Here is a 115,343-nt window from a genome sequence, read left to right on the forward strand (position 1 = left end):
ACCGAGGCGGTTGATCCCGACGGGCAGGTCACGCATTACCACTACGATGCGCGTGGGCAGTTGCTGTCGATCCGCTATCCGGACACCAGTCGGCATGTGCTGGTCTGGAACGCTCTCGGCCAGTTGGTTGAAGAAACCCTGCCCGACGGCGGTGTGCGGCGCTTTTCCTACGATGCGCTGGGGCGGCGGACCACCAGTCAGGACGAACACGGTGCGCTCACGCGTCAGCACTGGGATGCCGTGGGCCGACTAATTCAGACGACGTCTCCGGGCGGCAGCACCCGCGCCTACAGCTACGGCGCCTATAACCAGGTCACCGCCGAACGTGACGAACTCGGCCGCATCACCCGTTACGAATATGACGACGATCTGCATCTGGTCTCACGCCGAATCAACCCCGACGGTACGCGGGTGCAATACCGCTACGACCATGCACAACTTCTGCTCACCGAAATCGAAAACGAGTCCGGCGAAAAGTACCGTCTGGACTACACGCCGACCGGACTGATCCGACAGGAAACCGGCTTCGATGGCCGGCGCACGAGCTACGCCTATGACCTCAATGGTCACCTGCTGGAAAAAACCGAGTTTGGCGATGACGGCTCGACGTTGGTCACCGGATACGAACGCGATACCGCCGGCCGCCTGCTGGTCAAAACCCTGCCCGACGGGATCAAGGTCGAATACCGCTATGACCGCCTCGGCCGACTGACCGGCGTCGACGACGGTCAGAAGCATCCCCTGGCCTTTGAGTACGACCTGCAAGATCGCCTGATCACCGAGCATCAGGGCTGGGGCACCCTGCGTTACACCTACGACGCCTGCGGCCAGCTCAAACGCATGCGCCTGCCGGACAACAGCAAACTCGATTACCACCACGCCAAGGGCGGTGCACTCAGAGCCATCGACCTCAACGGCGCGTCACTGACGCGCCACGTTTACCAGTCCGGTCGCGAGCAACAACGCCAGCAAGGTCTGCTGCTCAGCGAATATACCTACGACGATCAGGGCCGTTTACTCGCCCACGCCGTAGGCCATCAGCACGATTCGCTGTATCGCCGCGATTATGCCTACAGCGCCAACGGCAACCTTGAGCACATCGCCGACACCCGCCACGGCCAACGCACCTACGGCTACGACGCTCTCGACCGTTTGATCCGCGTGCGCCACTCGCGCGACGAACTGCCGGAATCCTTCGCCCACGACCCAGCCGGCAACCTGCTGATGCAGGACCGGCCCGGCCCGACGCAGATCAAGGGCAACCGCCTGCTGATGCAGGGCGACCGCCACTACGACTACGACGCCTTCGGCAACCTGATCCGCGAACGCCGCGGCACCGCGCAGAAACTCGTCACCGAATACCGCTACGACTGCCAACACCGCCTCATCGGCCTGACCCGCCCCGACGGCAAAACCGCGTCCTACAAATACGATACCTTCGCCCGGCGCATCAGCAAAACCGTCGACGGCGCCACCACCGAGTTCTTCTGGCAGGGCGATCACCTTGTCGCCGAAAGCAGCCAAACCCACCACCGCAGCTACGTCTACGAACCCGGCACCTTCCGCCCGCTGGCGCTGCTCGACGGCAAAGGCCCGAAGCGCGCCTGCCCGTTCTATTACCAACTCGATCACCTCGGCACCCCACAGGAACTCACCGACTACAGCGGCGAAATCGTCTGGTCGGCGCAATACGACGCCTACGGCAAAGTTGCCGCGCTGACCCTCGCCGCCGAGGAATACCTCGACCAGCCGCTGCGGTTTCAGGGGCAGTATTTCGACGCTGAGAGTGGACTGCATTACAACCGGCATCGGTATTACGACCCACGGCTGGGCCGGTATCTGACGCCGGACCCGATCAAGTTGGCGGGTGGGTTGAATCAGTACCAGTACGTGCCGAATCCAACGGGGTGGGTGGATCCGTTGGGGTTGAGTTCGAACTGTCCGCCGCCGAAGAAGCCGGGTTGTACGGTGCCGGGTGATGTAAGTGGCGCTAAGGTCAATGAAGGTGAGCCAGCGCTGCCGAAGATGACAGCGCAGGAGCGGAGGGCGAGGATTGATGAACTAGCTGAAGAAAACGCATACCGACGTTTGCATGAAATGGAGAATCCACAAAATGGAGAGCATTTTTTAGAAAAACACGGCGCTCAAACAACTCTGCAATCTCAATTTGAAAGAATTACTTCAGGGAAAAATCCAACGACTGGTGTTGTTGAGACTTACATCGGTGGATCAAAAGACGGAGAGCCTAAAATTCCAAGCGCGGCCACTCATTTTCTCAGTCATAGAGATCAGTTAAATGCTATCTACAGAGCGAAACTAATACTTCGTCAGACCAATCTTCAAATATCGAAAAGGCCCATGGACATGGGAAAGATAATTGGGGAAGGTTATACGAAAGACGGAGTTTAAGGACAGCAGAAGAAAGCTGTCGTTATTCTCAAAGCAAATGGCGGAACTGTAACGTCGTATACGGATTTTGATTGATGAAAAATTTATATAACATTGTGGATGTAAAAAATTTACTGTTTGTTTTTGATATCGAAAATACTTTTGATGTTGAACGAGAGCGAATTATAGTTGAAAAAAACGTAAACGATACTCGGCAGCTGACAGAGTTGTTCGATATTTTGTTAAAGCCTGAATTTTATGAGTACACAGATGCCGAGCAAAAGTCTCTCATAGATACAGTCGATCATTTTTTGAAGGAGGATGACAATTTTGATCGTGTCTTTAATCGAATGACGACATATTTTGATGATGACGTTACGGATAGGTCCAGTTTCATGAGGGTTTTGCTGGAGTGTTTGACAAAGTATCGAAATGAAAAAGACTTTGGCTAACAATTTACAGATTCACAATGTGCAATGAGAGGACGGCGCCTTCGCGAGCAAGCCCGCACTTCACGCAAAGTTTTAACCGACTAGTTGCGACGTCTGGTGTGCGGGCGCTGCCACAGCGTCGAGTTCATGCACGCTACACCCCGGAACATTCTTCGCATGATGCTTAGCCTGCGAAGCCATTTCCGCGAGCTGGCTGGCGTCGAGTTGTGCGCACGCTTCGGGATGCAGATGCACCACACCGATGGACAGTGACAGCAGCGGAAATTCCTGCCGCACCCCCTGGCGATTCGGCGCAATGAAGCAACCTGCTTCAAGATGCTCGGGGCGGTAGAAGCGGCGGCATTGGCTTTGGAAGTCATCAAGCAACTGGTTGAGGCGTTTGCGCCAGTCTTCGGGGCCAAGGACGAGCAGGAAGTCGTCGCCGCCGATGTGGCCGACGAAGTCGCGGGTAGGGTCGACGCGTTCGTTGAGGCACTGCGCCAGGCACAGCAGGACTTCGTCGCCGCGGCCGTAGCCGTAGATGTCGTTGAAGGGTTTGAAGCTGTCGATGTCGACGTAGCAAATGATTGATTCGCGGGCCTGTTGCAGCAGGCGCGTCAGGCATTGCTGGATCGGCACGTTGCCGGGTAGCAGGGTCAGCGGGTTGGCGTAGCGGGCTTGCTGGATTTTCAGTTCGGTGATCAGTTTGAGCACGTCGATCACCCGACCGAGGCCGAGATAGCTGCCGTTGAGGGTGATGATGAAGTCTTCTTCGATCCGCTGACGGGCGCGGCTGGTGATCAGGCGACTGACCTGTTGCAGCGACTGGCTCATTTCCACAGCGAGGAAGTCGTCGTTCATCAGGCGGCTGATGGGTTTGCGCGCGAACAGGTCGGTGGCGAACGGTTTTAGCAGGGCATCCGAGAGAGAGTGGCGGTGGACGATGCCGCACGGCTGGCCTTGTTCGTCGAGCACGGCCAGTGAGTTGAGGTTGGCCTGGCGGCGGAAGGCTTCCAGCACGGTGGCGGTCGGCGTGTCGCGTGGCACGGCGGGTTGGTCGTTGAGCAGGGCGCTGAGGTCGCTGCCTTCGTCGTTCAGGGCCACGGCGCTGCTGTCGTGTTTAGGCATCAGGGCGCGGGCGTCACGGGGTGGCTGTTCCTGGGGGCGACCCAGCAAGTAACCCTGCACCAGATCAACGCCCATTTCGGTGAGCACCGCCAGTTCTTCCGGCAGTTCGATGCCTTCGGCAATGACTTGCGCCCGGGATGCTTTGGCAATCTGCAGGATCGAGCCGACGAATTCTCGTTTCAATGCATCCTGATGAATGCCATCAATGAAATGCCGGTCGATCTTCACGTAGTCCGGACGCAGTTCTGACCACAGGCGCAGGCTCGAATACCCGGCGCCGAGGTCATCCAGGGCAATCGAAAAACCCATCGCTCGATAGTGATGTAGAGCCGTTTGCAGCAACTGGAAGTCGTCGATTGGCGTCTGTTCAGTGAGTTCGATCACCACCTGACTCGGCGGGATGCCGAAGTCTTGCAGCAATTGCAGTGTCCGCCCTGGCTGATGCGCCGCTTCGAGCAAGGACTCCGGCGAGACGTTGAGAAACAGTTTGCCCGGCAGTTGCTGTTCGTTAAATCGACGGCAAGCACTCTGGCGGCAGGCGATTTCCAGTTCGCTCAAGCGTCCGGCCTGACGCGCCACCGCGAACAGCGCGATGGGCGAGTGCAGAGGGCTATTGGACGGGCCGCGAGTCAGAGCTTCGTAACCGAGAATACGTCGCTCAGAGAGGCAGATGATCGGCTGGAACAGGCTGTGTAAACCGCTTTGAGTCAGTATCGAGCTCAAGGCACTCAGCTGTTCGGTCGTGGTCATGGCAATCTCTGGCGATAAAAAAAGGACTGGGAGCGCTCTCGATGAAGAGAGTGGCTCCCAGTCCTTTATTGCACGACAGAATGATGACTGTTTGATGACGATCCGGGGATCGTCAGCATTAAATTGCCATCACCTTACTTCTTGGCCACCTGATTGCTCAGTTTCAGGTAATCCAGCAGAACGCGCCCGGTTTCGCTCAGGTAGGCATCGTCTTCCGGTTTGACCTTGTCCTGCTCGGCTGCCGCGAGGGCGTCTTCGTCTTCTTTCTTCAGCTCTTTGAGCGGTTCTTCGCCCTTGGCCTTGCGACGGAGGTTCTCCATCACCAGTTGCTTGGCGTCGATGCTGGCGTGCTGGGCACGACGATCCGCTTCATTGAGGCTGACGGTTTTTTCTTCCATCAGCTTCTGCGCCAGTGCCAGCTTGTCGCGGATGAACACGAACTCGGCATCCTTGGCGGTGCGAGTGTCATGCTCGGACTTGAGCTGTGCCAGGAACGGCTTGAACGGATCGGCCGCAGGTTTGATTGCAGCCTTGATGGTGTCCCACGGCATGGCTTCCGGCAGGGCACTCTCGCCGATTTCCTTGGTGTCGATCAGCGACGGGTAGTCGATGTCCGGCAACACGCCCTGATGCTGGGTGCTCTGACCGGAAACCCGGTAGAACTTGGCCAGGGTCAGTTTCAGTTCGCCATGGTTCAGCGGCTGAATGGTCTGCACGGTGCCTTTGCCGAAGGTCTGGCCACCGATGATCAGCGCGCGGTGGTAGTCCTGCATGGCGCCGGCGAAGATCTCCGACGCCGAGGCAGACAGGCGGTTGACCAGCAGCGCCATCGGGCCTTTGTAGAACGCACCCGGGTTTTCATCTTCCAGCACGTCGACGCGGCCATCGGCGTTACGCACGAGTACGGTCGGGCCTTTGTCGATGAACAGGCTGGTCAGCTCGGTGGCTTCCTGCAGAGAACCGCCGCCGTTATTGCGCAGGTCGATGACCACGCCGTCGACTTTGTCTTTCTGCAACTCGGTCAGCAGTTTCTTGACGTCGCGAGTGGTGCTCTTGTAGTCCGGATCACCGGCACGGAACGCCTTGAAGTCGAGGTAGAAGGCCGGGATCTCGATGACGCCGAGTTTGTAGTCCTTGCCGTCCTGCTTCAGGTTCAGTACGGATTTTTTCACGGCCTGATCTTCAAGCTTCACCGCTTCGCGGGTGATCGGCACAATCTTGGTGGTCTGGTCGTTCGGCGCATTGCTGGCCGGAATCACTTCCAGGCGCACCACGGTGCCTTTCGGGCCGCGGATCAGCTTGACCACTTCGTCCAGACGCCAGCCGACCACGTCGACCATCTCTTTGTTGCCTTGGGCAACACCGATGATCTTGTCGGCAGGGGCGACCTGTTTGGTCTTGTCGGCAGGGCCGGCAGGCACCAGACGCACGACTTTCACCTGATCGTTGTCGCTCTGCAACACAGCGCCGATGCCCTCGAGGGACAGGCTCATGTTGATGTCGAAGTTTTCCGCGTTATCCGGCGACAGATAGTTGGTGTGCGGATCGTAGGACATGGCGAAGGTGTTGATGTACGCCTGGAAGATATCTTCCGGACGGGTCTGATCCAGGCGCGACAATTGGTTCTTGTAGCGCTTGGTCAGGGTTTCCTGGATCTGCTTCGGCTCTTTGCCGGCGATCTTCATCCGCAGCACTTCGTCCTTGACGCGTTTGCGCCACAGGTCGTCAAGATCGGCGGTGGATTTGAGCCAAGGAGCGTCCTTGCGATCGATCAGCAAGGTTTCCCTGGTGGTGAAGTCCATCTTGTCGACGCCTTTGTTCAGCTCGGCAAGGGCGAAGTCCAGACGCGCCTTGACGCGATCCAGATAGCGCTTGTAGATGGTGAACCCGGCGTTGAGGTCGCCGCTTTTGAGGAAGTCGTCGAACTGGGTCTTCCACTTGTCGAATTCGGCGATGTCGCTGGCCATGAAATAGCTGCGCGACGGATCCAGCAGCTTGAGGTAGCTGTCGTAGATGATCACCGAGCGCGCATCGTCGAGCGGCGGCTTGCTGTAGTGGTGACGCTTGAGCAACTCGACGACGTTCAGGCTGGCGATGACTTCATCGCGATCAGGCTGCAATTTGTCCCAGCTGTTGGCTGCGAATGTATTGCCCGACACCGGCAACAGGCCGATGCCGATGAAAAGAGCGAGGGCGGTGCTGGGGAGCAAATGCTTCATGCTGATTCGACGCGGGGACAATTGATAACGCATATTAGGCCGTCTTTGAAGTCGCCGGTTCTACGAGAGCCGGTCGCATAATGCAAAAAGCCCGGCGCTACAGCTTCGGGCTCAGTCCAGACTCACTATGGAGGCACTGTGAAGGCATTGCAAGGCGTGGAAGGTCAAGTGGCATGGGTTGAAGAGCCGAGTCCTACGTGTGATGTAGGACAAGTCCGCATCCGAGTGGCGGCAGCCGGCCTCAATCGCGCCGATTTATTACAGAAAGCAGGGCTTTATCCGCCGCCCCCGGGTGCCAGCCAAGTCCTCGGTCTTGAGTGCTCCGGGGTGATCAGCGAGGTCGGTGCGGGCAGTTCGTGGCACGTCGGCGACCGGGTCTGCGCCTTGCTGGCCGGGGGTGGCATGGCCGAAGAGGTGGTCGTCGACGGGCGGCACGTGCTGCCGGTTCCCGAAGGCGTGTCGTTGATCGAGGCGGCGGCATTACCCGAGGTTTATGCAACGGTCTGGCTGAATGTGTTTCAGCTTGCGGCGCTCAAACCGGGTGAGAAAGTTCTCTTGCACGCCGGGGCAAGTGGAATTGGTTCAGCCGCTATTCAGCTGTGCAAGGCGTTCGGCAACCCGTGCTGGGTAAGCGTCGGCTCGACCGAGCGTTTGGCTTACTGTGAAGCATTGGGAGCCCAGGGCGGCGTAGTGCGTACGGATGATCTGGAAAGCTTGCGCGACTTCGGCCCGTTCGATGTGATTCTCGATCCGGTCGGCGGCAACTACTCGGCGCTCAATCTCAAGCTCATGGCGCTGGATGGGCGTTGGGTGTTGATCGGTTTGATGGGGGGCCGTGAGGCGAAGCTGGATCTGGCCCAGGTGTTGGCCAAGCGCGTGCAATTGCTGGGTTCTACGCTGCGCAGTCGTGACGATCAGTTCAAGGCCGATCTGTTCAGTGACCTGAGTCAGCATGTGTGGCCGTTGTTTGCCGAAGGACGCTTGCGTCCGCAGTTGGCCAAGGCTTTCCCGGTGAGAGACGCCGAGGCGGCATTTGCCGAGCTGGCGAGCAATACCGTTTCCGGAAAACTGGTGTTGGTGATTGACGACAGCCTGAGCTGAAAGAAAGGCCAGATCAAAAGATCGCAGCCTTCGGCAGCTCCTACGGTGGAATGTGTACACCCTGTGGGAGCTGCCGGAGGCTGCGATCTTTTGCTTTTATTTCCAGAGATGGATCGGCCAGCCGGCCTTTTCGGCATGTTCAAGCAGCACCGGATCCGGATTGACCACGTGCGGGAAATCGACCTTCAGCAACAACGGCAGGTCATTGCGTGAGTCGGAATAGAAACTCGCGCCCTCCAGGTTTTCCTCTTCAGCATCCAGCCACTCAAGCAAGCGGGTGATCTTGCCTTCGCGGTAAGTCAGGGTGCCGACGGTATGGCCGCTGTACACGCCATGCGCGACTTCCAGTTCGATTCCGAGGACTTCGTCGATACCCAACCGATCGGCAATCGGCTTGACCAGATGCGTGCCCGACGCCGAGATCACCAGAATCCGGTCGCCAGCCTTGCGGTGGGCGGCGATGGTTTTGGTCGCGTCGCTGAAGATGATCGGTTCGATGAAGTCTTCAACCCACGGGCCGACCAAGTGCTCGACTTCTTCTGGGGTGCGGCCGATCAGTGGTTCGAGGCTGAAGTCCATGTAGTCTTCCATGCGCAATTTGCCATGGCTGTAGGCATCCATCAGCTCGTTGTTTTTGCGCATGTACGATTCGGGATCGACCCAGCCCAAACGGCCCATCTGCTCGCTCCAGAGGGTGGCGCAGTCGCCATGGATGAGGGTTTCGTCCAGATCAAAAATTGCCAGGGCCATCAGTGCAGTTCTCTCTTCAACGTCAGCAAAGTCATCAGGCTACCTCACACAGGGCCGTGGGATCGATGGAAAGTGCCAGACGCTGACCGTCGGGGTGCAGATCGGCGGCCGAACGGTTGAGCACATCCACCACCAACTCTACGCCGCGCGCTTCGACGCGATAGCGGATGACGTTGCCGAGCAGGCTGTGGCTGCGGATCTGTGCGTCGAGTTCGCCGTTCAGGCTCAGTTCGATGGCTTCCGGGCGAATGGCAATGCGGTGGTTGATCGGGCGCTGCAACAGCTTCGACGCGTCGTCAGCATCGAGCAGGTTGTAGTTGCCGATGAAGCCGGCGGCGAACACATCGACAGGCGCGGTGTACAGGGTTTCGGCGTCGCCGCTCTGTACGATTTTTCCCTGATTCATCAGGAAAATCCGGTCAGACATGGTCAGCGCTTCTTCCTGGTCGTGGGTGACGAAGATCGTGGTCAGGCCGAGTTCCCGCTGGATCTGACGAATCTGTTCGCGCAGGTGCTTGCGAATCCGTGCATCGAGGGCCGACAGCGGCTCATCCAGCAGCAACAGACGTGGACGAGTCACCAGCGAACGGGCGAGGGCAACGCGCTGGCATTGGCCACCGGAAAGCTGATGGGGATAGCGACTGGCGAAGTCGTTCAGTTCAACCAGTTTCAACACTTCGGCAACGCGTTTATGGCTGTCGTCGGCATTGACCTTTTGCATGCGCAGACCGAAGGCGACGTTCTGTTCGACGGTCATGTTGGGAAACAGCGCGTAGCTTTGGAACACCATGCCGATGCCACGTTTCTGCGGGCTCAGCGGCACGATGTCGACGCCATCGAGCAGGATCTTGCCGCCATCGACCGGCGTCAGCCCGGCGATGCAACGTAGCAGGGTGGATTTGCCGCAACCCGACGGGCCGAGCAGGGTGACGAATTCGCCCTTGTTTATTTCGCAGTCGATGTCGCTGAACACCGTGGTGCCAGCGTAGTTTTTTTGAAGATGTTGGACGCTGACATAGCTCATTCGCTTTTGTCCTTGTTCAGAATGTTGGCGATCCAGGTCAGGACCAGCACGAATAAGAAGTAGGAGATGACCAGCGCACTGGTGAAGTGGCCGCTGCTGTTGCGCATGTTGTTCAGATAAACCTGCAGGGTTTCGTAGCGGGTGCCGACGAGGATGTTGGCGAAGACGAACTCACCGAACAGGAACGAGAACGACAGCAGCAACGCCACCATCAGGCCTTTGCGCAGGTTCGGCAGCACCACCAGAATTGCTGCCTGAAAGGTGCTCGCGCCGAGCAGTTGGGCGGCGTCCATCAGGTCGCGCAGATTGATCGCTTGGAGGTTGTTGGTGATCGCCCGGTACATGAACGGCAGCGCCACGGTGAAGTAGCAACCGATCAGAATCCACGGCGTACCAACCATCGCCATTGGCCCGGAACCGTAGAGCTGCAACAGGCCGACCGACGACACCACTGGCGGCACCGCGAAGGGCAGCAGGATCAGGATGTTCATCAGCGCATCGAGTTTGGGGAAGTGGTAATGCACCACAAACAGCAGCGGCAGGATCAGCACCACCGACAGTACCAGAGCGCCGACGCACACCAGCAATGACTGACCGAAGGCGTGCAGGAAGCGTGGATCGCTCCACAACTGGATGTACCACTTGAAGGTAAAGCCGCTGGGCAGAATGGTCGCCGACCAACTGCTTGCGATTGAGTAAATCAGTGTGCCCACAAGCGGTGCCAAGAGGATGGCGAACAGCAGGTAGACCACGACGCGGTGGTAGAGGCCGGCCGGGCCGGATTCAACGCGAGACATGGTAGCTCCTCTTCAACAGCAGTTGATGCACGACGGTCACGATGGTCATCAGCGCCACCAGCACCACGGCCAGCGCACTGGCAAGATTCGGATCGAGGGAGATATCGCCGGAAACCATCGCCGCGATACGGATCGGCAGCACGTTGAAGTTGCCGGTGGTCAGTGCATACACCGTGGCGTAGGCGCCGAGGGCGTTGGCCAGCAGGATCACGAACGTGCCGAGCAGCGCGGGGGTCAAGACCGGCAGACCGATGTGCCGCCAGAACTGCCAGCCGTTGGCACCGAGCAATTCGGCGGACTCGCGCCAGTCTTCGCGCAAGGCATCGAAGGCCGGGTAGAGCAGCAACACGCCGAGGGGGATCTGGAAGTAGGTGTAAAGGATGATCAACCCGGTTTTCGAGTACAGGTTGAAGTCCTCGATGATCCCGGCCTGCTTCAACATGATGGTGATGCTGCCGTTGAAACCGAGCAGGATGATGAACGCGAAGGCCAGAGGAACGCCGGCAAAGTTACTGGTCATGTTGGCGAAGGCATTCACGAAGTTGCGCAGTTTCGAGTCGACCCGGCGCAGGGAGTACGCACCGAGCACGGCGATGATGATGCCGAACACACTCGACCAGAAACTGATTTCCAGGCTGTACTGGATCGCCTGTCGGTAGAACTTCGAACTGAAGATCTTGCTGAAGTTTTCCAGGCCCCAACCGGACTCTTCCGATTGCAGGCTGTTGATCATCACCCAGATCAGCGGGGCGATTTCAAACACGATAAAGAACAGTGCGAAGGGCACCAGGCACAGTGCCGCCAGCCATTTGCCGCGAGTCATGGCATTCACTTGAGCAGCTCCCGGCACACAGGTTTGTCATGGGGCACGCCGAGCAGTTCGCAGACCATGCCGCAGATTTCGGTCTGCTTCGGTGCAGCGTCTGCGTTGAGGCTGAAGGCGTCGCCGAGAACAAACAGCGGTACCTGGCGTTCTTCCGGCAGCAGGCCGTTGTGCGAGCGGTCGTTGTTCATGCCGTGGTCGGCGGTCACCAGCACCTGATAACCGGCGTCGAGCCAGGCCTGTAAGTAGTCGGCGAGGATGATGTCGGCGAAACGCGCGCTGTTGCGGTATTGCGGGGTGTCGAGGCCGTGCTTGTGGCCGGCGTCGTCGATGTTCATCGGGTGAATCAGCAGGAAGTCAGGCGTGTGCCGCAGGCGCAGGTTTTCGGCGTCGGCGAACAGGTGCGAATCCGGGTAGTGATCGTTCCAGTAAAAGTGGCCGTGCTGGATCGGCAGTGATGGATCGTCAGTGTGGCGGTCGCGGGCGGCCACAAACGGCGAGCGGTTATACAACTCGCTGACCCAGTGATAGGCCGCGGCGGCGGTTTTCAGTCCGGCGTCACGCGCGTAGTGATAGATGCTGCGCTGGTTGGACAGGCGCGAGACGTCGTTGTGAACGATTCCGCTGTCGATCGGCGGCACTCCGGTGAGGATGCATTCGTAAAGTGGTCGGGACAGGGCGGGCAACTCGCACTCCAGTTTGTAGAGTGCGGCGCGTCCTGCGCCAACGTAAGCCTGCAGATGCCCCATGGCGTGACGCGCGACTTCGTAGTTGAGGCCGTCGAGCACGACAAGGATGACGTTGTGCTTCATAGGGGCGGTGACTCCGAAAACAAGGCTGGGACCGAACGTTGTAGGAGCTGGCGAAGCCTGCGATCTTTTGACTTTGCCTTTCAAGAGCAAGATCAAAAGATCGCAGCCTGCGGCAGCTCCTACAGATGAAGGATTACTTCATCTCTACGATGACTTCTTCGTTCCACTTCTGTGGCAGGCCTTTGGAGGTTTTCTCCCACGCATCGGCGTCCTTGATCGGCGTGACCTTTTTGTACTGCTCGTTCGGCAGCAGTTTGGCTTTCACGTCTTCCGGCAGTTGCAGGTGTTCGGCGCGGATCGGACGGGCGTTGCCGCGAGCGAGGTTGGTCTGGCCGGCGTCGCTGAAGATGTATTCGCGGGTCAGCTTGGCGGCGTTCGGGTTCTTCGCGTATTTGTTGATGATGGTGGTGTAGCCGGAAATCACCGAACCGTCAGACGGGATCAGCACTACATAGTCATCCGGGTTGGCCATCTTGGCCTTGTAGCTCAGGCCGTTGAAGTCCCAGACCACGCCGACTTCGATCTCGCCTTTTTCCATGGTGGCGATGGTCGGGTTGGCCATCGACAGGCGACCTTGCTTGGCGATGTCTGCGAACAGCAGCAGGGCAGGCTGGATATTCTTCTCGTCGCCACCGTTGGCCAGCGCTGCGGCCAGAACGCCGTTGGCAGCTTGCGCAGCGGTGCTCACGTCACCGATGGAAACCTTGTATTTGCCGCCCTTGAGGTCAGCCCATTTGGTCGGTACTTCGGAACCGTGCAGCAGCTTCTTGTTGACGATAAAGGCGATGGTGCCGGTGTAGGCCAGTGCCCAGTTGCCGTCCTTGTCTTTAGCCCAGTCCGGGATCTGGTCCCAGGTGCTTGGCTTGTACGGTTGCACCACGCCTTGCTTGACCGCGATCGGGCCGAAGGCGGCACCGACGTCGCCGATATCGGCGCTGGCATTATCTTTTTCCGCAGCGAATTTGGCGATTTCCTGGGCCGAGCTCATGTCGGTGTCGATGTGTTTCAGACCGTATTTTTTCGCGAGGTCTTCCCAGGTGCCTTTCCAGTTGGCCCAGTCATCGGGCATGCCGACGCTGTTGACGGCGCCTTCCGCTTTCGCAGCGGCTTCGAGGGTTTTCAGATCAGTGTCGGCCGCCATGGCGGCGGTGCACATTGCAATGGTCGAGCCTAACAGTGTTGCCAGGAAAAGCTGTTTCATTCCGAAGCTCCTTGGTCGTGTTCAACGCTGCGATTGCGGTTTGTGTTGGTCTAGGTCAGCAATACCTGAGCCAATTTAAGGGGGCTGGATGACACTTTCATGTCGGTGGCCTTGCTTCAGGCCTTTTATTTGCCCGGTATCGGCGGCTGCCAACTAAGCGTAGACCATGCTCAAAGCCCCGGCGGGCAAGGGACTTGGCCGATGTATTGCAAGTCGTTAAGGCGACCGTTGAGCAGGTTTGTCATCTCTTGGTCATCTGCACTGCCTAGGCTTGCAACACTCGTTAACGGCTTGCAGGTCGTTCGGTTTTTGCCCTGAAACAGTGCTGGTCTAGTCCAGATAGGTAACGTTGATGCGCGATGAGGCAACAAAAGCGGTGACAGCGATTGGCCAGGTGTTGCAGGAGCAACTTGACCACGGGCTATTGGCGCCCGGCAGCAAGTTGCCGGCCGAGCGCAAGCTCAGTGAGTTGTTTGGCACGACGCGGATTACTGTGCGTGAGGCGTTGTTGCAGTTGGAGGCGCAGGGGCAGATTTATCGTGAGGAGCGGCGGGGCTGGTTCGTTTCGCCACCGCGTCTGGCCTACAACCTGATGCAGCGCAGTCACTTTCACGCGATGGTCAGTGCGCAGGGGCGGGTGCCTTCGACCGAGGTGATTTCGGCTCGACTGCAACCGGCTTCGGCGGCGGTGTGTGCCTGGTTGCAGTTGCCGGCGTTGTCGAGTGTGATTCAGATTTGTCGGTCGCGGCGGATTGATGGGCGGTTGGTGCTTTATGTAGAGCACTATTTGAATCCGCAGTATTTCCCGGGGATTTTAGAGTTTGATTTGAATCAGTCGATTACTGAGTTGTATGCGCGGCATTACGATTTGCACTATGGGCGGGTGCGGTTTGAGATCGTGCCTACGTCGTTGTCGGTGGATGCGGCGGCGGCTTTACGGGTGTCGGTGGGGAGCCCGGGGTTGCGGATTGCTCGGGTCAATTATGATCAGCATGAGCGGTTGATTGATTGTGATCTGGAGTTTTGGCGGCATGATGCGATTCATGTCGGGGTCGATGTCGTTTGATCGGTTGGGTGAATATCCGTTGCTTCGGGTGTTGCTGATTAGGGTTCCGCCCTTACGGCGGGTCACTTTTTCCAGACGCCGAAAAAGTAACCAAAAAGGCTTGCTCCTACGTCCGGCCCGCTCGCTAAAGCTCGGGGTTCCTTCGCTCCGGGATCGATCCGGGCGCAGCGCCTACGGTTTGCTTCGCTGCACCTCCTCTCGCTGTGTTTGGCTGCGCCAAACGGTCGCTGCGCTCCCACGCCCGGATCAATCCCTCCACTCAGCCTTCCGACGTCGCCCGTGGACCAAGATCAAAAGCGGTACTCGAGCTTGCGCTCATTGTGTTGAGTGGTGAGAAGCAGAAGCGATATAGGTTTACCGGGTGTACTCGATTCCTGTGGGAGCTGGCTTGCCAGCGATGGCGGCCTGACAACCGACCAAGCTCTGGCAGGGTGTCTGTATTCACTGTGGGAGCGAGCTTGCTCGCGAAGGCGCCCCCACAGTCACTCCATCTCTATTTGGCTGCCCCGGCATTGGCATACAAATAATCCGTCGCCAACGATGCCAGTGTCCTCACGCCAACCACCAACGCCGATTCATCCACAAAGAACCCCGGATTGTGATTCGGCGCGGCCTTGCTTATGTCTTGGTCTCGCGGAGTCACGCCGAGAAACACAAACAGCCCCGGCACTTCCTTGGCAAAGAACGAGAAGTCCTCCGCGCCACCCACCAGCGGCGCATTCACCACATCATCCTTGGCCGCCCACTTCAATGTCGGCAGCATTTTTTCGGTCAGTGCCGGGTTGTTGATGGTCGGGTCGTATTTTTCGATGATGGTGACGTCGGCTTTCGCACCACCGCTTTCGGCGATTTTCTCGACGGTCTGGCGCACGTCCGCATGCAGCTTCTGGCGGATGCCGTAGTCGTAGGAGCGGATGGTGCCGGTCATGTCGACGGATTCGGGAATGATGTTGTAACGGGTGCCGCCGTTGATGGTGCCGATGCTGACGACAGACGGGAAAGACGAAATGTCGGTGCGGCGGCTGACCACGGTTTGCAGGCCGACGATGGTTTGGGCGCCGACGGTAATCGGGTCGATGCCGTCCCAGGGGCGGCCGGCGTGGGTTTGTTTGCCGAGGATTTTGATGCGCAGGTCGTCAGAGCTGGCGAGGGTGGCTCCCGGGCGGTAGGCGATCTGGCCGGCCGGGACGCCGGCCCAGACGTGCAGGCCGAAAACGGCGTCGGGTTTGGGTGATTTCATCACGCCTTCTTCGACCATCATTTTCGCGCCCCAGGTGTTTTTGCCGTCAGGGATGAAGTCGCTTGGGCCTTCTTCGGCGGGTTGGAAGTAGAACACCACGGTGCCGGGCAGAGTGTCGCGCATGCCGGTGAGGATTTTCGCCGTGCTCAGCAGGATCGCGGTGTGGGCGTCGTGGCCGCAGGCGTGCATCACGTCGACTTCTTTGTCGAGGTAGGTGCCTTTGGCCTTCGAGGCGAACGGCAGGTCGGCGACTTCCTTGACCGGCAGCGCGTCCATGTCGGCGCGCAGGGCCACGGTCGGGCCGGGCAGCGCGCCTTTGAGGATGGCGACGACGCCCGTGCGGGCGACGCCGGTTTTCACCTCAAGGCCCATGGCTTTCAGTTGTTTGGCGACCAATTCGGACGTGCGTTTTTCCGTGTTGCCCAGTTCCGGGTGGGCGTGGATGTCGCGGCGGGTTTCCAGCAGTTCGGGCTCAAGTGCCTTGGCCTGCGTGGCGATTTGTTCGCGGCTGCTGTCCATCGTGGCAGCCCCGGCGTGGCCGGCGAACAAGGTGAACAGAACGGCTTGGGCAATACGTGTGAGCTGCATCGGGTTTCTCCTTGTTTATTATTCTTGGCTTCCCAGCCTGTGACCCGAACGTCGTGCCTAAGTGCTATTCCTTCGGCTGGCCACCACCGGCGGTGATCACTTGCACGCTCATGCGTGGCGTCGCCAGATCCAGCCCGGCTTCGTCGAGATGGCGCTTGAGCGACAGGTTGAAGGCTCGGGAAACTTCCCACTGTTTGATCGGCGCGGTCTTGAAGCGGGCGCGCAGAATCGCGCTGCCGGACTCGAAACTCTCTACACCCTGAATCTCCAGCGGCGACCAGATATTGCGGCGTTGCAACGGATCGGTGCGCATTTTCTGGCCGACGTCGCGCATCAGTTTGATCGCGTCGTCGATTTCCATGTTGTACGGCACCGCCACGCGGAAGATCGCGTAGCCGAATTCCCGTGAGTAGTTCTTGATGCTTTTGATTTCGCTGAACGGGATGGTGTGGACGATGCCGTCGATGTCGCGCAGGCGCACGGTGCGGATGGTCAGGCCTTCGACGGTGCCGAGGTGGCCTCCGACGTCGACGTAATCGTCGATGGCCAGCGAGTCCTCAATGATGATGAACAGGCCGGTGATCAAGTCCGCCACCAGCGACTGCGCACCGAAACCGATGGCCAGGCCGATCACGCCGGCACCGGCCAGCAGTGGCGTGACGTTCATGCCCATGTTCGCCAGGGCGACGATCAGCGCGATGATGAAAATCGCCACGAACAGCACGTTGCGGATCAGCGGCATCATCGTCTGCGCCCGCGCATTGGCCAGGCCTTTGCGCGAGCGAGTGAGGGCGTGGTGCACGGCGGTGTCGGCGAGGATCCAGATCAGCCAGGAGAAAACCAGTGTGCCGATCAGGCTTAACAGTTTGACGCTGACGTCATGCCCTTCGCCTTCGGCAAAACCGATCAGCGATTGGCCCCACACGCGCAGGCCGAGTTCGATGAACACCAGCCACACCAGCAAATGCGCGAGGGTATAGAAAAAGTTTTTCAGGCGCTCGGAGTACAGCGCGTGGCGTTTCGGCCCGCGTTGTGGCTTGAGCGAATGACGGCGCACGAGGCCGTTGATCACCATGCACATCACCAGCAAAACGGTGCAGATCAGCGACTGACGCAGCGCGGTGCTGGTGTCGCCGGCGGAGACGAAGGTGGCGAACAGCGAGATGCCGACCAGCACCAGCGCTGGTACGTACCAGAAGGTGCCGAGGATTTCGATGGTGTCGCTGAGCGCGCGTCGGGTCAGGCGTCGGGACAACGGCTGGTTGCGGATCAGGTGGGCGATCGGCCGGCGGAATCGCAGGATGAACAGCCCGGTCGACAGCGCAGCGAGAACATTGGCGATGGTCGCGGCGGTGTGCGCCAGATGTACGCCGAGGCTCTCGATCAGGCGCGGGTCGTTCAGCGCCTCCCCGAAGGCGGCGAAGCTGCCGATCAGCCACAACGGCCGAAACGCCTGATGGCGCAGGATGTACAACGCGCGATGGCGGTGTGGGCCGTCGAGCAGGGAAAAAGCGATCACGCAGATCGCCGAGAAGCAGGTGCCGACCACCAGCGCGTAGGCCAGCACCATCGCCAGGCTTTTGCCCAGAGACGACGGCAACGCATAACTCATGTAGACGGTGATCACCAACGCGATCAACCACGGCCCGAGCTTGCGCAATGCGAAGCGCAGCATGTCGACGGCCCTGGGGTGTTGCGGCAGTTCTTCAGTGAGTCCGAAGCGCATGCGCACCCGGTGACTGACCCAGATCAGCGCGGCGGCAAGCAGGCTCCAGACCATGAGAATCATGGCGAAGCCGAAAATGATCGGCAGCCATTCACTGGCCGGGAGCATCAGCGCTTTCAGTTCATCTTTGGCCAGATCGAATTCGTTGGACCAGCGAGTGACCGGGCTGCCAGCTCCGGAAAACTGTTTCTCGAAATTGGCCAGGGTGCCGCCAATCAACCCGAGCACGCCTTCTTCGGGAGAGGCCTGGGCTTTTTTCGTGGCGTCGCGCAGTTTCTTCAGATCGGTCAGCAATTGTGCACGTTGCTTGTCGTTTTCCAGCGACTTGATGACTTCGTCAAGGGACTGGCCAAGCGGTTCCTGGGCTTCTGGCTGCGTCTTGGTGGTGTTGAGCAGGCCCGGCAGACCGACCGCGTGGGCGGGCGCCATGGGCAGCAGCGTCATCAGGCAGATGAGGAACAGGCAGGGTAGAGCAAAAAGACGAGCAAACACTAGGCGGTCAACCTCGCAAGGGGCGGATTCGCTGGAGTGTACGAGGCCGCATTAATCAATGCGAGCCGGGCGCGGATTTATTCGTTGAGTTTGGCGAGGATCTTGTAGACCACGGTGGCGAGTATCGTCAGCATGCCGATCCACATGGCGAACACCCCGGCGTTCTTGTCGCGGAAGTTGAAGCCGACGGCCAGCAGGACCATTCCGCTCAGGATGGGAATGAGCATGGCGTGGAAGGAGGACAACGAGATCATGGTGACTGCCTTGTCGGAAGGGATGATTTGAGTCTAGGTCGGTTTCCACCTGTAGGAGCTGCCGCAGGCTGCGATCTTTTGATCCTGTTTTTGATTTATAAAACACAAGATCAAAAGATCGCAGCCTGCGGCAGCTCCTACAGGGGGCGTGTCGTGCCGAATTGTTACGGCAATTCGCGGCAGGCGTAGAAGGCGCTCAGCACTTTGACCAGATGTGCCAGGTCATGGCTGCCGCACAGTTCACGGATCGAGTGCATGGCGAAGGTCGGCAGGCCGATATCGACCGTGCGCACGCCCAGATGGCTGGCGGTGATCGGGCCGATGGTCGAGCCGCAGCCCATGTCGCTGCGCACCACGAAGCTCTGCACCGGCACTTCTTCGGCCATGCACAGGTGACGGAAGAACCCGGCGGTTTCGCTGTTGGTGGCGTAGCGCTGGTTGCTGTTGACCTTGATCACCGGGCCGGCGTTGAGTTTCGGGCCGTGGTTGGCGTCGTGCTTCTCGGCGTAGTTGGGGTGTACGCCGTGGGCGTTGTCGGCCGAGACCAGCAGCGATTTCTGGATGGTGCGGACGAACTCGTCACCTTCCGGCAGCAGGCGACGCAGGGTCTGTTCGAGCATCGGGCCATCGGCACCGCAGGCTGAGCAGGAGCCGACTTCTTCGTGGTCGTTGGCGACCAACACGCAGGTTTCGTCGGTCTCGGCTGTGAGCAAGGCTTGCAGGCCGGCGTAGCACGACAGCAGATTGTCGAGGCGCGCGCCGGCAATGAAGTCGCCGTTCAGGCCAATCACCGCAGCGCTTTGCGTGTCGTAGAAGCTCAGCTCGTAATCGAGCACCACATCGGCGTTGAGGCCGTGTTCGCGGGCCAGTTGATCGGTGAGTACGGCGCGGAAGTCGACGCGTTCGTCACCGGCAAATTGCGCGAGGATCGGCGGCAGTTCGGTTTGAGCATTGATCGCCCAGCCCTGATTGGCTTCACGGTTGAGGTGAATGGCCAGGTTGGGAATGATCGCGATCGGGGCCTTGAAGTCGATCAACTGGCTCTCGACCTTGCCGTCACGGCGGAAGGTCACGCGGCCGGCCAGCGACAGATCGCGGTCGAACCACGGCGCCAGCAGCGCGCCGCCGTAGACTTCGACGCCCAATTGCCAGAAGCCCTGACGTTGCAGCTCCGGTTGTGGCTTGACCCGCAGGCACGGGCTGTCGGTGTGTGCCCCGACGAGGCGGATGCCACCGTGCAGCGGTGAGTGACGGCCCATTTTGATCGCGACGATCGAGGAGTCGTTACGAGTAACGTAGTAGCGGCCGTTGGGCTCGGTAGTCCATGGCTCGCGCTCGTCGAGGCGCACAAAACCGGCGGCCTCCAGACGTTGAACAAGGCTGGCGGTGGCGTGGAACGGGGTAGGGGAGGCCTTGAGGAAGTCGATCAGGCCTTGGTTCAACTCTTCGCGCATAAGAAGCTCCAGACAGCAATGGGCGGGAGTTTAACGCATCGGTTGGGGCATGACATGCGGTCGTTGCTGCGCATGCATAACCTGTAGGAGCTGCCGAAGGCTGCGATCTTTTGATCTGGTGTTTCGTAAATCAAAAACCAGAGCAAAAGATCGCAGCCTTCGGCAGCTCCTACATGGGGCCAGCGGTGCCATTCAGAACGGCGCCGGGCACTCGAAGCGCAGACGCTCACCGGTTTGCGGGTGGGTGAAGCTGAGCATGCTCGCGTGCAGGCACAGGCGCGGCCAGGCTGCCAGTGCCTGTTCGTGGGCATAGAGCCCGTCACCGAGCAGCGGATGCCCGATGGATAGCATGTGCACGCGCAACTGGTGCGAGCGACCGGTGATCGGCGTCAGCTCGACGCGGCACCAGTCGCCGCAACGTTCCAGCACGCGCCAGAAGGTCAGCGCATGCTTGCCGAATTCGTGATCGACCACGTGGCGCGGCTTGGTCGGCGGATCGTAGCGCAACGGCAGGTCGATGCTGCCGCTGTCCAGTACAGGCTGACCCCAGGCCAATGCGGTGTAGGCCTTTTCGGTTTCTCGGTCGTGAAACTGGCGCGAGAGTTCGCGGTGAGTGTCGGCGTCACGGGCGAGCAGAATGATGCCGGAGGTTTCCCAGTCCAGACGATGGACGATGCGCGCTTCCGGGTAGCCGTTTTCCTGCAGGCGGGTAATCAGGCAGTCCTTGTTGTCGTCGGCGCGACCGGGCACCGAGAGCAGCAGGGTCGGTTTGTCGACCACCAGTACGGCGGCGTCCTGATGGATGATGCGGATGTTGGACAACGGCATTAAAACAGCCTCGTAACAAATGCCAACGGCGGCTCAGGGCCATTCCGGTATGGGAATGGCCCTGAGCCGCCGTCGTTCCTGCCGTATCGACTCAGCGATCAGGCAGGGTGATGTTGAGTTCCAGAATCGAGCAACTGCCCTGGCTTTCCAGTGCAACATGTACGTCGTCGTTGCCGATGTTGACGTACTTGCGGATCACGTCGACCAGTTCCTTCTGCAAGGCTGGCAAGTAATCCGGCGTGCTGCGCTGGCCGCGCTCATGCGCCACGATGATCTGTAGACGCTCTTTCGCTACCGAGGCGGTACTTGGCTTTTTGTTGGCACGAAAGAAGTCAAAAAGGTTCATTACCTACCTCCAAACAGGCGCTCGAAGAATCCCTTCTTCTCGACATCGAGGAAACGGTGGGCTTTTTCTTTGCCCAGCAAGCGGTCGACGGTATCGCTGTACGCCTGACCGGCATCGCTCTGATCGTCGAGAATGACCGGTACGCCCTGGTTGGATGCCTTGAGCACCGCCTGGGATTCCGGGATCACGCCCAGCAGCGTTACCGAGAGGATATCCTTGACGTCTTCAACGCCAAGCATCTCGCCCTTTTCAACACGCTCTGGATGGTAGCGGGTGATCAGCAGGTGTTCCTTGATCGGGTCTTCGCCACGTTCGGCGCGACGCGATTTGCTCGCCAGCAGGCCGAGCATGCGGTCCGAATCTCGTACCGAGGACACTTCCGGGTTGGTCACGACGATCGCTTCGTCAGCGAAGTACATGGCCAGGTGCGCGCCTTTTTCGATGCCCGCCGGGGAGTCGCAGACCACGAACTCGAATTGTTCCTTGAGCTCCATCAGGACTTTTTCCACGCCTTCGACAGTCAGCGCGTCTTTGTCGCGGGTCTGACTGGCGGCCAGTACGTAGAGGTTTTCCAGACGCTTGTCTTTGATCAGAGCCTGTTGCAGGTTGGCTTCGCCGTTGACCACGTTGACGAAGTCATACACCACGCGGCGCTCGCAACCCATGATCAGGTCAAGGTTACGCAAGCCCACGTCGAAGTCGACGATTACTGTTTTGTGGCCGCGCAGAGCGAGGCCGGTACCGATAGCGGCGCTGGTGGTGGTCTTACCCACACCACCCTTGCCGGATGTAACCACGAGAATCTTGGCCAAGGTGTTTCACCCCTAAGGAAGAAGGACTTTTTAGCCCCTGAAAAACATCTCTTGAAAACTACTGCAGTCGGACAGCCTTGGCTGGAATTCGGCTTTTGGCCATTTTCCTACTTCGTTTGAGCCGTTTTCGCTACGTTTTAGAGATGCTTGGAAAATGCGGCAGTATCCGTTAAAGCCGAATGATGTTCAACACGTCGCCCGACAGGCTGACCTGTACGCCCGAGCCCCACATCGGATCGCGACGCAAGTCTTCGGAAACCTTGTAGTGGCCTGCGATGGAGATCAGTTCAGCGCTCAATTGCTGACAGAAAATCCGCGCCTTGGTGTCGCCCTTGACCCCGGCCAGCGCACGACCGCGCATCGGGCCGTATACATGGATGTTGCCATCGGCAAGAAGTTCCGCCCCCGGACTGACCGAGGACACCACGACCAGATCGCCACCCTGGGCATATATCTGTTGGCCACCACGCACTGGCGTAGTGATGACACGGGTCGGTTTGATGGTCGGCTCCGGCGGCTTTTCCGGTTTCTTTTTGACTTCGGCTTCCGGGGTTTCCAACGGTCGTTCACGGGCGCCGGATGGCGGCAGCACCGGAATGTCGATGGCGATGGCGGCGGCGATGTCTTCGATACGGCTGGCGCGAATCGCCAGGGTGCGCAGGCCATGCTGGCGGCACACGCGCATCAGGCCCGGCAGATCGACCGCGCCTTCGCTCGGTGGCAGTTTGTCCAGCGCCAGAACCAGCGGCGCGTTGCTGAAGAAGTTCGGCGCCTGGGCGACTTTGGCGGCCAATTGCCGATCGAGGCTTTCGAGGTCGTTACGGGCCAGTTCCAGCACAGTGATGGCCAGCATGCTGCCCTTGAGCTGGAATACGGGATCTTGGTCTAACGGTTCGGTTTGGCTCATGTCGGCATACAACGGCTTGTCACTAAAAGTGCCGAGACTTATAACGAGAACGCCCGCGAGCCGCAAGCCGGGTCGAACGATGTAGAATGCGCGGCCACTGTATTTACGGAAGCTTTAATGGATCGCCCGCGTTTTCGAAAAGCATTTCTTGCTCCACGCTTCTGGCCGCTCTGGTGCGGGCTGGGGCTTTTGTGGCTGATCGTGCAATTGCCGTATCCGGCGTTGCTGACCATCGGTCGATTTTTGGGCGCCTTGATGTATCGCGTGGCCGGCGACCGGCGGCGCATCGCCAAGCGCAATCTTGAACTGTGCTTCCCGGAAAAATCCGCCGCCGAGCGCAAACGCCTGCTCAAGGCAAACTTCGCCTCTACCGGTATCGCCTTTTTTGAAATGGCGATGAGCTGGTGGTGGTCCCGTGAGCGCCTGGCGAAACTGGCTCACATCGAAGGCCTGGAGCATTTGCAAAAGGCCCAGCGCGAAGGCAAAGGCGTGATCCTGATGGCCGCGCATTTCACCACGCTGGAAATCGGCGCGGCACTGCTCGGTCAGCAGCACACCATCGACGGCATGTACCGCGAACACAAAAATCCGTTGTTCGACTTTGTTCAGCGCCGCGGCCGCGAGCGGCACAACCTCGATTCGCTGGCGGTGGAACGCGACGACGTGCGCGGCATGCTCAAGTTGCTGCGTTCCGGTCGGGCGATCTGGTACGCACCGGATCAGGACTACGGCGCCAAGCAAAGTATTTTCGTGCCGCTGTTCGGCATTCAGGCCGCGACCGTGACCGCGACCACCAAATTCGCCCGGTTGGGTAAAGCGCTGGTGGTGCCGTTCACTCAAGAGCGTCTGGCGGACGGCAGCGGTTATCGCCTGACGATTCACCCGCCGCTGGAAGACTTCCCCGGCGAGACCGAAGAGGCCGACTGCATCCGCATCAACCAGTGGGTCGAGAGCGCATTGCGTGCCTGTCCCGAGCAATACCTGTGGGCGCATCGCCGCTTCAAAAGCCGTCCGCCGGGCGAGCCGAAGCTGTACGCCAAACGCGGTTGAACCAATCCCTATAAGCACCATGGAGTGTTGCGATGAGCCCAGCTGAACCGGTCACAGGTTTGATTCTTTCCGGCGGCGGGGCTCGGGCGGCGTATCAGGTGGGGGTGCTGGCGGCGATTGCCGAGTTGCTGCCGTTGGGTGCCGACAATCCGTTTCCGGTAATCGTCGGCACCTCGGCCGGGGCAATCAACGCGGTCAGTCTGGCCAGTGGTGCCACGGACTTTCGTGCTGCCATCGAACGCCTGACCCTGTTCTGGCAGGGCTTTCGCAGCCACCGCGTGCTGCGCAGCGACTGGCCTGGCGTGATCCGCCAGGCCAGCCGCTTCGTCAGCCACAGCTTGCTTGGCCTCGGTCGCCAGCTGCCGGTGGCGCTGCTCAACAGTTCGCCACTGCGCGACCTGCTCAATGAAAAACTGCACATGCCCGGCATCGCCGAATCCATCGCGCGCAAGCAATTGCATGCGGTGGCGGTGACCGCGTTCGGCTACGAGTCGGGGCAGGCGGTGACGTTCTATCAGGGTGGCGGCAAGATTGATGCGTGGTTGCGCCATCGACGCATCGGTGTGCCGACGCAATTGTCGGTGGAGCATCTGCTGGCGAGTTCGGCAATTCCGCTGTTGTTCGCTCCGGTGAAAATCGGTGAGGAATATTTCGGCGACGGCGCGGTGCGGCAATCGGCGCCGATCAGCCCGGCGTTGCACCTGGGCGCCAGTCGCGTGCTGGTGGTCGGCGTCAGCGGCAACCCGCGCGGGTTCGATCCCGAGCAGCCACTGGAGCGCACCTACACCGGTCAACAGCCGACGCTGGCGCAGATCGGCGGGCACATGCTCAACAGCACGTTCATTGACAGCCTGGAGGGCGATATCGAGCTGCTTCAGCGTCTCAACCAGTTCAGCCATCTGATGCCCGCAGGTACGCCGACTCGCGAGTTGGGTGTGGCGCCGGTGGAGGTGTTGGTGATTTCGCCGAGTCAGCCAATCGATGAGATCGCGGCGCGACATCGGCAGGAATTGCCGGCGGCGTTGCGCTTGTTCTTGCGTGGGCCGGGGGCGACCAAGACCAGTGGGGCAGGGGTGTTGAGTTATCTGCTGTTCGAGGCGGGGTATTGCAGCGAGTTGATCGATCTGGGGCGGCGAGATGCGTTGGCCAAGCGTGAGGAGCTTTGCCGGTTTTTAGGATTGCGGCAGGAGTGAGATCTGCGGTGAGGCCTTCGCGAGCAGGCTCGCTCCCACAGGGATTTGTGTCGTTCACAAAACTAATGTGGGAGCGAGCCTGCTCGCGAAGCTTTTAGAGCGAAAGATCGCAGCCTGCGATCTTTTGATCTTTATCAGAAGTGGAACTTCACCAGGAAGCTTGTGGTGCTCTGATTGGTCTTGAACGCACCGGTATCGTCGATCCCGTACTTGTCTTTCCAGTAGTCGTATTCAACACCGACATACAACTGCTTCTCGCCGAAACTCAGCGCCTTGCCCAGGTCGTATTTGACCTGTGGGTTGAAGTGCAGGTTGGCGTGGTAATCGCCCTTGGAGTTGGAGTCGTTGTCAGTCACCCAGTCCATGAAGCCGTCGATGAGGATGTCCGACTTGCCGACCGGGATGGTGTAGGACCAGACCGGGGTGATCTGCCAGACGTTGTCACCGGCGCGTGCACCTTGGGTGTGGCGCTGGTAGAAGTTCAACTGGAAGTAGTCGAAGCCCGGGATGGCCAGGTCGAAGCCCGGACCGATCAGGTACGACTCGGTGTCGCCTTCGCCGAACTCGTAGGTCATCGCCACCAGAACGTCTTTGATCGGGCCGAACTCGATCTTCTGGTCGAGCACTTTGCCCAGCGAGATGCGCGGGCTGAACTCACCGTAGTAGGTGTTCGGGCCGTTGCTGAAGTCCTTGCCACCGTTGTAGAAGATCTTGTCGAGGAAGAAGAAGTTATCCCCGTACTTCCACGCATCGGCGTGCTCGAAGGTGACGGTCTGCTGGATGCGCGGGTTGACCTGGAAATCCTTGCCATAGAGGTAAGTCAGGCTGTTGTTCTGCCATTGCAGCAGGCCTTCGGCCATGGCCTGCCCCCCGGCCAACATCGATCCCGCGAGCATCAGGCTGGTGCACATACGTTTCATTCGGTTGCTCCCAAAGTAGGTGTTCCACGTTTATTTTTTTAAGATCGGCGCTCTGGTGTGGCGCCTTTTTTCGTTGCTGCAAAAGTCATCCGATCGGTCAGCTTCGCTATGGATAGCAAGAGCTGGGCCAACGCTTTCAGAAAGCAAAAAAACGCCCGTTCGGCTGCTGAAAAACAGTCGATTGAGCGTGTTTTCGGGATGCCTCGGTACTGGCCGGGGCCGGGATAAGTTGGCTTTTCGGTCAGGAATTAAATCCGGGCTTTTTTTTAGACCGAATTCAAGAGGCCGCGGAGAATACTGACTCCTTGGCCAGCTCTCAAGTGCCCCGCAACAGAGCACCGACGACAGGTATGGGGCACGGTTGCGGGTCATCTTAGAAGTGCACCTTCACCAGCAGGCTGGCGGTGTTCTGATTGGTGTCGAGGTTGCGGCTGTTTTCGACCCCGTATTTATTTTTCCAATAGCTGTACTCGGTGCCGACGTACAACTGCTTATGACTCCAGCCAAGGGCTTTGCCGAGGTCATATTTGATCTGCGGATTGATGTGCAGGTTGGCGTGGTAGGTGCCGCGCGAGTTCTCGTCGTTGTCGACAACCCAGTCCAGATAGCCGTCGATCAGCAGATCGGAATTGCCCACGGGAATGCTGTAGGACCAGCCGGGGGTGATCTGCCAGACGCCATCGCCGGGACGCGGGCCCTCGGTCTGGCGACGGAAGATGTTCAGGGTGACGTAGTTGAAGCCGGGCACTTTGAGGTCAAAGCCTGGGCCGATCAGATAGGCCTCGCTTTCACCTTCGCCGTACTCGTAGGTCATCGCCAGCAAGACGTCCTTGATCGGGCCGAACTCGATTTTCTGATCGAAGATCTTGCCGAACGAAAAACGCGGAGTGAATTCGCCGTAGAAGGTGTGCGGGCCTTTGTTGCGGTCTTCCTGGCCGTTGTAGAAGATCTTGTCGACGAACAGGAAGTTGTCGCCGTACTTCCACTTGTCAGCATGTTCGAACGTCACCGTCTGCTGAATCGACGGGTTGATCGCGAAATTCTTGCCGTACAGATAGCTCAGGCTGTTGGTCTGCCACAGCAATAAATCGCCGGCCATGGCTTGGGATGCGGCCAGCAGGCAGCCGCTCAACAGCAGGTTGGTTTGCGTGCGAATCATCTGTTGCTCCCTCTTGTTTTTATTTTTCAGGCGCAGAGTTGCTCTCCCACAAGGGGCTATCGGTGTTGCTGTTAATGCGGGTGCGCGTGGCAGTCGTTGATCGCTGCGCGCTCTTTGCCGCCAAGAATGTTGAACAGCAGATTCAGCGTCAGCGCACTGAGCGTGGCCATGGCGATACCGCTGTGGGTGATCGGGCTCATCCACAGCGGCAGGTGGGCGAAGAACTCCGGACGCACCACCGGGATCAGGCCCATGCCGATGCTCACTGCCACCAGCAACTGATTGCGACGATCACCGATGTCGGCTTCTTGCAGGATCTTGATCCCGGTGGCCGCGACCATGCCGAACATCGCAATCGCAGCACCACCCAATACGGCCGGTGGAATCGAGGCCACGAGAAAGGCCGCTTTCGGTAGCAGGCTGAGCATGATGAGCAAGCCGCCGGCGACGATGGTCACCGAGCGGCAGCGCACGCCGGTCATCTGCACCAGGCCGATGTTCTGCGCGAACGAAGAGTGGGTGAAGGTGTTGAAGAACCCGGCAACGAACGACGCGCCGGCATCGCACAGCAAGCCGCGACGCAGCATGCGCGGGCAGACTTCCTGGCCGGTGATCTTGCCCAGCGCCAAGAACATCCCGGTGGACTCGACGAAGATGATCACCACCACCAGGCACATCGACAGGATCGGTGCGAGTTCGAATTTCGGCATGCCGAAGTGCAGCGGGGTAACGAACTGAATCCACGGCGCGTTGGCCATGCCGCTCAAGTCGACCATGCCGATCGCCCCGCACAGCAGGTAGCCGAAGCACATGCCGATCAACACGGAGATATTGACCCAGAAACCGCGCATGAAGCGGTGGATCAGCAAAATGGTGCCCAGCACCAGTGCGGCGATGGCCAGATAAATCGGTGAACCGAATTGCGCAGCGGCAGCACCGCCACCGGCCCAATTCACGGCCACGGGGAACAGCGACAAACCGATCGAGGTGATCACCGTGCCCGTCACCAGCGGCGGGAAGAAGCGCACGACTTTGGACATGAACGGCGCGATGATCATGCCGAAGAAACCGGCGGCGATCGTTGCACCGAAGATCCCTTGCAGACCGATACCGGGCATCCCGGCCATGGCGACCATGCTGCCCACAGCGGCAAAACTGGCGCCCATCATCACCGGCATGCGAATGCCCATCGGGCCGATGCCCATCGACTGCACGATGGTGGCGATGCCGGCGACCAGCAGGTCGGCGTTGATCAGGAAGGCGATTTCTTCACGACTCAGGCCAGCGGCCTGTCCGATGATCAGCGGCACCGCGATGGCACCGCCGTACATCAGCAGAACATGTTGCAAACCGACCAGGATCAGTTGCAAAAGGGGCAAACGCTGAATGGCGGGTGCGTCGGGGATGCGCGCTTTGTACAGCTCGGACATGCAACACCTCGGATCTTTTTTATTCTTGTGATTGAACAGCTGCCGGGTTGCTCACAGCTGTTTTTTTGCATCAGGTAAACCGCGCTGCGGCTAATCGCTGGCAAGCCAGCTCCCACAGGATTCAGGTAATCCCTGTGGGAGCTGGCTTGCCAGCGATGCTTTTACTGCTTAGTTGGTCTGGGCTCCCTGGGCGATCCAGGCACCGATCAGGTCACGTTCCTGCTGGGTCATCTGTGTGATGTTGCCCAGTGGCATGATCTGTGTGGTGATGGCTTGCGCCTGGATCCGCGCCGCGTTCTGGCGGATCTGCTCAGGGGTGTCGAGCATCACGCCGGCCGGGGCGGCGCTGAACAGTGGGCTGGTCGGTTTGGCCGAGTGGCACACCGTGCAACGTTCCTGGATCACGTTGTGCACCTTGTCGAAACCGGGGCCGGCGTTGGACGCCTGTGCCGGTGCCGCAGCCGGGGTGGCAGGTGCTGCAGGTTGCGCTGCTTCAGCCGGTTTCGCGCCACCACCCAGTGCCGTTTCCGGCAGCGGCTGGTACTCGATTTTCGCTGGTGCGTTGGACACTTCCGGAGCTGTCGACATCGGCGTTGGGCCGGTGACGTAAGCCAGGCTGATCATCCCGACCGCTGCGACAGGCAGCGTCCAGGCAAACTTGTGGCTGTCATGACGGGTATTGAAGTAGTGACGCACCAACACTGCAAACACTGCGATCCCGGCGAGGATCAACCAGTTGTACTGGCTGCCGTAAGTGCTCGGGAAGTGGTTGCTGATCATGATGAACAGCACCGGCAGGGTGAAGTAGTTGTTATGACGCGAACGCAACAAGCCTTTGGCTGGCAGCGCCGGATCGGGCGTGCGGTTCTCGGCAATCGCCGCCACCAGTGCGCGCTGCGCCGGCATGATGATGCGGAACACGTTGCCGACCATGATGGTGCCGATGATCGCGCCGACGTGCAGGTACGCACCACGACCGCTGAACACCTTGCTGAAGCCATATGCCGCGCCGATGATCAGCACGAACAGGATGAAACCGAGCAGGGCAGGGCGTTTGCCCAGAGCGGAGTCGCACAGGAAGGAGTAGATGAACCAGCCGAGGAACAGCGAGCCGATACCGATGGCCACGCCTTCAGGGCCGCTCAGCGTGCTGCCCGGAGCCAGCAGGTAAAGCGTCGGGTTGTAGTAGAACACCACGCACAGCAGCGCGATCCCCGACATCCAGGTGAAGTAGGCTTCCCATTTGAACCAGTGCAGGTTCTCCGGCATTGCCGGCGGGGCCAGTTTGTATTTTTCCAGGTGGTAGATACCGCCGCCGTGGATCGCCCACAGATCACCGGCCAGACCGGTTTTCGGGTTGACGCGGTTGAGGTTGTTCTCCAGCCAGACGAAGTAGAACGACGCGCCGATCCAGGCCACGCCAGTGATCATGTGAACCCAGCGCACGCTCAGGTTCAGCCATTCCAACAGATGTGCTTCCACAGTCTTTACCTCTCGCCTGTCACCCTTGTTGTCGGGTGATCAGACCTTCTCTTATTGGTGGGGGGCGAGGATCAAACGCTCATCCTCTTTGAAAAAATGCTCATCGCAGTTATTGCCTGTGCCACTGCGATCAACCACCAGGAAGTCATCCCGCTTTTCGATCGTCAGCACCGGGTGGTGCCAGACGCCGCGATGGTAATTAATGCCCTGCCTGCCGTTGGTGACGAAGGCGCGGACCAAGCCTGATACAGGTTCATCGCCAAGTGGCGCGACCACGATCAGAAAGGGGTTGCCGAGCAGCGGAATGAAAGCCTGGCTGCCCAGCGGATGGCGTTCCAGCATGCAAACGGTCAGCGGCATGTCCTGCGCGTCGGCGCGGAAGATGCTGATGATCGCGTTGTCCTCAGGCGTAGCGGTTTCGACCGTCGCCAGTTTGTGGAAGCGCATGGTCGAACCGTTGTTGATCATGAAGTGATCGCTGCCGTCGGTTTCGATTACGTCACCGAAAGGGGCGAAGGCTTCTTTGGTCAGCGGTTCAATCGTCAGTGTGCGCATGCTGTTCTTCTTGTCTTCAAATGTATGTTCAATTCACTGCAATCCCTGTAGGAGCTGGCGAAGCCTGCGATCTTTTGATCTTGAAAAACAAAGTCAAAAGATCGCAGCCTGCGGCAGCTCCTACAGTCTCAGCATTACTTCGCGACCTTGCCGAGAACGCGCAAACGGCTCACACCACCATCCGGGAACACGTTCAGACGGATGTGGGTGATCGGGCCCAGAGCCTTGATCTGCTCGGCGAAGGTGTGTTCGGCGTGCATTTCCAGTTTCTGTGCCGGCAGCAGTTCGCGCCAGAACAGCGACTGGGTTTCGATCTGGCTGTCGGTGCCGCCCTTGACGAACGCGCCCTGGATCGAGCAAGTGTCCGGGTAGTTGCCTTTGAAGTGCAGGGTGTCGACGACGATTTTTTCGATCTCGCCCGGGTGGCCCAGCGCGACGATTACCCAGTCATTGCCTGGCGTGCGACGACGTGCGGTTTCCCAGCCGTCGCCCATGTTGATACCACGGCCCGGGTTGAGGATGTTGCTCATGCGGCCGAAGTGTTCGTCGGAGCAGGCCAGCGCACGGCCACCGTTCAGAGCAGCCGCCAGGTCAACCTGTTCGTTGTCGCCAACAGCCGACCAGTCGCGGAACGGAATGCCGTACACGCGCAGACGAGCAACACCGCCGTCCGGGTAGATGTTGAAGCGCAGGTGGCTGAAGGCTTTGTCGTTGCTGATTTCGTGGTAGTGGTGGCTATTGCCCTGCAGCTCGACGGCCGACAGCACTTCAGTCCACTGGGTGTTTTCATCAGGCTCGCCCGAGGCCAGGAAGCACGCTTCCAGCGAGGCCGACGGCGGGAAGTTGCCGGTAAAGAATGAAGTGTCGATGTCTACGCCTTTGATCGAACCCGGTACGCCCAGGCGAATCACCGCGCTGTCGAAGCCTTCGAAGCGCTTGCGGCGCGACTCCCAGCCGTCCATCCACTTGCCGTTGTCATCGAACACGCCCTCCTTCCACACGGCCGGGGTTGGCTGAAACAGACGATTGGCGTCTGCGAACCAGTCATCGGTGACCGAGAGGATTTTGGTGCCCAGACGGGCATCGGCCAGGTTGACGAACTTCTCGAAAGGTACGGCGTAAGCTTTCATTCTTCTTGTCTGCCTTTAAATAAGTGGCTTGGGATGCTTGCAAGACCCTGGGTACTCTCCGCGTCTGATGTACTCGGGTCAGGCTTCGCTAGAGAGTCAGTAAACGGAACAGGGCGATCTTGTTGATCTCCGCCAGCGCACATTTGAATTCGGTGTCGACCGAGTTGTGAATGCGCGTTTCGAACGCCGCGAGGATCTGATGCCGGTTGCTGCCTTTTACCGCCATGATGAAGGGAAACTTGAACTTGGCTTTGTAAGCGTCGTTCAGCTCGGTGAAGCGAGAAAACTCTTCGGCCGTGCATTGGTGAATCCCCGCGCCCGACTGTTCTTCAGTACTGGCCGCGGTAAGCTGGCCCTGGACGGCGGCTTTGCCGGCCAGGTCCGGGTGAGCGTTGATCAGGGCAAGCTGGCTTGCGTGATCGGCGCTCAACAGGATGTCGCTCATGCGCTGGTGCAGGGTTTCGATCTCGTCGATCGAGGCATCTGCGCCCAGGTCGTAGGCCTTTTCGGCCACCCATGGCGAATGTTCGTAGATGTCGGCGAAGGCTTTGACGAAGGCGTCGCGGCTCAGGGTCGACGGTTGCAGGGTTTGAAAGCGGCTCATTTGGCGGCCCCTTGGTACGGGTGGGTTTCGTGCCAGTGACGCGCGATGTCGACGCGACGGCTGAACCACACCTGTTCATGACTTTTGGCGTATTCGATAAAGCGCTTGAGCGAAGCGAGGCGGCCCGGACGGCCGATCAGTCGGCAGTGCAGACCGATCGACAGCATCTTCGGTGCTTCTGCGCCTTCGGCGTAAAGCACGTCGAACGCATCTTTGAGGTATTCGAAGAAGTCGTCACCCTTGTTGAAACCCTGCACCTGAGTGAAGCGCATGTCGTTGGTGTCGAGGGTGTAAGGGATCACCAGATGTGGCTTGCCGGTCGGGTTGTTCGGTTCCCAGTAGGGCAGGTCGTCGTCATAGGTGTCGCAGTCGTAAAGGAATCCACCTTCTTCCATCACCAGGCGACGGGTGTTCGGGCCGGTGCGGCCGGTGTACCAGCCCAGTGGGCGCTCGCCGGTCAGTTCGGTGAGGATGCGGATCGCTTCGAGCATATGCTCGCGTTCCTGCGCTTCGTCCATGTATTGGTAGTCGATCCAGCGGTAGCCGTGGCTGCAGATCTCGTGACCGGCGTCGACCATTGCACGGATCACATCCGGGTGACGCTGGGCGGCCATGGCCACGGCGAAGATGGTCAGCGGAATGTCGAATTCCTTGAACAGTTTCAGAATCCGCCAGACGCCGGCACGGCTGCCATACTCGTAAAGCGATTCCATGCTCATGTTGCGCGCGCCTTGCAGCGGCTGGGCAGCGACCATTTCAGAGAGGAAGGCTTCGGATTCTTTGTCGCCGTGCAAAATGTTGCGTTCGCCGCCTTCTTCGTAATTGAGTACGAAGGACAGGGCGATGCGGGCATTGCCCGGCCAGTGTGGGTGAGGAGGGTTACTGCCGTAACCGATCAGGTCGCGTGGGTAGTCAGCGCTCACTGCAGTCTTCCTTCTTATTCGTTGACAGATATTACGTGGCGGCCTGGCGATGAGGTTGCAGGCTGGCGTCACAGCGATGGGCTGATTGTATACAACTTTATTCTCAATTTGTAAGCCTGATTTTTTGCATTTCTCACCGACTGTCATCTTTTACTGCTATCGGCGTGAACCTGCAAGAAACCTGCCTGACCAGTCAGCTAATGGATAGGAGGTTCAATGATCAGGCGCTGCGCTGGCAGATCCGCTGTAAACGCCCGGATGGCGGGGGTGGTGTGAAAAATGTCGTTTTTATTGTGTACAATTTTTTTGGAAAGTGTCTTAATCAATCGCTCGCCGCAGCTTTTCGTGCATCGAAAGGGTGCGGTCTCCTTTTCAACTGACTTCGGGAGGCGCGAAGTCTGACTGCTCTTTGCGGCCAGGCGCGCAGAATCAATGGGACGTTTGACAACACACGTTTTGGACGCTGCACACGGTTGCCCGGGCAGCTCGATCAAGGTCGAGCTGTACCGCGTTGAAGGTTCGCACCTGGAATTGGTCGCCAGCGCGATGACCAACAGTGACGGCCGGGTCGATGCGCCGCTGCTGCAAGGCGATGATTACCGTACCGGGGTTTATCAGGTGCAGTTCCATGCCGGCGATTACTACCGAGCCCGTGGGGTGCAACTGCCGGAGCCGGCATTTCTGGATGTGGTCGTGCTGCGCTTCGGCATCTCTGCCGAACAGGATCACTACCACGTACCCCTGCTGATTTCACCTTACAGCTATTCCACGTACCGGGGCAGCTGACCCCCAAGCAGCTGCCCCCACCGGGAAGCGACTGCGCATATAGCTTCTTTGGTCTTTTGCCCGCTCACACTGCGGGCTTTTTTTATTTCAGTGATGGCGCATGACTAAAGCTCAGTTGTCAGGCAACGACAGTGTGAGCATATCCGGCGTCTGGTGGGTGCAGCGGCCAAATATCTTCAGGTCGGCATTGGTTATTGTTCGAGACTTGTTACTTTCCAGGATCCATTTGCGCTCCGGCATGCTGTATTTGAGTTTTCCTCGGGTGCCATCGGTCATCGCAACATTGCGGACTTCGAGGACACTTTGCGCAATGGCAGAAAACTCTTCGGGCACATCGGCTGTAGCGTCGGTGGGTGACTCAAAGTATCTGGCGTCCAGGCGGTTGATATAAATTCTGTCGAAAGAAAGGTCTACGGTATGCACCACGCCCTTTGGTCCGATGACAAAAATCTCGTCAATAAGATCGTCGGCACCGTATTGAGGTAAATGCACAGTGGTGTTTCCGATATACAGTTTGTTATCCGCCAGGACGATGTTGAATTCACCGAGTTGTGTGGCGTCGAGCTCCCAAGTGGAGGAATGGTTCAGTTGGCTGCTTGCGGTGGCCAGACCGCCGGGCGTCGAAATCCGCAGCACCCTGTTCGCGCTCAGATGGATAAGATAAGTGGCTCCCGCACCTTCAATGTTATCGATGGCAGTCTGTTTGGCGAGAGGCAGTAGCCGGGAGCAAGAAGAAATGTGATCCAGCTCTAGCGCCAGGGTTTGGGGGATTTCAAAAACCGCATTGTCTTTGACCCGTATCGGGAAGCGTAAGTCGTGGCTGGTCAGCGTATTGCCAGCCACGTTGGGCTTATAGTGCGCGGGAGGTTTGGCATAGTCCGCTTCAAGAATAAGGGTGTGGGCTTTTCCATCCCGGAACACCAACATGTATCCATGAGTTGAAACATTGGCCGCCGCTTTTACCAGTGCAGCGTCGAGTGTCGTGTCTGCGTATTGGCTAACGCCGGCGATTTGCAACAGGTTTTTGCCGAAGTAAAACAGAAAATCGATTGAGACATTAACCTTGTCGTTACCGGCGGCGGCATTCATTTCAATGGACGGAGTCGTCGCAAAGGCTGCATGAGCGCTCGTCAGCTCGGAAAAGTCGTAGTCGAGAAAGATTCGGGTACCGTAATAGGAGTCAGGGTGACTCCCGGTTATAAATTGAGTGTGCGGGTTGAATCGCTGGACGTAGTAATGGGTGTTCTGGTTGGTGGGCACTTTGCACACTGTTTCATGGACAATGGTGGTTTTTTCAGGACGGCCCACCTTGGTGATTTCTGCGCTTATCTCAAACGGGTCATCGTGTTGCATTTTTTCCGGCAGATCGGGTTTCAAGTAGTAGCCATCTCTGGTGATGATGGTCAATTTGTCATTGTTCAAAACCCTGTGGCCTTCGGATGTTTTGTAGACATTGTCAATCGCTATGATGCTTCTGCGGCCATAGTGAAAATCGAACTGCAGCGTGATCAGAAGGCGAAGTCTGTCCACCTTCCACTTCTCGATGTGGTCCATTCGCCAGCCCAGCGAGATATAGCTTTCATCAACACCATCATCGCTAATGAGCACTGAGCCCTGCGCAAGGTCCACGTGATAAAAATCCGTTCCGGCTTCACCAAAGGCCGTTGCATTGTTCTTGAGCAGATAAAGCGTGTCGTTACCGGCGCCGGCGTAGATTTTGTCTGCGCCTCTTGATGTGATCACGTTGGCTTCTTTAGTGCCCGTGACAATACTTTTTCCATCATTGAGCGTCTGAACGTTTTCAATGTTTTCGAGCAGTGCCTTGAAAGAATAACTTTCTCCATCCTCGACTGTCGGATCCGCATTGGGTGTGTAGATTTGCAGGGTGCCCGCCGTCAGGTCGATGTCATATCCCCGTCCCTCAGCGGGAAATGACTGCTTGCCATCCAGTATCAATGTATCGCTGCCGGCGCCCCCTTTCAGTCTGGAGAACTCAGCGCTCTCAACCGGCCTCTCGATTGCTTGCGCGGCATTTTGGACAATGAATTTGTCATCCTTTTCACCCCCGGTCAGAGTCTTTGTCCCCTCTGCGTAATAAAAGGCATTGGGCTTTTTCTCGACACCCGTGACCGTATCCTTGCCATCACCGATCATCCACAGGATGCCTTTGTCTTCTCCTGGCGTACCGAGCACAGCACCGGGTGTCTGGGCTGTAACGCCGGCTCGTGCGTCAATCGTATCGTCAAGACCTACGACCTCGGGGACGTAGACGATCGGCATGGTTTCTACGCCCCACCAGTGCTTTACGCGTTCACGTCGTTTCTTGAGGCGGTCTTCGTAGCGGCCGTGCACGACCGCCTCGATGGTGTCCTTTTGAGTCTCGTCGAGTATCTTTCTGGCCGTCGTTGTCAGTCGTTTGGCGGTTTCGATTTTGGCTTTGGCCAGTTCGTAGCGATTTTTGATGTCTTGATCGATATCCATCAACGGCACAAACGAGAACCAGCCGGTGCGCCAGCGTTCTTCAACGGTGAGTTCAATGTAGTCGTCGATTTCATCCACCATGCGCACGGCGCCGTAGATCTGCGAGCCGATCGCCATGAGCGCACCAGCGGCCAGGCCGACCGGCCCTGCGAACGAAAAGCCGGCCAGGGCGGCGGTACCCAGAATGACCGTCATGGCGGCACTGGCGATGTTCAAACCGGCGCTGACGTAATGATCAATGGCTTGTTTGCCGGTTTTATTGCTGGCGGCGTTGAATTCTCTGACAGCACTGTAGATATCGAACGGCAACGTCTGCGCACCGCCGACAAGTCCCCCTGAACGCCCCAGCCTGATTCCGACCCGGGTTTTGGCGAAATCCTTCAAGGCGCCACTGCCTGCTTCGATCATGCGTTGACCGGCTTTGGTGACGGCTACGTCGGTGATAATCGAACCGACCTCTGTCCCGATGCCGATGCTGTTAAAGATGATTTCATCCTTGTCATTCTTTTTGACGGCATCGTAAATACCGCGAATGCCCATGAATATGCCAAAGGCCTGAATGCCGACGCTGGCACCGACCGTGGAATGGTTTTTGATGATGATCCAGCTCGGGCTGCTCTGCTTTTTTGAATAGCTCAGACGCAGATCCAGGTTCTGTGCCGAGTTGAGAAGACGAGACATTTTCTGCGAGTAACCGACCTCCCCGACGTTCACACCGGTGTCATTCCTTATGACCGGCGGGGCCGTGTGCGGGCGCAGGCAGGCCATCTCGTATAACAGGGAGGGCAGTAAATAATCGTCGCCGAAAGTGGACACTTTCATGCGCTTCTCGATTTCGGGATAACTGAGTTGCAGGGCGTTGACGAACGATCGGCTGGGTGTACGAAACTGGGTGTTATGGCCGGTCAGCGGTTGGCCATCAATAGTCGCACCCAATGCATCCAGGCCTCGACGAGTAATGGTGTAGGGGCCGATCTTGAACGGCCCAAACAGGTCGTCGAGCATCTTGAGCTGGCCGGGTTTGCGGGCGCTATTTTCGGGTTCTGGGTTTGCACTGTCGCTCTTGATGTCAGGCGCGAAGTCGATAGTCGATGAAGTGCGCTCATTAGCATGATTACCAATATCAAAAACTTCGACGGTTTCGTCTTTTGCATAGGTATTAATGGGCAGGGGGATTGACATGTAAACATCCTTGTTCGGTGTTGCAAGTTATAAGTCGATGAGAATAGGGGGTGATGCAAGCGAGAAAATAATTCTCTCGCTTGTTTCGGCTGATTTTTTTTGAATGGTTTCTATTGGCTGCCGTTTTGCGTAGCAGCCGGTTGGATCAATTAATCAAATTTTGTGATGACAAGGCTGCCTTGTCCGGAAGGTAGGATATTGAAACTTCCAAGTAAACAGAAGATTTTATTCTTCTCAACATGTTTTCGCAGGGTAAGTGCGTCATTAGGATTGATTTGGTTTTTCAGTGCTTTTGAATAAACCCACTCTGTCGGATTTACCCTGTATGTTCTGCCTTCGTGAAAAGGACTGAATAACATAAGGAATATATTGTCGACGCCTGCTCGTCTAAACATCAGTGCGTCCCTTTGTGTTTGGCGAAAAGATTCAAATATATTGTAACCTTGATGTTCCAGAGCCGCTTTGAACACGGCTCTCGGTGAACTGCCGTTTATTGCTCTTTTCCACTGCACTGGCATACGCTGCGAATCAAAGTCAATCCGGTAGAGCCCTTCAGCAGAAAAGGGTGGCATATACATGAAGCCTGTCGCGTCCTTTGGCAGCGGGGGCATGAGAGCCAATGGATCGATCAATTCCTGACGGTTGACGTTTTGAACGTCAAGGTTCCTGGATCGGTCTGTCCAGTAGTTAAACGTATCAAACAAATCATTGAGGCCGTAACCATTCATCTCTTCAGAATGATTGGCTCGCTTGAACATAAGACGTGCGGTCTCGTTTGCCGAATGATCCGACATATAAGGAAATTTATCGGCAACATAGCGGGCGAACGGTTTTTTGAATGGATGACCGTCTACGACCCTCCAGTCAGGTTCTGTGGCGACTGCGTGATTTTGCTTTATCTTCACCGCGCCTCTGGGTTGTAACTCCGGCATGACACGTAGCATCTGTTCGAACGCGTCGAAACGTTCAGCGGCGAAACGTGGTGGTTTGATAAAGACTAGAGCGTCATCGGCATGTCCCGCCTGAGGGACTATCGGAAAGTATTTTCCTTCGATTTTGATAGCGTCACTGATGTGTGGTCTGGTGGTGTTTCCCCAGGCGCGCCAGTCGCCGCTACGCAGATCCGCAGCGTCTGATTCGCCATCCATTCTCGGTCGTTTACCTGGCACTGCCGTTGGTTCATCGGTTTCAGAAGCTGCCCGGCGATTATCCGGTGGCACCGTGTGCACGGTCTTGCGGCGCCAGAGCTGTGTTCCCGGTATTTGCTCAAGCACAGAGCCAGACGCCGTCCGTTCTCCAGCAAAGGTCTGTTGATAATGGCCGTCGGGGTTTTTACGCACCATGACGGTTCCCTCCGCCAGATCGACATAGCTTTTCTTGAACTTGTCATAACGCACGCCGTCGGTCGTGCTGTGTGCACTCGTCAACAGTGCTGCCAGATGCGGGGGGAGGAGGATCGATGCTTGTGACGGCGCGCCTGCCACTGCAGGTTGCGTACTGTTTCCCTGCTCTGACGTTCGCCCATACCAGTCTGCCTCGACACGCCAGCGAGCCTGCCCTTCGATTTTCCTCAATATCGGTGGCGTAACACCCGGGGCGTCGGGCCAGGGAATCTGGTAGTCACCGTTGCTGTTGAGTTCGGCACGGTAATAGCCTCCTTCTTCCAAGTGTGCATAGAACTCACCTCTTGGGCTGACGTAAAACCCGTCGATCGACGCGTGGGGCTGCAATAGATGATTCTGCAGGGCCGGCCATGAAATCTCTCTGAGGTTGGTATTGAGATCCGTCATGACCGGATCCGTGATACGCGTTACAACGACACGCGGTGCAATGTCGTCGTTACCCGCCAACGTGGGTGTGGAAGTGTCGGATACTCGCTCACCTGCGGATATGGGCGGATTGGAACTATCAATGTTGACACGGTTGGCCACAGTTTGATCCTGTACAGGTCTGGATGTTTGGGATGTATCGCTGTAATGACTTCCCGTTATCGATTTGGGTGGTTTGGTCATTGACGTTGACCTCTGATGATCTGCTGTTTATCCAGGGCGTCGTTAATTGACGCTCTGGCGGTTTCCGTCTTTTGCGTTTATCAATCTCCACTCGGCAACAGTTAACCGGCGCAGCGTTATATCGCTACGAGCCGTAGTGCTTCATGTAAATTGATAACCGCTGTTGTAATTGACGTTTGCTGTGGTTTTATATGGAAAGCAGGTCAGCCCTCTCTGACGATAAAGAGTGTTGTAAGTTGCTGAGTCTGTTTTTGAATGCCCCCCATCAGATAGACGACCTTTTGTTCATCGATATAGGTGGCCAAGTCCTTTTGTTGTCCGCCCATACGGATTTGCAAAGCAGACTCACTCAAATGTGAAGCGGGGAGAGCCTTGCGCTGTATCTGTTTGCCGATAACTTTCGGGAAGGTCAGTACAAAGACGCTGTTGATTTTTTCTCGATGAAACAACAACGTATTTTCGCCCAGATGAGGCGACGTTTCGTTGATGAGGTAACCGTTTTGCGTCAATACAGCGCTGAACAAACTCCGCAAGTCAGGTGTTGTCGGTAGCACGGCGTGGTCAATCCAGTGCTGAGCAAATTGTCCGGGATCGAAGTCCAGGCGTTGTAATCCCTCACCTAGCGACGAAGGCATGCTCAATGACAGGTCGTCAGCATTCGGCGGCTGGAGTTTGAGTAACATCGTGAGCGGGTCAGCCAATTCTCGTCGTTGAACCGGGTTGTTCTTCCTGTCGGCCCAGAATCTAAATGTCTGGTTCAATACCGCCAGGCCATGACCGTTGATAACTTCGGATCGGTTAGCCTGATTAAACATGGCTCGAGCAAGTGAACGTGTAGATTCAGTCGACAGATATTTGAAATGCGTCGAAATGTAATTTGTGAGGGGCATTTCGAACGGTACGCGTTTGCTCAGGACACACCATTGTTTATCGACTTTAACCGCCCATTTTGGCTGTAACGCCGGGTCAGTTCCGAGCATGTGTTCGAAGGCGTCATATAAGCCAGGTGAAAATTGCGGGTGTTTCACATACACCAGTCGGGTGTCGGCGTTAATGTTCTGAATCACTACTGGGTAGTGAAGATTGTCTATTTCAATGTGCATCTCTAGCGGCGCTCTGGTCGTCTTGCCCCAAGTGCGCCATTGCTCGAAAGACGGATCAAGTGCAGCGTCGCTGGATGAAATCAAACTCTGGGTAAGTGCTTGTGTATCGGTTGCACTGTCTGCATCGTCGCCCAAAAAGAGCCGTTTACTTGGACCCGGCGCGGGATTCGTTTCAGTTGCCGGCCGACGTCTGTCCAGACGCAATGTATCTTGAGTACCCGAAGCGTGCGGTGTTTTAAGGCGCCATTGTTTTGTTCCGGCAATCCGTTCAAGCAATGCACCGGAGGGGTGTCGCTCCCTGGCGAAGGTCTGCTGATAGTTGCCGTCAGCATTTTTACTCACCATGACAGTGCCGTCGGGTGTATCGACATAGGTTTTACGATGTTTGTCATAGCGGATTCCATCGCTGGAATCCGCCGCTTGAGAAAGCCGTGCCGCCAGATCCGGATCAAGGTATTTGGTTGCGTTCACTGTCATCGGTGATGGCACGGTCGGGACATGGGGTCGTACGTCTGACTGCGGTGTCAGCCAATCCGGTTTTTCCAGGCGCCAAAGCGGCTGGTCTTTTATTTTGCTCACGAACGGGCCAGGCGAGCCGGGGGCGAAGTCGAAGGGAATCTGATAGCGGCCATCGGCTTGGCGTTCCACCAGAAAATGGCCGTCGCTTTCGATATGGGCATAAATTCTGCCGTCCGAGCTGATGAACAGACCTCCGTCAGGATCCAGTGGCATCAACAAATGCGAGCGATCGGCGGGCCAGGTTATCGAGCGCAATACGTCGTCGAGTGATAGCGGGCGGGTTGAAGGTATTTCACTGACGGTTACAGAAGGCTGATGTGTCAATTCGTCGGACGCCCCCTCGGGCGTGAGGTCGAGAGTTTGATCAACGCGCGCACGCATCGTATCGATACCCGCGATATCCGTGCGGTTGACGTCGGGCGAATTCACGGCCACAGGATCGGTCTTGGCGGGGGAATCAGGCAGAGGGGTGCCTGGTTTTTTTTTCGGAGGTTTAGCCATTCAGGACATTCTCGATCGTGTTGGTTTTCGGTTGCGCATCGGTCTCAGCCTTCTCTGACGATGAATAGATATGTCTGTTGCGCAGAGACTTTTTGAGTGCCGCCCACGAGATAGACGACCTTGCCGGGTTCGAGCATGTGCTTCCATTCGGATTTCTCGAGCGTGGCTCTAAGTGCCGGTGCATTCAGTTCCTCGCCCGGTTCCATCAGGCGCTGGACTGTGCCGTCCGGGGCGCTGGGGCGGAATCGCAACACGAATACAACGTCCAGATTGCTGCGCTTGAACAACAAGGCATCCTCGCTGAACAACCGACTGGTGCGATCGACCTCATAACCGTTGTGCTGCAGAATTTCGCTGAAGACACCGCGCAGGCTGGAACCGGGGGTATTCATGGCATCACGCCATCGCTGATCAAACATTTGCGTATCGAAGTCGATGCGCTCCAGAGCCGTGGCATGGGGCGAGGGCAGCAACAGTGTCTGGCTAAGCACGCCGGGTTGCAGGGGCAGGACCGGAAGCATCATCAGCGGGTCAGCGAGTTCGCGGCGGGGGGCCGTGGCAAGGGAGCGGTTTTCCCAGTGATAGAAGGTGTCAAACAGCACCCGCAACCCTTCACCGTTGATGACATCACTGTGGTTGGCCTCATTGAACGCTGCTCTGGCGAGGGTGCTCGAGGAGTGATCCGACAAGTACTTGAAGGATTTGGCAACAGACTGAGTCAGCGATCTGCCAAACGCGGGGAGTTCCACCACCGTCCATGTGTGATCATTTCTAACCGCCCATTTCGGCTGCAGCGACGGGTTGTGGTTAAGCATCCGCTCGAATGCGTCGTATCGACCCGGAGAAAAGAGCGGGTTTTCCAGGTACACCAAGGTCGTTTCGACCGACACGCGTTGCGGCACGATCACATAATGCTGACCGTCTATTTCTATGGAATCCTGCCATTCTGGCTTGAAGGTTTTCCCCCAGTTTCTCCAGTGTCCTGCGGGCCCGGCATGCGCGAGCGGTGTGGCATCAGACAACGGCACGGTCAATGGCTGTGTGTGGCGTTGCTCGCTATCTTCAGTCAGGTGTGGGCGTTTGCTTGGGCCGGGCGTCGGTTCGTCGATGACAACAGCTGACCGTTCATGAGTTCTTCGTGACGTGCCAGGCGGCCGGTAAGGTTCCGGCGTTTTTACCCGCCACCGTTTTGTGCCCGGAGAAGGCTCGACAACTGCGCCAGGTGAAGACCGCTCGCGGGCAGAGGCTTGCCGATAATGACCGGCCGGATCCCTGCGCACCAGGAAGGTGGTTCCGTCCTCCATGTCGACATAGGTGGCGCCCCGTTTGTCGTAACGAAGCCCGTCCGCCGTGTTCTGGGCATTTGTCAGCCAGGCGACCTGTGCAATCGGCAAGGGTAGGGGGGGCTGCGGATCAGACGGTGATTCAACTGCCAGCGCACGATCAGCCTCTACCCCGTGACTCGGTCGGTTCGCTGTCTCGGGGCGCCAGAGAGGTTGCCCCTCGATCTGTTTCAGGAACGGACCCGACTCCCCCAGATTTTGCGGCCAGAACACCCGATAGCGCCCATCCGGCTGGCGTATGACTTGAAGGTAGCCTTCGCCTGCCACGTGAGCATAAGTGCCGCCCTCCGGGCTCTGGAAAAGGCCGCTGCCGGTTGTGCGCAACAGGTGGGTTTTATCGGCAGGCCAGGTAATCGCGCTCATATTGATCTCCAGTAATCTGGCGATCGAATCCGGCAATGTACTGACCGTTACCGTTGGCGACCGGTCCGTCCCGGTTTGCGCAACATCTCCTGAAACCTCTGGCGCGCGAACACTGCCAGGGATCGCGGGATCGGGAATCTGCGCTACAAGACGGTCGCCCGCAGATGGGTCCGATACGGCCCTTGTGGTGGTCGGTGAAGTATCGGATGAGGGGGTTACGAGAATTTTCTTTGGCGGCTTTGCCATCCTTGGCGCTCCTTTCGGTTAATGAGTCTGTGTTCGCGATTACCCTTCTCTAACCATGAAGAGCGTCGGTTCACCCGACTCCTTCAATTGCGTTCCTCCCATCAAATAAACGACCTCGTTTTGCGCAAGATGAGTGTTCAATGCCTGCTGTGCAGCGGCACTCAGTCTCGCCTGGAATACCGTGCTGGAAATTTCGGAACCTGGTAGCGAGTTTCGGGGGATCGAATTCCCGGTAATACGCGGCAGTTTCAACACGAATACCGCAGGTATGCCTTCGCGGTGAAAGATCAATGCTCCCTCTTGCAGGGCGCGTGTTTTCGGGTTGACGCTGTACCCGTTGTCTTGCAGAACGGTAATAAACAACGAGCGCAAGTTGGCAGGCGTAGCGGCCGAAACGTATGCGTTCCATTTTGTGGAGAACGTTTGCGGATCAAAGTCGATACGTAAAAATGCTTCGGCGGAGGATGAGGGGAGTGTCAGGATGCCGCCGGAAAACAGTCTGTCGGGCTGTGTCGGCAACTTGGGCAGAAGCATCAACGGGTCCAGCAGGCTTCGCGCTGGCGGCGCATCGTTATTGACGCGATCAACCCAGTGTCGAAATGTCAGAACCATCATCGACAGTGCATGATTGGTTACCGCTCCGGACTGCGTGCTGTGATCAAACACGGCGCGTGCGATGGTGTTTGAGCAATGATTTGATAAGTATTTGAAGGCACCGGCAACGTATTGCGTCATTGGCATTTCAAAAGGGGGATGGCTTTCCAGGACGCTCCATTGGCCGTTGCGCTTGAGCGCCCACTTCGGTTGGCGTGAAGGCTCATTGCGCAGCATGTTTTCAAACGCGTCATAGCTCTCAGGTGCAAATCCCGGATGTTGCAAATAGACAAGACCGGTGTCGGGTTGACCGCCCCGGGATACGATCTGGTAGTGGGCGCCGTCTATTTCTACCGAATCGCCATTTTCGGGGCGGGTCGCTTTTGCCCAGTTTCTCCACTGGCCAGAGGATAGATCCAGTGCGACGGGCTGCCGGGAAAACAGTGTTTCCATGAGCGCGTCGGTGCTCGCGGTGTCACTGCTGGCCGACTCCTGGCGCGGCCGTTTGCTTGGGCCGGCAATCGCCTCAGTGGTTTCGACAGGTGAAGAATCAACGTCGGGCTGTGGACGTTTTGCGCCCTTGTTGGTCGGCTCTTTTAAGCGCCAGAGTCGGGTTCCGGGGATCTGTTCGAGCAAGGCTCCCGTGGGGCTGGACTCACCGGGATGCGTGTGTCGAACACTGCCGTCGGTGGCCTTGCTGATCATCACGGTTCCGCCCTCCATATCGACATAGGGCGTACCGAGTTTGCCGTAGCGGATGCCTTCAGGTGAGTTTTCAGCACTTGTCAGCAGGGCAGCCATCTCCGCGAAAATGAATTCAGGTGGGCGCGGATCAGTGCTGCCGGACACATCGATATTGATCGCCTGATGTGTTGCCGAGTCTTGTGCGCCGTCCGCCGCGCGCGATTGACGTGCAGGCGAAAGTTGTTGGGGATCCTGCATGCGGCTCACGATAACGCTTGGGCGCTGGCCAAGTGTCTCTGACAGAACTGCTGAGGTAGAGGACCCGGGTGTCGGATCACTGCTCCCGATGTCTGGGACGGAATGCCCCGTGTCACCGCGAACGGTGCCAGAGGCGTCGGCCGTTGGTCTTGTTGTGGTTACCGAGGGATCGGCTGACGTTGTAGTGGATATTTTCTTGGGTGGTTTAGCCATTGAATTGCTCCGGTGAAGCGCGTTTCGCGCGGCGGGTTTCAAGAGGGCTTATGTTGTGCAAACGGGGGGGCTGGTGTGCGGTATATATATCTGGCTTTGCGGCCAAGTAATGCAAGGCGTTACGCTGATACCGAGAGGGCGGGATTTGAAAACCCTCACCGGTGGATCGATGAGGGTTTGAGGAGTGTTAGCGCTTTCCAAGGATAAAAACTGCATTCGGAGCTGATGCGGTTTTCAACATGTCCCCGTGCCTCGGCAGTTGTCAGCGCGAGATGGCCGGTGGCAATAATCCACTTTTGTTCAATCAGATCAACGGCTGCCAAGTAACGACATGGCGCCTGCACCACCAAACAACCCGGCACTGATCCGATTGAACCAGCTCTGGCCTTTGCCGCTGCGCAGATAGCGCGCTGCGCCATGGGCGCCAAGCCCGTAAGCCAGCTTGCACAGCAGATCCAATACCGTCCAGGTCGCTATCATGATCAGTAACTGCGGCAGGAACGGCTGTTCGGCGCTGAGGAACTGCGGCAGGAAAGCGGCGAAGAACAGGATATCTTTCGGATTGCTTGCGCCCAGCACAAATGCACGGCCGAACAGCGCACGAAAGCGTGGTACCGGAGCCGCCTGCGGTACTTCAGCGCCAGTGGATGGCTGACGCGATTGCTGCCAGCTCTGCCAGGCAAGGTAGAACAGGTACAGCGCGCCGACGATCTTCAGGGCGCTGAACAGTTTTTCCGAAGCCAGCAGCAGGGCACCCAGACCCAGCGCCGACGCACTGAGCAAGCAGATCGAGGCAATCACGCCACCGAGAAATGCCGGGTACGAACGGCGCAAACCGTAATTCAGACTGTTGCTGATCATCAACAACGACAGTGGCCCGGGAATCAGGATCACCACCAATGCGGCGCCGCTGAACAGCAACCAGGTTTCCAGACTCATCACTTTCCTCCCTATTTTTGTTGGTATCACGAATGTGCAAAAGCCCCACCCGCGAGGGTGAGGCTGATTTGAAGCTGGAACCGCGTGACGCTTACAAGAAGATGAACTTGGCGATGAAGATCGCGCAGAGCACCCACAAACTGACGGAAATTTCCTTGTACTTGCCGGTACCGGCCTTCAGCGCCACGTAGGTGATAAAGCCCAGCGCGATGCCGTCGGCGACCGAGAAGGTCAGCGGCATCATGATCGCGGTGACGATCGCCGGAATGCTGTCGGTCGCTTCGTCCCATTCGATATGGGCCATGCCGCCCATCATCAGCATCGCGACGTAGATCAGCGCACCGGCGGTGGCGTAAGCGGGAATCATGCCGGCCAGTGGTGCGAAAAACATCGCCGCTATAAATAGCACACCTACGGTGACTGCGGTAAGACCAGTCCGACCACCAGCGGCCACGCCGGCAGCACTTTCTACATAACTTGTTACTGGAGGAACACCAACCACCGCGCCGAATACGCTCGAAGCGCTGTCGGCTTTCATCGCGCGGGAGAGGTTTTCTATACGCCCGTCAGCGCCGACCAGGTTGGCGCGCTGGGCCACGCCCATCAAGGTGCCGGCAGTGTCAAACATGTGCACAAAGAGGAAGGCCAGCACCACACTGATCATGCTGATGTTGAACACACCCGCGACGTTCATGGCCATCCAGGTCGGTGCCAGGCTCGGCGGGGCGGACATGATGCCCTCATAGTGCACCAGGCCCAGACCCCAACCGGCCAGGGTCACGGTGATGATGCTGATGAGGATCGCGCCGAATACGCGGTGGTAGCTGAGGATCGCGATCATCAGGAAGCAGATGGCGGCGAGGAGCGGGCCGGGTTCACGCAGAGAACCGAGTTTGATCAAAGTAGCTGGGCTGTCGACGACGATGCCGGCGGTTTTCAGGCCGATCAGACCGAGGAACAGGCCGACACCCGCACCCATCGCATAACGCAGGCTGACTGGAATGCTGTTGAGCAGCCATTCGCGAATCCGCGAAAAGGTCAGGATCATGAACAGCACACCGGACACGAACACCGCACCGAGGGCGGTTTCCCAGTTGTAGCCCATGGTACCGACCACGGTGTAAGTGAAGAACGCGTTCAGGCCCATGCCCGGTGCCAGACCCACCGGCCAGTTGGCGTACAGGCCCATTAACAGACAGCCCAGCGCAGCGGCGATACAGGTGGCGACGAAGGCTGCACCGTGATCGATCCCGGCATCGGCCATGATGTTCGGGTTGACGAAGATGATGTAGGCCATGGTGATGAAGGTTGTCAGACCGGCAATCAGCTCGGTCTTCACCGTGGTGCCATGCAAGCTGAGTTTAAACAGGCGCTCAAGCAAGCCAGTGCGTAACGGCGGCGAGAGATCCAGCGTCGATGCTTCGGATTTGCGGCTTTCCACAGCGAGTACTCCTCAAGAGTTTTATTTTTATTTCCAGGGCCGGACCCATGAGGGGTGGCAGCGGCCCTTTGAGGCATACGCGAATTTGTTGACCATGCGGTCAGGAACTCGCACGCTGTGGATTATGCTTTTGTGTACAAATAAAGCAAATATTGTTTTTGATTTTGTTTACGAAAGGTCCGTCGATAGGGATATATCGGTCATTCGACAGCAGCCTGAGTGTTCCCCAGCGCCAGGTTCACCGCCAGCCACCCATTCACCGCCGCTTCCCCGGCCTCGGCAAACACCCGCTCCAGCAACTTCACCTGCTCACGCCGCAATGCCTGTTCAAACTTCGCCCCTTCCGGCGTCAACTCCAGCAACCGCTTACGCTTATCTGCCTGCGACGCCACGCTCTCAACCAGATGCATCTCCTGCAACTGCCGCAACGGCATGTTCAACGCCTGCTTGCTCACACCGAGCAACGCAAGCAATTCCTTCACGCTCAAGTTCGGATAACGGGCGATGAAAAACACAATCCGCTGATGCACCCGCGACAGGCCGCGGCGTTCGAGCATCTCGTCAGCCTTGGCGGTGAAGGCCTGATAGCCGAAGAAAAACGCTTCCATGGCCTGTTGCTGACTGTTGGGGTTTTTAAGGTCAAGCATGTTGACGTACTCGCTCAGACTGGCGTAATTTCAGTCAACAAGTTTGACTCATTTTTCACATGCCTCGCTACCGGTGACTTCCATGGCTTTTTCCGAACGTGTCTCGCGCCTTAAAAGTTCTTTGATCCGTGAAATCCTCGCCGCGGCCCAGCGTCCGGAAGTGATGTCGTTCGCTGGCGGCTTGCCCGCCGAAGCCATGCTGCCGAAAGTCGAATGGGCCGATATGCCGCTGTCCCTCGGGCAGTACGGCATGAGCGAGGGTGAACCGGCATTGCGCGAAGCGCTGGCCGCGGAGGCGAGGGCGTTGGGATTGGCCTGCGAAGCGAGTCAGGTTCTAGTGGTCAGCGGCTCCCAGCAGACACTCGATCTGGCGGCCAAGTTGTACATCGACAAGGGCACCGAAATCCTGCTGGAAGCGCCAACCTATCTCGCGGCGTTGCAGATATTCCAGCTGTTCGGCGCCGACTGCCTCACCGTGCCGCAAGAGTCCGATGGCCCGAACCTGGCACAACTGCGCAGTCGCCTGGAACAGCATCGTCCGGCGTTCATCTATCTGATCCCAACGTTCCAGAACCCATCCGCCGTGCGCTACAGCGAATCCAAGCGTGCCGCCGTCGCTGCATTGCTCGACGAATTCGGCGTCACACTGATTGAAGACGAGCCGTATCGCGAACTGACTTTCGACGGCGGTAGCGCCAAACCGATTGCCGGACGTTTGAAGAAGTCCAGCTGGATCTACACCGGTACCGTGTCGAAAACCTTGCTGCCCGGTTTGCGTGTCGGTTATCTGATCGCCAGCCCGGATCTGTTCCCGCACCTGCTCAAGCTCAAACAATCGGCGGATCTGCACACCAATCGCATTGGCCAGTGGCAGGCATTGCAGTGGATCGGCAGCGAGAAATATCAGCAACATTTGAGCGAATTGCGCGGTTTCTACCGTGAACGGCGCGATGGTTTTCAAGCGGCGCTGGAAACGCATTTCGCTGATTTGGCTGATTGGAATGTGCCGCAGGGTGGGCTGTTTTTCTGGCTGACGTTGAAGCAGCCGCTGGACACGCGAACGTTGCTTAACGAGGCGCTGGCCAATGATGTGGCGTTCATGCCGGGTGAGCCGTTCTTTCCCGACCCCGATAGAAACCTCGGACATTTGCGTTTGAATTTCAGCCACATCGACCCGGCGCGGCTGGATGAAGGGCTCAAGCGACTGGCGGCGGTGGTGCGCAAGGCGCAAATCGAGAAAGCTGCCTGAAAAACCAATAAACCGGCTCAAGGGCCGGTTTATTGTTGTCTGGGTTTTGCGCTGACCGGGCGGGCCTCATCGTTAGCAGGCCCACAACAAATGCATCAGACCGCAGCGAAACGCTTATCCAGATAATCAATGATCACCTTGGATTCATACAGCCAGGTCGTCTGCCCATTCTCTTCAATGCGCAGGCAAGGCACCTTGATCCGGCCGCCCTGTTCCAGCAGCGTCTGACGATCCTGCTCATTGTTCTTCGCATCCTTCAGCGCCACCGGCACATTCAAACGACGCAAGGTCCGGCGGGTTTTCACACAGAACGGGCAGGCGTGGAACTGATACAGGGTCAGGTCCTTCGCAGAGGCGTCCACCTGAGCCTGGGCAGCGGCGGGGCGTTTTTTCTTGCCCGGACGGGTGAGGAAATCGATGAAGATAATCAGTTGGCCGAGGCCGACACGAAGCGCTTTGACGAACACGTTACAAGCCTCACAGGGACATTGAAGAAGGCGCGCAGCTTACCCGATTTTTCACGGGCGAAAAAAAACCGGCGATCAACGCCGGTTTTTTTGTGTGACGAGTTACTTGATCAGGCTGAGAAATTCGCTGCGGGTCGCTGCGTTTTCCCGGAACTCGCCGAGCATCACCGAAGTGATCATCGACGAATTCTGCTTCTCGACACCGCGCATCATCATGCACATGTGCTTGGCCTCGATCACCACGGCCACGCCCAGCGCGCCGGTGACTTGCTGCACCGCGTCGGCGATCTGACGACTCAGGTTTTCCTGAATCTGCAGGCGGCGTGCGTACATATCGACGATGCGCGCGACCTTCGACAGGCCCAGCACTTTGCCGCTCGGGATGTAAGCGACATGCGCCTTGCCGATAAACGGCAGCAGGTGGTGTTCGCACAGCGAGTACAACTCGATGTCCTTGACCAGCACCATTTCGCTGTTGTCGGAGCTGAACAGGGCACCGTTGGTGACCTCTTCGAGCGTCTGTTCATAACCGCGGCAGAGGTACTGCATGGCTTTGGCGGCACGCTTTGGCGTGTCGAGCAGGCCCTCGCGGGAGACGTCCTCGCCCAATTGGCCGAGAATCGCGGTGTAATTCTGTTCCAGGGACATGAAACTACCTGTGGGGATTTTCGCAAAGGGCAAGGGTACGGTGGCGGACACAACCCTGCAAGTTCGGTGTAACGGGATTATTCGTCGCGACCTTCCATCATCGTGCGTTTCAGCATCACATAAACCGCGCCGGCACCGCCGTGTTTCGCCTGGCACGAGCAGAAACCGAGCACTTGCGCATGCTGGCGCAACCAAGTGTTGACGTGACTTTTGATCATCGGTCGTTTGCCGTCCAGCCGCACAGCCTTGCCGTGGGTGACGCGCACGCAGCGGATTTCGAATTTGGTCGCTTCGGCAAGAAATGCCCAGAGGGTTTCCCGGGCCTTTTCTACGCTCATCCCGTGCAAATCAAGACTGCCTTCGAACGGAATCTGGCCGACCTTGAGCTTGCGCATCTGACTTTCCTGCACCCCGTCGCGCGCCCACATCAACTCGTCTTCCGGGCCGACGTCGATGACGAATTGATCGGACAGGCCATCAACGATGGTGGCATCGCTGCGCACGGTGGCGGACTGGCGCAGCTTGGCGATCTGTGCGCGGTCAGCCTTGGGTTTGCCGGTGTCGGCGCGGTCGTGCTTGATCGGCTTGACGCCTTGGATCGCACTTTTGAACAGGGAAAAATCGTCGTCTTGCATGTCAGCCTCCGCGAAGGGCGGCCAGTTTACCCAAGTCGAAACAAAACGGCCCGGCAAAAAGCCAGGCCGTGGAGTCAGTCGTGTTTTTTCATCAGGTGCGGGGACATGTTCAGTTCCCGCGATTGCCGGGCGCGACGGCGGCATCTACGCCACAGGGCCACGCCGAAGTACAGGAACAACAAGCCGACCGCGAGAATGATCGCCGAGCCCATCGGCGTGGCATTTAAATCGCCGAGCGCTGGTGGGCGCCCGAGCAGGCTGGCCGCCCCAGCCATCGCCAGCAGCACACCGAACATCGCCAGAATGGCGGCGATCGCAGCGCCGAAGCGAAAACGCCAGTTGCTTTGGCCTTTTGGCCGCAAGCGGCGTGCGTCAAATCCATCGGATAACTTCATTCCGACCTTCCTCAATGGGTATCGGCCCTTCGACCGGGAGTTGACCGGGTTGTTCCTGAGGCTATGGCATTTGCGGCAAATGAGAGGACTTTGTGGATGAGCGGCGCGCTGAACCGCTCATCAAGGCGCTATCAGATCAAGTCTTGAGTCAAGGCAAGGGTAGCGAAATTGTCGGCCATGATCGCCATTTCGGCTTCCTGCACCAGTTCGGCGCTGAGTACGCGCCCCTTGAACGGCAGATCACGGGTGGCGCAGGCATCTTCGACCAACGTGCAACGGAAACCCAGATTCTTCGCCGCGCGTACCGTGGTGCTGACGCTGGAGTGGCTCATGAAGCCGCAGACGATCAAGTCCAGCGAGCCAAGGTTTTGCAGGCGGTCAAGCAACTCGGTGCCATGGAAAGCGCTCGGCAGCAATTTGCCGATGATGGTTTCGTCGCCCTGCGGTTCGAGGCCGGGGATGAACTCGCCGCGTTCGCCCTGCGGGTCGAACAGGCCTCCGACGGTGCCGAGATGACGCACGTGCACGATCGGCCGACCGGCTGCACGGGCTGCGGCAACCACTTGTTTGATGTTCGCGACGGCCGCGTCCATGCCGCTCAGGGCCAGCGGGCCACTGAGGTACTCTTTCTGGGCATCGATGATGACCACAGTGGCATGGCTCAGTGTGGCCGCTGCGTAACCGCGACCGCTGAGTTGAAACATCGTTTTTGGAACGGACATTCTGGGGCTCCTTGGGGTGGGGCTTTTGCGACATTGTCCTCTGGCTGAGCGCTTCTGTGAATCGCTACCATCGTAGGTGCCGTCGTTACTGGCCTGCAGCCTTGTCAAGTTACACGTTCTGTTCAATAGCTGATGCAAAAAAAAGAAAACGCCTACCGTCGCGGCGGGATTTTTCCTGCGTCGTCGTGGCGCGTTTTGGCTGGTAGAATCGCCAGTCGTTTTTTCTGGAGTTCTGCCCCGTGATCACTTCCCGACTTCGTACCCTGCGCGACCACATCCGTTGGGCCGTCAGCCGCTTCCATGGGGAGGATCTGTTTTTCGGCCATGGCACCGATAACGCCTGGGACGAAGCCCGGCAGTTGGTGCTGGGCGCTTTGCACCTGCCGTGGGAAATTGCCGACAGTTATCTTGATTGCGCGCTGGAGGATGACGAACTGGTCAACCTGCAACGTCTGCTCAAACGCCGCATTGAAGAGCGCATCCCGACCGCTTATCTGCTGGGGGAGGCGTGGTTCTGTGGCATGTCGTTCATCGTCGACGAGCGCGTGCTGATCCCGCGTTCGCCGATTGGCGAGCTGATCGAAAACCGTTTTGCGCCGTGGATCGGCACTGAGCCGGCGCGGATTCTAGATCTGTGCACGGGCTCTGGCTGCATCGGCATTGCCTGCGCCTACGAATTCCAGAACGCCGAAGTGGTGTTGGCGGATCTGTCGTTCGAAGCGCTGGAAGTGGCCAACCAGAATATCGAGCGCCACGGCGTTGATGAGCGTGTGTACACCGTGCAGGGCGATGGTTTCGACGGATTGCCGGGTCAGCGTTTCGACCTGATTGTGTCGAACCCGCCCTACGTCGACGCGGAAGATTTCGCTGACATGCCGGACGAATACCAGCATGAGCCTGAGCTGGGCCTGGCCTGCGGTGATGACGGTCTGAATCTGGTTCGGCGCATGCTCGCCGAAGCGGCGGATCACCTGACCGAGAAGGGTTTGCTGATTGTCGAGGTGGGCAACAGCCAGGTGCACGTTGAAGCGTTGTACCCGGAAGTCGACTTCGCCTGGCTTGAGTTCGCGCGCGGCGGGCATGGCGTGTTCATGTTGACGGCGGAGCAGTGCCGCAATCATCAGGCGCTGTTCGCTTCCCGCGTTTAAAAGCAAAAGATCGCAGCCTTCGGCAGCTCCTACAGAGATCGGTGTAGGAGCTGCCGCAGGCTGCGATCTTTTGATTTACCGGTGCGTAGCAATCCAGATCAGCAACCCGGCCTGAAACACCGCAAATGCGACCAGACAAGTAATGGTGAAGCGCAGCCCGGCGTCTTCACGTTTGAACTTGTTGACCTTCTCTTCCTGCTTCTTCAGCTTCACTTCTTGCTCAGCCAGGTTCTGCTCGGCCTGCTGAAGCATCTGCGCCGCTTCCAGAATCTCGACGATCTGCAGCTTTTCGCTGTTCCAGTCGCCGAGCAAGTCACCGACCTGAACGTCCTTGATGCTGCCCTTCAAATGCTGGGCATCGGCGTAGACCACTTCGAAACCGTGGACTTTCAGGAAATGATCACGACGCAGGCGGGTGTCTTCGTTCAGCGCGTCCTTGTTGTTCAAGTCCATGCCGTCGACGGTGTAGGTCGGCCAGCGTTTTTTCGCCCAGTTGATCCCTTGCGCGGCCATGAAACGGCCGATGCCACGGTTCAACGGTTCGATCTGCAAGCCGCTGTCCGGGCCGAAGCGCACACGCTTGGTGGTGTGATCGGCCCACACATCGAGGTGATTCTGTTCTTTGCGTACCCGTTGGCTCGGCAGTTTGATCGCCATGCGCATCAGGCTATGTTCTTTGCTGTGGCGTTCTGCGTAACCGAACTCGACAAAGCGTAACGGCCGGCCACCGGTGTGACGATCGGTCTGCAGCGGGGCCAGGCGGAGCATCTTGTGGTGCTCGACGTGGACATCCGCCCACGGCAGCTCGACCGCTGGCGGTGCGTCTTTTTCAGCGGTGGTGTCGGGTGAAGTCTGGGTATCAGTCATAACGGCGAGATCCTGTCCAAGCCCTGCTTCTCGCCAGCCGATTCGCTGGCGACACAGGCTTATCGGCCGCTTTCTTCAGGACTGGAGGGCAAACCGCGCTTAACGGGTGCGAAGTCCGTCAATAAACTCGATGATTTTGCTGCCCAGTTCAGCGGCCAACGGCAAATTCGGGTCCTTGTAGGAGGCCAATTGCCGCTTCATATCGTTATGCACGATGCGCAGAACATGGTTCATGCCTTCGATCACCGCCAGTTCGGCGTCGGGTTTGGCAGCCTTGAGCAGCTTCGCGTCTTCGGTGCCGACCTGAATATCGTTGCTGCCCTGAACAATCAGCGCTGGCATCTGCAATTGTGCGAATGCTTTTGCCGGGTCTTGGCGAAACAGCGAAATCAGATATGGCTGCACGCTCGGGCGGAAAATCACTTGCAACGGCGCCGGCACGTTGTCGTCGGTATGACCGGCCTTGAGGCTGTCGAGCAGTTCGTTGCTGCGCAGCATCAAGGGGGGCGGCAGGCTGCGGGCCAGTTGCTCGCGGATCACCTGATCGACCGGCCGGGCGCTGCCGGACAGGGAAATAACCGCAGCGGCAGCGGCATCGGCACCCGGCGCGGCCAGCGTGGCGATCAGCGCGCCTTCGCTGTGGCCGAGCAGAATCAGTTGGCCGAACCGTGGATCGGCCTTGAGCTTACGCGCCCAGGCCTGGGCGTCGGCGACATAGGCTTCCACCGACAGATTGCGCTCATCAGGCGTGGCGGCGAGGCTCGCGGCCACACCGCGTTTGTCGTAACGCACACTGGCGATGTTGTGTTTGGCCAGCACCCACGCCAGCCGTTTAAGGCTGTCATTGCGCCCGCCGTCGGGGTTGTTTCCGTCACGATCCGTAGGACCTGAGCCTGAAATAATGAGGACAACCGGCACCGGACTGTCGGACTTGGGCAGCAACAGCGAACCGAAAAGTTCGCCCTTGCCGGTATCCAAAGTCATCGGACGCTGTAGGACTGTCGCCTGGGCAAAGCCAGTAAAGAGGGTAAGACTCAAGATCAAAACTCGCAGCATCATCACGCCATCATTCGCCAAGGTGCCGGTTGGACTCGCCAACACCGCTAAGGTTCGAGGATGAACTACTCGGTTAGCCTGCGTATACTGGCGCGCATCACGAATTTGGGTTTGATTTCACGGAGCGTCCTGCATGTCCGGCAATACCTACGGCAAGTTGTTCTCTGTCACCACCGCTGGCGAAAGCCATGGTCCGGCGTTGGTCGCCATTGTCGACGGCTGCCCGCCGGGCCTGGAGATTTCCATCGAAGACCTGCAGCGCGACCTCGATCGCCGCAAGCCCGGCACCAGCCGCCACACCACCCAGCGCCAGGAGGCCGACGAAGTCGAAATCCTCTCCGGCGTGTTCGAAGGGCGCACCACCGGCTGTTCCATCGGCCTGCTGATCCGCAACACCGACCAGAAGTCCAAGGACTACTCGGCGATCAAGGATCTGTTCCGTCCGGCCCACGCCGACTACACCTACCACCATAAATACGGCGAGCGCGACTACCGTGGCGGCGGCCGTAGCTCCGCGCGTGAAACGGCGATGCGTGTGGCGGCCGGTGCGATTGCCAAGAAGTATCTGGCGAGCCAAGGCATCGTCATTCGCGGCTACATGAGCCAGCTCGGCCCGATCGAAATCCCGTTCAAGACCTGGGATTCGGTCGAAGACAACGCCTTCTTCAGCCCTGATCCGGACAAGGTTGCGGAGCTGGAAGCCTACATGGATCAGTTGCGCCGTGATCAGGACTCGGTGGGCGCGAAGATCACCGTCGTCGCCGAAGGCGTGATGCCGGGCCTGGGCGAGCCGATTTTCGACCGCCTCGACGCGGAACTGGCCCACGCACTGATGAGCATCAACGCGGTGAAAGGCGTGGAAATCGGCGCCGGTTTCGCCTGCGTCGCCCAGCGCGGCACTGAGCATCGCGATGAGCTGACTCCGGAAGGCTTCCTCAGCAACAACGCTGGTGGCATCCTCGGCGGTATCTCGTCTGGTCAGCCAATCGTTGCGCACCTGGCGCTGAAGCCGACGTCGAGCATCACCACCCCGGGCCGTTCGATCGACGTCGATGGCAACCCGGTCGACGTGATTACCAAGGGTCGCCACGATCCGTGCGTTGGCATCCGTGCCACGCCGATTGCCGAAGCGATGATGGCCATCGTGCTGATGGATCATCTGCTGCGTCACCGTGGCCAGAACGCCGATGTACGGGTGAGCACGCCGGTGCTGGGTCAGCTTTAATGGCAGACCTCAAAGCCGTCGCGGCATAACCGGCGTGGCGGCGCTCCCTTACTGGCGGCTGTCCAGTTTCTACCTGTTCTACTTCGCCTTGCTCGGCTCGACGGCGCCGTTCCTGGCGCTTTACTTCGATCACCTTGGCTTCAGCGCCGCCCGCATTGGTGAGCTAGTGGCGATCCCGATGCTGATGCGCTGCGTGGCGCCGAACATCTGGGGCTGGCTGGGTGATTACACCGGCAAACGCCTGGCTATCGTGCGCTTCGGCGCGGTGTGCACGCTGCTGACCTTTTCGCTGATTTTCGTCAGCAAGACCTACGCCTGGCTGGCGATGGTCATGGCGTTGCATGCGTTCTTCTGGCACGCGGTGTTGCCGCAGTTTGAAGTCATCACGCTGGCGCATTTGCAGGGCCAGACCTCCCGTTACAGCCAGATCCGCCTCTGGGGTTCGATCGGTTTCATCATCACCGTGGTCGCGCTGGGTCGCCTGTTCGAATGGCTCAGCCTCGACATCTACCCGGCGGCGCTGGTGTTGATCATGGCCGGCATCGTCCTCAGCAGCTTGTGGGTGCCGAACGCGCAACCGGCACAGGGCAATCGACCAAATGGGGACGGCTTTCTCAAGCAGTTGCGCAGTCCTGGCGTTCTCGCGTTTTACGGCAGTGTCGCGCTGATGCAGATGAGCCACGGGCCTTATTACACGTTTTTGACCTTGCACCTGGAACGCCTCGGCTACAGTCGCGGCGTAATCGGCATGCTTTGGGCAGTCGGTGTGGTCGCCGAAGTGCTGATGTTCATGGCCATGAGCCGGATTCTTGCGCGTATCTCGGTGCGCCGGGTGCTGATGGCCAGTTTTCTGCTGGCGGCGCTGCGCTGGTTACTGCTCGGTTCGTTCGCCGAATTCCTGGGTCTGCTGTTGTTTGCGCAGGTTCTGCACGCGGCGACCTTCGGCAGCTTTCACGCCGCTGCCATCCAGTTCGTGCAACGTAGCTTTGGTGCGCGGCAGCAAGGCCAGGGGCAGGCGTTGTATGCGGCACTGGCCGGTACCGGCGGTGCGTTGGGCGCTTTGTATTCCGGCTACAGCTGGAATGCCCTCGGCTCGACATTGACCTTTAGTATTGCCAGTCTCGCTGCGCTCGCTGCTGCCGTTATCATTGCCACACGTATGCAAGAGGACAGGCCATGAGACTTACGCGTGAACAACTCGCCCAGCAAATCGTCGACGCCGGGCGTTTTCTCTACGGTCGAGGCTGGTCGCCGGCCACCAGCAGCAACTATTCGACACGCCTGTCGTCCAGCGAAGCGCTGCTCACCGTATCCGGCAAGCACAAGGGGCAGTTGGGTCTGGATGATGTCCTGGCCACCGACTTTTCCGGTAACAGTCTGGAGCCGGGTAAAAAACCGTCCGCCGAAACCCTGCTGCACACCCAGCTCTATAGCTGGCGCCCTGAAATCGGAGCGGTGCTGCACACCCATTCGGTGAACGCCACGGTGCTTTCACGGCTGACCCCGGAAGATTTCATCGAGTTCGAAGACTACGAGCTGCAAAAAGCCTTCAGCGGCATTTCGACCCACGAATCCCGGGTGCGCGTGCCGATTTTCGACAACGATCAGGACATTGCGCGCCTTGCCGGCAAGGTGCAGCCTTGGCTCGATGGCCATCCCGATTGCATCGGCTACCTGATCCGTGGCCACGGCCTCTACACCTGGGGCGCGCAAATGAACGACGCGCTACGCCAGATCGAGGCCTTTGAATTCCTGTTTGAATGCGAGTTGAAAACTCGCAGCGTCATGAACCGCCAAGGCTGACTTCACCAGAAGCAGCCCATTTGCCTGATGAAATGCTGTGCCCGACCGGTCTGCAAGAACCGGAAGGCAAGGCCGATACCGAGGAATTGCCCCAATGAGCAGCCTGTCCGTCTATCACATTTCCAGCCCTGAGATTCCAAACAAGGTGCTGACCCATTTCGAAGACATCGCTTCCACCCTGGCCGAGCAGGGCGTGCGGTTCGACCGCTGGCAAGCCGCCGCAAAGATCCAGCCCGGCGCGACACAGGAAGAAGTGATCAGCGCTTATCAAGAGCAGATCGACAAACTGATGACCGAACGCGGCTACGTCACTGTCGATGTCATCAGCGTCAACAGCGATCACCCGCAAAAAGCCGAATTGCGCGCCAAGTTCCTTGAAGAACACCGCCACGGCGAAGACGAAGTACGCTTTTTCGTCGCTGGCCGTGGGCTTTTTACCCTGCACATCGACGATTACGTTTACGCCGTACTCTGCGAGAAGAACGATCTGATCTCGGTGCCGGCCGGCACCAGGCACTGGTTCGACATGGGCGAGCATCCGCATTTCGTGGCCATTCGCTTGTTCAACAATCCTGACGGCTGGGTCGCCAACTTCACCGGCGAAGACATCGCCGGCCGCTTCCCGCGTCTGGAGGACTGAGCCGATGTCGATCAAAGTCATTCTTACCGACATCGAAGGCACCACAAGCGCGGTGAGTTTCGTTTTCGACGTGCTGTTCCCGTATGCGGCCAAACATCTGCCGGACTTCGTGCGGCAGAACGCCGAACGTGCCGATGTCGCCGAGGAACTTGACGCTGTGCGCCGCGACAGCAACGAGCCGCAGGCTGATGTTGAACGTGTTGTCGAGATTCTGTTGGACTGGATCGCCGAAGACCGCAAGGCCACGCCGCTAAAGGCGTTGCAAGGCATGGTCTGGGAGCAGGGCTATCAGGCCGGGCAGTTGAAGGGCCACGTTTACCCGGATGCTGTTGAAGCACTTCAACGCTGGCATCAGGCGGGTTATCAACTATTTGTGTATTCGTCCGGTTCGATCCAGGCGCAGAAGCTGATCTTCGGCTGCTCTGAGGCGGGGGATCTGACGCCGCTGTTCAGTGGTTACTTCGACACCACGTCCGGGCCCAAGCGCGAGGCGCAGTCTTACACCAACATTCAACAGGCGATTGGTGTTGAACCTGCGCAGATTCTCTTTCTGTCGGACATCGTGCAGGAACTCGATGCGGCTCAGGCTGCCGGTTTGCAAACCTGCGGTCTGGCCCGTGAAGGCGGGGAGTTGGCGGGGCATGTGACGGTCGATAGTTTTACCGGAATTGAACCGGAAGCCTTCTAAAGCACCTACAAGGAAACGGCGCACAAACAAACAGGCCGTGAAGCGCATGCTTCACGGCCTGTTCTGTTTAACCGGTGAGAATTACAGCGAGTGATAAGTCGGCAGGGCAAAACGCTGCTGGCTCTGCAACATCGCAATTTGCGGCAGTTCGCTGGCCTGTTCGGCCAAGTCACGGCGAATCGCACTGATCGCCCACGACAGTTGGTCGCCGGCATGCAGTTGTTGATAGGTGAGGGCGCGCTTGAAAACTTTGCCGTCGGCACTGCGCAGGGTCAGCAGAATCCCGCCATCGGGACGCGGCGCAGTGGTGACGTCGAAGTTGGAGAACAGGGAGGTAAATTTTTCTTGGATCAGGCTCATGTTTTTCAGCTCCGTATGCACTTGAATGGCAAGTATGCAGAGGAGGTTGCAGTGATTGTGCCAGCAGTCGATAAAATTAAAATCCATATAAATCAATAAGTTAAAAAATTTAAAATTTAAACGGGTCGTGCAATCTGCATGAATGGCCATCGTGCATCCTGCATTTTGCGGGATCGTTGTCGATTCTACGGAACCAATTGGTAAAGCCAGGATCAGCGCCGTCGCCGTTGAGCCTGCGGATACAAAACATTGCAAAAACCGCGTGTACAGGCCGAGAAGCGCTGACGTATTTTCGGTCTCGACCGTCGCACAAGATCGCCGGTTGCCTCACCCAGTCGCCCGACAATAAAAACACCGGCCAACGCCAAGGCCGAACGGGGAGCTTCCATGAGTCACGCGCCAAGCGACACGATTACCTGGGGCATGATGCTCCGCAAACTGCCGATGATCGCCAAAGCCATCCCTCGGGTGGTTAAAGGCATGAAGGTGGCCAACGTCACGGATCCGACCCAAAGCTGTGGCCTTGGCTGGACATTCGAACAAGCGACTCTGCGCAATCCTGATGGGCCGGCGTTATTGCAGGGCGATGTGTTGCTGACCTATGCGCAGGTCAACCAGTGGGCCAATCGTATCGCCCACTATCTGAACGGGCAGGGCATCGGCAAGGGCGACGTGGTGGCGGTATTCGTCGAAAATCGCCCGGAACTGCTGGTGACGATACTGGCGCTGGCCAAGGTCGGCGCTGTCAGCGCGCTGCTCAATACCTCGCAGACCCGCGACACACTGATCCACAGCGTAAACCTTGTAGCGCCGGTGGCGATCGTGGTCGGCGAAGAGTTGGTGCCCGCATTTGCTGCGGTGCGCGAGCAGGTGTCGATTGCGCCGCAGCGCACTTGGTTTGTCGCGGATCAGGACACCTACAGCCACCCGGGCATTGCGCCCGAGGGCTATGTCAATCTGATCAGCGCCAGTGCCGACGCCAGCAGCGATAATCCGTCGAGCAGCCAGCAAGTATTTTTCGATGACCCTTGTTTCTACATCTACACCTCCGGCACCACCGGACTGCCCAAGGCGGGGGTGTTCAAGCACGGCCGCTGGATGCGCAGTTCCGCCAGTTTCGGCATGATCGCGCTGAATATGCGCCCGGACGACGTGGTTTATTGCACCTTGCCGCTGTACCACGCCACCGGCCTTTGCGTGTGCTGGGGCTCGGCGATCAATGGCGCATCGGGTTTTGCGATCCGCCGCAAATTCAGCGCGAGCCAGTTCTGGAGCGACGTACGCCGCTATCGCGCGACCACCATCGGCTACGTCGGCGAGTTGTGCCGCTATCTGGTCGATCAACCGGCCAGTGCCGATGATAGCCGTCACGGCGTGCGCAAGATGATCGGCAACGGTTTGCGCCCGGGCGCCTGGGCGCAATTCAAGACACGGTTTGCGGTGGATCACATTTGCGAACTGTATGCGGCGAGCGACGGCAATATCGGCTTCACCAACATCCTCAACTTTGACAACACCATCGGCTTTTCCCTGATGGCCTGGGAGTTGGTCGCCTACGATCACGACAGCGGTGAGCCTCTTCGTGGCGATGACGGTTTCATGCGCAAGGTCGGCAAGGGCGAGCAGGGGTTGCTGCTGGCACGGATCGACGAGAAGGCACCGCTGGACGGTTACACCGATCCGCAGAAGACCGCCAAGGTCGTGCTGGACGATGTGTTTAACAAAGGCGACCGTTTCTTCAATACCGGTGACTTGCTGCGAAATATCGGCTTCGGTCATGCCCAGTTTGTTGATCGGCTCGGCGACACCTATCGCTGGAAGGGCGAAAACGTTTCGACCACAGAAGTCGAAAACCTTCTGCTACAGCATCCGCACATCTCCGAGGCGGTGGCGTATGGCGTGGAAATCTGCAACACCAACGGTCGCGCCGGGATGGCGGCGATAACCCCGGCTGAATCTCTTGCGACCCTGGATTTTGCCGAACTGCTGACCTTTGCACGGCAACGCATGCCGGCCTACGCCGTACCGTTGTTTTTGCGGGTGAAGGTGAAAATGGAAACCACCGGCACCTTCAAATACCAGAAAACCCGGCTGAAAAAAGAAGGTTTCGACCCCGGCCAGACGGGCGATGACCCGATCTTCGCCTGGCTGCCCGGCACGCAGACCTATGTGCAGGTCACCGATGAAGTTTTGGCTGAAATTCATCAGGGCAAATACCGTTATTGATTGTGGCTATAGGCAATCTTGAGAAAAAGAGGGTGACAGCTATCGTCTTGCTCGGGAAAACTGTCGGCTTTCCGATTGACCGAAGTGGAGTTGCCTAATGTCCGACCAAAGCCGCCAGATGACCCCTGAAGAGGCTGCCGAATTTGCCGAGCAGGTTTTCAACAAGGCGCGTGAGGGTGATGCCGCGATGATGGCGGCGCTGCTGACTAAAGGGTTGCCACCGAATCTTCGCAATCACAAGGGCGACACATTGCTGATGCTCGCGGCTTACCACGGCCATGTGGAAACCGTGAAAGTTCTGCTGGAACACAAGGCCGACCCGGAAGTTCGCAACGACAATGGCCAAAGTCCGATTGCCGGTGCTGCTTTCAAAGGCGATCTGGCGGTAGTCTCGGCGCTGGTCGAGGGTGGCGCGCAGGTTGAAGGCTCGTCCTTCGATGGCCGCACTGCGCTGATGATGGCTGCGATGTTCAACCGTGTTGAAATCGTTGATTACCTCATCAGCAAGGGCGCCGACCCGAAAGCCAAGGATGCCAATGGTGTCTCCGCGCTGGACGCTGCGCGGACCATGGGCGCGGTCGATACCACCGCGCAGCTGGAAAAACTGCTGGGTTGATCAGGTCAAAAGATCGCAGCCTTCGGTAGCGCCTGCACTGATCTTCTGTAGGCGCTACCGAAGGCTGCGATCTTTTGCTTTTCTGCGCTATCCTTCGCGCCCTCAAAATCTACCCTCGCCATAGGATCCGCCCTTATGAAAGCCGCACTCGTCGAACTCATCAGCAAAATCAGTTCCGGCTGCATGGGCGAGGACGAGATCCTGAACGTGGCCGATGAAGCCGCTCAGGCCTACGCCGATGCCGACGCGTTTCTGGCCGCCAATCCGGACATCAACTATGACGACACGTTCCCGATGCCGCTGGGCGAATGGGTCGTCGTCGGCAGCCTGCCGGAAACCGTAATGTTTCAGGCCGACACCTACGTCGACCTGTTCGCGCAGATTGTTGCTTCGTTCGGCCCGGGCGTGGATTTCAACCTCAAACCCAAGCAACTGGCCAAGACCGAAGCGTTGACCGCACTCAACCGTATCCAGGTGCAGATGAGCAGTCTGAGCAAGGAAAACGGCGGTTACACGCTGATGAACTTCAGTCAGTTGCTCGACGATGAGCTGCAAGTGGTGCTGGTCTATGGCAACGATGTGCCACGGGTGCTGGAACTGTGCGCCGAGGTCGGCATCGCCGCCGCACCGTCGCTGGAAGCGCTGAAGATCGCCGTTCACGTCTGAGCGTAATAAAAGGGAACCCTGCGCTGGCCCGTCTATCCTAAAAGTGCATGCCACTATTCTGGAGCGACACCATGGGTTCGACGTTTAACGGTCTGATCGGTCTGATCATTCTCGCCCTCGACATCTGGGCCATCATTAATGTGCTGAAAAGCGGCGCGTCCACCGGGATGAAAATTGTCTGGGTGCTGCTGATCATCCTCCTGCCGGTGCTGGGCCTGATCATCTGGGCAATCGCCGGGCCGCGGGGGAATGTCCGAATCTAGCCGCTACTTTCGAGAACAACTCGAAACCTGTGGTAGCTGGCAAGCCAGCTACCACAGGGATTGTGCCAAGCCGATGGCGCGAGGTTCGACCTGTCATCTTCGGCAACGTAGAATGCGCGCCTTTCCCGGACAATCGTCGCCACGATTGGCGCCCGCGCATTCATCGGAGCACGTCACCATGACAGTCACCAAAACCAGTGAGTACCTGGAAACCCTCTACGAAGGCTACGGTCAGCGGTTTCGCATGGAAAAACTGCTGCACGAAGTGCGCACCGAACACCAGCATCTGGTGATCTTCCAGAACCCGCGAATGGGCCGGGTAATGGCGCTTGACGGCGTGATCCAGACCACCGAAGCCGACGAATTCATCTACCACGAAATGCTCACCCACGTGCCGATCCTCGCCCACGGCACCGCCAAGCGCGTGCTGATCATCGGCGGCGGTGACGGCGGCATGCTGCGTGAAGTGGCCAAGCACGGCAGTGTCGAGCACATCACCATGGTCGAGATCGACGGCACCGTGGTCGACATGTGCAAGCAATTCCTGCCGAACCATTCCAAGGGCGCCTACGAAGATCCGCGTCTGAACCTGGTGATCGATGACGGCATGCGTTTTGTCGCCACCACCACCGATAAATTCGACGTGATCATCTCCGACTCCACTGACCCGATCGGCCCGGGCGAAGTGTTGTTCTCGGAAAACTTCTACCAGGCCTGCCACCGTTGCCTGAACGAAGGCGGCATCCTCGTGACTCAGAACGGCACGCCGTTCATGCAGATCGACGAAGTCAAAACCACTGCCGGCCGCCTGCGCAGCCTGTTTCCGGACTGGCATTTCTATCAGGCCGCTGTTCCGACCTATATCGGCGGCTCGATGACGTTCGCTTGGGGTTCGACCAACCCGGCCTACCGCAAGTTGAGCCGTGAAACCCTGCGACAGCGTTTCATCGGCAGCGGCATTGTCACTCGCTACTACAACCCGGAAATTCACATCGGTGCGTTTGCGCTGCCGCAGTACGTACTGCAGGCGATCAACAAGCCAGGCAACGACTGAAAATCACGCAACTCCTACAGCGGATGTAACTTTTTTCATGTTCGCTCGCAGCAATCCTTTTGAACGATCAATCCGGCCAAAAGTCGAGATAGGTGTAAGCCCATTTGCGGGTTTGATCGAGGAGGCACCGATGCAAAAGTGGAAAGTCACTTTCGTGGACGATCATGGTGAAATTGTCGATGAGGTCTTCGAGCGTGCGGAATGCCCAAGCGACGATGAAGCTGCTCGACTGATCAAGGAACGGCTCCTGCCTGTCGCCGCCGAACTGGATCTGAACGATCTGGAAGGGCGCACTGCCGATGCAGGCGTCAAAAGCCTGAAAACCCAGAACAGCATCGAAATCCGCAGTATCACTCCCATCTGAAATTCTTCTTGTCACTTGAAGCACCAGGCCTTGGCAGCAGCTCTATCTTGGGGCTACTCTGCAAGCGAGATCAGCGAACGGATCGCTAAGGTCTGGTCTTGTCAGCTACATGCTTGTTTCCCGCGCGCAACCACGTTGCCGTAGTACTTTGGCCAGTAAGGCCCGGGGCGGGAATACGGAAAGTCTATCCATCTATCCGAGGGGGACGATTCATGAGCACAGCCTATCAAGAAGACATCAGCAGCAATGTACTGCGCCGCATGAAAGAAGGCGGTTTCGATTTTTCCCGATTCCATCCCATCGAGTTTTACGCCATTTTCCCGGACGAGGAGCGGGCGCGCAGGGCGGCAGGCAAGTTTCGCGGTGAATCCATCAATGCCCAGGTCAGCGCGCGCGACGACGGCGCGTGGTCTCTGGAATTGAGCAAAGTGATGTACGCGACCTATGACGATATCGGCGATTTCGAGCAGGGCTTTTCGGCGGTGGTCGAGCCCTTGGGTGGCATCATCGAAGGCTGGGGCGTCAAGCAGGAGGTGCGTAACCGCTACCGTTTGAACTGATCTCTGGTAATCAACGCAAGCAACGGCTGACCTTCGGGTTGGCCGTTGTCGTTTTTGGCTTGCTTGAATTCCCGTGGCAAAACCCTGAAACAAGAATCCGAGGCAAAAAAAAGCCACCGGAGAGGGTGGCTAAAAGGGAAGACCGATAAGGAGAGGAAACCGGTCAGGGTTAAGGCTTTGAGGGCCGCAAAGGCAGTCCGGATCGATTGGGCTGAAGGCTTCATCGGGGGAAGTTTTTTCAGCGGATGCGCGGATTATCCGCAGCCAGCCGCGAGCAGTGAAATCAACTCTGACTATGCTGGTGATAGGCGACAGCACTGCGTCGCAATGAGGCGGGGGCAATCAGGTTGGGGCATTTGTCGCACAGGAATGGTGCGGCGCCTGTGGCGTGATTATCCAACCGATTGAAATCAAAGCGTTTATGCCGATGGCACGGGCCTTGCGATGGTCTGGATGTCCGGGTGACAAGGAGTACGGCATGATCCGCACCTATTTTGATGAGATGTACGATGCCGGCGGCCAGGTCCGCCCGCATTACCGGGAGTTTGCCCGGTGGTTGGCTGACACGCCTGACGAGCTGTTGGCCCAGCGGCGCCGCGAGGCCGATCTGCTGTTCCATCGTGCCGGCATCACGTTCACGCTCTACGGGGACGAGCAGGGCACAGAGCGCCTGATTCCGTTCGACACCATTCCGCGCAGCATTCCCGCCAGTGAGTGGCGGATTGTCGAGCGCGGCTGCATCCAGCGGGTCAAGGCGTTGAACATGTTCCTCGCCGACCTCTATCACGAGCAGCGCATCATCAAGGCCGGGATTATTCCCGCCGAACAGGTGCTGGCCAACGAGCAGTATCAGTTGGCGATGCAAGGGCTGGATCTGCACCGCGATATCTATTCGCATATCTCCGGCGTCGATCTGGTGCGCGACGGCGACGGCACCTATTACGTGCTTGAAGACAACCTGCGCACACCGAGCGGCGTGAGCTACATGCTTGAAGACCGCAAGATGATGATGCGTCTGTTCCCGGAGTTGTTTTCCGCCCAGCGTATCGCGCCTATCGATCATTATCCGAACCTGCTGCTCGACACGCTGAAAAGCTCAAGCCCGATTGACGATCCGAGCGTGGTGGTACTGACGCCGGGACGCTTCAACAGTGCGTTTTTCGAGCACGCCTTTCTGGCTCGAGAAATGGGCGTCGAACTGGTGGAAGGTGCGGATCTGTTTGTGCGCGATGACAAGGTCTTCATGCGCACCACCGATGGCCCGAAAGCGGTGGACGTGATCTACCGCCGCCTCGACGACGCGTTCCTCGATCCGCTGGCGTTCAATCCGGATTCGATGCTTGGCGTACCGGGCCTGCTGTCGTCCTATCGCTCCGGCAATGTGGTGCTGGCCAACGCCATCGGCACGGGCGTGGCGGATGACAAATCGGTGTATCCGTTTGTCACCGACATGATCCGTTTCTACCTCGATGAAGAACCGATTCTTAAGAACGTACCGACCTGGCAGTGTCGTAATCCGTCTGAACTTTCCCATGTGCTGGCCAATCTTCCGGATCTGGTGGTCAAGGAAACCCAGGGTTCCGGTGGTTACGGGATGCTGGTGGGGCCTGCTGCGACAACCGCGGAAATCGATTCCTTCCGCGAGCGCATCAAGGCCAAGCCCCACGCTTACATCGCGCAACCGACGCTGTCGCTGTCGACCTGCCCGACCTTTGTCGAAAACGGCATTGCGCCGCGCCATATCGACTTGCGGCCATTTGTCTTGTCCGGTCGCGAAACCCGGGTTGTGCCCGGTGGTTTGACCCGTGTCGCCCTGCGCGAAGGCTCCCTGGTGGTGAATTCTTCCCAGGGTGGCGGAACCAAGGACACCTGGGTGGTCGAGGATTGAAGGAAGCTTGCCATGTTAAGTAGAACTGCCTCGGATCTGTATTGGATGTCGCGTTACCTGGAGCGGGCGGAAAACCTCGCGCGGATGCTCGACATCAGTTATTCGCTGTCGCTGATGCCGCAAGACGGTCGCGGTGACGGTTTGCACGAACTGGCCATGCCGCTGCTGATTACCGGCACCCTGGATGATTACCTCGAGCGTCACGGTGCTTTGCATGCCGAACGCCTGCTGCATTTCTTCGCCCTCGATGCCGCCAATCCGGCGAGCATCTATAGCTGCCTCGGCGCGGCGCGGGCCAGCGCGCACGCGGTGCGCGGGCGCATCACCGCCGACATGTGGGAAAACATCAACGCAACGTGGCTGGAAATTCGCGGGATCGCCGAACAGGGCCTGAGCCGCTATGGCATGAGCCGCTTCTGTGAATGGATCAAGGAGCGTTCGCACCTGTTTCGTGGCGCGTCCTACGGCACGATCATGCGTAACGATGCGTTTCGCTTTATTCGCCTGGGGACGTTCATCGAGCGCGCCGACAACACGTTGCGACTGCTCGACGCGCGTTACGAGATGGCTGGCGATCAGGCCGAAGCCGTCAGTGACGGGACGGCCCACGCGTATTACCAGTGGAGTGCGTTGCTGCGAGCGTTGTCGTCGTTCGAGGCCTATACCGAAATCTATCGCGATGCGCCCGGCGCCCGACATGTCGCCGAGCTGCTGTTGTTGCGCGCCGATGTACCACGCTCCCTGCGTGCCTGCACCGAAGAAATCGACCAGATACTCGCCCAGTTGCCAGGCGCCAACGGTCGTCCCGCGCAACGTCTGGCGGCCGAAATGGACGCACGCCTGCGCTACACCGGCATCAACGAAATTCTCGAGGAAGGCCTGCACGCCTGGCTGACCGAGTTCATCCCATTGGTGCGCCAGTTGGGCAACGCCATTCACAGTTCCTACCTGGAGGCTGCATGAGACTTTCCATTAGCCACGAGACCACCTATCACTACGAAGATCAGGTGCGGGCGAGCATCCAGTACTTGCGACTGACCCCCCACGACAGCGAGCGGCAGCATGTGCTGAGCTGGCAGCTCGACCTGCCGCGCCCGGTGCGCGCGCAACTCGATCCGTTCGGCAACATCCTCCACGTGCTAACCATGGACGAGCCGCACGAATCGATCATCATCGGTGCTCGTGGTCAGGTCGACATCGACGAATTGCGTGAGGCCGAGCATGAAAGCCAGTCGGCGTTGCCGTTTCTGCGGTTCACCCGGTTGACCGAGGCGGACGAGGCGCTACGCGCGTTCGCTGCAAAATCCTGCAAGCAGCGTCGCGACCGCACCGCACTGATCGATTTGATGCACGGCCTGAATCAGCACATGACCTACACGCCGGGTTCCACCGAAGTCGACACCAGCGCTGCCGAGGCTTTCGCCGGGCGCTCGGGCGTTTGTCAGGATCACACCCACGCGTTTCTGGCCTGCGCGCGCAGCCTGGGGATTCCGTCGCGGTATGTGTCGGGGTATCTGTACAGCGAGGATTGCGAACACCTGGCCAGCCATGCCTGGGCGGAAGCGTGGCTGGATGACGCCTGGTACAGTTTTGACGTGACCAATGAACTGGCGCGACCTGAGCGGCACCTGAAACTGGCGGTGGGTCTGGATTACCTCGATGCCTGCCCGGTGCGCGGCATGCGCCGGGGTGGTGGGTGTGAGCAGATGCATGCGAAGGTGTTTGTGTCGCCGACGCCGGCGCCGGTGATCTCTGTGCAGCAACAATAAACACCGAACCCCTGTAGGAGCGAGCCTGCTCGCGACAGCAATCTGTCAGCCAGTACATGCAAGGCTGGCACACCGTTATCGCGAGCAGGCTCGCTCCTACATTGGATCTGTGTTCAGGGCTTGTTTTTGCGCCCGGCCATGTGCTGCAAATACCCGATCAACATCTGCAAATCCCCATCCGGCAGCACATCCGCAGAAAACCCCGGCATCTTCGCCTGCGGCCACTGGCGCAAACTCTGCGGATCACGAATGTAGCGCTTGAGGAAATCTGCACCGAAATACTCGGTCGGGTTATACGGAATATTCAGATCCGGCCCGAACTGCGCATCTCCCGCACCGTTCAAGCGATGACACGCGAGGCAGTTTTTCTGAAACAGCGCAAAACCCTGATTGACCGGGTCATTGGCCTTTAACGCAGGATCTGGCCGGAGGGCAGGAAAACGCTCGGCCACCGGCGCCATGCGCTTGATGCTGGCGACTTGAAACGGCCATTGTTCCGGGCTGATATTCCCCGCTTGCGGATCGGTCCACACCAGATAAAACGGCCCGGCGCTGTGTTTGCCCTCTGACAACGGCGGCCAGGGTTTGGCCGGGTCCTCGATGGCCAGCCAGGCCCGCGCGCCTTTCTGATTGAGCAACGGCGCAGCGGCAAGCTCGGCGGCAAAGCCATCCAGTGCGACCGCTTGCAGATGATCCTCAGGTTTGATGCCCGTCAGCAACGCCGCGACGGGCAAGGCGCGATAGGTCATGTCCTTCTTGTAGGACACGTCGCTTTTTACCGTGAGCGTTTGTACCTGAGGATGCTTGAGCAGCTCCTCGGTCTGCCAGGTGCGGCTATTTGCGCCCAACTGCAGATCCAGTTGCGCGGCAGACAAGGGCATGCTCAGCAGCATGGCCCCAAACACAATGAGCGCTTTCAAATGATCGCCGTCCATGTCGTGGAAGTGCGCGAAGGTTGGCACAGCCACGCTGGCCCGGGTAGCGGGCCAGTCACATTTTTAGTGGCGAATTACAGCACCTGCCGCTTGAACTCAGCCGATGACCTTGGTCAGGTTCGGCAAAATCAACAACAGCGTCGTGGCGAAAAGAATGAGTCCTGCTTGACGAACTTTCGGTTGTTTGAACATGGCTTGACCGCCTTTATTGTTATTTCCTGATGCTTGCCTGCATATCCATGACGGCAAGCGCTGCACTTCCTGTTGAATGACGCCTGCCTCGGCAAAACCCGACGGCCATGACGTACATGTCTTACCTTAGGGCCCGCGTCACGCTTGGCTTAGATCCATTTCATATGTACTTGCTGCTGAGTGCGATTAAAAAGGCATGAGGCGTATTGCCAGCTTCTTTGCCGCCCGCTTGCTAGACAACTCGCCGACCTGAACCGGTTCACCCAATCGCCGATGACCGTCCGTCTGAGCGTGCGCGTCAATGTCATTGAGCGCTGTGGTCATTGAATCCGTGACCGTCGGGGACAACAGTGACAGTACGAAATTCACTCACCGCGCAGGTTCGAGGACGTCATGACCCAAGCTTTGATTTTCGACGCGTTACGCACGCCCCGTGGCAAAGGCAAGGCCGACGGCGCCTTGCACAGTGTCAAACCGGTAAATCTGGTGGCTGGTCTGTTGACCGCGCTGCACGAGCGCACCTCACTGGATACCAGCCAGGTCGATGACGTTGTGCTCGGCTGCGTTACGCCGATTGGCGATCAAGGCTCGGACATCGCCAAAACTGCCGTGCAAGTGGCCGATTGGGACGTTAGCGTGGCAGGTGTGCAGATCAACCGGTTTTGCGCTTCAGGACTGGAAGCGGTCAACCTCGGTGCCATGAAGGTGCGCTCGGGTTTCGAAGACTTGGTGGTGGTCGGCGGCGTCGAGTCGATGTCGCGGGTGCCGATGGGCAGCGATGGCGGCGCCTGGGCGCTGGACCCCCAGACCAATCTGCACAGTCACTTCACGCCACAGGGTGTGGGGGCGGATTTGATCGCCACCCTGGAAGGCTTCAGCCGCCAGGACGTCGATGCCTACGCGCTGTACTCACAACAGAAAGCCGCGCGGGCGCGGGCCGATGGCTCGTTCAACAAATCGTTGGTGCCGGTGCAGGATCAAAACGGCATCATCTTGCTCGATCACGATGAGTTCATTCGCGCCGAATCGACGCTGGAAGGGCTGGGCAAGCTCAAGCCGAGTTTTGAAATGATCGGTCAAATGGGTTTCGACGCGACCGCGCTGCGTGTTTACAGCCATGTCGAGCGAATCAATCACGTGCACACACCGGGAAACAGTTCCGGAATCGTCGATGGCGCGGCGTTGATGCTGATCGGCTCCGAAGCCAAGGGGCGGGCGCTGGGCTTGCAGCCTCGGGCGCGCATCGTCGCCACGGCGGTCACCAGCACCGATCCGACCATCATGCTCACCGGCCCGGCGCCGGCCACCCGCAAAGCGCTGGCCAAGGCCGGGCTGCGTGTGGAAGACATTGACCTGTTCGAGGTCAACGAAGCGTTTGCCTCAGTAGTACTGAAATTCATCAAAGACATGGCGGTCGACCCGGACAAGGTCAACGTCAACGGCGGCTCCATCGCCATGGGCCACCCGCTGGGCGCCACCGGTTGCGCGATCCTCGGCACCTTGCTCGATGAACTAGAGGTTCGGCGCCTGCGTTACGGCCTGGCGACGCTGTGTGTCGGCGGCGGCATGGGCATTGCCACCATCATCGAACGTCTCTGAGTCCCGAATTCAAGGAACCCTGTTATGAGCGAAGCCATTCGTTACGAAAAAGGCCAGGACGCGATCGTCGTTTTGACCATCGACATGCCGGGCCAGAGCGCCAACACCATGAACGCGGTCTACCGTGAGGCCATGGCCGCCTGCGTCGCCCGACTTGTCGCGGAAAAAGACAGCATTGCCGGGGTCATCATCACGTCGGCGAAGAAAACTTTTTTTGCCGGCGGCGACCTCAATGAGTTGATCAGGGTTGGCAAGCCCGAAGCCAAAGCCTTTTATGACATGGTGCTGACCCTCAAAGGGCAACTGCGCACTCTGGAAACTTTAGGTAAACCGGTGGTCGCGGCCATCAACGGTGCGGCACTGGGCGGTGGTTGGGAAATCTGCCTCGCTTGTCATCACCGGGTAGCGTTGGACGATGCGTCCGTGCAGCTCGGTCTGCCGGAAGTGACTCTCGGTTTGTTGCCGGGCGGCGGCGGGGTGGTGCGCATGGTGCGTATGCTTGGCATCGAGAAGGCGCTGCCGTATCTGCTCGAAGGCAAAAAGGTTCGTCCGCAACAGGCGTTACAGGCCGGTTTGATCGATGCGCTGGCGACGGATCGGGATGAACTGCTGGCCAAGGCTCGCGCGTGGATCGTTGCCAATCCGACGGCGGTGCAGCGTTGGGACGTGAAGGGGTATCAGATCCCGGGCGGTACGCCGTCGAATCCGAAAGTCGCACAGATGCTGGCGATAGCACCGTCGATCCTGCGCACCAAAACCCAAGGCACGCTGCCGGCACCGGAGAAGATTCTGTGTGCGGCGGTGGAGGGCGCTCAGGTCGATTTCGACACCGCGCACCTGATTGAAACCCGCTACTTCACAGAGTTGACCACCGGCCAGATCTCCAAAAACCTGATCGGCACGTTCTGGTTTCAGCTCAACGAGATCAATGCTGGTGCCTCACGGCCGCAGGGCTTTGCGCCTTATAAAACGCAGAAAGTCGGCGTACTCGGCGCCGGCATGATGGGCGCGGGGATCGCTTTTGTCAGTGCCTCGGCCGGCATCGAAGTGGTGCTCAAGGACATCAACCTCGCTGCAGCCGAGAAGGGCAAGGCCCATTCGGCAGCGCTGCTCGACAAGAAAGTAGCCCGTGGGCAAATGACTGCTGAACAGCGCGAAGCGGTGTTGGCGCGAATTCATCCGACTGAAACCGATACCGATCTGGCCGGTTGCGATTTGATCATTGAAGCGGTGTTTGAGGATCGCGAACTGAAAGCCAAAGTCTCGGCGGCCGCGCAGGAAATTGTCGGCGCCGACGCTGTAATTGCCTCCAACACCTCGACCTTGCCGATCAGCGGGCTGGCGACTGCCGTACCCGATCAGAGCAAATTCATCGGCCTTCATTTCTTCAGCCCGGTCGAGAAAATGCCGCTGGTGGAAATCATCAAAGGCGCTCAGACCAGCGAGGAAACCCTGGCGCGGGGTTTCGATTTCGTTCTGCAAATCAAGAAAACCCCGATTGTGGTCAACGACAGTCGCGGCTTTTTCACTTCGCGGGTATTCGGTACCTTCACCAATGAAGGCATCGCCATGCTCGGCGAGGGCGTGAGCGCACCGATGATCGAGACCGAAGCGCGCAAGGCCGGGATGCCGGTCGGGCCTCTGGCGATCTCTGACGAAGTTTCCCTCAGCCTGATGAGCCATATCCGCAAGCAAACGGCCAAAGACCTGCAAGCGGAAGAGAAACCGCTGATAAATCATCCGGCGTTCGCCGTGATTGACTTGTTGCTCAATGAATACAAGCGTCCCGGCAAGGCCGCTGGTGGCGGTTTCTATGAATACCCGGCTGGTAGCCAGAAGCATTTGTGGCCCGAGCTGAAGACTCGCTTCGAGAAGGCTGACGGGCAAATTTCGCCGAAGGATGTGCGCGATCGCCTGCTGTTCGTGCAAGCCATCGAAACCGTGCGCTGCGTGGAGGAGGGTGTCCTGACTTCGACGGCGGACGCCAACGTCGGATCGATCTTCGGCATCGGCTTCGCTGCTTGGACCGGCGGTGCCCTGCAGTTCATCAATCAATACGGGGTGAAGGATTTTGTCGCCCGTGCGCAGTATCTGGCCGAACAATATGGCGATCGGTTCGCGCCACCTGCCCTGTTACTGGAAAAAGCGGCGAAAGGGGAGCTGTTCTAAAGGGTGGGAAGCCAATCCGGGGCTTGCCTTGCCAGGGTGTTTCAAGGCAGGCTCTGGGGTGTTCATTATTCCCATCACGTGTCAGGTATTTTTTATGTCGCTACGCATCTGCATTCTGGAAACCGACATCCTGCGTCCGGAACTGGTCGATCAATATCAGGGTTACGGACAGATGTTTCAGCGCCTGTTCTCGCAGCAGCCGATTGCCGCCGAGTTCACCGTCTACAACGTGATGCAGGGCGAATACCCGAGCGATGATCAGACTTTCGACGCGTACCTGGTCACCGGCAGCAAGGCCGATTCGTTTGGCACCGATCCTTGGATCCAGACCCTCAAGGACTATCTGTTGACCCGTTACGAGCGAGGCGACAAATTGCTTGGCGTGTGTTTCGGTCATCAACTGCTGGCGCTGCTCCTCGGTGGCAAGAGCGAACGCGCCACGCAAGGTTGGGGCGTCGGCACTCACAACTACAAACTGGCGGCCAAAGCGCCGTGGATGAGCCCGGTGCGTGAAGAACTGACGTTGCTGATCAGCCACCAGGATCAGGTGACTTCGCTACCGGAAAACGCCACGGTAATTGCTTCGAGCGATTTCTGCCCGTTTGCGGCTTACCACATCAACGACCAGGTGCTGTGCTTCCAGGGGCATCCTGAGTTTATTCACGACTATTCCCGTGCGCTGCTGGATCTGCGTCAGGAAGCGTTGGGCACGCAGATCTATAGCAAAGGCTTGGCCAGCCTGGAGCAAGAGCATCATGGCGCTACGGTGGCGGAGTGGATGATGCGCTTTGTGGCGCACAAGCCTGAAGCTAAAGCCGTTTAAAGTCTGATGCGGAATTTGTGATGAGGGAGCAATCCCTCACCACAGAATTACAACCACCCTGACTTCTTGAAACTCGCCCACAAACTCACACACCCCACCGTAATAAACCCCAGCACGGCAAAATAGCCGTAGTGCCAGCTCAACTCCGGCATGTTCTGGAAGTTCATTCCGTAAATCCCCGCTACCGCGGTCGGAAACGCCAGAATCGCCGCCCATGCCGCAAACTTGCGCTGCACCACGCTCTGCCGTGACGCTTCCAGCAACACTCCGATCTCGATGGTCTGGCTGGCAATGTCGGCCAGTGTCGTCAGGTCTTCCATCTGTCGAGTGACGTGAATCTGCACATCGCGAAAGTACGGGCGCATGTTCTTGTCGATGAACGGGAAACTCAGCTTCTGCAGTTCCTCGCTGATTTCCACCATAGGGGCTGCGTAACGGCGCAGGCGCACCACATCACGGCGCAGGCCATGGAGTTTCTGTACGTCGCGTTCATTCAACGCACTGCACAACACGTTGCGTTCCAGCTCATCGATCTCGGCATGGATCGCTTCGCCCACTGGCTGATAGTTCTCGATGACAAAATCGAGCAACGCATAGAGTACGAAATCTTCCCCATGCTCCAGCAGCAGTGGACGTGCCTCACAACGTTGGCGGACATGGGCGTAGGACGCCGAGTGGCCGTTACGCGCCGTGATGATGTAACCCTTGCCGGCGAAGATGTGGGTCTCGATGAACTGCAGAACCCCGTGTTCGCGAATGGGTGAGTAGGTGACGATAAACAAAGCGTCGCCAAAGGTTTCCAGCTTCGGCCGGCTGTGTTTTTCCAGAGCATCTTCGATCGCCAGTTCGTGCAGGTTGAACTGACGTTGCAGGTTGGCCAGTTCCTGAGCGTCTGGCTCTTCGAGACCGATCCACACAAAGTGCCCGGTTTTGGCGGCCCAGGCCGCGCCCTCATCGATGGCAATATTGGTGACTTTCTTACCCGCGCTGTACACCGCAGCGGCAACAACTCGACCCATGGTGGTGGTTCACTTCTTCTTGGCAGATGGCAGGGAATACAAGGCATCAGCTTAGCCGTGTCGCTGCTTCAGAGTCAGTGAAATCTGCACAGTTCACCCGGCAAAAGAAAACCCGCACAAGGCGGGTTTGCTTTTCAGGCAGCTTGCAGTTGCCGATCCATCGATTCGATGCACTCGCGCATCTGTTCGCGGCACTGGCTGATGAGCATCGGCATGTCATCCATGGTCAGTCCTACAGTAGGAATTGCCGGGAGTGAACGTATGAGAATTTTCCCGCTGCGCCAGCGGTTCAGTCGCATATGTTTGACGTAACTGCTGACACACACCGGAACGATCGGCACGCCAGCGGCAATTGCCATCTGGAATGCGCCCTTCTTGAATGGCAGCAGCTCTTCACCGAGATTGCGCGTGCCTTCCGGGAATACCCAGATCGACGTGTCTTCGTTCTGCAAGGTGTTGGTCGTGGTGAGCATCGACTGACGCGCCTTTTGCGCATTCCCACGATCGATCAACACGTTGCCCGCCAGCCAGAACAGTTGCCCGAACAGCGGCACCCATTTCAAGCTTTTTTTACCAATACAGACGGTGCGGCGCGGCACCACATTGCCGAACACGAACAGATCATAGTTGGACTGATGGTTGGCGATGATCACGCAACTGTCGGGTTTGTTCATCAAACCGCTGACATCGGATTTCACCCGCAGACGCAAAATGCACATGGCCGGCAGCGCGTAGAGGCGGGCGCACAGACGACTGTTGTCCGGATTGAATGGACGGCACAACCCGAGAATCACCCCAAGCATGCCAGCCAGAATAAAGTGCAGGCCCATCAACAACATACGAAACACAAACAGCATTTTCAGGCCCCACCGGGACAAAAGGTGGCGCAGTGTACGGATGTGCACTGTTTTCGGCAATTGCTGCTATAGAGTCCGGAGATAGCCGATGTTTAAGCGCATGTTTCAAGCTTGGTTGTCAGACCCGTCCTAGAGCTGCAACGGTATTTTCAACCAGGTGCGTAAGAAAAAGCCCGACACGACGGTCGGGCTTTTCTTGATCGCTGGAACCGGGTGCTTACCCCAGATGTTCCTGATCCTGAATGATCGCGTTATCCAAGGTTTCCAGCAGCACCTTGCGCACCTTCAATTTGGTGTTCTTGTGCGCCGTCATGTTGATCTTCTTCAACTGCCGTGCGGCGGCCAAGGCAGCACCTTGCAGCTCCTCGGCGGAAACCACCTTATCGAGGAAGCCAGCATCCACAGCGCTTTGCGGGTCGAACATCTCGCCGTTGATCACTGAACGGTGGAAAGCCGAACGACGCAGACGATCACGGGCCAGCTCGATACCGGCGTGGTGCATGGTCATACCGATCTGCACTTCATTCAGACCAATGCTGAACGGGCCGTCGACGCCGATACGGTAATCGGCGGACAGAAGAATGAATGCACCTTTGGCCACGGCATGGCCCGGGCACGCGACGATCACCGGGAACGGGTGAGAGAGCAGACGGCGAGCCAGCGTCGAACCGGCAGTCACCAGTGCCACCGCTTCTTTAGGGCCGGCGGTCATCACTTTCAGGTCATAGCCACCGGACAGAATCCCTGGCTGACCGGTAATAATCACGATGGCACGATCAGTCACCGCCTTATCCAGCGCCGCGTTGAACGCTGCAATCACGTCCGGGGAAATGGCATTGACCTTGCCATTGCTCAAGGTCAGGGTCGCGATACCGTCTTCGAGGTGGTAAGAAATCAACTCACTCATGACGCTATTCCTTGTAAGAAAGATGGGCAGACGTTACCCACCACCGCAGGCCAGGTAAAGCACCGTGACTGACCCGTCGGTCACCCTTTATCGGCTCATGCCCCGCAGACTGCTATCTGTCTTCTATATAGAAGGGGGCGTGCCCACCGGAGATTGGCCGGTTTGCCATGGCCTGTTGGCGGGGAAAACTGTTTTTTCTCTTAACCGCATGAAAATTCTGAAAAAAAGTTTGCCATCGGAAAAGCTTTCGACTACATTAGCGCGCCTCGACAGACAGAACATGTTTGAAGAGATACGGTGAAGTGTCCGAGTGGCTTAAGGAGCACGCCTGGAAAGTGTGTATACAGGAAACTGTATCGAGAGTTCGAATCTCTCCTTCACCGCCATATTCGATTACACAAAACCCCTGATTTCGAAAGAAGTCAGGGGTTTTGTGGTTTCTGGCGTCTGGATTTTGTTGGGTGTCTGCTGAAATCGGCTTAATCCTCGATTGAATTACAATCGCGGTTTTTATCTGCCTGAAAAAGGACTGTTTCCATGATCATCTCCACCACTCAAGCCATCGAAGGCCGTCAGATCACCGCCTATCTAGACATTGTCAGTGCCGAATCGGTGCAGGGCGTCAATGTGATCCGCGACATGTTTGCCGGCATGCGTGATTTTTTTGGTGGGCGCTCTCAGACGCTGGAGCGGGCGCTGAAGGAGGCGCGTATCCAGGCGACTGAGGAGATCAAGGAGCGAGCGCGAGCCTTGCAGGCGGACGCTGTGGTTGGGGTGGATTTCGAGATCAGTATGCCGGCCGGCAAGGGCGGTATGGTTGTGGTGTTCGTGACAGGTACTGCGGTGAAGTTGCGCTGATTATTGGACGGAACGTTGGGATTTGTGGATCTCGACGTTTTGACTTGTTGCCATCCGGTCTTTTGTAGGCCATTCGTCGGGCGTCAGCGTTTCTGAATAACAAGTCCAGGAATGACCGGCTAGTCTCAAAAGTACTGAAGGTCGATATTCTTTCAGGCAAAGAGCTTTGCCGGTGTCGACCCGTTTTGAAGGGGAAAAGGTATGACTGATCCGTATATCGAAGACGATGGCGCTGAATTTTCCTTCAACAACTGCGTGCGATGTGGCCAGACCGAGTACCAGTCGGGCTTTGGCGAGGATCCGGTGCAGACCGGCAAGATCAAGTCCACGGTACCTAAAGGGCCGAAGGCGAAGTTTTTACCCAGGATCGCGACCCGCGCCCGCAAGTAAGTCTTGCAACCCACAACCCCGTCAATGAGCGGGGTTTTTTGTGCCTGGCGCAACCAATAGGGGAAAATTCCTACGCGCGCAGTGTGGATGTAAACGCTTTTCACAAACTTTTCACGTCTGCCAAAGTAGGGTGAAGCCATCCGTTAGAAAGCAAGTCTCCAGCCCGTCTCCCCAGCGGGCTTTTTTTTGCCTGTCATAAAACCTTTTCCAGAATCGCTGTCCAATCGGCGCCGAGTGCGCGCAGTTCACTCATGTTGTCTGGACTTTTGCGCTCCGACGGCATTAAATCCCGGCCCTTTTTGTCATACCCATTTTTTGAGGTTTTTGTCATGCGTTTAACATTGCCTGCTCTGGTTCTGGGCCTTCTCGTTGCTCAAGGTGCGATGGCTGCCGGTGACGGCACCGCTGCGCTGGGCGGTGGTCTGGGTGGCGCGCTGGGTAACGTTGTCGGCCAGAAAATGGGCGGCAGCACCGGTGCTGCGATTGGTGCCGGCGTCGCAGGCGCCGCGGGCAGTGCAGTGGCGGCACGTAAAGGCAGCCGGACCAAAGCGGCCATCGGCGGTGGTGTCGGCGCTGCCGGCGGTTCGGTGATCGGCAACAGTCTCGGCGGCAAGAATGGCGCTACTATTGGCGCGGGCCTGGGCGGTGCAGCCGGCGGCGCGGTTGGCAGCAATCTGTCCAAAGGGCACAAGCGTCACTGAGATTGATTGCAGGTCAGAAAAGTCCGGCTCGATGTCGGGCTTTGCGTTGGTGAACGTTTTACCCGTAATCGTCTCCAATAACACATAAGCCCTGCATGGGCAGCCTGTCCCGGCTCGGGAACTGTGAGGTTCATATGCGTTTGTCATTATCTGCACTGTTTTTCGGATTGCTGGTGGCTCAAGGCGCAATGGCTGCCGGTGATGGTTCGGCCGCCGTGGGCGGCGGGCTGGGTGGTGTGCTGGGCAACGTGGTCGGCGGACAGCTCGGCGGCAGCACAGGCGCTGCGGTTGGTGCCGGTGTGGGTGGCGCGGCGGGCAGCGCCGTCGGTGCGAATAAAAACAATCGCACGGAAGCCGCCATTGGCGGTGGCCTTGGCGCTGCGGGCGGCTCAGTGATCGGTAACAGCCTGGGCGGTTCGACCGGTTCGGCTGTCGGAGCAGGATTGGGTGGTGCCGCAGGTGGTGCGCTCGGCAACAACCTGGGTGACGATGGCGGGAAGTCTCATTCCGGTGGTGGCCATAAGCATAAGAACAAGCATAAAAACAAACATCATTGATAGACGATTAAACAGAAACCCGGCCGTGTGCCGGGTTTTTCGTTTCTGCAGGTTCGACTCGGGAACGATTGGCAGCAGGGCCTTTCGAACGTCATACACTCCCCGACATCATGAGGTTTGCCATGACTCCCGAAACCGAAGGCAAGGAAGAAAAAGGCTCGAGTGGGCTGCCGTTTATCAATGATCCGGGGAATGAGGATCCGGGGTCGTTGATGGATGATGCGACGGTGCCGCTGATTGATTCGGATGATGAGTTTGATGGTGAGTTTGATGAGGAGGAAGATGAGCAGTGAAGGGTGGGTTTATCCCCCTATTTAAAACGCTAAAGGGCCTAGGTTAGGCCCCTTAGCGAGGTTTAAGACGTGATCCAATTTAAATAGAATGATCTTTGCTCTTCTGGGTTGTTCGTGAGGTTTTCTTCTTCGTAATCAAATATGAATACAACGTCTTCCAAAGAAGGTTTTTTACCGTGTACTAACTCGTACGCCTTTAAGCCGAGCGACATTTGGGACGACATACTCGATGGGTGCACATTGATTTTCGATCCCTTGCAGAAGAATCGTATATGCGGGTTGTTTTTTCTTAGTAATCCAAAGCACTTATAGAAATCGCGATCTGTATAAGTTTGGCTGCTTTGGTCTTCTAATCTTAGGGTTATAGATACCGCCGTGTCGTCACAGATGAGTTCGACTTCTTGTTTTTTATCATTTATTCCGACGGTAACTTTTATTTTGGAAATCATTTGCCTATTTGCCTGTATGGGTTTGGAAGGGAGTAGCCGAATTCTCTGCCGTCATCAATGATTATAGTTGCGCCAAGGATGTCTTCTCTTCTGATTCTGCCAGGAATGGCAACCTCCTGTTCTTTATCGAATTTATATGCGGCGCCTAGTTCCTTTTTGAGGTCGTGACCAGGGATCATTTTTAGTGTGTAGAGGAATCCGCTTTTTGTACCATATCCAGTAGCAAACTCTTTCCCCACTTCTCTAGACGGTGATGTGCTGATGAAGTTGCTGGGCGGAAAATCACTATCGATTGAGTGAAGCAGTAGGTCATTACTGTCACCTTTACTTTTAAATCCGTATTCAAAGATTTCTGAGGGATCCTTATTGTCGCCACGGTATAAATATTCATGGTTTGTTTGGGTGGTAGGGAGGGGGGGATCCTCACCACTTGGTACTTTTGCAGTTGGATCATTTGTCTTAAAGAATCGCTTACATCCATCCCCACCCGGACAATCACTCAACCCCAACGGATCCACCCACCCCGTCGGATTCGGCACGTACTGGTACTGATTCAACCCACCCGCCAACTTGATCGGGTCCGGCGTCAGATACCGGCCCAGCCGTGGGTCGTAATACCGATGCCGGTTGTAATGCAGTCCACTCTCCGCGTCGAAGTACTGCCCCTGAAACCGCAGTGGCTGGTCGAGGTATTCCTCGGCGGCGAGGGTCAGCGCGGCGACTTTGCCGTAGGCGTCGTATTGCGCCGACCAGACGATTTCGCCGCTGTAGTCGGTGAGTTCCTGCGGGGTGCCGAGGTGGTCGAGTTGGTAATAGAACGGGCAGGCCTTTTTCGGGCCTTTGCCGTCGAGCAGGGCCAGCGGGCGGAAGGTGCCGGGTTCGTAGACGTAGCTGCGGTGATGGGTTTGGCTGCTTTCGGCGACGAGGTGATCGCCTTGCCAGAAGAACTCGGTGGTGGCGCCGTCGACGGTTTTGCTGATGCGCCGGTTGAAGGCGTCGTAGCGGTAACTGGCGGTTTTGCCGTCGGGGCGGGTCAGGCCGATGAGGCGGTGTTGGCAGTCGTAGCGGTATTCGGTGATGAGTTTCTGCGCGGTGCCGCGGCGTTCGCGGATCAGGTTGCCGAAGGCGTCGTAGTCGTAGTGGCGGTCGCCCTGCATCAGCAGGCGGTTGCCCTTGATTTGCGTCGGGCCGGGGCGATCCTGCATCAGCAGGTTGCCGGCCGGGTCGTGGGCGAAGGATTCCGGCAGTTCGTCGCGCGAGTGGCGCACTCGGATCAAACGGTCGAGAGCGTCATAGCCGTAGGTGCGCTGGCCGTGGCGGGTGTCGGCGATGTGCTCGAGATTACCGTTGGCGCTGTAGGCATAGTCGCGGCGATACAGCGAATCGTGCTGATGGCCTACGGCGTGGGCGAGTAAACGGCCCTGATCGTCGTAGGTATATTCGCTGAGCAGCAGACCTTGCTGGCGTTGTTGCTCGCGACCGGACTGGTAAACGTGGCGCGTCAGTGACGCGCCGTTGAGGTCGATGGCTCTGAGTGCACCGCCCTTGGCGTGGTGGTAATCGAGTTTGCTGTTGTCCGGCAGGCGCATGCGTTTGAGCTGGCCGCAGGCGTCGTAGGTGTAACGCAGGGTGCCCCAGCCCTGATGCTCGGTGATCAGGCGATCTTGCAGGTCGTACTCAAAGGCCAGGGGATGCTTCTGACCGTCGTCGACGCCGGTCAGTCGGCCGAGGCGGTCATAGCGGTATTCGACCTTGATCCCGTCGGGCAGGGTTTTGACCAGCAGGCGGCCGGCGGTATCGCGTTCGTATCCGGTGACCAACGTCGAGCCGTCGTCGCCAAACTCGATTTTTTCCAGCAGGTGACCGTTGAGGTCATAGGCGTAGCTCGTGCGCCGACCGTCGAAGCCGGTTTCCTGTCGGATCAGTCCGGTCGGCGTGTAGTCCAGACGGTACTTTTCGCCGGACTCGTTTTCGATTTCCGTCAGCAGCAGCTGCGCATGGTCGTAGCGGTATTGCACCCGCGTACCGTCGGGGTTGATCCGCCGGGAGACCAGATGCAGGTCGTCGTCATACTCGTAACGGGTGATGCGGCCGAGTTCGTCGCGTTCGGCGGTGACCTGGTTGTAAGCGCCGTAGCTGTAGGCGCGCGTCGCGCCTGTAGGAAACGTCGTCTGCACCAGACGGCCCACGGCGTCCCAGTGCTGACGCGTGATCGCGCCGTGTTCGTCCTGACTGGTGGTCCGTCGCCCCAGCGCATCGTAGGAAAAGCGCCGCACACCGCCATCGGGCAGGGTTTCTTCGACCAACTGGCCGAGAGCGTTCCAGACCAGCACATGCCGACTGGTGTCCGGATAGCGGATCGACAGCAACTGCCCGCGCGCGTCGTAGTGGTAATGCGTGACCTGCCCGTCAGGATCAACCGCCTCGGTAACATCACCCTGGGCATTGCGCCGGTACGTCCACACCGCCTCGCCGCGAGAGCGGCTGTGCAGGAAACCGTTGCGGTATTCGTAGGACGTTGGCTCATCGTCCGGTGGAAGCAGCGCAATCAGGCGTCCGACGTCGTCGTATCGGTATTCGGTGACCGCGCCGAGCGGATCCTGCTCGGCGATCAAACGCCCCGCGTCGTCGTAGGCCTTGAGGTGCTCGCCACCGTCGGCCTCGACCTTGCGCACCAGCCGCGCACGGTCGTCGTGCACGTAGGTTTCTTCGGTGCCATCGACGTAATGCACCGCGACGCTGCCGTTGTCATCCCAGACGTAGCGGGTGTCCATCTGCGAGAACGACGCCCAGTGCCGCACGCAGCGCGCCGATTTTCCGGCCCGTTCCCATTCCCAGAAAAAACTCGCGCCACCGGTCAACTGACGCTGGAGGATGACGTGCTGATCGTCGTAGTCGTAACGCTCGCTGTCGCCAACGGCGTTACACGCTTCGATCAGGTGTTGATAAGCGTCGTAGCGGTAACTGACGAGGGTTTGTTCGGCGTGCCAGTCACCATCACAAAACGTTTGGTAATCGACGGCCACCAAATGCTGGCGGTCGTAGCGCAGTAATAACGATCGACCCGCCCCGTTATCCAGCCGCTCAATACGATCCTGACGATCCCGAGAGATGCGCAGACGATTGCCATACCCATCACTGACCGCCGTCAGCCGCCCGGCCCGAAAGTGATAAAACCGCGCCGTGTCCCCCGCCAGCGCAAGAATCAGTTCCTCCGGCTCATCCCCGAGAAAAATCGCCGCCCGCGACAGACTGTTGTGAATCGCCGGCCGTTCAGCACTCGGCACTGGAAACCGCGTGCGCCGGTTCTCATGGTCGACCCAAACAACAAAATCGCCGTCGAACTCCAGCCGATGCGCCAGCGAATGGCTCCAGCCAAACCCCAGCCCGACATCGATTTCGGCCGCGCTGGTGCGATACAAGCGGGTGAAATCGAACGGCAGCAATCCATTGAGCGTGCCGTCAGTCAGGGTCAGCAGTTCCTCACCGGTGACCATCGACACCGGGCAGCCGTTGGTGCAGGTCGAGGGCACGCAGTCGGCGCTGTCGCCGTTGGGGTTTTTCGCTTGATCGGAGGCGTCATCGCGTGGCTCATGGCGCTCCATCCGGCTCATGCCATGCGACTTGTCCCGTGCGAGAGGCGCCGGGTTCGGCACCGTCAACACCAAGGAATCCGCCTGACGAATGTTCAGCGGTATCGACGGCGTCGGTTTCAACTCAACGTCACGCACATTGAGCATCAGTGGTTTCAGTGCGCTTGCGTGCTTGCTCAGTTCGGGCGCAGAGCTCAGTTCCGCCAGGCGCAACGCAGAAGCCGCCAGCCATTCCCGCGCGCGTGGCGATTTGATCTTCGCGAGCACTTTGCTGCTCAACCGCAGTGGCACGCCGACGCCGCCCGATACCCGCATCAACAGAAAGCTGATTAACAGTTCGACACGAACCTCGGCTACCACCTCCGCGAGGTACTGCGGTGGCAGCATCCTCAGCCAACTGGTGAAGGCCGCCAGATGAATAAACAGCAGCGGCTCGTCGCTGAGGATCAACAAACCGTTGGCAATGGCTTCGCTGGACGCCTCCAGCAAAGCGTCCAGTTCGACCTCGGTCAGGTACTCCAGCAGCTTTTCGCTGTTGGCTTGCAAGTCGGCGAGCAGGGCGAACAGTTGCTTGATGTCATCCCAGACACCGTGCAGGGCCTTCTCGACTCCGCGCCAATCCGCCTGTTGCAATTGGCCGTAACGGTCGAGAAATCCGGCACTGGAGAACTCTGTCCACAGTGGCTGAAACCCGTCCCACTCCTGGCGCAACCAGACTTCCAGCCCGTCGAGCATGCCTTGATAAGAGGCATACAGCGCTTGCACATGCTGGCTGGAAACATCGGGAAAGAAGGTGATGCGATAACGCTGGCCCCGGTCGCAGTCGGTCACCTCCAGAATGCCGCTCGGTCCGATTTCATAGTGCTGCGGGGCGCCGAAGGTCAGAACGCCGCCGACATCGGACATCACCGGTTCGAGCGTCAGTGGGGTGTTGCCGATGGGGACGAAGCGCGCAGCCTCGAACATGTGCACCAGGGTCAACGGGCCGCTGGCGGGGCACATGAATACGGATGAACTGATGGGTTTACGGCTTTTGACTGGTGCACTGAGGTGAACGTCGTTGCCGACTCTGAACACCTGCTCGATGTCCAGCATCGACCCCGTCCAGAATTGTTCGGCCCAGGCGTCGTAGTTGTTCAGGCACAGGCGAAACTCCCGGATCAACGTTTCGAAGTCCGGGTGTTCTGGATTCAGGGCGGCAACCACCAGCAGGCCGATGCTGTTGTTCAAGGCCAGAAGCCGATCGGTTTGGAACATTCGCAGGCACTCGCGCACGTCAAAAGAGGTGCGCGGACTTTGCGGGGGATCAAAAAGTAAAGAAGTCGGGCAAGTAGGGGATGTCTGTAGGATTTTTCGCTAAATACTCACGAGTCGTTCCGCGCCCCAGCGGACATTGCCCGTTGCTCAATGCCCATTGCGCTCGTTATGCTGCTGAACCCATTAATCAGATCCGAGCAGCGGCGCTATTCGCCGCCCGGGATGTCTTTGATAACGGATCCGATGATGAATGCACCGCTGAAGGCGTTCGGCCCGATCAAGGCCGTGATTTTCGATATGGACGGTTTGCTGCTGGACACCGAGGGCATTTACACCGAGGTCACCTCGCTGATTGCCGGGCGTTACGGGCGGACTTTCGACTGGAGCATCAAGCAGAACATCATTGGCCGCGGTGCCAACGATCTGGCCAATTACGTGGTGCAGGCGCTTGATCTGCCAATTACCGCCGAAGAGTTTCTGGTGATCCGCGAGCCGCTGATGCGTGAGCGTTTCCCCTCGGCGCAAGCGATGCCAGGCGCGGAGGAACTGATTCGCCACCTCAAGGCGCACAACATTCCAATCGCTGTGGGCACCAGTTCGTCGCGTCAGTCGTTCGGTCAGAAAACCACGTTGCACCGCGACTGGTTCGCGCTGTTCGATTTCATCGTCACGGCGGACGATCCGGAAGTGGGTGCAGCCAAACCTGCGCCGGATATTTTCCTCACGGCGGCCCGGCGTCTGGGTGTCGCGCCCGAGGATTGTCTGGTGTTCGAAGATTCGCCGTTTGGCGTGACCGCGGCGAAAGCGGCGGGCATGACCGCCATCGCCATCCCGGATGCCGCCATGGCCGATGAAAAATACGCACACGCCGACGGGATTCTTCGCTCGTTGAAAGCGTTCACCCCGAGCGCTTGTGGTTTGCCGGCGTTGGAGTGGGCCTGATCGGGCCATAAAGCTTTAAACAAAAACGCCGCCCCTCAGTTAAAAGAGGGGCGGCGTTTTTCGTACAGGTAACTCAGTCAAATCAGGCGCCGAAACCACCGTCGATGGTCAGGCTGGCACCGGTGATGTACCCGGCTTCCGGGCCTGCCAGATAAGCGACGAAACTGGCGATTTCTTCGGCTTTGCCGTAGCGACCCACGGCCATCAACGGAATCAGGCTTTCGGCGAAATCACCGTGCGCCGGGTTCATGTCAGTGTCGACCGGGCCAGGCTGCACGTTGTTGATGGTGATGCCGCGTGGGCCGAGATCGCGGGCCAGGCCTTTGGTCAGGCCGACCAGCGCCGATTTGCTCATCGCATACACACCGCCACCGGCGAAGGGCATGCGGTCGGCGTTGGTGCTGCCGATGTTGATGATTCGCGCGCCTTCGCCCATGTGTTTGGCGGCTTCCTGGGAGGCGATGAATACGCTGCGAATGTTGATCGCCACGGTCTGGTCGAAATCTTCCAGTTTGAAGTCTTCCAGTGGGGCGACGGCCAGTACGCCGGCGTTGTTGACCAGAATGTCGAGGCGGCCAAAGGCTTCGACGGTGGCGCTGACCGCATGGCGGATGGCAGCGGCGTCGGCGCTGTCAGCCTTGATCGCCAGGGCTTTGCCGCCATTTGCGGTGATGCTGTTCTGCAACTCTTCAGCTTTTGCGGTAGAGCTGACGTAGGTGAAGGCAACTGCAGCGCCTTCAGCGGCCAGACGTTTGACGATCGCGGCGCCGATACCACGGGAACCGCCTTGAATCAGAGCGACTTTGCCGCTGAGGTGTTGAGTGGTCATGTTCGATCTCCAGAATATTCAAGGCGAGATGCCTTGTTGTTGGAGCCGAGTATCGACCTCTGATCCACAACCCACTAGCCCATGATTGCTATAGTCTGTGTAAACCAAAAGTTTACAGTGGCGACCATGGAAAACTTCAACAGTATCGAATGCTTCGTGCGCAGCGCCGAAGTTGGCAGTTTTGCCGAAGCGGCGCGGCGTTTGAGCCTGACCCCGGCAGCGGTCGGCAAAAGCGTGGCGAAACTCGAAGCGAAGCTAGGCGTGCGGTTGTTTCAGCGCAGCACCCGCAGCCTGACGTTGACTGAGGCGGGGCAGCTGTTTTTGAGTCAGGTCAGTGCCAGTCTGACCACGATCCAGAACGCCGTGGCCAATCTGGCCAGTGTCGAAGGCCTGCCAGCGGGAACTTTGAAAGTCAGTATGGGCACAGTGTTCGGGCGCTTGTATGTCGTGCCGTTGCTGGAAGAGTTTTTACGTCGATTTCCGGCGATCAACCCTGATTGGCATTTTGATAACCGTCAGGTCGATTTGATCGGGCAGGGTTTCGATGCGGCGATTGGTGGGGGATTTGAATTGCCCCAAGGCGTCGTCGCACGCAAATTGGCACCCGCACATCGAGTGTTGGTGGCGTCTGCTGACTACCTGGAAAAGCACGCAGCGATCATCGAGCCGGATGAACTGCAATATCACGATGGCATTCTGATTCGGTCGCCGCAAACCGGTCGAGTACGCTCTTGGCAATTGATCAGTAATGGCAGTCAGCTCTGTCGACCATTGACCCTCAAGACGCGAATGACCATGAGCGACTCCGAGGCCGCCTGCGCGACGGCGGCGCAAGGTTTGGGGATTGCACTGGTCAGCATGCCGTTTGCCGTAGGTTATCTCGAGGCGGGTACGTTACAGCGCGTGCTGCCGGAGTGGTACATCGATGACGGCAACATTTCGATCTACTACGCCGAACATAAATTGTTGCCGGGCAAGACTCGGGCGTTTGTCGATTTTGTGATTGAGCAGTTTGCGCAGCAGGGGTTGGCTCGGCGGTTCAGTGCTCTCTGAGTTTGGCTTTTAACCGAATTGCGGCCATCGCGAGCAGGCTCATTCCTACAGGATCGCTGTTGCTCACAGATTTCAGGCACGACACTAACCCTGTAGCAGTGTGCCTGCTCGCGATAAACGATAACGCGGTCTATCGTGCAAACCGCTCCGGCCAGCCCACAATTTTCTTCGGCCGAGGCGTCGCATAAGTCCGCACCTTGGACGTCGACAACCCCAAACGCACCAGCGCCTCAGCAATCGTCACCGCCGCCGTCACCCCATCCACCACCGGCACCCCGGTGCGGCGACGAATCTGTTCATCAAGTCCGGCCATGCCGCCACAACCCAGGCAAATCACCTCGGCCTTGTCCTGCGTAACCGCCAATTCAGCCTGATGCACGATCGCCTCCAGCGCACGTTGCGGCTCATGTTCCAGTTCCAGCACGGCCAAACCACTGGCCCGCACCGACGCGCAACGATCCCAAAGACCGGAGAGTTTCAGCCGATCCTCAATCAGCGGCACGGTGCGATCCAGCGTAGTGACGACTGAATACGCATGCCCGAGAAACATCGCCGTACTGGCCGCCGCGTCAGTGATGTCCACCACCGGTACATTGAGCAATTCCTGCAAGCCTTCGCGGCCATGTTCGCCATAGCCGGCTTGAATCACCGCATCGAACGGCTGGTCGTAGGACATCACCCGATCCATCACGGCGATGGCGGCCAGGTAGCTTTCAAAGTTGCCTTCAATCGAATCGGCGCCGAAATACGGCGTGAGTCCGACAATCTCTGTACCGGGTGACGCAACAGCCTGCGCCGAGCGGGCGATGGCCTGGGTGATGGATTCGGTGGTGTTGACGTTGACCACGAGAATACGCATTGGAAGTCCTTCTTGGCAGGGTGGTTCAGCGGCCCGAAAGGCGGGCCGCGAGGATTTAGTGACAGGCGTTATCGACCGCGAAGGATTCGCCGCTGACGTCGGCGTAGTGCGGTTCGCGTTTGGCGATGATCAGGTAGAGCATTCCGGCGATCCCGGCACCGATCAGCCAGGAGAACGGCGAAATACTTTGGAACCCCGGCACCAGCGCCAGGACGATGGCGATCAGTGCCGCCGGAATAAACGCCGCCACGGCGCGGAAATTGACGCCACGGCTGTAGTAATAAGTGCCGTTCGGGTCTTCGCTGTAGAGTTGCGGGACGTTGATCCGGCCTTTGCGGATCAACCAGTAGTCGACCATGATCACCCCGTACAACGGGCCGAGCAGTGCGCCGAGGCCGGACAGGAAGTACACGATCACCAACGGGCTGTTGTAGAGGTTCCACGGCAGGATCAGCACCGCGATGGTCGCGCTGATCATCCCGGCGCGGCGGAAGGTCAGGTACTTGGGCGCCAGGTTGCTCAGCACGAACGCCGGGGCAACGAAGTTGGCCATGATGTTCACCGCCACGGTGACGATCAGGAACGCCAGGCAACCCAGCACCAGGAAGAAGGTGTTGGGAATCGAAGCGATGATCTCGGTCGGGCTTTCGATGATCCGGCCGTTTATCTGAAATTGCGCGCCGCACAGCAGGACGGTGATCGCGGCGAACAGCAGAATGTTCACAGGCAAACCCCAGAAATTTCCGACTTTGATGGTTTTGCGGCAGGGCGAGGAGCGGGCGAAGTCGCAGAAGTTGAGGATCAGCGTGCCGTAGATCGCCAGCCACAGTGCGCCGCCGGCAAAGATGTTGCGCCACATCTCGCCACCGCTCAGCGGTTCGCGGATCGACCAGGCGATGGTTGCGTTGGCTTGCGTGTACATCCAGGCGGCGAGGGCGGCGACGGTCAGCAAAATCACCGGCCCGGCAAACCCTTCGTAACGGCGGACCATTTCCATGCCGTAGGCGAGGATCACCAGTTGCACGAACCAGATTGCCACGAAGCACACCCAGCCCAGCGTCGACAGGCCGAGGATCGAGTTGTGGTCGTATTCCGCGAAGCCGGGATGCACCGCCGTGAGTAAAACCCTGAAAACAACCGACGCCAGATACGTCTGAATCCCGAACCAGGCGATGGCGATAACTGCTCGGATCAGCGCAGGAATTTGCGCCCCGTGGATGCCAAAACTGATCCGGCTGATCACCGGAAACGGCACACCGGTTTTCTGCCCCATATAGCCGGACAGATTCATGAAGAAATACACCAGCGCCGCGCCGATCCCCAGCGACAGCAAAATCTGCCAGCCCCCCAGGCCCAGGGCGTAGAGGCCGATAGCGAACGAGTAGTTGGCGATGTTGTGCACGTCGTTCGTCCACAGGGCGAAGATGCTGTATTTGCCCCAGCGTCGGCCTTCGGCCTTGGTCGGTGCCAGATCGCTATTGTGCAGACGAGGGCTCAGATGCAGCGGCTCGACCAGTCCGTCATGTGGCAAAGGTTGATCGAGTGCAGAGGAGGGCAGATTCAGCGCGATGTTGTTAGAGAGACTTGTACGCATTCCGGCAGGCTCCTGATGTTCAGGGCCGCGATGACTGTGCATGAGCCGCCAGGCTCGACATATCTTCGTCGCGGCAGTGAAAGCATCACTGGTTACGGGGCATCTGCAGCCTGTACGGGATAGGGCGCTTCAGGCTTGCGGATCGAAGGTGTGCATGTTTTGCAGTTTTGTATACAAAACATGTATGCACTAAAGCCAGATGTGTGCCAATTGCCGATCCATGAAGGCCATCGCTGATTTCGAAATGTTATTTCTGATTGCTAAGTGACTGAATCGAGGCTGATATAAACTGACTGATTGGCCAGGTATTTATTTTTTGCGCGGGATCGTGGCGAGGGACAGAAGGAAGGGAGATTCAGGCGGGATGTAACTTTTCAGGGCGCGAAAATAAAAAGTGCACACATAAATGGCACTGATGGTGACATTCGTGTGTACACATTTTTTGAGGTTTCACAAAGCACAAGGGGAAATCATCGGGGCAGAGGTTTACCCCTTGCTGATGATATTCCCCGCATGCAATCCGCATTCTTTCTGGGTCGCTTCTTCCCACCACCAGCGGCCTTCGCGCTCGTGCTGGTTCGGCAGGACAGGGCGGGTGCACGGCTCGCAACCGATGCTGATGAAGCCGCGCTCGTGCAGGCTGTTGTATGGCAGTTCCAGCATGCGGATGTAGCCCCAGATCTCTTCGCTGGTCATCTGCGCCAGCGGGTTGAACTTGTACAGGGTGCGCTCCGGTGTGGAGAACGCGGTGTCGATTTCCATCACCGCCACGGCACTGCGAGTGCCCGGGCTCTGGTCGCGGCGTTGGCCGGTGGCCCAGGCTTTGACGCCGGACAGTTTGCGCCGCAGCGGTTCGATCTTGCGGATCCCGCAGCACTCGCCGTGGCCGTCCTTGTAGAAGCTGAACAAGCCTTTTTCCTTCACGAACGGTTCCAGTTTCGTGTAGTCCGGCGAGACCAGTTCGATGTCGATCTTGTAGTGCTCGCGCACCTGATCGATAAAGCGATAGGTCTCCGGGTGCAGGCGGCCGGTGTCGAGACTGAACACCTTGACGTTCTTGTTCAGCTTCCAGGCCATGTCCACCAGCACCACATCCTCGGCGCCACTGAAAGATATCCACAGGTCATCGCCGAACTCGGCAAACGCGAGTTTCAGGATGTCTTGGGCGGATTTGTTGGCATAGGTCGTGGCGTGTTCCACGACATCGAACGTTGGGCTCATCAGGGCGGCTTCCTACAGGTCGGTGGCGCTGGGCGCTCTATATGGCGGCGATGGTAACAAAAAGCGGCGCCGGGCGGGACGTGCTGTGCGTTGCGCGGCTTTGGTGGAGCCGCTAGAGTTCGGGCTCGCTCGACTCAACAATCAATACAAACGGGAGTGTCTTGTGGAAATTGCTTGCCTGGATCTTGAAGGGGTACTGGTGCCGGAAATCTGGATCGCCTTCGCTGAAAAAACCGGAATCGAATCCCTCAAGGCTACCACCCGGGACATTCCCGATTACGACGTGCTGATGAAGCAGCGTCTGCGCATCCTTGATGAGCATGGCTTGAAGCTCTCGGACATTCAGGAAGTGATCGCCACACTGAAACCGCTGGACGGCGCGGTGGAGTTCGTCAACTGGCTGCGTGAGCGCTTTCAGGTGGTGATTCTGTCGGACACCTTCTATGAGTTTTCCCAGCCGCTGATGCGTCAACTGGGCTTCCCGACTTTGCTTTGCCATCGTCTGATTACCGACGAAACCGGGCGGGTGACCAGCTATCAGTTGCGTCAGAAAGATCCCAAGCGGCAGTCGGTGCTGGCGTTCAAAAGCCTGTACTACCGGGTGATTGCGGCGGGTGATTCGTATAACGATACGACCATGCTGGGCGAGGCGGATGCGGGGATTCTGTTCCATGCGCCGGACAATGTGATCCGCGAGTTCCCGCAGTTTCCGGCGGTGCATACGTTTGAAGCGTTGAAGCAGGAGTTCATCAAAGCTTCGAACCGCGACCTCAGCCTGTAAACCCGACCCCTGTAGGAGCTGCCGCAGGCTGCGATCTTTTGATCTTTAAAGGCAAAGATCGCAGCCTGCGGCAGCTCCTACAGGGGGGGCGTTTAGAGGTTTTGCAGGGTTTGAAGGAGGATTTTCACTTTGGTAATCGACTCCTGATACTCAGCCTGCCAGTCCGAATCCGCGACAATCCCGCCGCCACCCCAGCAGCACACCTGCCCATCCTTGACCAATAGACTACGAATGGCGATGGAGCTGTCCATCTCGCCGCGTACGTCCAGATACAGCAACGATCCGCAATACAATCCCCGCCGGGTCGGCTCCAACTCATCGATGATCTGCATCGCCCGAATCTTCGGCGCACCGGTGATCGAGCCGCCAGGGAAGCTGCCGGCGATCAGATCCAGCGCATCGCGATCCTGCGCCAGTTCGCCGGTCACGCTGCTGACCAGGTGATGCACGTTCGGATAGCTTTCGAGGCTGAACAGCTCCGGCACCCGCACCGAGCCGATGCGGCAGGTGCGGCCGAGGTCATTGCGCAGCAGGTCGACGATCATCAGGTTTTCCGCGCGATCCTTGGGGCTGGCCAGCAGTTCGGCGGCGTTGGCGGCGTCTTCGGTGGGCGTCAGGCCACGGGGGCGGGTGCCCTTGATCGGGCGGGTTTCGACTTGGCGCTGGCTGACTCTGACGAAACGCTCCGGTGACAGACTCAGCACGGCGCCGCCGTCGGGCAAGCTCTGGAAGCCGGAAAATGGCGTCGGGCAGGCTTCGCGCAGTGCGCAATAGGCCTGCCATGGGTCGCCCTGGCATGGCGCGCGGAAACGCTGGGCGAAGTTGACCTGGTAGCAGTCGCCAGCCTGGATGTAATGCTGGATACGTTCGAACGCCTGACGGTAATCCTCGGCCGAGAGATCGGCGGTCATCGGGTTGTTTAACTTGAACGGTGTCAGTGAGCCAGTAATGGGCTGAGCGAACAGTGCGATCAGCCGCTGTTTTTCATTGTCGTCAACCGATGGGTGAAACACCAATTGGCTGGTGCCGGCCTGGTGATCGCTGACCAATGCCCAGTCATACAGCCCGAACCGCGCATCCGGCAATTGCAGATCATCCCGCGCCTGACTCGGCAGACTCTCAAGATGCCGGCCGAAGTCATAACTCAGATAACCGATCAGCCCGCCGGCGAACGGCAGCTCAAAAGCGTCAGGGAGTTGCGCTTCGCCCAAACGGCCCAGATGGTCGCGCAGACGTTGCAGGAAATGGCTGCCGCTTTCGTCCGGCAAGACCGCCAGTTGTTCCAGCGGCCAGGCGCTGAGCAGGTCATAACGGCCACGGTCGGCACTCGGTCGGCCGCTGTCGAGCAGCACGGCGCCGGGGGCGTTGCGGATTGCCGCGAAGTAGTCGGCGGGATTGGCACGGTAGGGCAGCGGGTGTACGGAACAGGTCAACATGGGCGGGGCAGATCGGCCGTTGAGGCGGGGTGGCGATTGTAGTCTTCTGCGGGAGTTGCTCCTAGAGGGGATGTCGGGGATTGGCAGATTGGCGACAGGTTGAATTCTGTGGTGGCTGTGAGTGAGTCATCGCGAGCAGGCTCACTCCTACAGGGAAATGCATTCCAATGTGGGAGCGAGCCTGCTCGCGAAGGCCGCGACTCGGTCGCGGATCAGCCCTCTACCGCAGGAATATGCCCAAACATCTCCTGAGTAAACGCCACCCGCTCTTCAACCGACTCCGTCACCCCACGTGCCTTCAGCTCTTCCAGCCGCGCTTCCACCGCATGAGTGCGCAGCGTTAGCCCGCAGTCATTGGCGATCTGAATATTCAGCCCCGGCCGCGCATTGAGCTCAAGAATCAGCGGGCCCTTTTCCTGATCCAGCACCATGTCGACACCGATGTAACCCAATCCGCACAGCTCATAACAGCCGGCGGCGAGTTTCATGAAACCGTCCCAGTAGGGCAGTTGCACGCCGTCCACCGCGTTGGTGGTGTCCGGGTGTTTGGTGATGATGTTGTTCAGCCAGGTGCCGCGCAGGGTCAGACCGGTGGCCAGGTCGACACCAACACCGATGGCGCCCTGGTGCAGGTTGGCTTTGCCACCGGACTGGCGGGTCGGCAGGCGTAACATCGCCATCACCGGGTAGCCCATCAGCACGATGATGCGGATGTCCGGCACGCCTTCGTAGCTGATGCTTTTGAAGATCTGATCCGGGGTCACGCGGTATTCGATCAGTGCGCGATCGCGGTGGCCGCCCAGCGAATACAGGCCGGTGAGGATGCTGGAGATGTGATGTTCCAGCTCCTCGTGGGCAAGGATCTTGCCCGACACCGTGCGGTAGCGTCCCTCGAACCGGTCGGCAATCACGATGATGCCGTCACCGCCGGCGCCCTGGGCCGGTTTGATCACGAAGTCGCTGCGCCCGCCGATGATCTCGCCGAGCTTGTCGATTTCCTTTTCGGTAGAGATCACGCCATACAACTCCGGCACATGAATGCCGGCCGCGATGGCGCGTTCCTTGGTGATGATCTTGTCATCGACGATCGGGTACAGGCTGCGCTTGTTGTACTTGAGCACATAGTCGGCGTTACGCCGATTGATGCCCATGATGCCCCGGGCTTCCAGGGCCTTCCAGGTCTTCCAGAAACCGAACATCAGTGATCAGCCTTGTTCAGGAACGCCTTGAAACGCACCAGCTCGGTCAGGCGGTAACCGCGATAGCGACCCATTGCCAGCATGAAACCCACCAGAATCAGCAGGATCGCCGGGAAGGTGAACACGAAGTAGACCAGTTCCGGCACGGTCATGATCAGGTGCGCCAGGGACGCGGCGAACAGCGTACCGATGGCGACTTTCATCGCATGGCTGGCACCGCGCTCTTCCCAGGTGATCGACAGGCGTTCGATGGTCATGGTCAGAATCACCATCGGGAACAGTGCCACCGACAGACCGCGCTCCAGGCCGAGCTTATGGCTGAACAGGCTGATCGCGGCAATCAGCACCACGACAAAGGTCAGTACCACCGAGAGTCGCGGCAGCATTTGCAGCTTCAGGTGTTCCAGGTACGAACGTAATGACAGGCCCAGCGCCGTGATCACGGTGAACAGCAGGATGCCGAAGCCCAACTGCGTTTCACGGAAGGCGAGGGCGATCAACACCGGGGTAAACGTGCCGAGGGTCTGCAGGCCGATCAGGTTGCGCAGGATTAGAATCACCAGCACGCCGATCGGGATCATCACCATGATCATGAACGTTTGCTGGGTCTGCAGCGGCAGGCCGTACAGCGAGTATTCGAGGAAGTTGGCGTCGGTGTTTTCGTCGGTCAGCTTGGCCAGACGAATCGCGTTCATCTCGCTGTTGTTCAGGCTGAAGGTCACGTTGGCCTTCTTGCCGCCGTCGACGGTGATCAGGTTCTCATCACCGGTCCACCACAGCAGGCGGTCAGTCGGCAGGCCCTGTTCGCCGGTTTCCGGGTTGAAGTACAGCCAGTCATTGCCGTTGAAGCTGCGCAGCCACAGTTCAGGGGTTTGTGGCTGGTCCGCAACGAGGCGGATGGTGTGGACTTTTTCCACCGGGACATGGGCGATGGACAGCAGCAATTCGACGATTTTGGCTTTGTGCGGCGTCGATGTATCGCCGGCCAGCAGCAGTTTCACGTTGTCGTCGTTGACGTTGTTGACCCGTTTGATCGCCTCGCCGATGAAGGTTTCGACGTCGGCCGAGTGTTGGCGGATCGGTGCGAGCAGGGCTTCGGCAGCGATTTTTTCCGGGCCTTCGATAACCATACTGTCGCGGAAAGTCGGGCCTTTGATCTTGGTTTTTTCTGCGGTGTAACGCTTGGTCAGCACCAGACGGTAATACAGGGTCTGGTTGCCTTTGGCCCGGCGTGCCGACCATGTCACCTTTCGGTTGCCGTCGACGCGGTTCACGGCCACACCATAGTTATTGGAGATGAAGCTCTCGTTGAGGCTGACGTAATCGCGGCTCAGCGGCGGCACGAACATCTGGATCTTTACCGGATCTTTGGTGCTGGCGACGAACTCGACTTTGGCGTCGATGTTCCACAAATCGTCGGTGGCGTCTTCGGTCACGGGGATGCCGAGCACGAAAATCTGATAGGCCGTAACCGAAACGCCCAGCAGCACCAGAATGGTGATCAGGATTTTCAGGTGGAAGGTTAGAGAACGCATGAAAATTACTCGGCGGTATGAGCGGCGATGGTGCAGGCGGGTTTGCCGGCAGCGTATTTAAGACTGGGGTCGACCAGCGCGTCGAAGCGTTTCAGCGCTTCGGAGCCGATCAAAAGCGGATATTGGAACGCACTTCGGTCGGTCAGGTTCACTTCGATGCTGCGCATCGCTGTGCCCATGCAGATATCCAGCTCGATCACCGGGCGGGCGGTGTACTTCTTGCCTTCTTCCGGATCGTAGTCGCCGGCGCGGCGCTTGATCTTGCTGACCCGTGCCAGCGGTCGCTCGATCGGGTGCGAATGCGCAGCATCGATAGCCAGATAGAAGCGCACCCAGGACTCGCCGTTGCGTTTGAAACGCTTGATGTCGCGGGCGCTCAGCGAGGCGGTTTTCGCGCCGGTGTCGAGTTTGGCCGCAACTTCCAGATTGATGCCATCAAGGGCGGCGTATTCGTTGAGGCCGTACACGGTCTTTTCCCCCGCGGCGGCGAGGCCGGGCAGGCAGAACAGAGCGAAAAATGTGGGGAAAGGCTTGAGTCTCATAAATCCTGGTGCGCAGCGTTCCGTTTTCGGTTCAGGTCCCTGGCAAAAACTTGCGCAAGGCCCTTCGTGTGCCTATCAGCTTTTTATGACAAGCCGTACAAATGGCCAGCAAATGCGGGCGGCATTCTAGCACGGTGGTTTTATGGCGCCAGCGCCCGAGCCGGTCTATAACCCTTGGGGTTGTTGAAGAGGGTTATTAGACGATTGTCGACAATGTCTATTTATCCTTTGACTGATGCGGGCGAATTGGCTAGTTTTTGCCGCATTGGATTTAAAGGTGTCGACAATCATGCTGGATCAACTCGATCCCCCGGTCATCAGCGGCGACGATTCCGAGACGCTTTCGGAAAACGTCTTTCGGCGCATTCAGGCGGCCATCGTCAAAGGCGAGATCGCCCCGGGCAGCAAGATCTCTGAACCGGAACTGGCGCGTACCTATGGCATCAGCCGCGGGCCGCTGCGTGAGGCGATTCATCGTCTGGAAGGTCAGCGCCTGCTGGTACGCGTACCGCACGTCGGCGCGCGGGTGGTGTCGCTGAGCCACGCCGAATTGCTCGAACTCTACGAAATCCGCGAATCCCTCGAAGGCATGGCCTGTCGTCTGGCGGCTGAGCGCATGAGTGTCGAAGAAATCGACGAACTGCGTCGGGTGCTGGAAACCCACGAGCGCGATGCGGCGTTTCAGGCTGGCGTTGGTTACTACCAGCAGGAAGGCGATTTCGACTTCCATTACCGGATCATTCAGGGCAGCGGCAACCGCACCCTGACCCAGATGCTTTGCGGCGAGCTCTATCAACTGGTGCGTATGTACCGCATCCAGTTTTCCACCACGCCGAACCGCCCACGCCAGGCCTTCGCCGAACACCACCGGATTCTCGATGCCATCGCCGACCGTGACGGCGAACTCGCGGAATTGTTGATGCGCCGTCACATCGGCGCCTCGAAACGCAACATCGCCCGTCATTACCAGGACGGCACCCACAATAAGACAGCCACTGAACGAGGTGAGTCATGAGTTCCAACCTGAACACTCCAGGCCAGCGTTTTCGCGATGCGGTCGCCAGCGAACACCCATTGCAGGTGGTCGGCGCGATCAACGCCAATCACGCGCTGCTGGCCAAACGTGCCGGTTTCAAGGCGATTTACCTGTCCGGTGGCGGGGTGGCCGCAGGCTCTCTCGGCGTGCCGGATCTGGGCATCACCGGCCTGGATGACGTACTGACCGACGTGCGTCGCATCACCGATGTTTGCGATTTGCCGCTGCTGGTGGACGTGGACACCGGTTTCGGCTCTTCGGCGTTCAACGTGGCGCGCACCGTCAAGTCGATGATCAAGTTCGGCGCAGCGGCGATTCACATCGAGGATCAGGTCGGCGCCAAGCGCTGCGGTCATCGCCCGAATAAAGAGATCGTCAGCCAGCAGGAAATGGTCGACCGCATCAAGGCAGCCGTCGATGCGCGCACCGACGACAGCTTCGTGATCATGGCCCGCACCGATGCGCTGGCGGTTGAAGGTCTGGAGTCGGCACTGGATCGCGCCGCCGCGTGCATCGAGGCGGGTGCCGACATGATCTTCCCGGAAGCCATCACTGAGCTGGAGATGTACAAGCTGTTCGCCAGCCGCGTGAAGGCGCCGATTCTGGCCAACATCACCGAGTTTGGCGCGACGCCGCTGTACACCACCGAGCAACTGGCCGGCGCCGACGTGTCGCTGGTGCTTTATCCATTGTCGGCGTTCCGCGCGATGAACAAGGCTGCGGAAAACGTCTACACCGCTATCCGCCGCGACGGCACGCAACAGAATGTCATCGACACCATGCAGACTCGCATGGAGCTCTACGATCGCATCGACTACCACACCTTCGAGCAGAAGCTCGACGCGTTGTTTGCGGCAAAAAAATAAGCCGCAGCCGTACTCCCTAACAAATTCAAGATTGGAGAAAACGATGGCCGAAGCAAAAGTACTCAGTGGCGCCGGGCTCCGTGGCCAGGTTGCCGGGCAAACCGCACTGTCCACCGTGGGCCAGGCCGGTGCCGGGCTGACCTATCGCGGCTACGACGTGCGTGAACTGGCAGCAGACGCACAATTCGAAGAAGTGGCGTACCTGTTGCTCTACGGTGAGCTGCCGACCCGAGCGCAACTCGACGCCTATCAGGGCAAGCTGAGCAAGCTGCGCGACCTGCCGCAAGCGCTGAAGGAAGTGCTTGAGCGCATCCCTGCCGATGCCCACCCGATGGACGTGATGCGCACCGGTTGCTCGTTTCTGGGCAATATCGAGCCGGAGAAAGACTTCTCCGAACAGCGCGACAAGACCGACCGTCTGCTCGCCGCGTTCCCGGCGATCATGTGTTACTGGTATCGCTTCAGCCACGACGGCAAGCGCATCAACTGCGTCAGCGATGAACCGACCATCGGCGGGCATTTCCTGCACTTGCTGCACGACAAGAAGCCGAGCGAACTGCACGTCAAAGTCATGAACGTGTCGCTGATCCTCTACGCCGAACACGAATTCAACGCCTCGACGTTCACCGCGCGGGTTTGTGCCTCGACCCTGTCCGATCTGTATTCCTGCGTCACGGCGGCCATCGGTTCGCTGCGCGGCCCGCTGCATGGCGGCGCCAACGAGGCGGCGATGGAAATGATCGAACGCTTTTCGTCGCCGGAAGAGGCGATCAAGGGCACCCTCGGCATGCTTGAGCGCAAAGATAAGATCATGGGCTTTGGCCACGCGATCTATAAGGACAACGATCCGCGCAACGAGGTGATCAAGGGCTGGTCGAAAAAACTCGCGGACGAAGTGGGCGACAAGGTGTTGTTTCCCGTCTCCGAGGCGATCGACAAGACCATGTGGGAGCAGAAAAAACTGTTCCCCAACGCCGACTTCTACCATGCCTCGGCGTATCACTTCATGGGCATCCCGACCAAGTTGTTCACGCCGATCTTCGTCTGCTCGCGCCTGACTGGCTGGGCCGCGCATGTGTTCGAACAGCGTGCCAACAACCGCATCATCCGTCCGAGCGCCGAGTACACCGGCGTCGAACAGCGCAAGTTCGTGCCAATCGAACGCCGCTGAATGGTGGAGCCCGGAGCCCGAGAACACCGCTAGACCCTGTGGGAGCGAGCCTGCTCGCGAAGACGGACTGACATCCAACATTGATGTCGACTGATCTACCGCTTTCGCGAGCAGGCTCGCTCCCACAGTGAACGGTGTGTAACTCAGGTCCGTGCTGGCCACCCTTTGAAACTACCGTGACCCGAGTCCTGACCCGATGAACACAAAATTCCGCAAAAACCTGCCCGGCAGCCCTCTGGATTACTTTGACGTCCGCGCGGCGGTCGAGGCGATTCAGCCCGGCAGCTACGACACCCTGCCGTACACCTCACGCGTGCTGGCGGAAAACCTCGTGCGGCGCTGCGATCCGGCCACGCTGACCGATTCCCTGAAACAACTGATCGAGCGCAAACGCGACCTCGACTTCCCGTGGTTCCCGGCGCGCGTGGTGTGCCACGATATTCTTGGCCAGACCGCATTGGTCGATCTGGCGGGCCTGCGTGACGCGATTGCGTTGCAGGGTGGCGACCCGGCGCAGGTCAACCCGGTGGTGCCGACACAATTGATCGTCGACCACTCGCTGGCCGTCGAGGCGGGCGGTTTCGATGCCCAGGCGTTCGAGAAAAACCGCGCCATCGAAGACCGTCGCAACGAAGACCGTTTCCACTTCATCAACTGGACCAAAAAGGCCTTCAAGAACGTCGACGTGATCCCGCCGGGCAACGGCATCATGCACCAGATCAACCTGGAGAAAATGTCTCCGGTGATCCAGGTGCGTGACGGCGTGGCGTTCCCCGACACCTGCGTCGGCACTGACAGCCACACCCCGCATGTCGATGCGCTGGGCGTGATCGCCATTGGCGTCGGCGGCCTCGAAGCCGAGAGCGTGATGCTCGGCCGCGCCTCGTGGATGCGCCTGCCGGAAAGCGTCGGCGTCGAGTTGACCGGCAAGTTGCAACCAGGTATCACCGCCACCGACATGGTGCTGGCGCTGACCGAATACCTGCGCAAACAGAAAGTCGTCGGCGCCTGGCTGGAGTTCTTCGGCGAAGGCGCCTCCGCGCTGACCCTCGGCGACCGCGCGACCATTTCCAACATGGCCCCGGAATACGGTGCCACTGCCGCGATGTTCTACATCGATCAGCAGACCATCGATTATCTGAAACTCACTGGCCGCGAAGACCAACAAGTTCAACTGGTCGAGCACTATGCCAAGACCACCGGCCTGTGGGCTGACAGCTTGAAAGGCGCGCAATACGAGCGCGGTCTGACCTTCGATCTGTCGACGGTCGTGCGCAACATGGCCGGCCCGAGCAACCCGCACGCTCGCGTCGCCACCAGCGATCTGGCCGCCAAAGGCATCTCCGGCCAGTGGGATGAAGTGCCGGGGCAAATGCCCGACGGCGCTGTGATCATCGCCGCCATCACCAGTTGCACCAACACCAGCAACCCGCGCAACGTGATCGCCGCCGGCCTGATCGCGCGCAATGCCAACAAGCTTGGCCTGACCCGCAAACCGTGGGTGAAATCGTCGCTGGCGCCGGGTTCGAAAACCGTGGCGCTGTACCTCGACGAAGCCGGGTTGACCACGGAACTGGAACAGCTTGGTTTCGGCGTCGTCGCGTTCGCTTGCACCACCTGCAACGGCATGTCCGGCGCGCTGGACCCGGTGATCCAGCAAGAAATCATCGACCGCGATCTTTACGCCACGGCCGTACTCTCCGGTAACCGCAACTTCGACGGCCGGATTCACCCGTACGCCAAGCAAGCGTTTCTTGCCTCGCCGCCGCTGGTGGTCGCGTATGCGATTGCCGGCACCATCCGTTTCGACATCGAGAAAGACGTGCTGGGCGTGGTCGATGGCAAGGAAATCCGCTTGAAAGACATCTGGCCGAGCGATGAAGAAATCGACGCGGTGGTGAAGTCTTCGGTCAAACCTGAGCAGTTCCGCCAAGTCTATATCCCGATGTTTGCCGTCCACGAGGACACCGGCCCGAAAGTCACGCCGCTGTACGACTGGCGCGAGATGAGCACCTACATTCGCCGTCCGCCGTACTGGGAAGGCGCGCTGGCCGGCGCTCGGCCGCTCAAGGGCATGCGCCCGCTGGCGGTGCTGCCGGACAACATCACCACCGATCACCTGTCGCCCTCCAACGCGATCATGCTCGACAGCGCCGCCGGCGAATACCTGGCGAAAATGGGCCTGCCGGAAGAGGACTTCAACTCCTATGCAACGCACCGTGGCGACCACTTGACCGCGCAGCGCGCGACCTTTGCCAACCCGAAACTGTTCAACGAAATGGTGGTGGAAAACGGCAAGGTCAAACAGGGCTCGCTGGCGCGTGTCGAGCCGGAAGGCAAAGTGATGCGCATGTGGGAAGCCATCGAAACCTACATGGAACGCAAGCAGCCGCTGATCATCATTGCTGGCGCCGACTACGGTCAGGGTTCGTCCCGCGACTGGGCGGCCAAAGGCGTGCGTCTGGCCGGTGTCGAAGCGATTGCCGCTGAAGGTTTCGAGCGTATTCACCGCACCAACCTGGTGGGCATGGGCGTGTTGCCGCTGGAGTTCAAGCCCGGCACCGACCGTCACACCCTGGCCATCGACGGTAGCGAAACCTACGACGTGATCGGCGACCGCAAGCCGCGCGCCGATCTGACGCTGGTCATCCATCGCAAGAACGGCGAGCGTGTTGAGGTGCCGGTGACTTGCCGTCTCGATACCGCTGAAGAAGTGTCGATCTACGAGGCCGGCGGCGTGTTGCAGCGCTTCGCCCAGGATTTCCTCGAAGAGTCGGCGGTTGCCGTTTAAATCACGTTTTGTGCTCGCGGGCTTCAACGCCCGCGTTGACGATGAAGGAGCACCATGGCTCACGCACCTCAAATTAAGATCCCCGCCACCTACATGCGTGGCGGCACCAGCAAAGGCGTGTTTTTCAGCCTCAAGGATCTGCCCGAAGCCGCGCAGATTCCTGGCCCGGCACGCGACGCCTTGCTGCTGCGGGTGATCGGCAGCCCCGACCCCTACGACAAGCAGATCGACGGCATGGGCGGCGCCACCTCGAGCACCAGCAAAACCGTGATCCTGTCGAAAAGCATCAAAGCCGATCACGACGTCGATTATCTGTTCGGCCAGGTTTCCATCGACAAACCGTTTGTGGACTGGAGCGGCAACTGCGGCAACCTGTCGGCCGCGGTCGGTTCGTTCGCCATCAGCAACGGGCTGGTCGACGCCAGCCGCATTCCGCACAACGGTGTCGCGGTGGTGCGTGTATGGCAGGCCAACATCGGCAAAACCATCATTGCCCACGTGCCGATCACCAACGGTGAAGTGCAGGAGACCGGTGATTTCGAACTCGACGGCGTGACCTTTCCCGCCGCCGAAGTGCAGGTCGAGTTCATGGACCCGGCGGCGGAAGAAGAGGGCGGCGGTGGGTCGATGTTTCCCACCGGCAATCTGATCGATGAGCTGGAAGTGCCGGGTGTCGGCACGTTCAAGGCAACCATGATCAATGCCGGGATTCCGACGATCTTCGTCAACGCCCAAGACATCGGCTACACCGGCACCGAGCTGCAAAGCGCAATCAACAGCGACCCGAAAGCCTTGCAGATGTTTGAAACCATCCGTGCCTACGGTGCTTTGCGCATGGGGCTGATCGCCAATCTGGATGAAGCCGCCAAGCGCCAACACACACCGAAAGTCGCCTTCGTGGCCAAGCCTGCGGATTACGTGGCGTCCAGCGGTAAGGCGATTGCCGCCGGTGACGTTGATTTGCTGGTGCGCGCTTTGTCGATGGGCAAGTTGCACCACGCAATGATGGGCACTGCAGCGGTGGCGATCGGCACGGCGGCAGCGATTTCCGGGACGCTGGTGAACCTCGCGGCCGGCGGTGTTGAACGTAATGCCGTGCGCTTCGGGCATCCGTCCGGGACCTTGCGGGTGGGTGCTGAGGCCAGTCTGGAAAACGGTGAGTGGGTGGTGAAGAAAGCGGTCATGAGCCGCAGTGCGCGGGTACTCATGGAAGGCTATGTTCGCGTCCCCGGGGATTCTTTCTAACCCTACCTCGCCACTGTAGGAGCTGCCGAAGGCTGCGATCTTTTGATCTTGATTTAAAAAACAAAGTCAAAAGATCGCAGCCTCCGGCAGCTCCTACATGAGTTCGTATTTCAATAATAAAAATCCATCGCCTGAACCGAGGTCCCATCAACGAACCACTTCAAGAGTGAATCGAACATGAGCGCCAACGTCGACCTGAACAACCGCCCCGACTACGACCCTGTCCTGCAGGACATCGCTGATTACGTCCTTACTTTCAAAATCGAATCCACCGAAGCCCTGAACACTGCCCGCAATTGCCTGATGGACACCTTGGGCTGTGGCCTGCTGGCCCTGCGTTTTCCCGAATGCACCAAACACCTCGGGCCTATCGTCGAAGGCACCGTCGTGCCGTTTGGTGCGCGGGTCCCAGGCACCAGTTATCGTCTCGACCCGGTCAAAGCCGCATGGGATATCGGCTGTATCGTCCGTTGGCTCGACTACAACGACACCTGGCTCGCCGCCGAATGGGGGCACCCGTCGGACAATCTCGGCGGCATCCTCGCCGTCGCCGATCACCTGTCGCAAAAACGTCTGGCCAACGGTGAAGCGCCGCTGACGATTCGCCATGTGCTGGAAGCGATGATCATGGCCCACGAGATTCAAGGCATCATCGCCCTGGAAAACTCCTTCAATCGCGTAGGACTCGATCACGTCATTCTGGTGAAAGTCGCCTCGACCGCCGTTACCGCCAAACTCATGGGCGCCAATCGCGAGCAACTGTTGTCGGCGCTCTCTCATGCCTTCGCTGATGGTCAGGCGTTGCGCACTTATCGTCATGCGCCGAATGCCGGTTCGCGAAAGTCCTGGGCGGCGGGGGATGCTTCAAGCCGAGGCGTGAGACTGGCCGACATCGCCATGCGCGGCGAGATGGGCATTCCGGGTGTTTTGAGTGCGAAACAGTGGGGCTTTTACGACGTGCTGTTCAGCCACACCAACAACGATCTGGCGCTGAAAACCGAAGACAAACGTACCTTCAGCTTCTCGCGCCCTTTCGGCAGTTACGTAATGGAGAACGTGCTGTTCAAGATCAGCTTCCCCGCCGAATTCCACGCACAAACGGCCTGCGAAGCCGCCGTCACGTTGCATCCACACGTGCGCAATCGCCTGCATGAAATCGACAAAATCGTCATCACCACCCACCAATCGGCGATCCGCATCATTTCCAAGGTCGGGCCGCTGGCCAACGCCGCTGACCGCGATCACTGCATCCAGTACATGACCGCCGTACCACTGGCCTTCGGCAATCTGGTGGCCGAGCAATACGAAGATGACTTCCACAAGGCCCATCCGATCATCGATGTGCTGCGCGAAAAAATGGTCATCGTCGAAGAGCCGCGCTTCACCCGCGAATACCTGGAAGCCGACAAACGCTCGATTGCCAACGCCGTGCAGGTGTTTTTCAAGGACGGCTCCAGTACCGACAACGTGGTGGTGGAGTACCCGATCGGCCATCGCCGCCGCCGTGCCGAGGGCATTCCGTTGCTCGAAGAAAAGTTCAAGGCGAACCTGGCAACCCGTTTCTCCGGCCAGCGCAGCGGCGAGATTTTTGCCTTGTGCAAGGATCAGGCGCGGCTTGAGGCGACCCCGGTGAACCGCTTTGTCGGCCTGTTCGTGATCTAAGGCTCATTCAAACCGCAGAATCACTCGGCGGTTGGTCCTGCTCTTCTTCTCGATTTTTTCGCAAAATACCCGGCCGATTTCCCGGGTGTTTTGCACGTGGGTGCCGCCACAGGGCTGGATGTCGATGCCGATCACTTCAACCATCCGCAGCTCACCCTGAATCGCCGGTGGTTTAACCGTTTGGCTGGCGGTTTTTTCCAGCAGGGCGGAGTGTTCCGAGGCCGGCATAGACACAGTGGTGACTGGAATGGCCTGCTCGATCAGCGCGTTGAGTTCGCGGGTGAGGCTGTCTTTGTCGAGGGTCATTTCTGGCAGATCGAAATCCAGGCGTCCCTTGTCTGCGCTGATACTGCACCCGGTGACCGGCGCATTGATGAGCGAACCCAACAGGTGCAGGCAGGTGTGCATCTTCATGTGTTGATAACGACGCGCCCAGTCGAGGCTGGCATTGAGCAGTGTGCCGACACACAACTGCGGCGGGCACTGCGCCACGTTGTGCCAGATGATCGATGGCAGCAAGGGATCGCGCAGCGTTGCCGTCACGTCGATTCGTGTGCCATCCGGCAGGCTGAAGTGCCCGGTGTCTCCCGGTTGCCCGCCACCGGTGGGATAGAACAGCGTGTGTTCGAGGACGACGGCCTGATCAACCACCGCGATCACCCGGGCGCTGAAATCGCGCTGGTAAGGGGCATTGTTAAACAGGCTAAGGGTTTCCATCGTGTGTACCGACATTTGAACCTCCGATGTTCAATGCATGGTTTTTCAGCGCTTGGCAGGCAGCTTGGTGATCGCAAAACCGGCGAGCAGGATTGCCGAATAGAGCATCAGGTCCCGAGAAATTTCCGTGCCTTCGTACCAGGCGCCGATGATCACGGCGAACACCGGAAAGATGATGAACACGAATGACAGAAGGACCGGGCTCAGGCGTTTGAGCAGGACGAAATAAACGATAAAGCCGCCGACCGACGCCACCAGTCCTAGGTAGAGCAGGGCGCCCCACGAGCGTGGGGTGATGGTGGCGAACGTCGGACTTTCCAGCGAAAGGCCAGCGACCAGCAGCATCAAACCGGCGATGCCGATGGGCAGGGTGTTGTAGGTGATCACGCTGATCGCGCTGCCGTATTTTTTTGTCACCACGTAGCACAGGGCATGCAGGAGCGCCGCGCTGAGAATCGCCAGGACACCGAGCCATTCCGCCTGGTCCAGATGCAAGCCCTGACTGCGGATAATCATGAACAGGCTGCCGAAACCAATAGCGATGCCGAGCATTTGCGCTGGGTGGATTTTCTCCCGCAGAAACAGCGCAGAAAAAATCAGGATGAACACCGGCATGCAACTGAACAGCAGCGCGGTCAGGCCGGACGATACGTGCATTTCGCCATAGTTGAGCAGGTAGTAGGGCAGGCTGAAATACGACAGCGTGACGAACACAAAGAACCAGCGACTCTGCCGGGGGAACAGCAATGGTTCCTTGCGTAATGCGGCGAAGCCCAAAAACAGCGGAAAGGCAATCAGAAAGCGCAGCCCGGCCGCCGTCAGGGGCGGCACGCTTTCCACGGCAATCTTGATCCCCAGCCATGTTGTGCCCCAACTCAGGCAGACGATCAGAAACAACACACTGGTAACCAACCCCGCGAGCCAGGGTTTGCTGGTGTTTAACGGCGTGCTGAGGGCGATCGACATGCGCTGTGCTCCGAACGGCGGAATTGACCTGGTTACTGAAAAGGTCTATCCCTGATTGAACCTGTTTTAAGTACGCTATTCGGGGCAAGAATGACTGTCAAAGTAAGTATTGCCATGGTGTCAATCCTCCGTGATGGCCTCGCCCATGGCGTCGGCGTGAAGTACAAGCGCCTCGCGGATGCGGTCGAGAAGGCCATTAGTGCAGGCGTGATTAAGGCGGGTTGCAAGTTGCCGCCCCACCGGCTATTGGCTGACAGCCTGGGCGTCACCATCGGCACCATCAGCCGTGCTTATGGCGAACTGGAGCGTGTGGGATTGGTCGTGGCGCGTGTAGGAGACGGCACTTACGTGCGTCAGCGCGGGATGGAGCGGCCGCAAGACAAGGGCTTTCGCAATGTCAGCGATGAGCCGCCAGCCTGCTTCGACATGAGTAGGAATCAGCCGATTCCCGGGCAGGAAGCGGCGTTCATGAGCCAGACCCTACAGACTCTGGCCGTTGATTCGCACCGCTTGCAGCGGTTGACGGGGTACACCGCCGAAGGTGGCCTGCCACGGCATCGGGCGGCAGGTGCCGAGTGGCTGCGTCACGGGGACTTTGTCCCGCACGCCGATCAGGTGCTGTGCGTCAACGGTGGCCAGCATGGTCTGTTGTGCGCGTTGATGGGGTTGCTCAAGGCGGGTGATACGGTGGTCACCGAGCATTTGTCCTACCCCGGATTGATCAGCGTCGCACGCCAGCTCGGGATAAAACTGGTGGGTGCCGCGTTGGATGACGAAGGACTGTTGCCTTCGGCGCTGGAGGATATTTGTCGTCAGCACCGGGTATCCGCGCTGTATTGCACGCCGACGATCCAGAATCCTACGGCTGCGGTCATGTCTGTCTCACGACGCCAGGCGATTGCAGAGGTGTGTCGCCGGCACAATCTGCTGATCCTCGAAGACGAAGCCCACGCAGTACTGGATCGCCAGCGGCCGTTGCCACTGAGTTATTTCGCCCCCGAGCGCTCTGTGTTGATCGGCAGTCTGAGCAAGGCTGTCTCGGCGGGGTTGCGGGTCGGCTATCTACATGCGCCGCAAGCGTTGCTCGGGCGTATCAGTTCAGCCATTCGCGGCACCTGCTGGATGGCCAATCCACTGGCGATGGAAGTGGCGAGCCTGTGGATCGAAAACGGCATGGCCCAGCGTTTGCTGGATGAGCAGATCAGTGAGATTGGTCGGCGCAAGGCATGGGTGGCGGGGGCGCTGGAGGGGCTGAGCTACAAGACACATATCCACAGTCCGCATTTCTGGCTGCAAGTGCCTGAGCTGTGGCGCGCCTCGCAGATTGCCGCGGAGCTGAAGGAGAACAACTATCTGGTGGCGACTGCCGAGGCGTTCGCGGTCGGGCATGCGGCGGTGCCGCAGTTCATTCGGGTGAGTGTGTGTAATTCGGTGGGGGATGACGGGTTGTTGCTCGGCGGGTTTGAAGCTTTGGCCAGGGCATTAACAGAGACCGCGTAATCGTTGATCGCGAGCAAGCTCACTCCTACAAGGGAATGCATTTCAGATTGTAGGAGTGAGCCTGCTCGCGATGGCGGTGTCGCAGACACCGCAAAACTACTTGAACCGCCGCTCCACGCCTTTCTCCACCAGAATCTTCGCCGAGATCTCTTCCACCGAAAAATGCGTGGAGTTGATGTTCGGGATGTTCTCGCGGCGGAACAGGTTTTCCACTTCGCGCACTTCGAATTCGCACTGGGCGTAGCTCGAGTAGCGGCTGTTGGGCTTGCGCTCGTTGCGGATAGCGGTGAGGCGGTCCGGGTCGATGGTCAGGCCGAACAGCTTGTGCTGGTGCGCGCGCAGGGCCGCCGGCAGGGTCAGGCGCTCCATGTCGTCTTCGGTCAGCGGGTAGTTGGCCGCGCGGATGCCGAATTGCATGGCCATGTACAGGCACGTCGGCGTCTTACCACATCGCGACACGCCCACTAGTATCAGATCGGCCTTGTCGTAATAGTGGGTGCGGGCGCCGTCGTCGTTGTCGAGGGCGAAGTTCACCGCCTCGATACGCTCCATGTAATTGGAGTTATGGCCGATCGAATGGGACTTGCCGACGGTGTAGGAAGAATGCTCGGTCAGTTCCTGTTCGAGAGGCGCGAGGAAGGTCGAGAAAATGTCGATCATGAAACCATTGGACGTTGCGAGAATCTCACGAATGTCCTGATTGACGATGGTGTCGAAGATGATCGGGCGAAAGCCGTCGGTTTCGGCGGCTTTGTTGATTTGTTGTACCATGGCCCGGGCTTTTTCCACGCTGTCGATGTACGGGCGCGTGAATTTGCTGAAGGTAATGTTTTCGAACTGCGCCAAGAGGCTTTGACCCAGGGTTTCGGCGGTAATGCCGGTGCCATCGGAGATAAAGAAAGCAGATCGTTTCATTTGCACCTTGGGCCTTAAGCTAGTCATCAATCTTGGATATGATAGGCGCGATTTGCCGGCCGCCAATGGCCCGCATTCTCACTTATTTTCCAGGTCCAGGCCATACAACCGGCCAATGCTCCCCCGAGCTGCCGGTTTCTGAGCTTTTCCAACACAGTTAGTGGAGAGATCACCTTGGTAGAGTACGTAGTTTCCCTCGATAAGCTCGGCAAACACGATGTTGAGCATGTGGGGGGCAAGAACGCATCCCTGGGCGAGATGATCAGCAACCTGGCAGGTGCCGGTGTGTCGGTCCCTGGCGGCTTTGCCACCACCGCGCAGGCCTATCGCGACTTCCTCGAACTGAGCGGCCTCAACGACCAGATCCACCAGGCCCTCGACGCTCTCGACGTCGACGACGTCAATGCCCTGGCCAAGACCGGCGCCCAGATCCGCCAATGGATCATGGACGCCGAATTCCCCGAAAAACTGAATGCCGAAATCCGCACCGCGTTCGCCGCGCTGTCGGCCGGCAACCCTGACGTGGCCGTAGCCGTGCGTTCTTCCGCTACTGCCGAAGACTTGCCGGATGCTTCTTTCGCCGGCCAGCAGGAAACCTTTCTGAATATCCGTGGCGTGGAAAACGTTATCCGCGCCGCCAAAGAGGTATTCGCCTCGCTGTTTAACGACCGTGCGATTTCCTACCGCGTGCACCAGGGCTTCGACCACAAACTGGTCGCCCTGTCGGCTGGCGTGCAGCGCATGGTGCGTTCGGAAACCGGCACCGCCGGCGTGATGTTCACCCTCGATACCGAATCCGGTTTCCGTGACGTGGTGTTCATCACCGGCGCCTACGGCCTGGGTGAAACCGTCGTACAAGGCGCGGTGAACCCGGATGAGTTCTACGTGCACAAGGGCACGCTGGAGGCCGGTCGTCCGGCGATCCTGCGTCGCAACCTTGGCAGTAAAGCCATCAAGATGATCTACGGCGACGAGGCCAAGGCCGGTCGTTCGGTCAAGACCGTCGATGTCGACAAGGCTGACCGCGCACGTTTCTGCCTGAGCGACGCTGAAGTCAGCGAATTGGCCAAACAAGCGATGATCATCGAAAAGCACTACCAGTGCCCGATGGACATCGAGTGGGCCAAGGACGGTGACGACGGCAAGCTGTACATCGTGCAGGCCCGTCCGGAAACCGTGAAAAGCCGCACCCAGGCCAACGTCATGGAACGTTACCTGTTGAAAGAAACCGGCACCGTGCTGGTTGAAGGTCGCGCCATCGGCCAGCGCATCGGCGCCGGCAAGGTTCGTATCATCAAGGACGTGTCCGAGATGGACAAAGTCCAGCCGGGCGACGTGCTGGTCTCCGACATGACCGACCCGGACTGGGAACCGGTCATGAAACGCGCCAGCGCCATCGTCACCAACCGTGGCGGCCGTACCTGCCACGCGGCGATCATCGCTCGTGAACTGGGTATTCCGGCGGTTGTAGGTTGCGGTAACGCCACCCAATTGCTGAAAGATGGCCAGGGTGTGACCGTTTCGTGCGCCGAAGGCGACACCGGTTACATCTTCGAAGGCGAACTGGGCTTCGACATCAAGAAGAACTCCGTGGATGCCATGCCGGATCTGCCGTTCAAGATCATGATGAACGTCGGCAACCCGGATCGCGCTTTCGACTTCGCGCAACTGCCGAACGCCGGTGTGGGCCTGGCCCGTCTGGAATTCATCATCAACCGCATGATCGGCGTCCACCCCAAAGCGCTGTTGAACTACGACGGCCTGCCGCCGGAAATCAAGGAAAGCGTCGACAAGCGCATCGCCGGTTACGACGATCCGGTCGGTTTCTACGTCGAAAAACTGGTTGAAGGCATCAGTACCCTCGCTGCCGCGTTCGCTCCGAAGAAGGTCATCGTGCGTTTGTCGGACTTCAAGTCCAACGAATACGCCAACCTCATCGGCGGCAAACTGTACGAGCCGGAAGAAGAAAACCCGATGCTGGGCTTCCGTGGCGCTTCGCGTTACATCAGCGAATCGTTCCGTGACTGCTTCGAACTCGAATGCCGCGCGCTGAAACGTGTGCGCAACGAGATGGGCCTGACCAACGTCGAAATCATGGTGCCGTTCGTGCGTACCCTCGGCGAAGCCAGCCAGGTTGTGGATCTGCTGGCAGAGAACGGATTGAAGCGCGGCGAGAACGGGTTGCGCGTGATCATGATGTGCGAACTGCCATCGAACGCGATTCTCGCTGAAGAATTCCTCGAATTCTTCGACGGTTTCTCGATCGGTTCCAACGACCTCACTCAACTGACGCTGGGTCTGGATCGTGACTCCGGGATCATCGCGCACCTGTTCGACGAGCGTAATCCGGCGGTCAAGAAGCTGTTGGCCAACGCGATTGCCGCGTGCAACAAGGCTGGCAAGTACATCGGCATCTGCGGTCAAGGCCCGTCCGATCACCCTGATCTGGCCAAGTGGCTGATGGAACAGGGCATCGAAAGCGTGTCGCTGAACCCGGACACCGTGCTGGAAACCTGGTTCTTCCTCGCCGAAGGCCAGCCGCAGGCTTGATAAGTATGTGAACGGGCCGCTCCCATACGGAGCGGCTCTTTTAGTGTTTCAAACAGGGCGAGCGCCTTCGGATGCCGCCCTTTTTTTTGCAAGAGCATTATGCAAAGCAGCAGCAACCTATTTCCTGTCGCCCTGATCAGCGCCGAGCGGCGCGGTGATCTGAGCGAAGACGTTTATCGATTGAAGCCCGGCAACAGCCCGGACTGGTCCGTGGAAATCGCCGTCACCCGTCTGGGCATGGCCGATGAACCTGCGGTGCGCGGGGTGCCGGTCATTCTGCTGCACGGCAGTTTTTCCAATCGGCGCTTCTGGTTTTCACCCAAAGGCCTGGGGCTGGGGGCGTATCTGGCGCGTCTGGGTTTTGATGTGTGGATTCCGGAGATGCGCGGCCACGGCCTGTCGCAGCGCAACGAGGAGTACCGGCGCAATCGCGTTGCCGACTACGCCCGTTACGATCTGCCGGCGATTGCCGCATTCGTGCGTGAGCAGAGCGGGCAGGTGCCGCATTGGATCGGCCATTCGCTGGGCGGCATCACGTTGGCTGCCGCGCTCGGCGGCGAATACCTGGGCCAGCCGGCGGTGGCTTCGGCGGCGTTTTTTGGAACGCAGGTGAGCCGCACCTATTGGCCGTTGAAAATTCCGCCAGTGGAATGGAGCGGTCGCTTCATTCTCAAGCGCTTTGCGCAGCTGTCTGGTTCACGCCTCAAGCGCGGCCCGGAAGACGAGCCGATCGGGCTGGCACTGGAAAGCATGCGTTGGTACGGCCTGTTCGGCCGCTTTGGCGACAAGGACAAGGATTGGTGGGCCGGTCTTGCCGATGTTCAGGTGCCGGTGCTGGCGGTCAGTGCGACAGGGGATCATCAGGATCCTGCCTGGGCTTGTCGCAAACTGTTCGAGCAGATCGGTTCCGAGCACAAGCAATTCATCAATCTTGGGCGTGAGCAGGGCTTCAAGGATAATTTCGGTCACGTCGAGATGCTGGTGAGCAAGGCTGCACAAGTCGAAGTATGGCCACTGGTGGCGCGTTGGCTTCAGGATCAGCACACACCGTTGCTGGGCGATAAGCCGGATCTGGCTGCTGCGGTCTGAGGCGAGGGCTCTGAAAAGGGCATTTCGCTCGGATCAGCTTG

At 58.5% G+C, this 115,343-nt stretch carries 101 protein-coding genes and 1 tRNA gene (1 of these 102 running past the window's edge); 46 read left to right on the forward strand and 56 right to left on the reverse strand.

Annotation, left to right across the window (positions count from 1 at the left end; translation table 11 throughout):
• Both ACA074_RS08565 and ACA074_RS08570 read left to right on the forward strand, forming a co-directional pair.
• Positions 1–2,409, forward strand: partial view of an RHS repeat-associated core domain-containing protein gene (locus ACA074_RS08565; protein ID WP_497678774.1) — the 3' portion only. The gene continues 2,280 nt to the left of window position 1, outside the view; only the last 2,409 of its 4,689 coding nucleotides appear in the window; the start codon falls outside the window, past its left edge; the stop codon is at positions 2,407–2,409.
• Positions 2,410–2,483: 74 nt separating this feature from the next.
• Positions 2,484–2,840, forward strand: coding sequence for a hypothetical protein (locus ACA074_RS08570; RefSeq protein WP_497678775.1), 357 nt, complete (start codon positions 2,484–2,486; stop codon positions 2,838–2,840).
• 72 nt (positions 2,841–2,912) lie between these two features.
• On the opposite strand, the gene ACA074_RS08575 is transcribed toward ACA074_RS08570, so the two are convergent.
• Complete coding sequence (locus ACA074_RS08575; RefSeq protein WP_497678776.1) at positions 2,913–4,697, reverse strand: bifunctional diguanylate cyclase/phosphodiesterase; 1,785 nt, start codon at positions 4,695–4,697, stop codon at positions 2,913–2,915.
• Positions 4,698–4,831: 134 nt separating this feature from the next.
• Positions 4,832–6,916, reverse strand: coding sequence for a carboxy terminal-processing peptidase (locus ACA074_RS08580; protein WP_497678777.1), 2,085 nt, complete (start codon positions 6,914–6,916; stop codon positions 4,832–4,834).
• Positions 6,917–7,054: 138 nt separating this feature from the next.
• Between ACA074_RS08580 and ACA074_RS08585 the strand changes: the two genes are divergently transcribed.
• The gene (locus tag ACA074_RS08585) at positions 7,055–8,017 is read left to right on the forward strand and encodes a zinc-binding dehydrogenase (protein ID WP_497678778.1); all 963 of its coding nucleotides are present in this window, start codon (positions 7,055–7,057) and stop codon (positions 8,015–8,017) included.
• 96 nt (positions 8,018–8,113) lie between these two features.
• Here the strand turns inward: ACA074_RS08585 and ACA074_RS08590 are convergent, their stop codons facing one another.
• From ACA074_RS08590 to ACA074_RS08615, 6 genes are all read right to left on the reverse strand, one after another.
• Positions 8,114–8,767 (reverse strand): HAD family hydrolase, encoded by a 654-nt coding sequence (locus tag ACA074_RS08590; protein WP_187677490.1) that lies wholly within the window; start codon positions 8,765–8,767, stop codon positions 8,114–8,116.
• A 34-nt stretch (positions 8,768–8,801) separates the two neighbouring features.
• The gene (locus ACA074_RS08595; protein ID WP_187677491.1) at positions 8,802–9,791 is read right to left on the reverse strand and encodes an ABC transporter ATP-binding protein; all 990 of its coding nucleotides are present in this window, start codon (positions 9,789–9,791) and stop codon (positions 8,802–8,804) included.
• Positions 9,788–10,588 (reverse strand): ABC transporter permease, encoded by an 801-nt coding sequence (locus ACA074_RS08600; protein WP_401271989.1) that lies wholly within the window; start codon positions 10,586–10,588, stop codon positions 9,788–9,790. The genes ACA074_RS08595 and ACA074_RS08600 overlap by 4 nt, the downstream gene beginning before the upstream one ends.
• Complete coding sequence (locus ACA074_RS08605) at positions 10,575–11,411, reverse strand: ABC transporter permease (RefSeq protein WP_187677504.1); 837 nt, start codon at positions 11,409–11,411, stop codon at positions 10,575–10,577. Before ACA074_RS08605 ends, ACA074_RS08600 begins: the two co-directional genes overlap by 14 nt.
• A 5-nt stretch (positions 11,412–11,416) precedes the next feature.
• Complete coding sequence (locus tag ACA074_RS08610; RefSeq protein WP_497678779.1) at positions 11,417–12,223, reverse strand: alkaline phosphatase family protein; 807 nt, start codon at positions 12,221–12,223, stop codon at positions 11,417–11,419.
• Between the two features lie 133 nt (positions 12,224–12,356).
• Complete coding sequence (locus ACA074_RS08615) at positions 12,357–13,424, reverse strand: ABC transporter substrate-binding protein (RefSeq protein WP_187677494.1); 1,068 nt, start codon at positions 13,422–13,424, stop codon at positions 12,357–12,359.
• A 352-nt stretch (positions 13,425–13,776) separates the two neighbouring features.
• On the opposite strand from ACA074_RS08615, the gene ACA074_RS08620 reads away from it, so the two are divergent.
• The gene (locus ACA074_RS08620; protein ID WP_187677495.1) at positions 13,777–14,490 is read left to right on the forward strand and encodes a UTRA domain-containing protein; all 714 of its coding nucleotides are present in this window, start codon (positions 13,777–13,779) and stop codon (positions 14,488–14,490) included.
• A 493-nt stretch (positions 14,491–14,983) separates the two neighbouring features.
• On the opposite strand, the gene ACA074_RS08625 is transcribed toward ACA074_RS08620, so the two are convergent.
• The 8 genes from ACA074_RS08625 to minC form a co-directional block, all read right to left on the reverse strand.
• The gene (locus ACA074_RS08625; RefSeq protein ID WP_497678780.1) at positions 14,984–16,318 is read right to left on the reverse strand and encodes an amidohydrolase; all 1,335 of its coding nucleotides are present in this window, start codon (positions 16,316–16,318) and stop codon (positions 14,984–14,986) included.
• A 64-nt stretch (positions 16,319–16,382) separates the two neighbouring features.
• A complete protein-coding gene (locus ACA074_RS08630) occupies positions 16,383–18,536 on the reverse strand; it encodes a mechanosensitive ion channel domain-containing protein (RefSeq protein WP_497678781.1) in 2,154 nt (717 codons plus the stop codon).
• Positions 18,537–18,613: 77 nt separating this feature from the next.
• The gene (locus ACA074_RS08635; protein ID WP_497678782.1) at positions 18,614–18,790 is read right to left on the reverse strand and encodes a hypothetical protein; all 177 of its coding nucleotides are present in this window, start codon (positions 18,788–18,790) and stop codon (positions 18,614–18,616) included.
• A gap of 164 nt (positions 18,791–18,954) precedes the next feature.
• The gene (locus ACA074_RS08640; protein WP_187681369.1) at positions 18,955–20,244 is read right to left on the reverse strand and encodes a M18 family aminopeptidase; all 1,290 of its coding nucleotides are present in this window, start codon (positions 20,242–20,244) and stop codon (positions 18,955–18,957) included.
• Positions 20,245–20,436: 192 nt separating this feature from the next.
• The gene (locus ACA074_RS08645) at positions 20,437–21,072 is read right to left on the reverse strand and encodes an RluA family pseudouridine synthase (protein ID WP_497678783.1); all 636 of its coding nucleotides are present in this window, start codon (positions 21,070–21,072) and stop codon (positions 20,437–20,439) included.
• Positions 21,073–21,163: 91 nt separating this feature from the next.
• Complete coding sequence (gene minE, locus ACA074_RS08650) at positions 21,164–21,418, reverse strand: cell division topological specificity factor MinE (protein WP_003223146.1); 255 nt, start codon at positions 21,416–21,418, stop codon at positions 21,164–21,166.
• Complete coding sequence (gene minD / locus ACA074_RS08655; RefSeq protein ID WP_187680056.1) at positions 21,418–22,230, reverse strand: septum site-determining protein MinD; 813 nt, start codon at positions 22,228–22,230, stop codon at positions 21,418–21,420. The genes minE and minD overlap by 1 nt, the downstream gene beginning before the upstream one ends.
• 169 nt (positions 22,231–22,399) lie before the next feature.
• Positions 22,400–23,137, reverse strand: a complete 738-nt coding sequence (minC, locus tag ACA074_RS08660) for a septum site-determining protein MinC (protein ID WP_038367080.1) — start codon at positions 23,135–23,137, stop codon at positions 22,400–22,402.
• Positions 23,138–23,254: 117 nt separating this feature from the next.
• Here minC and ACA074_RS08665 point away from each other — a divergent pair, with 117 nt between their 5' ends.
• The gene (locus ACA074_RS08665) at positions 23,255–24,187 is read left to right on the forward strand and encodes a lipid A biosynthesis lauroyl acyltransferase (protein ID WP_497678784.1); all 933 of its coding nucleotides are present in this window, start codon (positions 23,255–23,257) and stop codon (positions 24,185–24,187) included.
• Between the two features lie 32 nt (positions 24,188–24,219).
• Positions 24,220–25,380: a patatin-like phospholipase family protein gene (locus ACA074_RS08670; protein ID WP_497678785.1), complete on the forward strand. Its 1,161-nt coding sequence runs from the start codon at positions 24,220–24,222 to the stop codon at positions 25,378–25,380.
• Positions 25,381–25,514: 134 nt separating this feature from the next.
• Here ACA074_RS08670 and ACA074_RS08675 read toward each other — a convergent pair whose 3' ends face one another.
• From ACA074_RS08675 to puuE, 8 genes are all read right to left on the reverse strand, one after another.
• Entirely contained in the window at positions 25,515–26,300 is a 786-nt protein-coding gene (locus tag ACA074_RS08675) for an outer membrane protein OmpK (RefSeq protein WP_007913962.1), read from the reverse strand.
• A gap of 373 nt (positions 26,301–26,673) precedes the next feature.
• Complete coding sequence (locus ACA074_RS08680) at positions 26,674–27,459, reverse strand: outer membrane protein OmpK (protein ID WP_497678786.1); 786 nt, start codon at positions 27,457–27,459, stop codon at positions 26,674–26,676.
• Between the two features lie 71 nt (positions 27,460–27,530).
• Positions 27,531–28,889 carry a nucleobase:cation symporter-2 family protein gene (locus ACA074_RS08685; RefSeq protein ID WP_497658987.1) on the reverse strand — a complete coding sequence of 453 codons (1,359 nt, stop codon included), beginning with the start codon at positions 28,887–28,889 and terminating at the stop codon, positions 27,531–27,533.
• Between the two features lie 168 nt (positions 28,890–29,057).
• Complete coding sequence (locus ACA074_RS08690) at positions 29,058–30,371, reverse strand: urate hydroxylase PuuD (RefSeq protein WP_497678787.1); 1,314 nt, start codon at positions 30,369–30,371, stop codon at positions 29,058–29,060.
• Between the two features lie 51 nt (positions 30,372–30,422).
• A complete protein-coding gene (locus ACA074_RS08695; RefSeq protein ID WP_008005655.1) occupies positions 30,423–30,926 on the reverse strand; it encodes an ureidoglycolate lyase in 504 nt (167 codons plus the stop codon).
• A gap of 134 nt (positions 30,927–31,060) precedes the next feature.
• A complete protein-coding gene (gene alc / locus ACA074_RS08700; protein WP_497658988.1) occupies positions 31,061–32,056 on the reverse strand; it encodes an allantoicase in 996 nt (331 codons plus the stop codon).
• Positions 32,057–32,144: 88 nt separating this feature from the next.
• Positions 32,145–32,660, reverse strand: a complete 516-nt coding sequence (gene uraD / locus ACA074_RS08705; protein WP_187680064.1) for a 2-oxo-4-hydroxy-4-carboxy-5-ureidoimidazoline decarboxylase — start codon at positions 32,658–32,660, stop codon at positions 32,145–32,147.
• Positions 32,657–33,583 carry an allantoinase PuuE gene (puuE, locus tag ACA074_RS08710; RefSeq protein ID WP_401269696.1) on the reverse strand — a complete coding sequence of 309 codons (927 nt, stop codon included), beginning with the start codon at positions 33,581–33,583 and terminating at the stop codon, positions 32,657–32,659. The genes uraD and puuE overlap by 4 nt, the downstream gene beginning before the upstream one ends.
• Before the next feature lie 432 nt (positions 33,584–34,015).
• Here puuE and uraH point away from each other — a divergent pair, with 432 nt between their 5' ends.
• Positions 34,016–34,369, forward strand: a complete 354-nt coding sequence (gene uraH, locus ACA074_RS08715; protein ID WP_401269699.1) for a hydroxyisourate hydrolase — start codon at positions 34,016–34,018, stop codon at positions 34,367–34,369.
• 111 nt (positions 34,370–34,480) lie between these two features.
• Here the strand turns inward: uraH and ACA074_RS08720 are convergent, their stop codons facing one another.
• The 8 genes from ACA074_RS08720 to ACA074_RS08755 all read right to left on the reverse strand — a co-directional run bounded on the left by ACA074_RS08720 (position 34,481) and on the right by ACA074_RS08755 (position 48,895).
• Positions 34,481–38,032 carry a calcium-binding protein gene (locus ACA074_RS08720; RefSeq protein WP_497678788.1) on the reverse strand — a complete coding sequence of 1,184 codons (3,552 nt, stop codon included), beginning with the start codon at positions 38,030–38,032 and terminating at the stop codon, positions 34,481–34,483.
• Between the two features lie 149 nt (positions 38,033–38,181).
• Positions 38,182–39,963, reverse strand: coding sequence for a hypothetical protein (locus tag ACA074_RS08725; protein ID WP_497678789.1), 1,782 nt, complete (start codon positions 39,961–39,963; stop codon positions 38,182–38,184).
• 284 nt (positions 39,964–40,247) lie between these two features.
• The gene (locus tag ACA074_RS08730; RefSeq protein ID WP_497678790.1) at positions 40,248–42,167 is read right to left on the reverse strand and encodes a hypothetical protein; all 1,920 of its coding nucleotides are present in this window, start codon (positions 42,165–42,167) and stop codon (positions 40,248–40,250) included.
• Positions 42,168–42,211: 44 nt separating this feature from the next.
• The gene (locus tag ACA074_RS08735) at positions 42,212–44,119 is read right to left on the reverse strand and encodes a hypothetical protein (RefSeq protein WP_497678791.1); all 1,908 of its coding nucleotides are present in this window, start codon (positions 44,117–44,119) and stop codon (positions 42,212–42,214) included.
• A 39-nt stretch (positions 44,120–44,158) separates the two neighbouring features.
• A complete protein-coding gene (locus tag ACA074_RS08740; RefSeq protein WP_497678792.1) occupies positions 44,159–45,664 on the reverse strand; it encodes a hypothetical protein in 1,506 nt (501 codons plus the stop codon).
• A 513-nt stretch (positions 45,665–46,177) separates the two neighbouring features.
• A complete protein-coding gene (locus ACA074_RS08745; RefSeq protein WP_401269711.1) occupies positions 46,178–46,807 on the reverse strand; it encodes a LysE family translocator in 630 nt (209 codons plus the stop codon).
• A 91-nt stretch (positions 46,808–46,898) separates the two neighbouring features.
• Positions 46,899–48,248 carry an NCS2 family permease gene (locus ACA074_RS08750; RefSeq protein WP_401269712.1) on the reverse strand — a complete coding sequence of 450 codons (1,350 nt, stop codon included), beginning with the start codon at positions 48,246–48,248 and terminating at the stop codon, positions 46,899–46,901.
• 200 nt (positions 48,249–48,448) lie between these two features.
• A complete protein-coding gene (locus ACA074_RS08755) occupies positions 48,449–48,895 on the reverse strand; it encodes a MarR family winged helix-turn-helix transcriptional regulator (RefSeq protein WP_187680076.1) in 447 nt (148 codons plus the stop codon).
• Positions 48,896–48,977: 82 nt separating this feature from the next.
• Between ACA074_RS08755 and ACA074_RS08760 the strand changes: the two genes are divergently transcribed.
• Positions 48,978–50,144 carry an aminotransferase-like domain-containing protein gene (locus ACA074_RS08760; protein ID WP_187680077.1) on the forward strand — a complete coding sequence of 389 codons (1,167 nt, stop codon included), beginning with the start codon at positions 48,978–48,980 and terminating at the stop codon, positions 50,142–50,144.
• A gap of 95 nt (positions 50,145–50,239) precedes the next feature.
• Here the strand turns inward: ACA074_RS08760 and ACA074_RS08765 are convergent, their stop codons facing one another.
• The 5 genes from ACA074_RS08765 to ACA074_RS08785 all read right to left on the reverse strand — a co-directional run bounded on the left by ACA074_RS08765 (position 50,240) and on the right by ACA074_RS08785 (position 53,011).
• A complete protein-coding gene (locus tag ACA074_RS08765) occupies positions 50,240–50,611 on the reverse strand; it encodes a glutathione S-transferase N-terminal domain-containing protein (protein WP_401269716.1) in 372 nt (123 codons plus the stop codon).
• A gap of 102 nt (positions 50,612–50,713) precedes the next feature.
• Complete coding sequence (gene folE, locus ACA074_RS08770; RefSeq protein ID WP_003204506.1) at positions 50,714–51,259, reverse strand: GTP cyclohydrolase I FolE; 546 nt, start codon at positions 51,257–51,259, stop codon at positions 50,714–50,716.
• Positions 51,260–51,336: 77 nt separating this feature from the next.
• Positions 51,337–51,894 (reverse strand): Smr/MutS family protein, encoded by a 558-nt coding sequence (locus ACA074_RS08775; protein ID WP_187680079.1) that lies wholly within the window; start codon positions 51,892–51,894, stop codon positions 51,337–51,339.
• Positions 51,895–51,968: 74 nt separating this feature from the next.
• Positions 51,969–52,289: a hypothetical protein gene (locus ACA074_RS08780; protein WP_064118638.1), complete on the reverse strand. Its 321-nt coding sequence runs from the start codon at positions 52,287–52,289 to the stop codon at positions 51,969–51,971.
• Positions 52,290–52,420: 131 nt separating this feature from the next.
• Positions 52,421–53,011: a cysteine hydrolase family protein gene (locus ACA074_RS08785; RefSeq protein WP_053118675.1), complete on the reverse strand. Its 591-nt coding sequence runs from the start codon at positions 53,009–53,011 to the stop codon at positions 52,421–52,423.
• Between the two features lie 239 nt (positions 53,012–53,250).
• Here ACA074_RS08785 and prmB point away from each other — a divergent pair, with 239 nt between their 5' ends.
• The gene (prmB, locus tag ACA074_RS08790; RefSeq protein WP_401269721.1) at positions 53,251–54,159 is read left to right on the forward strand and encodes a 50S ribosomal protein L3 N(5)-glutamine methyltransferase; all 909 of its coding nucleotides are present in this window, start codon (positions 53,251–53,253) and stop codon (positions 54,157–54,159) included.
• Between the two features lie 75 nt (positions 54,160–54,234).
• Here prmB and ACA074_RS08795 read toward each other — a convergent pair whose 3' ends face one another.
• Positions 54,235–55,026, reverse strand: a complete 792-nt coding sequence (locus ACA074_RS08795; RefSeq protein ID WP_497678793.1) for a hypothetical protein — start codon at positions 55,024–55,026, stop codon at positions 54,235–54,237.
• A 99-nt stretch (positions 55,027–55,125) separates the two neighbouring features.
• Entirely contained in the window at positions 55,126–56,085 is a 960-nt protein-coding gene (locus tag ACA074_RS08800) for an alpha/beta hydrolase (protein ID WP_497678794.1), read from the reverse strand.
• A gap of 130 nt (positions 56,086–56,215) precedes the next feature.
• Between ACA074_RS08800 and aroC the strand changes: the two genes are divergently transcribed.
• The 5 genes from aroC (at position 56,216) to mtnC (ending at position 60,438) form a co-directional block, all read left to right on the forward strand.
• Positions 56,216–57,307, forward strand: coding sequence for a chorismate synthase (gene aroC / locus ACA074_RS08805; RefSeq protein WP_401269729.1), 1,092 nt, complete (start codon positions 56,216–56,218; stop codon positions 57,305–57,307).
• 34 nt (positions 57,308–57,341) lie between these two features.
• Positions 57,342–58,487 (forward strand): MFS transporter, encoded by a 1,146-nt coding sequence (locus tag ACA074_RS08810; protein ID WP_497678795.1) that lies wholly within the window; start codon positions 57,342–57,344, stop codon positions 58,485–58,487.
• On the forward strand, positions 58,484–59,110 hold the full coding sequence (locus ACA074_RS08815) for a methylthioribulose 1-phosphate dehydratase (protein WP_497678796.1): 627 nt from the start codon (positions 58,484–58,486) through the stop codon (positions 59,108–59,110). The genes ACA074_RS08810 and ACA074_RS08815 overlap by 4 nt, the downstream gene beginning before the upstream one ends.
• A 94-nt stretch (positions 59,111–59,204) precedes the next feature.
• On the forward strand, positions 59,205–59,750 hold the full coding sequence (locus ACA074_RS08820; protein ID WP_401269735.1) for a 1,2-dihydroxy-3-keto-5-methylthiopentene dioxygenase: 546 nt from the start codon (positions 59,205–59,207) through the stop codon (positions 59,748–59,750).
• 4 nt (positions 59,751–59,754) lie between these two features.
• Entirely contained in the window at positions 59,755–60,438 is a 684-nt protein-coding gene (mtnC, locus tag ACA074_RS08825) for an acireductone synthase (RefSeq protein ID WP_497678797.1), read from the forward strand.
• An 81-nt stretch (positions 60,439–60,519) separates the two neighbouring features.
• Here the strand turns inward: mtnC and ACA074_RS08830 are convergent, their stop codons facing one another.
• On the reverse strand, positions 60,520–60,798 hold the full coding sequence (locus ACA074_RS08830) for a DUF3509 domain-containing protein (protein ID WP_095191301.1): 279 nt from the start codon (positions 60,796–60,798) through the stop codon (positions 60,520–60,522).
• Between the two features lie 387 nt (positions 60,799–61,185).
• Here ACA074_RS08830 and ACA074_RS08835 point away from each other — a divergent pair, with 387 nt between their 5' ends.
• From ACA074_RS08835 to ACA074_RS08880, 10 genes are all read left to right on the forward strand, one after another.
• Complete coding sequence (locus ACA074_RS08835) at positions 61,186–63,024, forward strand: long-chain-acyl-CoA synthetase (protein ID WP_401269741.1); 1,839 nt, start codon at positions 61,186–61,188, stop codon at positions 63,022–63,024.
• A 97-nt stretch (positions 63,025–63,121) separates the two neighbouring features.
• Positions 63,122–63,640, forward strand: a complete 519-nt coding sequence (locus ACA074_RS08840; protein ID WP_187680088.1) for an ankyrin repeat domain-containing protein — start codon at positions 63,122–63,124, stop codon at positions 63,638–63,640.
• Between the two features lie 135 nt (positions 63,641–63,775).
• Positions 63,776–64,306, forward strand: a complete 531-nt coding sequence (locus ACA074_RS08845; RefSeq protein ID WP_187680089.1) for a hypothetical protein — start codon at positions 63,776–63,778, stop codon at positions 64,304–64,306.
• Between the two features lie 71 nt (positions 64,307–64,377).
• Positions 64,378–64,569 (forward strand): PLDc N-terminal domain-containing protein, encoded by a 192-nt coding sequence (locus ACA074_RS08850; protein ID WP_016773784.1) that lies wholly within the window; start codon positions 64,378–64,380, stop codon positions 64,567–64,569.
• A 178-nt stretch (positions 64,570–64,747) separates the two neighbouring features.
• Entirely contained in the window at positions 64,748–65,623 is an 876-nt protein-coding gene (gene speE, locus ACA074_RS08855; RefSeq protein WP_497678798.1) for a polyamine aminopropyltransferase, read from the forward strand.
• A gap of 130 nt (positions 65,624–65,753) precedes the next feature.
• Positions 65,754–65,987, forward strand: coding sequence for a hypothetical protein (locus ACA074_RS08860; RefSeq protein ID WP_085613485.1), 234 nt, complete (start codon positions 65,754–65,756; stop codon positions 65,985–65,987).
• 212 nt (positions 65,988–66,199) lie between these two features.
• Positions 66,200–66,547 (forward strand): ribonuclease E inhibitor RraB, encoded by a 348-nt coding sequence (locus tag ACA074_RS08865; RefSeq protein ID WP_003223226.1) that lies wholly within the window; start codon positions 66,200–66,202, stop codon positions 66,545–66,547.
• 478 nt (positions 66,548–67,025) lie between these two features.
• Complete coding sequence (locus tag ACA074_RS08870; RefSeq protein WP_187680092.1) at positions 67,026–68,435, forward strand: circularly permuted type 2 ATP-grasp protein; 1,410 nt, start codon at positions 67,026–67,028, stop codon at positions 68,433–68,435.
• Positions 68,436–68,447: 12 nt separating this feature from the next.
• Positions 68,448–69,398 (forward strand): alpha-E domain-containing protein, encoded by a 951-nt coding sequence (locus ACA074_RS08875; protein WP_007914063.1) that lies wholly within the window; start codon positions 68,448–68,450, stop codon positions 69,396–69,398.
• Positions 69,395–70,204 (forward strand): transglutaminase family protein, encoded by an 810-nt coding sequence (locus ACA074_RS08880; RefSeq protein ID WP_401269748.1) that lies wholly within the window; start codon positions 69,395–69,397, stop codon positions 70,202–70,204. Before ACA074_RS08875 ends, ACA074_RS08880 begins: the two co-directional genes overlap by 4 nt.
• A 113-nt stretch (positions 70,205–70,317) precedes the next feature.
• Here ACA074_RS08880 and ACA074_RS08885 read toward each other — a convergent pair whose 3' ends face one another.
• Complete coding sequence (locus ACA074_RS08885) at positions 70,318–71,139, reverse strand: c-type cytochrome (protein WP_401269769.1); 822 nt, start codon at positions 71,137–71,139, stop codon at positions 70,318–70,320.
• 585 nt (positions 71,140–71,724) lie between these two features.
• Here ACA074_RS08885 and ACA074_RS08890 point away from each other — a divergent pair.
• The 3 genes from ACA074_RS08890 to ACA074_RS08900 all read left to right on the forward strand — a co-directional run bounded on the left by ACA074_RS08890 (position 71,725) and on the right by ACA074_RS08900 (position 75,922).
• A complete protein-coding gene (locus ACA074_RS08890; protein ID WP_497678799.1) occupies positions 71,725–72,930 on the forward strand; it encodes an acetyl-CoA C-acetyltransferase in 1,206 nt (401 codons plus the stop codon).
• 24 nt (positions 72,931–72,954) lie between these two features.
• Entirely contained in the window at positions 72,955–75,099 is a 2,145-nt protein-coding gene (locus ACA074_RS08895) for a 3-hydroxyacyl-CoA dehydrogenase NAD-binding domain-containing protein (protein ID WP_497678800.1), read from the forward strand.
• A gap of 94 nt (positions 75,100–75,193) precedes the next feature.
• Positions 75,194–75,922 (forward strand): amidotransferase, encoded by a 729-nt coding sequence (locus ACA074_RS08900; protein WP_489878642.1) that lies wholly within the window; start codon positions 75,194–75,196, stop codon positions 75,920–75,922.
• Between the two features lie 47 nt (positions 75,923–75,969).
• Here the strand turns inward: ACA074_RS08900 and ACA074_RS08905 are convergent, their stop codons facing one another.
• The 3 genes from ACA074_RS08905 to ACA074_RS08915 all read right to left on the reverse strand — a co-directional run bounded on the left by ACA074_RS08905 (position 75,970) and on the right by ACA074_RS08915 (position 78,705).
• Positions 75,970–76,941 carry a magnesium and cobalt transport protein CorA gene (locus tag ACA074_RS08905; RefSeq protein WP_187680097.1) on the reverse strand — a complete coding sequence of 324 codons (972 nt, stop codon included), beginning with the start codon at positions 76,939–76,941 and terminating at the stop codon, positions 75,970–75,972.
• A gap of 134 nt (positions 76,942–77,075) precedes the next feature.
• Complete coding sequence (locus tag ACA074_RS08910; protein WP_187680098.1) at positions 77,076–77,798, reverse strand: 1-acylglycerol-3-phosphate O-acyltransferase; 723 nt, start codon at positions 77,796–77,798, stop codon at positions 77,076–77,078.
• Positions 77,799–78,015: 217 nt separating this feature from the next.
• Positions 78,016–78,705, reverse strand: coding sequence for a crotonase/enoyl-CoA hydratase family protein (locus ACA074_RS08915; RefSeq protein ID WP_497678801.1), 690 nt, complete (start codon positions 78,703–78,705; stop codon positions 78,016–78,018).
• Between the two features lie 64 nt (positions 78,706–78,769).
• Between ACA074_RS08915 and ACA074_RS08920 the strand changes: the two genes are divergently transcribed.
• The 7 genes from ACA074_RS08920 to ACA074_RS08950 all read left to right on the forward strand — a co-directional run bounded on the left by ACA074_RS08920 (position 78,770) and on the right by ACA074_RS08950 (position 81,504).
• Complete coding sequence (locus tag ACA074_RS08920) at positions 78,770–79,006, forward strand: hypothetical protein (RefSeq protein WP_497617207.1); 237 nt, start codon at positions 78,770–78,772, stop codon at positions 79,004–79,006.
• A tRNA-Ser gene (locus tag ACA074_RS08925) sits at positions 79,002–79,091 on the forward strand. The genes ACA074_RS08920 and ACA074_RS08925 overlap by 5 nt, the downstream gene beginning before the upstream one ends.
• Before the next feature lie 151 nt (positions 79,092–79,242).
• Positions 79,243–79,563: a YbjQ family protein gene (locus tag ACA074_RS08930; RefSeq protein ID WP_187680100.1), complete on the forward strand. Its 321-nt coding sequence runs from the start codon at positions 79,243–79,245 to the stop codon at positions 79,561–79,563.
• Positions 79,564–79,764: 201 nt separating this feature from the next.
• Complete coding sequence (locus tag ACA074_RS08935; RefSeq protein WP_187680101.1) at positions 79,765–79,953, forward strand: hypothetical protein; 189 nt, start codon at positions 79,765–79,767, stop codon at positions 79,951–79,953.
• Between the two features lie 329 nt (positions 79,954–80,282).
• Positions 80,283–80,654, forward strand: coding sequence for a bacteriocin (locus ACA074_RS08940; protein ID WP_489878644.1), 372 nt, complete (start codon positions 80,283–80,285; stop codon positions 80,652–80,654).
• A 134-nt stretch (positions 80,655–80,788) separates the two neighbouring features.
• The gene (locus ACA074_RS08945; protein ID WP_187680103.1) at positions 80,789–81,211 is read left to right on the forward strand and encodes a glycine zipper domain-containing protein; all 423 of its coding nucleotides are present in this window, start codon (positions 80,789–80,791) and stop codon (positions 81,209–81,211) included.
• Positions 81,212–81,333: 122 nt separating this feature from the next.
• Positions 81,334–81,504, forward strand: coding sequence for a hypothetical protein (locus ACA074_RS08950; protein WP_497678802.1), 171 nt, complete (start codon positions 81,334–81,336; stop codon positions 81,502–81,504).
• Positions 81,505–81,949: 445 nt separating this feature from the next.
• Here ACA074_RS08950 and ACA074_RS08955 read toward each other — a convergent pair whose 3' ends face one another.
• On the reverse strand, positions 81,950–86,803 hold the full coding sequence (locus tag ACA074_RS08955; protein WP_497678803.1) for an RHS repeat-associated core domain-containing protein: 4,854 nt from the start codon (positions 86,801–86,803) through the stop codon (positions 81,950–81,952).
• A 246-nt stretch (positions 86,804–87,049) separates the two neighbouring features.
• Here ACA074_RS08955 and ACA074_RS08960 point away from each other — a divergent pair, with 246 nt between their 5' ends.
• Positions 87,050–87,745, forward strand: a complete 696-nt coding sequence (locus ACA074_RS08960; protein ID WP_187680107.1) for an HAD-IA family hydrolase — start codon at positions 87,050–87,052, stop codon at positions 87,743–87,745.
• 82 nt (positions 87,746–87,827) lie between these two features.
• Here the strand turns inward: ACA074_RS08960 and ACA074_RS08965 are convergent, their stop codons facing one another.
• A complete protein-coding gene (locus ACA074_RS08965) occupies positions 87,828–88,574 on the reverse strand; it encodes a 3-oxoacyl-ACP reductase family protein (RefSeq protein ID WP_497678804.1) in 747 nt (248 codons plus the stop codon).
• A 126-nt stretch (positions 88,575–88,700) separates the two neighbouring features.
• Between ACA074_RS08965 and ACA074_RS08970 the strand changes: the two genes are divergently transcribed.
• On the forward strand, positions 88,701–89,627 hold the full coding sequence (locus ACA074_RS08970) for a LysR family transcriptional regulator (RefSeq protein ID WP_489878649.1): 927 nt from the start codon (positions 88,701–88,703) through the stop codon (positions 89,625–89,627).
• A 130-nt stretch (positions 89,628–89,757) separates the two neighbouring features.
• Here the strand turns inward: ACA074_RS08970 and ACA074_RS08975 are convergent, their stop codons facing one another.
• From ACA074_RS08975 to ACA074_RS08985, 3 genes are all read right to left on the reverse strand, one after another.
• On the reverse strand, positions 89,758–90,486 hold the full coding sequence (locus tag ACA074_RS08975; RefSeq protein WP_187680110.1) for an aspartate/glutamate racemase family protein: 729 nt from the start codon (positions 90,484–90,486) through the stop codon (positions 89,758–89,760).
• 55 nt (positions 90,487–90,541) lie between these two features.
• On the reverse strand, positions 90,542–92,080 hold the full coding sequence (locus ACA074_RS08980; RefSeq protein ID WP_497678805.1) for an NCS1 family nucleobase:cation symporter-1: 1,539 nt from the start codon (positions 92,078–92,080) through the stop codon (positions 90,542–90,544).
• Positions 92,081–92,566: 486 nt separating this feature from the next.
• Complete coding sequence (locus tag ACA074_RS08985; protein ID WP_401271326.1) at positions 92,567–93,301, reverse strand: phosphoadenylyl-sulfate reductase; 735 nt, start codon at positions 93,299–93,301, stop codon at positions 92,567–92,569.
• Positions 93,302–93,464: 163 nt separating this feature from the next.
• Here ACA074_RS08985 and thrH point away from each other — a divergent pair, with 163 nt between their 5' ends.
• Positions 93,465–94,082, forward strand: a complete 618-nt coding sequence (gene thrH, locus ACA074_RS08990; RefSeq protein ID WP_401271323.1) for a bifunctional phosphoserine phosphatase/homoserine phosphotransferase ThrH — start codon at positions 93,465–93,467, stop codon at positions 94,080–94,082.
• Between the two features lie 92 nt (positions 94,083–94,174).
• On the opposite strand, the gene pabB is transcribed toward thrH, so the two are convergent.
• From pabB to rloA, 4 genes are all read right to left on the reverse strand, one after another.
• A complete protein-coding gene (gene pabB / locus ACA074_RS08995; protein WP_497678806.1) occupies positions 94,175–95,518 on the reverse strand; it encodes an aminodeoxychorismate synthase component I in 1,344 nt (447 codons plus the stop codon).
• A gap of 212 nt (positions 95,519–95,730) precedes the next feature.
• Positions 95,731–96,717, reverse strand: coding sequence for an alpha-L-glutamate ligase-like protein (locus ACA074_RS09000; RefSeq protein WP_095189425.1), 987 nt, complete (start codon positions 96,715–96,717; stop codon positions 95,731–95,733).
• A complete protein-coding gene (gene rloB / locus ACA074_RS09005; protein ID WP_187680644.1) occupies positions 96,717–98,252 on the reverse strand; it encodes an osmotic stress tolerance membrane protein RloB in 1,536 nt (511 codons plus the stop codon). Before rloB ends, ACA074_RS09000 begins: the two co-directional genes overlap by 1 nt.
• A 5-nt stretch (positions 98,253–98,257) precedes the next feature.
• Positions 98,258–98,794, reverse strand: a complete 537-nt coding sequence (gene rloA, locus ACA074_RS09010; protein WP_489878652.1) for a retropepsin-like aspartic peptidase RloA — start codon at positions 98,792–98,794, stop codon at positions 98,258–98,260.
• Positions 98,795–99,086: 292 nt separating this feature from the next.
• Between rloA and ACA074_RS09015 the strand changes: the two genes are divergently transcribed.
• From ACA074_RS09015 to prpD, 6 genes are all read left to right on the forward strand, one after another.
• A complete protein-coding gene (locus ACA074_RS09015; protein WP_174244498.1) occupies positions 99,087–99,809 on the forward strand; it encodes a GntR family transcriptional regulator in 723 nt (240 codons plus the stop codon).
• A complete protein-coding gene (prpB, locus tag ACA074_RS09020; protein ID WP_489878653.1) occupies positions 99,806–100,696 on the forward strand; it encodes a methylisocitrate lyase in 891 nt (296 codons plus the stop codon). The genes ACA074_RS09015 and prpB overlap by 4 nt, the downstream gene beginning before the upstream one ends.
• 43 nt (positions 100,697–100,739) lie before the next feature.
• Positions 100,740–101,867, forward strand: coding sequence for a bifunctional 2-methylcitrate synthase/citrate synthase (prpC, locus tag ACA074_RS09025; RefSeq protein WP_187680646.1), 1,128 nt, complete (start codon positions 100,740–100,742; stop codon positions 101,865–101,867).
• A 196-nt stretch (positions 101,868–102,063) separates the two neighbouring features.
• A complete protein-coding gene (gene acnD / locus ACA074_RS09030; RefSeq protein WP_497678807.1) occupies positions 102,064–104,658 on the forward strand; it encodes a Fe/S-dependent 2-methylisocitrate dehydratase AcnD in 2,595 nt (864 codons plus the stop codon).
• 54 nt (positions 104,659–104,712) lie between these two features.
• On the forward strand, positions 104,713–105,903 hold the full coding sequence (prpF, locus tag ACA074_RS09035; protein ID WP_497678808.1) for a 2-methylaconitate cis-trans isomerase PrpF: 1,191 nt from the start codon (positions 104,713–104,715) through the stop codon (positions 105,901–105,903).
• 177 nt (positions 105,904–106,080) lie between these two features.
• Positions 106,081–107,565, forward strand: coding sequence for a 2-methylcitrate dehydratase (gene prpD / locus ACA074_RS09040; protein ID WP_497678809.1), 1,485 nt, complete (start codon positions 106,081–106,083; stop codon positions 107,563–107,565).
• Positions 107,566–107,568: 3 nt separating this feature from the next.
• Here the strand turns inward: prpD and ACA074_RS09045 are convergent, their stop codons facing one another.
• Both ACA074_RS09045 and ACA074_RS09050 read right to left on the reverse strand, forming a co-directional pair.
• A complete protein-coding gene (locus tag ACA074_RS09045) occupies positions 107,569–108,297 on the reverse strand; it encodes an alanyl-tRNA editing protein (RefSeq protein WP_497678810.1) in 729 nt (242 codons plus the stop codon).
• A 30-nt stretch (positions 108,298–108,327) separates the two neighbouring features.
• Positions 108,328–109,248, reverse strand: a complete 921-nt coding sequence (locus ACA074_RS09050; RefSeq protein ID WP_497678811.1) for a DMT family transporter — start codon at positions 109,246–109,248, stop codon at positions 108,328–108,330.
• Positions 109,249–109,338: 90 nt separating this feature from the next.
• On the opposite strand from ACA074_RS09050, the gene ACA074_RS09055 reads away from it, so the two are divergent.
• On the forward strand, positions 109,339–110,748 hold the full coding sequence (locus ACA074_RS09055; protein ID WP_497678812.1) for an aminotransferase-like domain-containing protein: 1,410 nt from the start codon (positions 109,339–109,341) through the stop codon (positions 110,746–110,748).
• Between the two features lie 96 nt (positions 110,749–110,844).
• Here the strand turns inward: ACA074_RS09055 and ppsR are convergent, their stop codons facing one another.
• The gene (gene ppsR, locus ACA074_RS09060; protein ID WP_008076822.1) at positions 110,845–111,663 is read right to left on the reverse strand and encodes a posphoenolpyruvate synthetase regulatory kinase/phosphorylase PpsR; all 819 of its coding nucleotides are present in this window, start codon (positions 111,661–111,663) and stop codon (positions 110,845–110,847) included.
• A 174-nt stretch (positions 111,664–111,837) separates the two neighbouring features.
• Here ppsR and ppsA point away from each other — a divergent pair, with 174 nt between their 5' ends.
• Complete coding sequence (gene ppsA / locus ACA074_RS09065; RefSeq protein WP_489878658.1) at positions 111,838–114,213, forward strand: phosphoenolpyruvate synthase; 2,376 nt, start codon at positions 111,838–111,840, stop codon at positions 114,211–114,213.
• Between the two features lie 99 nt (positions 114,214–114,312).
• Complete coding sequence (locus ACA074_RS09070; protein WP_497678813.1) at positions 114,313–115,302, forward strand: alpha/beta fold hydrolase; 990 nt, start codon at positions 114,313–114,315, stop codon at positions 115,300–115,302.
• Positions 115,303–115,343: the final 41 nt, after the last annotated feature.

Source organism: Pseudomonas sp. LBUM1655 (assembly GCF_059716085.1).

Excerpts from the sequence above, each read along its gene's own strand:
- ACA074_RS08570 (WP_497678775.1), top strand. The coding sequence starts at position 2,484 with ATGAAAAATTTATATAACATTGTGGATGTAAAAAATTTACTGTTTGTT.
- ACA074_RS08575 (WP_497678776.1), bottom strand. The coding sequence starts at position 4,697 with ATGACCACGACCGAACAGCTGAGTGCCTTGAGCTCGATACTGACTCAA.
- ACA074_RS08580 (WP_497678777.1), bottom strand. The coding sequence starts at position 6,916 with ATGAAGCATTTGCTCCCCAGCACCGCCCTCGCTCTTTTCATCGGCATC.
- ACA074_RS08590 (WP_187677490.1), bottom strand. The coding sequence starts at position 8,767 with ATGGCCCTGGCAATTTTTGATCTGGACGAAACCCTCATCCATGGCGAC.
- ACA074_RS08595 (WP_187677491.1), bottom strand. The coding sequence starts at position 9,791 with ATGAGCTATGTCAGCGTCCAACATCTTCAAAAAAACTACGCTGGCACC.
- ACA074_RS08600 (WP_401271989.1), bottom strand. The coding sequence starts at position 10,588 with ATGTCTCGCGTTGAATCCGGCCCGGCCGGCCTCTACCACCGCGTCGTG.
- ACA074_RS08605 (WP_187677504.1), bottom strand. The coding sequence starts at position 11,411 with ATGACTCGCGGCAAATGGCTGGCGGCACTGTGCCTGGTGCCCTTCGCA.
- ACA074_RS08610 (WP_497678779.1), bottom strand. The coding sequence starts at position 12,223 with ATGAAGCACAACGTCATCCTTGTCGTGCTCGACGGCCTCAACTACGAA.
- ACA074_RS08615 (WP_187677494.1), bottom strand. The coding sequence starts at position 13,424 with ATGAAACAGCTTTTCCTGGCAACACTGTTAGGCTCGACCATTGCAATG.
- ACA074_RS08620 (WP_187677495.1), top strand. The coding sequence starts at position 13,777 with ATGCGCGATGAGGCAACAAAAGCGGTGACAGCGATTGGCCAGGTGTTG.
- ACA074_RS08625 (WP_497678780.1), bottom strand. The coding sequence starts at position 16,318 with ATGCAGCTCACACGTATTGCCCAAGCCGTTCTGTTCACCTTGTTCGCC.
- ACA074_RS08635 (WP_497678782.1), bottom strand. The coding sequence starts at position 18,790 with ATGATCTCGTTGTCCTCCTTCCACGCCATGCTCATTCCCATCCTGAGC.
- ACA074_RS08640 (WP_187681369.1), bottom strand. The coding sequence starts at position 20,244 with ATGCGCGAAGAGTTGAACCAAGGCCTGATCGACTTCCTCAAGGCCTCC.
- ACA074_RS08645 (WP_497678783.1), bottom strand. The coding sequence starts at position 21,072 with ATGCCGTTGTCCAACATCCGCATCATCCATCAGGACGCCGCCGTACTG.
- minE (WP_003223146.1), bottom strand. The coding sequence starts at position 21,418 with ATGAACCTTTTTGACTTCTTTCGTGCCAACAAAAAGCCAAGTACCGCC.
- minC (WP_038367080.1), bottom strand. The coding sequence starts at position 23,137 with ATGAGCCAAACCGAACCGTTAGACCAAGATCCCGTATTCCAGCTCAAG.
- ACA074_RS08665 (WP_497678784.1), top strand. The coding sequence starts at position 23,255 with ATGGATCGCCCGCGTTTTCGAAAAGCATTTCTTGCTCCACGCTTCTGG.
- ACA074_RS08670 (WP_497678785.1), top strand. The coding sequence starts at position 24,220 with ATGAGCCCAGCTGAACCGGTCACAGGTTTGATTCTTTCCGGCGGCGGG.
- ACA074_RS08675 (WP_007913962.1), bottom strand. The coding sequence starts at position 26,300 with ATGAAACGTATGTGCACCAGCCTGATGCTCGCGGGATCGATGTTGGCC.
- ACA074_RS08680 (WP_497678786.1), bottom strand. The coding sequence starts at position 27,459 with ATGATTCGCACGCAAACCAACCTGCTGTTGAGCGGCTGCCTGCTGGCC.
- ACA074_RS08685 (WP_497658987.1), bottom strand. The coding sequence starts at position 28,889 with ATGTCCGAGCTGTACAAAGCGCGCATCCCCGACGCACCCGCCATTCAG.
- ACA074_RS08695 (WP_008005655.1), bottom strand. The coding sequence starts at position 30,926 with ATGCGCACACTGACGATTGAACCGCTGACCAAAGAAGCCTTCGCCCCT.
- alc (WP_497658988.1), bottom strand. The coding sequence starts at position 32,056 with ATGAAAGCTTACGCCGTACCTTTCGAGAAGTTCGTCAACCTGGCCGAT.
- uraD (WP_187680064.1), bottom strand. The coding sequence starts at position 32,660 with ATGAGCCGCTTTCAAACCCTGCAACCGTCGACCCTGAGCCGCGACGCC.
- uraH (WP_401269699.1), top strand. The coding sequence starts at position 34,016 with ATGGGACGTTTGACAACACACGTTTTGGACGCTGCACACGGTTGCCCG.
- ACA074_RS08720 (WP_497678788.1), bottom strand. The coding sequence starts at position 38,032 with ATGTCAATCCCCCTGCCCATTAATACCTATGCAAAAGACGAAACCGTC.
- ACA074_RS08730 (WP_497678790.1), bottom strand. The coding sequence starts at position 42,167 with ATGGCTAAACCTCCGAAAAAAAAACCAGGCACCCCTCTGCCTGATTCC.
- ACA074_RS08735 (WP_497678791.1), bottom strand. The coding sequence starts at position 44,119 with ATGGCAAAGCCGCCAAAGAAAATTCTCGTAACCCCCTCATCCGATACT.
- ACA074_RS08745 (WP_401269711.1), bottom strand. The coding sequence starts at position 46,807 with ATGAGTCTGGAAACCTGGTTGCTGTTCAGCGGCGCCGCATTGGTGGTG.
- ACA074_RS08755 (WP_187680076.1), bottom strand. The coding sequence starts at position 48,895 with ATGCTTGACCTTAAAAACCCCAACAGTCAGCAACAGGCCATGGAAGCG.
- ACA074_RS08760 (WP_187680077.1), top strand. The coding sequence starts at position 48,978 with ATGGCTTTTTCCGAACGTGTCTCGCGCCTTAAAAGTTCTTTGATCCGT.
- folE (WP_003204506.1), bottom strand. The coding sequence starts at position 51,259 with ATGTCCCTGGAACAGAATTACACCGCGATTCTCGGCCAATTGGGCGAG.
- ACA074_RS08775 (WP_187680079.1), bottom strand. The coding sequence starts at position 51,894 with ATGCAAGACGACGATTTTTCCCTGTTCAAAAGTGCGATCCAAGGCGTC.
- ACA074_RS08780 (WP_064118638.1), bottom strand. The coding sequence starts at position 52,289 with ATGAAGTTATCCGATGGATTTGACGCACGCCGCTTGCGGCCAAAAGGC.
- ACA074_RS08785 (WP_053118675.1), bottom strand. The coding sequence starts at position 53,011 with ATGTCCGTTCCAAAAACGATGTTTCAACTCAGCGGTCGCGGTTACGCA.
- ACA074_RS08795 (WP_497678793.1), bottom strand. The coding sequence starts at position 55,026 with ATGACTGATACCCAGACTTCACCCGACACCACCGCTGAAAAAGACGCA.
- ACA074_RS08800 (WP_497678794.1), bottom strand. The coding sequence starts at position 56,085 with ATGATGCTGCGAGTTTTGATCTTGAGTCTTACCCTCTTTACTGGCTTT.
- aroC (WP_401269729.1), top strand. The coding sequence starts at position 56,216 with ATGTCCGGCAATACCTACGGCAAGTTGTTCTCTGTCACCACCGCTGGC.
- ACA074_RS08815 (WP_497678796.1), top strand. The coding sequence starts at position 58,484 with ATGAGACTTACGCGTGAACAACTCGCCCAGCAAATCGTCGACGCCGGG.
- ACA074_RS08820 (WP_401269735.1), top strand. The coding sequence starts at position 59,205 with ATGAGCAGCCTGTCCGTCTATCACATTTCCAGCCCTGAGATTCCAAAC.
- mtnC (WP_497678797.1), top strand. The coding sequence starts at position 59,755 with ATGTCGATCAAAGTCATTCTTACCGACATCGAAGGCACCACAAGCGCG.
- ACA074_RS08830 (WP_095191301.1), bottom strand. The coding sequence starts at position 60,798 with ATGAGCCTGATCCAAGAAAAATTTACCTCCCTGTTCTCCAACTTCGAC.
- ACA074_RS08835 (WP_401269741.1), top strand. The coding sequence starts at position 61,186 with ATGAGTCACGCGCCAAGCGACACGATTACCTGGGGCATGATGCTCCGC.
- ACA074_RS08840 (WP_187680088.1), top strand. The coding sequence starts at position 63,122 with ATGTCCGACCAAAGCCGCCAGATGACCCCTGAAGAGGCTGCCGAATTT.
- ACA074_RS08845 (WP_187680089.1), top strand. The coding sequence starts at position 63,776 with ATGAAAGCCGCACTCGTCGAACTCATCAGCAAAATCAGTTCCGGCTGC.
- ACA074_RS08850 (WP_016773784.1), top strand. The coding sequence starts at position 64,378 with ATGGGTTCGACGTTTAACGGTCTGATCGGTCTGATCATTCTCGCCCTC.
- speE (WP_497678798.1), top strand. The coding sequence starts at position 64,748 with ATGACAGTCACCAAAACCAGTGAGTACCTGGAAACCCTCTACGAAGGC.
- ACA074_RS08860 (WP_085613485.1), top strand. The coding sequence starts at position 65,754 with ATGCAAAAGTGGAAAGTCACTTTCGTGGACGATCATGGTGAAATTGTC.
- ACA074_RS08865 (WP_003223226.1), top strand. The coding sequence starts at position 66,200 with ATGAGCACAGCCTATCAAGAAGACATCAGCAGCAATGTACTGCGCCGC.
- ACA074_RS08870 (WP_187680092.1), top strand. The coding sequence starts at position 67,026 with ATGATCCGCACCTATTTTGATGAGATGTACGATGCCGGCGGCCAGGTC.
- ACA074_RS08875 (WP_007914063.1), top strand. The coding sequence starts at position 68,448 with ATGTTAAGTAGAACTGCCTCGGATCTGTATTGGATGTCGCGTTACCTG.
- ACA074_RS08880 (WP_401269748.1), top strand. The coding sequence starts at position 69,395 with ATGAGACTTTCCATTAGCCACGAGACCACCTATCACTACGAAGATCAG.
- ACA074_RS08885 (WP_401269769.1), bottom strand. The coding sequence starts at position 71,139 with ATGGACGGCGATCATTTGAAAGCGCTCATTGTGTTTGGGGCCATGCTG.
- ACA074_RS08890 (WP_497678799.1), top strand. The coding sequence starts at position 71,725 with ATGACCCAAGCTTTGATTTTCGACGCGTTACGCACGCCCCGTGGCAAA.
- ACA074_RS08895 (WP_497678800.1), top strand. The coding sequence starts at position 72,955 with ATGAGCGAAGCCATTCGTTACGAAAAAGGCCAGGACGCGATCGTCGTT.
- ACA074_RS08900 (WP_489878642.1), top strand. The coding sequence starts at position 75,194 with ATGTCGCTACGCATCTGCATTCTGGAAACCGACATCCTGCGTCCGGAA.
- ACA074_RS08905 (WP_187680097.1), bottom strand. The coding sequence starts at position 76,941 with ATGGGTCGAGTTGTTGCCGCTGCGGTGTACAGCGCGGGTAAGAAAGTC.
- ACA074_RS08910 (WP_187680098.1), bottom strand. The coding sequence starts at position 77,798 with ATGCTGTTTGTGTTTCGTATGTTGTTGATGGGCCTGCACTTTATTCTG.
- ACA074_RS08915 (WP_497678801.1), bottom strand. The coding sequence starts at position 78,705 with ATGAGTGAGTTGATTTCTTACCACCTCGAAGACGGTATCGCGACCCTG.
- ACA074_RS08930 (WP_187680100.1), top strand. The coding sequence starts at position 79,243 with ATGATCATCTCCACCACTCAAGCCATCGAAGGCCGTCAGATCACCGCC.
- ACA074_RS08935 (WP_187680101.1), top strand. The coding sequence starts at position 79,765 with ATGACTGATCCGTATATCGAAGACGATGGCGCTGAATTTTCCTTCAAC.
- ACA074_RS08940 (WP_489878644.1), top strand. The coding sequence starts at position 80,283 with ATGCGTTTAACATTGCCTGCTCTGGTTCTGGGCCTTCTCGTTGCTCAA.
- ACA074_RS08945 (WP_187680103.1), top strand. The coding sequence starts at position 80,789 with ATGCGTTTGTCATTATCTGCACTGTTTTTCGGATTGCTGGTGGCTCAA.
- ACA074_RS08950 (WP_497678802.1), top strand. The coding sequence starts at position 81,334 with ATGACTCCCGAAACCGAAGGCAAGGAAGAAAAAGGCTCGAGTGGGCTG.
- ACA074_RS08955 (WP_497678803.1), bottom strand. The coding sequence starts at position 86,803 with ATGTTCCAAACCGATCGGCTTCTGGCCTTGAACAACAGCATCGGCCTG.
- ACA074_RS08960 (WP_187680107.1), top strand. The coding sequence starts at position 87,050 with ATGAATGCACCGCTGAAGGCGTTCGGCCCGATCAAGGCCGTGATTTTC.
- ACA074_RS08965 (WP_497678804.1), bottom strand. The coding sequence starts at position 88,574 with ATGACCACTCAACACCTCAGCGGCAAAGTCGCTCTGATTCAAGGCGGT.
- ACA074_RS08970 (WP_489878649.1), top strand. The coding sequence starts at position 88,701 with ATGGAAAACTTCAACAGTATCGAATGCTTCGTGCGCAGCGCCGAAGTT.
- ACA074_RS08975 (WP_187680110.1), bottom strand. The coding sequence starts at position 90,486 with ATGCGTATTCTCGTGGTCAACGTCAACACCACCGAATCCATCACCCAG.
- ACA074_RS08980 (WP_497678805.1), bottom strand. The coding sequence starts at position 92,080 with ATGCGTACAAGTCTCTCTAACAACATCGCGCTGAATCTGCCCTCCTCT.
- ACA074_RS08985 (WP_401271326.1), bottom strand. The coding sequence starts at position 93,301 with ATGAGCCCAACGTTCGATGTCGTGGAACACGCCACGACCTATGCCAAC.
- pabB (WP_497678806.1), bottom strand. The coding sequence starts at position 95,518 with ATGTTGACCTGTTCCGTACACCCGCTGCCCTACCGTGCCAATCCCGCC.
- ACA074_RS09000 (WP_095189425.1), bottom strand. The coding sequence starts at position 96,717 with ATGTTCGGTTTCTGGAAGACCTGGAAGGCCCTGGAAGCCCGGGGCATC.
- rloB (WP_187680644.1), bottom strand. The coding sequence starts at position 98,252 with ATGCGTTCTCTAACCTTCCACCTGAAAATCCTGATCACCATTCTGGTG.
- rloA (WP_489878652.1), bottom strand. The coding sequence starts at position 98,794 with ATGAGACTCAAGCCTTTCCCCACATTTTTCGCTCTGTTCTGCCTGCCC.
- prpB (WP_489878653.1), top strand. The coding sequence starts at position 99,806 with ATGAGTTCCAACCTGAACACTCCAGGCCAGCGTTTTCGCGATGCGGTC.
- prpC (WP_187680646.1), top strand. The coding sequence starts at position 100,740 with ATGGCCGAAGCAAAAGTACTCAGTGGCGCCGGGCTCCGTGGCCAGGTT.
- acnD (WP_497678807.1), top strand. The coding sequence starts at position 102,064 with ATGAACACAAAATTCCGCAAAAACCTGCCCGGCAGCCCTCTGGATTAC.
- prpF (WP_497678808.1), top strand. The coding sequence starts at position 104,713 with ATGGCTCACGCACCTCAAATTAAGATCCCCGCCACCTACATGCGTGGC.
- prpD (WP_497678809.1), top strand. The coding sequence starts at position 106,081 with ATGAGCGCCAACGTCGACCTGAACAACCGCCCCGACTACGACCCTGTC.
- ACA074_RS09045 (WP_497678810.1), bottom strand. The coding sequence starts at position 108,297 with ATGTCGGTACACACGATGGAAACCCTTAGCCTGTTTAACAATGCCCCT.
- ACA074_RS09050 (WP_497678811.1), bottom strand. The coding sequence starts at position 109,248 with ATGTCGATCGCCCTCAGCACGCCGTTAAACACCAGCAAACCCTGGCTC.
- ACA074_RS09055 (WP_497678812.1), top strand. The coding sequence starts at position 109,339 with ATGACTGTCAAAGTAAGTATTGCCATGGTGTCAATCCTCCGTGATGGC.
- ppsR (WP_008076822.1), bottom strand. The coding sequence starts at position 111,663 with ATGAAACGATCTGCTTTCTTTATCTCCGATGGCACCGGCATTACCGCC.
- ACA074_RS09070 (WP_497678813.1), top strand. The coding sequence starts at position 114,313 with ATGCAAAGCAGCAGCAACCTATTTCCTGTCGCCCTGATCAGCGCCGAG.